Here is a 115,343-nt window from a genome sequence, read left to right on the forward strand (position 1 = left end):
TACTTGTCCATCCGTACCGCCACCTGCACCAATTCCAATAGTAGGAATTTGTAATGAAATAGAAACTTTGGTACCTAAATCTGCAGGAATTTTTTCAAGCACTATTGCAAAACATCCCAATTGCTCCAAAAGCAACGCATCTTGTTGTAATTTATCTGCTTCTATTTCTTCGGTAGCACGCACAGTATAAGTGCCGAATTTATAAATTGATTGAGGTGTTAAACCCAAATGTCCCATAACTGGAATGCCGGCAGAAAGTATGCGTTCAATAGATTCTTTAATTTCTTTTCCACCTTCCAACTTCACTCCATGTGCACCCGATTCTTTCATAATACGAATGGTGGATTCAAGAGCAACTTTAGAATTACCCTGATAAGAACCAAAAGGCAAGTCAACAACTACTAAACTTCTTTTTACACCACGAACAACCGAAGCCGCATGATAAATCATCTGGTCTAAAGTGATTGGTAGTGTAGTTTCATGCCCGGCCATAACATTAGAAGCTGAATCCCCAACAAGAATTACATCCACTCCGGCATCATCCAGAATACGAGCCATTGAGAAATCGTATGCTGTAAGCATGCTGATTTTTACTTTATTGTGCTTCATTTCCTGGATAGTATGCGTAGTTATCCTCTTAACTTTTGAAAAATCAGTGAGTTGAGTTGACATTGAATATTAATTTTGAGGACGAAAAATACATAATTAGAAATTTAATAGTGAAAGAAAAAAAATAATAAATAAGTTATGAAAAAGAAATTACTCATTTTTTTGAGTGTATTAGTTGTATTGGGAGTTGCTGCCGGATTAATAGTAAAAAATAAAAAAGTATACCTGACTTCTTATTTTAAAGATATCCGCACTTCTTATCCAAAGGATTTAGATGGCAATGCAGCAATGATTGAATATTTAAATGTGCATGCCAAGGACGTAGATAATTTTGAAAATAAATATTCAAATCTTTTGCGATTGCATGATTTGCAGAAAAAACCCATACCAAAAGATCCTGTTGAGGCAGTTAGCTTAAAATGTCAAATAGCCCGTGAATATCTGAATGTGGGAGAAGCAGGGAAAAGCCGTGAATTATTTGCAGAGGTTGTAAAAGATCCTGCATTTAAAAAAATACCACCCAAAATGCAAGATTTTTATATGCATTTAAATGCAGTATCCAATTTGCGTTATGCTGAAATTCAAAATTGTATTGCAAATCACAATAAAGAATCTTGTGTATTTCCTATTACAGGAAATGGTGTGCATTTGGACAGAACAGGTTCTGAAAGTGCTATTGCTATTTATAAAGATTTACTTAAAACCGAACCGAAGAATAGTTCTGAATATTTAATCTCACAATGGTTATTAAATATTGCGTACATGACTTTAGGAGAGTATCCTGCAAATGTGCCTGCAGAGTATTTAATTCCAAATCTCGGCAAAGACAGTGGCTATCCTATTGGTAAATTTTATGATGTGGGCATGTCCGCAGGTGTGGCACAAGATGGTTTAAGCGGAGGTGTCTCTTTAGATGATTTTAATAATGATGGTTATATAGACATCTTCACTTGTGGTTGGCAAAGCTATGAGCAACTTACATATTTTGAAAATAATAAAGATGGTACTTTCACAAATAAAACTGAACAAACCGGCTTAACGGGAATGAGTGGTGGCTTAAGTATTACACATGGAGACTATGATGGTGATGGCAACATGGATTTATTTGTAATGCGTGGCGGCTGGTGGGATAATTATGGATGTACTGCAAATTCGTTAATTAAAAATAATGGTGATGGCACTTTTACCGATGTTACCAAAGCAGCCGGCGTATTAAGCTTTCATCCGTGTCAAACTGCAAAATTTGAAGACTTTAATAATGATGGATTGTTGGATTTGATGTTGGGAAATGAATCCTCCAAAGGAAGTCCTGATCATCCGGTAGAACTCTATATTAATAATGGTGATGGCACTTTTAAAAATCTAGCTAAAGAAGCCGGTATTGATGTGCGTGGATATGTGAAGGGAGTGGCAACGGGTGATTTTGATAATGATGGATATGTGGATGTGGCTTTTTCATTATACTTGTCGAACAACTTATTATTTAGAAATACAACAGGAGATAATAATGGGAAACTCGGATTTGAAAACGTTACTAAAAAAGCAGGTATCACCGGTCCGAAAAAAAGTTTTCCTACATGGTTTTTTGATTATGATAATGATGGCGATCTGGATTTATTTATAGCAGCATTCGACAATGAGAAATTGGATAAGGTGCCTGCTTATATTTTAGGTTTACCTTATGATAAGGACATTAATCATTTTTATAAAAATAATGGTGATGGCACTTTTAGTTCTGTAGCAGAAGAGTTGCATTTGGGTCAGCCAACAATAGCGATGGGTGCAAACTTTGGTGATTTGGATAATGATGGATGGCTGGATTTTTATTTGGGAACAGGTAATCCGGATTATAGGACATTGATTCCTAATCTGATGTTTAGAAATAATGCAGGAAAAGATTTTCAGGATGTAACTTATACAGGTGGTTTTGGTCATTTGCAAAAAGGTCATGGAATTGGATTTGCCGATTTTGATATGGATGGAGATCAAGATATTTATCAAGTATTAGGAGGTGCATTGACGGGTGATAATTTTCCAAATGCATTGTTTGAAAATCCGGGTAATTCTAATGCATGGATTAATGTAAGTTTAAAAGGTACTAAATCTAATCTTGATGGAATTGGTGCAAGAATAAAAGTCACTGCAGTTTATCCGGACAGTACTTCAAGAAATATTTATATGACAGTAAATTCAGGTGCCAGCTTTGGTTCTTCTCCCTACAGAAAAGAAATAGGTTTGGCGAATGCTGTAAGTATTTCTGAATTGGAAGTAATATGGCCGGGAAAGAAAACGGTACAAAAATTTTACAACATCACACCTAATTCTTTTATTGAAATAAATGAAGATGCAAGTGAAGTAAAATATAACACTTTCATACCCTTCAAATTTTTGCAAAATCATGATCATATGAATCATTCAATGATGTAATGCTTTATAACAATCAACAGAATCACTTTCATTTATCTATATGTCTAATTACAAGATTTTCTCTTTAGCAATTTTTCTGAGTTTAATTTTTATAAGTTGCAGTAAAAAGAAAGAAAAAAAAGTACCTGCACAAAATACTATTGAATATTCAGAGTCAATGGATGAACATGCTGCAATGGTAAAATATCTTGCAGATGCAAAAGCACTTTACTTTGATAATCCCGCTAACAGATATGCAAGCGATTTGCGGGCAAATTCATTAAACGAAAAACCATTACCAAAAAAGTCAAAAGAACGATTTGATTTATTATTTAAAACTGCATATGCATATCTTGAATCAGGTGATACAAAAAAGACGATTGACATTTTAGATAAAATATTTTCTGATCCCGATTATGGAAGTATGTCAGAAAAAGAAAAAAGCAAAATTGTTTTTATGCAGGCGGTTAGTATGTTGAGATATGGTGAGCAATTAAACTGTATTTCAAATCATGTTGCAGAATCTTGCATTCTGCCAATTGCATCCGCAGCTTTTTATACTGAAAAAGAAGCTACACAAAAGTCATTCGATTTATTTAAAGAAATAATTAGCAAGGACAAAGAGAATTTAGATGCGATGTTTTTATTAAATGTTGCTGCAATGAATTTGGGTATGTATCCAGATGGTGTGCCTGCTGAATTAAGAATAGATCCGGCGAAGTTTGCAGAAGATCCATCTATTCCCAAACTAAATAATATTGCAATAACATTAGGGCTGGATATGATAACTTCCTCTGGTGGTGTTTGTGTGGATGATTTTAATAATGATGGATTTTTAGATATTGTTGCAAGCAGTTGGTTTCTTACAGATCAGGTAAGATTTTTTATTAATAATGGCGACGGCACATTTTCGGATAACACTGAAATAGCAAATCTTACCGGGATTACCGGAGGTTTGAATATGGATCATGCAGATTTTAATAATGATGGTTTTCAGGATATATTAATATTGAGAGGAGCCTGGTGGAACGACTATGGGAAATTGCCAAATTCACTGTTAAAAAATAATGGCGATGGCACATTTACAGACATCACTAAAAGTTCAGGAATATGGAGTTTGTTTCCTGCTCATTCATCTGCAATTGCAGATTATAATAACGATGGGTGGTTAGATATTTTTATTGGCAATGAAACACGAAAAGATTCTGAGCCTTATCACAGCGAATTATTTATTAATAATGGTGATGGCACATTTCAAAACAAAGCAACAGAAACGCATACTGATATTTTGGCTTTTGTAAAAGGAGCTATTGCAACAGATATTAATAACGATGGATATATGGATATTGCCATTTCAGGTCAAGGTCATGAAAATATGATTTTGAAAAATATGTCGAAGGAGAATGATGGAAAATTAATATTTGAAGACGTAACAAAAGCAACCGGTATTTCAGGACCTATTAAAAGCTTCCCCATTTTGGCAATGGATTTTAATAATGATGGATGGGAGGATATTTTCATTTTTACTTATGATGCAGGTAATTGTGATTACGATAATGCAGCTTACTTTTTTGATAAACCAGTGCGTGGTGAATATTCAGCCGTATATAAAAATAATGGTGATGGCACCTTTGAAAATATTACAAGCACTTCGGGTATGACTGTTCCAATGGCGGCAATGGGAGTAAACTTTGGTGATTTAAATAATGATGGTTGGCTTGATGTGTATGTGGGCACAGGCACACCAAATTATTCTTCCTTAGTTCCTAATAAAATGTTTCTAAATAATCAGGGAGTTGACTTTAAAGATATAACTACACAAACCGGAATGGGACATTTACAAAAAGGACATGGAATTGCATTTGCAGATTTTGATAACGATGGTGATCAGGATGTTTTTGAGGATATGGGTGGTGGTTATATGGGAGATGCTTTTCAAAGTGCATTTTTTGAAAACACAATTAATGAGAACAAATGGATTACTATTGATCTGGTTGGAAATAAATCCAATAGAGATGGAATTGGTGCAAGAATTTTAGTAAAAACGGTTTATCCGGATGGCAGCAGCAGAGATATTTATAATACAATGAGTACAGGTGGAAGTTTTGGTTCAGGACCATTAATAAAACAAATTGGTTTAGGAAATGCAAGCAGTATTTCTGAACTCCAAATCTATTGGCCTGCAAGCGGAATTACACAGGTATTTAAAGATGTAACATTAAATTCAAAATTGCAGATTGAAGAAGGAAAAGATTCTATAATCTACAAATCATTTATACCCTTTCAATTTCCGAAAATGACTGATCATAGTATGCACAATATGTAATCTTCATGAAAAAAATACACATGCGTTAAAGAAGATTTTCACATATAATAAATAAATAAAATGAACAAAAGAAAATGGCTGCTCCTCACAGCAGTTTTAGTAATCGCCATTGCTATTGTTGGATATGTTTTTAGAAAAGAAGGAATTTTACAACTTAAGCAAGTAAAGAATAAGGTAGTATTTGTTGACCCTATACCATGGGACTCTACAAAAAGTGGTAATGAAGCCATGATTGATTATCTGAAAAAAGTTTATGTAGTTACCAATGTTCCGGGAGTGCGATTTGCCAATAATGCAAATGCAGATTTTTTATTAACCCAAAAAATACCTGAGAAGCAAAAGCAGGCTTTGCAATATTATATTGAATTGGTAAGTCAATTAGGAAATGCCGGACGCATTAAAGAAGCAACAGATAAAATTGGCGAATTCGAAAATTCCAATACTTTTAAAAAATTGAATTCAGAAGAATTGGCATTATGGAATGCCGTTGCTGGAGTTATCTGGATGCGGTATGGAGAAGTATTTAATTGCATAAAAAATCATAATGAAGAATCTTGCATTTGGCCATTATCAGAAAAAGCAAGACATAATGATTTAAATGGAGCTGAAAATTCTATATCTTATTTTGAAAAAGCATTAGAATTAAATCCTGAAGATCTTTCTTCTGTCTGGCTCATGAATATTGCTTATATGCAGTTAGGAAAATATCCGCAAGGGGTACCACAACAATGGTTGATACCTGCTGAAAGTTTTGCATCAGAAAAACCAATGCCTGCATTTGAAAATATTGCTGCTGATATTGGAGTGGATTTTCCAAATATGTGCGGAGGAATAATCTATGAAGATTTTAATGGAGATAATTTGCTGGATATTTTCACCGGCGGTTGGGGATTAACGGAACATTGTTATTATTTGATAAATAATGGCGATGGAACGTTTACAGATCTTACTGAAGAAGCAGGAATGAAAGATTTTCCTGGAGGGCTGCATATGATGCAAACTGATTATAATAATGATGGTTTTCCTGATGTTTTTATTTTGCGTGGCGCATGGTACGATGAATATGGTATTTTACCTAATTCATTATTGCGCAACAATGGGGACAATACTTTTACAGATGTTACTTACGAAAGTGGATTGTTTTCTTGCCACCCAACACAAACTGCTGTTTGGGCTGATTTTAATAATGATGGTTGGTTGGATGTTTTTATTGGTAATGAAGGATTAAAAAATAGTAAGGACGATTTTAATTACTGTGAATTATATATAAACAACAAAGGGCGTTTTACAAATATTGCTAAAGAAGCCGGAGTTGATATTGTTGCATTTATAAAAGGTGTTGCAGCAGGTGATATGGACAACGATGGTGATCCCGACATTTACATTTCAGTTAATGGAGACAAAAATCACTTGTTCAGAAATGATACTGAAAAAGGAAGTAGTGATTTGCGATTTACAAACAACAGTGAAGAGGCGGGAATTTCCGGTCCGTTACAAAGTTTCCCTTGTTGGTTTTTTGATTATAACAATGATGGATTAATAGATATTATAAATTTTAGTTACAATGCGAATTCATCCGACAATGATATAGGTGCAGAATATTTGGGTAAACCATTTGATCAGGATATTTCTGCATTATATGTTAATAATGGCGATGGCACTTTTACGAATAAAGGTAATGAGGTGGGTTTGAACCGCACATTATTAGTAATGGGTTCCAGCTTTGGAGATATTGATAATGATGGATGGTTGGATTTTTATCTGGGCACAGGAAAACCTTCGTTAACCAGCATAATACCCAATAGATTTTTTTATAATGATGGCGGTAAAAAGTTTTTAGAAACAACCGTGGATATGAAGGTCGGACATTTACAAAAAGGGCATGCTATTACATTAAGTGATTTAAACAATGATGGCTATGTAGAAATAGGTGCACAAATGGGTGGCGCTTATGAAGGTGATGGTTTTCAGGATTGTTTGTATCTGAATCCGGCAAGCTTTGACAACAATTGGATTGCAATAAAATTAGTGGGCGATCAAACAAATAAAATTGCGGTGGGCGCAAAAATTATTTTGAATATCAATGATAACGGTGTTGTTAGAAAAATTTATAGAACAGTTGGTGAAAACTCAAGTTTTGGTACCACCAGTTTGCGACAAACAATTGGTGTAAACAAAGCATCTGTTATTACTTCAGTTACAATTGAGTGGCCTGTAAGTGGTAAACAAACTATAATCAGAAATGTACCCGTCAATCAATTTATAACAATCAGTGAAAACAAAGAAGGATATACAAAAGATTTGGTGCCTGCTTTTGTATTTAAAAAATCTGAACATCCACACGACCATCAAATGATGATGAATATGGAAGGCATGTAAATTCTGTAATTTTATATGTGCTTAAACAGTGGTGTCTATATATAATTTGCGGATTTCTATTCTCCTGTGATAATACAATAGATATTGATGCGGATTTTACTGAGCAAATGTATGTTTACGGTTTGCTCGACGATAGCGATTCAATGCAATACATCCGCATTCAAAAATCATTTTTACAAAGTGGTGTTAGTCCTTATGACTTAGTAGGTGATTACCAAAATATTTATTATCAACCGGATGAAATTTCTGTGGAAGTTGAAGAATGGAAAGATAATATTTTACTACGCAGTTGGAATCTTGAAGTAATTAATGGAGATACAATTGGTATTTTAAAAGACAAAGGATTGTTTGCTTCTTCGCCCAACATACTTTACAGATTCAATGCGCAATTAGATAAGTATGCGCAGTATAAATTTATAGCTGTAAATAATATTACCGGATTAATTACCACTGCAGAAACCAAATTAGTGGATTCATTTGCAGTATTATTTCCAACAGTATCTATTCCGGGATTTGACTTTACGGATGCAGGAGAAATTTATTACCTCTGCAGATATGCAGTGAATGCAAGACTCTATGATTTGAAAATGCGATTGTATTATCAGGAAGTAAATATCGAAAGTGGAGAGGCAACAGATGAATACATTGATTGGACAATTTTTAAGAATATAATAGGAGACAATATGCTTGGAACTGGCATTATTGCGTATGGTATTAATGCAAATGCTTTTTACAATTTTGTTGCAGCAGTATTAGAACCGAATGCAGAAGTAACCCGGGAATTTCAAAAAATTATATACACATTTTATGCAGGCGGAGAGGAGATGTATTTACATTATATAAACCTGATGGCAAACATCAACATCACAAGTCAATATGCATTTTCAATGTATTCCAATATTGAAAATGGCAATGGCTTATTCTCTTCAATTTATACCAGGGAACTTCCTGATATGATTATTTCTGCAGAGTCTATTGATACGTTAGCATGTGGAAGACTTACCGGAAATCTCGGCTTTAAATCATCCCCTTCTAATCCCGCTTATCCTGAATGTAGCGAATAGACTTTTTACGGATAGATGTCATATTTGGCTTTCATTTCTTATATCTTTGCGCCCGATGAAAAAATTTCTTTTTGCCGCCGGACTTATACTCACATGGTTTATTCATGGATGTACTACTGACTTTGATCTGAATGCAGACTTTCAGGAAACTCCGGTTGTGTATGGCTTATTAGATCCTACAATTCCTGTAAATTATATTAGAATTAACCGTGCTTATTTAAATGATAGTATAGATGGTTTAACGCTTGCAGCAGATCCCAATGAAATTTATTATGGTGATGAATTAACTGTTAAGCTTGAATATTATGATACCTATGGCAATTTTCAAGGAAGCAGTTTTTTAGAACGTGTTGATGGCGATACTTTAGGCATTCCAAAAAATAGTGGAACGTTTGCAAATATTCCAAATATACTTTACAGATATTCTGATACATTAAATGAAGATTTTACATATCGGCTGATTGTTGTTAATACAGAATCCGGCAAATCAGTGTATAGCGAAACACCAATTATCAATGATTTTCTAATAGTGCGACCTAATGAAGAATCTATTTTTCCGCAGGCTATTAGTATATCTCCAAATGGCTTTTATCAGTTTGCTTTTAACAATGCAAAGGATGCTGCGATTTATGATATTACCATGCGCATTCATTATCGTGAAGGAACTTATGTTCCTGCAACAGGAGATTTTGTAGATATGGTTTCTAAAGAAATTGACTGGAAGTTTGTAAAGAACTTAAGTACTATTAGCAGCGGTCCCGGTGAATTAATTACTTACGATATTCAAGGTCCGGCATTCTACAATTTTCTTAAAAATAATTTTTTCGCTAATCCTGATCCTAATTTTATTAGACTGGCAGATTCGGCTCAATTTATTATGGATGCAGGCGGTGAAAGTTTTTATAAATACATTCAATACAGTAGTGCTACTCTCGGCTTAAATGAAGGTCAGGTGATATTAGAATATACCAATGTGGATGGCGGCTTAGGTATTTTATCCGGCAGATATAAAAAAATTAGCAAGATATATCCCTTCACAATTCAAACACGTGACTCTATAGGATGCAGCACTGTAACTCAAGGATTAAATTTTGCTCCGGATCAATCAACACCTTCATTTCCTTTTTGCGATTAACTGTCTTTTTGTCACCGGTATAGTCTTCATTTGACTATATTTTTCCTAATTGTCATTTGCATTTGCTCTATTTTCCAATGGCACAAACATTGACAAACCCTACTCGTTGATAAAATAATTTCAAACGAAAAAAACTATACAATGGGAAAAATAATAGGAATAGACCTCGGAACTACCAACTCTTGCGTAGCCGTTATGGAAGGTAACGAACCGGTGGTAATACCAAATGAAGAAGGCAGAAGAACAACACCTTCAATCGTGGCTTTTTTAGATAATGGCGAACGCAAAATCGGTGATCCTGCAAAGCGTCAGTCAATTACTAATCCGCTAAAAACAATTATGAGTATTAAGCGCTTCATGGGGCATCGTTTCAGTGAAGTAGATAATGAAGCTAGCATGATGAGTTACTCAGTTGTGCGTGGTGATAATGATACTGCTCGTGTGAAAATCGGCGACAGATTATATACACCTCAGGAAATCAGTGCAATGATTTTGCAGAAGATGAAAAAAGTAGCTGAAGATTATCTGGGTACAGAAGTTACCGAAGCGGTAATTACAGTTCCGGCATACTTTAATGATTCACAACGTCAGGCTACAAAAGAAGCGGGTGAAATTGCAGGCCTAACTGTTAAACGTATTATTAACGAGCCAACTGCAGCAGCACTTTCTTATGGTTTGGATAAGCGCCATAAGGATATGAAAATCGCTGTGTTCGATTTAGGTGGTGGAACTTTTGATATATCTGTTCTTGAATTAGGTGATGGTGTATTTGAAGTGAAATCTACAAATGGTGATACGCATTTAGGTGGTGATGATTTTGATAAAGTGATTACGGATTGGTTGGCTGAAGAATTTAAAAAAGAAGAACCAACAATTGATTTGCGCAAAGATCCAATGGCATTACAACGTTTAAAAGAAGCTTCTGAAAAAGCGAAGGTTGAATTATCTTCTTCCATGGAGACAGAAATTAATTTGCCCTATGTAACTGCAGTTGATGGAGTGCCTAAACACTTGGTTAAAAAAATATCCAGAGCAAAATTTGAGCAACTTTCAGATGCATTAGTTAAACGTACATTAAAACCATGTGAAGCAGCATTGAAAGATGCCGGTTATAGTAAATCAGATATTGATGAAGTGATTTTGGTGGGAGGTTCAACTCGTATTCCAAAAATTCAACAAGTGGTAGAAGAATTTTTTGGTAAGAAACCATCTAAAGGTGTAAACCCCGATGAAGTAGTTGCAATTGGTGCAGCCATTCAAGGTGGTGTACTTACAGGTGAAGTAAAAGATGTGTTGCTGTTAGATGTAACTCCACTATCTCTTGGTATTGAAACTATGGGTGGTGTATTTACAAAATTGATTGAATCCAACACAACAATTCCTTCAAAGAAAAGTGAAGTATTTTCTACAGCAGCAGATAATCAACCGAGTGTTGAAATACATATTTTGCAAGGCGAACGTCCGATGGCAAAAGATAACCGCAGCATAGGAAGATTTTTACTTGATGGCATTCCACCTTCAAGAAGAGGTACTCCACAAATTGAAGTAACATTTGATATAGATGCAAACGGAATTTTACATGTAGGTGCAAAAGATAAAGGCACAGGTCGTGAGCAAAGTATTCGTATCGAAGCATCAACGGGATTAAGTGATGAAGAAGTAAAACGTATGCGTGATGAAGCAAAAGCAAATGAGGAAACGGATAAAGTAGCGAAAGAAAAAGTAGAAAAAATGAATCGTGCAGATGCGATGATTTTTGATACAGAAAAGCAATTGACTGAGTACGGTGATAAGCTAAGTCCGGAAACAAAGCAACCGATAGAAGCAGCGTTAAATGAATTGCGTGAAGCACATAAAAGTCAGGATGTAACAGCAATAGATGCAGCGTTGGAAAAACTGAATCAGGTTTGGCAAAGTGCTTCTCAGGAAATGTATAAAGCACAGGAACAAGCAGGAGCTAATGCTGATCCAAATGCAAATGCAAATCAGGAGAATCCAAATTCCGATAATCAGAATGCTACTGATGATGTAGAATATGAAGAAGTAGATCAAAATAAATAATAAGAAATAGTTAAAGTGAAAGGCCATCCGAGAGGGTGGCTTTTTTTATGGAGGATGATTGAAAACTTTAAAGAGCTTTATTCGGCAATAAAAGAATCTCGCCAAGTTCTTCTCAAATATTTTTGTCTAAATATGTCTAAACACAAATTAATTTGTCTAAATAAATCAAAAAGTGTCTAAATAGATTTAAAAGTGTCTAAATAATTTAATTTTCCAGACGCTGTTTGGAAAATTCATTTTCAATTTTTTTTTGTCAATTCATTAATAATAAAAAATACTCTGTAGAAAAACATCCTCACCTCACATACTCCAACAACGATTTTAATCCTTCATCATTCGGCCATTGTTTTAGTGCAATCATTAATGTATTGAATGCAGCTTGTTTATCATTTAGTTTTAGAAGAATTAAAACATAATTGTAGTAATACGTTGGGTTGGCATTTAATGTAATTGCTTTTGATAAATACTTTGCGGCATCGCTATAATTATTTTCTTCACTTGCAAGTAAGGCAGCATAATAAAAACCTAAATCATTTTCAGGATGTAACTGCATCATTAAATTTAATTGCTCACGAGTTTTTTCTGGCTGTGCAAGTTGACTATACACAACAGATAAATTCAATCGTGGTCCTTCTAATAATTTATCCATATCTAATGCTAATAAATAATGATATTCTGCGGTTTTTAAATCACCTAATTCCTGATAATATTCGCCTTTAATAACTTGCCCTGAGGCAAAGTCTGCATTCGCCATTAAGTATTCTAAATATTCTGATTGAGTAGAAGAATAGGAGGTAAGATATTGATCTTCAATTTTCATAATCTGCGGATTTGCAAGCGTACGAAATGCAGCCAACCTCACCGCCCGAACCGGATCTGTTAATCCTTTCAACAATACCGAAATATTTATTTGTTCTCGATAAGCTAATAGTTCTGTATATGCACTTGCTCTGATAATTTCCGATGCATTATTTGTTGCTTCAACTATTGTATTTAATGCTTGTGGTTGATTTAAATCTGCTAAGTAAGTTATAGCCGTGGCTTTTACAATTGCATTCACTGCGGTGTCAATCATTAATTTTTGCAAGTGTGCTAAAGAGGTATTGTTGAGTTCGCTTCCGGGAATCAGATCATCAGAAAAATGATATTTACGATTTGGTCCATACCAATTTTTTACTGCTTCTGCTGCCCATTCATTCGATTTATTTTCATGACAACTATTGCATGCATTGGGAGTTCCGAATTCAACACTTTGGTCGGGACGTGGAACTCTGAAACTATGATCGTGACGAAAATCATTCACCATATAATATCTGCCATCCATGTGGCAATTCATACACTTGGAACCTAAGGATTCTTCCGCATGAAAATGATGTGATGGACTATCATATTTTGGCTCATGACATTGCAGACAAAGTGCATTGCCTTCAAACTTTATTTTTGCGGAATGCGGATCATGGCAGTCTGTACAAGTAACTCCATAGCGATACATTTTACTCGATAAAAAAGAAGCGTATTTATAAACTTCACCCATCTGCTGTCCATCGGCAAAATAATATGCAGTAGTTAATAAATCCGGCAAATAAAATTGCATAAAATCTGTGTGCGGATTATTATCCATAGTAAGTGTTGTTCTTCTTCCATGACAAGTGCCACAAACACTTAATTGTAATTCCTGATGTTCTTTTCCAAGTTTTGCGTAATAGGTATTTGTATATTTTTTATCAGACTGCATTGTAGCCACATGTTGTTCTCCCGGTCCATGACATGCTTCACAACTCACATTAATTATATCGTATGTGGTGTTATAACTGCGAGTACTTTCTGTAAAATTTTTCTGCACGTTTGTACTGTGGCAGGAAGCACACATGGTATTCCATACTTGCGCAACTCCCGTCCAATGCAACCAATCATTTGTTGGAATAATTGTATCCGGAGATTGATGAAACCATTTATTTTCTTTTGTATCCCACGAAACTCGTAAAGTTTGATAATTACCCTTCGGAAATTTTATAAGATATTGTTGTAATGGTTCCCAACCGAAAGTGTAAGCTATTGGATATGGTGTTGAGTTACCTTCTAATTCTGTAACGTCAACCATATAAGCACTATCTGTTTTATAGAAGCGATAGGAGACACCATCGGCAGCATATTTTGTATCAGAAAAATCGCCACGCACAAATTCTGCAGTGGCAGGTTTCATTGCCAAATCATGATGGGAGCCAACCCATTTACTATGTTCTTCTGCATGGCAAGTTTTGCAAGTAATATCACCCATATAATTATTGGTGGAAGGAATAATATTACTTTCTTCAGTTTTATTTTCACTACATAACATCAAGCTCCATGCAAATAGGATTGCGAACAAAACAAACACAATAGATTTTATAATGCGAGTTGACATGCGATGAAAATTACTAAAGAATTATTCAAATAAAATTTTTGCTTTTAATAACGCAACAACAGTAAGTGAGTCTAAAATTTCTCCTGCTTCCAACATTGCATACGCTTCATCAAAAGGTAACTTGCGAATTTCCAATACTTCATCTTCGTCAGGGTTTGGTGTTGCAGATGTAAGTTCTTCACATAAATAAATATAAGCGAATTCATCAGTACATGAATTGGATACTTGCATTGTTTGAATCAATTTCCATTTTGCAGCTATCAATCCTGCTTCTTCCAGCAGCTCACGTTTTGCACTTTCTAAGGGATCAATATGTAATGGTCCGCCACCTTCAGGAATTTCCCAGGTGTATGTTTTTAATGGATATCTGTATTGACCAATCAGCCAAATATTTTTTTCTGAATCAACAGGTAAAATACCGATAGCATAATTTTTAAAATGTACAACACCATAAATGCCATCGCCGCCGGAAGGATTTTTCACCTGATGTTCACTCACTTCTATCCAGGGATTTTCATATACTTTTTCTACGGATTTTGTTTTCCATGGATTTTCCATTGGTATCAATTTTTAGTTTTAAAATTATTGGTTTACAAAAGATGATATATAATGACTGCGCAAATCTAAATTAAAATTAATGTGTGGCTGATTTAATCATTTGAAGCTACCGCAGCTAATTCATTTTCAGCACTATTTATCCTGCAAAACATTTATCAGTATAACTTTGCAAGATGTTTTTCTGGTAACTGTGGGGATAAAAATATTTTATGGATGCATCTATTGACAATTGATGACAATCTCTTGGTAAAGTATTTTTTAATTTACACCTAATTCTTCATCATAAAAACACACAGAAGAAAGCGCAAACCAATAACTGTTGAATCACAAAAAGAAAATAATTTCATCTGCTAAATATTTCGCATTACTATGCATACTTTTTTTGGGTTATGCTAATCAAAGTATTGCGCAAGTGAATGCAGCATTCACATCTGATTCTACTCAAGGGTGTGATTTTCTGGAATTGCAACTTATTAATCTTTCTACCGGTGCCACTGATTATGTGTGGCAGGTAACAGATGCCGGTGGAACTGTAATGGGAAATTCTATTTTAGAAAATCCGACTTTTTTTCTGGCAGGAGAGGGAAGTTATACAGTGCAATTAATTGCAAACGGACCCGGTGGAAGTGATACTTTGATAGTGCCTGCATTTGCAAATATCTATGCGCCACCTGTTGCAATAATCAATGCCACAGAATTAGAAGGATGTAATGGAGCCACACTCTCTTTTTCAGATGGATCGATTGCCGGTGGTTTTGGAAGTATTAGTGATCGCTATTGGGTGATAACTGGTGCGCCCGCATTTCCTGATGATCCAACAATTACTTACACATTTCCATCTCCGGGAATTTATACCGTGTATTTATTTATTAATGATGCAATTGGATGTACTGCATTTACGACAACAGAAGTTACTATCTATGAAGAAACAATTTCAAATTTTGCAGTAGATACATTCTTATCTTGCACCACACCTTTTACGGTGAGTTTTACAAACCTTTCCACAGGTTCTTCACCACTCAATTATTTATGGAATTTCGGTGATGGTTTTACATCCACTGCTGCATCACCATCGCATACGTATACTTCATTTGGAAATTTTTCTGTTTCACTTTATGTATCGAATACTTTCGGTTGTGATGATATTGTTATTTATCCAAATTATATTCAAATCAATCCGACACCTGATGTGGATTTTATTCCTTCATCCAATACTGTTTGCTCAGGAGGTTCAATAACATTTGACAACACAAGTGCATCCACAAGTGCTGTATGGTTTTGGGATTTTGGTGATGGAACTACATCCACAGAATTTGAACCCACACATACTTATACAACACCCGGAAGTTATACTGTTTCATTAACCGGAGATTTTGGTGCTGATTGTGTCGGTACTATTTCTTACACAGATATTATTACAGTAAATATTTCTCCCACAGTTATTTTTAATTCCTCTGATCCATCATCAATTTGTGAATTGCCCTATACTGTAAATTTTGGTACATCTGTAACCGGTGGACCTGTAATGTATGCATGGACTTTTGAAGATGTTGGCGGCTCGGGAACGGCATCGGGTGCATCACCACATTATACTTATGATGATTATGGTTTATTTGATGTTACAGTAACTGTTACAAATGTAAATGGATGTACTGCCACTTACAGTCAAACAGATTATGTAAGCATTGGTGAATTAACATTAACACCAGATTTTTTGCAAGTGCTTGGTTGTGTTCCAATGCCAACAAGTTTTGCTGTTAATGCAGGTGAAGAATTAGTTTCTTATTCCTGGGATTTAGGCAATGGAACTACTTCTAATTTAGCAGAACCCATCGCATTTTATACCGATACCGGTTGCTATACAATTTCTGTTACTGCAACCTCTATTAATGGATGTACAGCAACTGCAATATTTCCAAATTTTGTTTGTGTGGGGGATACTGCAACTGCGAACGTAATTGTGCCCGATACCTCTTGTCCTTCTGTTGCTATTGAAGTTTTAAATCTTCCACTTGATTCTATAATAATAAATATTGATGGCGGACTTGATCAGGTTTCCAGCAGTGCAATTGATTCAATAACATATTTCAGTATGACTGCCGGTGCGCATGAATTGGAAATTGTAACCTTTATGTATGGTTGTCGTGATACGGCGTATGCAAATATTTTTATACTTGATGTTGACGACAGCAGTTTAGTAGTTATTTATGATTGCGATAATCCATATTCAGTGCAATTTTTTATTGATACTGCATATTCAAATGCATCGTGCGGATGGGTATGGGATTTTGGTGATGGAACGCAAGATTCAATAAATGAAAATCCAATTCATATTTATAATGATCCCGGAAGTTATTCTGTAACTCTTACTTATTCTTGTATTACTTTAAATGAATGTGAAGGCAATGGATTAACAGCAAATATTACAATTCCTATCTCATCTTTTACACCTTCTTCAAACAACGGATGTGTTATTCCTTATACAATTTCATTTACAAATTTTTCTACAGATTCCTCAGCAAATGATTTAATCTATCAATGGAATTTTGGTGATGGAACCACAAGTACAGAAATTTCTCCAACACATACTTATACAGATTATGGAATCTATATTGTGAAATTAAAAGTGATTGATATCCATGGTTGTTTTGATAATTTTTTGGATACAATTTTTATCAGCGAAGTAAATGCATCATACACTGCTACTAATTATGGCGGATGTATTCCATATACATTTACAATGAACAATACAACTATAAATCCTTATGGCGCAATCGAATCTTATATCATCAATTGGGATGATGGAATTATAGATACTTTTTATTCTGCTTCTGATGTAATTTCTGTTGCACATGATTATACCATTGAAGATTATTATTATGTTTCACTTACAGTTACCAATGAATTTGGATGTGTTTCTATTTATACCGATACAATTATTGCAAGCGATCCTGTTAATGACTTTAGTGTGAATGATACCTTTCCTTGTATCGGTCAGGAAATATATTTTAATGAATTATCCTCCGGATTAGAGTTAGAATATTTATGGCATTTTGGAGATGGATCCACTTCCACAGAAGCAAATCCATCACATAGTTATAATACGTTTGGATCCTTTACTGTAGGATTACTTATTACTGATATTAATGGCTGTACAGAAGCAAAAAATAAATCATTTTATATCACCACAGATTCTGCAATCATTGATATTGCTGCAAATGCCTTAGTAGCAAATTGTAATTATGCACTCATTCAATTTACTGCATTGCCGGAAGATTCTGTATGCTCTTATTTTTGGGAATTTGGCGATGGTGGTACATCTACAGAACCCAATCCTGTGTATCCATATATTGCAGCAGGTGTATATTCTGTTGCGCTTACAATTACGAGTTGCAATGACTGTGTGAATTCAGTTGTAAAAGAAGATTTTATTACTGTTCCCGGACCCTATGGAGAAATTTCTGTAAGCGATGATTCATTATGTGTGAATGAAGAAATTACTTTTCAAATTCTTGTTGCTTCCACAGATAGTATAACCTTATATTTTGACAATGGTGATGCAATAGGATTTGATGTTGTGTTTTCTGATACGTTAACTAATATTGAAATTTCATATGGATATAATACCGATGGAAATTTTCTTCCGGTCGTGGTTGCGATGGATACAGGCGGATGTATTTCTTTGATTACACTTTCAGATTCTATTAAAATTGGAAATTATCCAATAGCGGGTTTTGATATAAGTGAAGAAACGTTTTGTGTGGGTACAATAATTACATACACTGATACATCGCAGGAAATGTCGAGTGGTGATTTATGGACTTGGAATCTCGGTGATGATACTTATGAAACCACAGAATCGGATACATTTAATTACGTGTATAATACGCCGGGTATTTATGCTGTTTCATTAATTACTGAAACTACGTTTGGTTGTGCAGATACAATTACAAATGAGTTGGAAGTGTTGCCTTATCCGATAGTTACAATTTCTGATGATACTACTATTTGTCCGGGATTTGATATTCAATTAGCAGCTACTGGAATTGGAAATTATACTTGGTCTCCGTCAACAGGATTAAATGATTCCACACTTTCAAATCCTATTGCATCACCGGAAATTACAACTACTTATTTGGTGGATGTAAATAATGGATATTGTTCTTCCTATGATTCAGTAACAATTTTTGTTGCGGATAAAATTGTGTTAGATGCAGGGCCGGATACTGGATTTTGTTTAGGTGAAGAGGTGGAATTATATGCGTTATTTTATGAAGGTGTTGATTCTGATTTTATAAATTTTTTCTGGACACCTTCTTCTTATTTAAGTGATGAAACTATTAGCAATCCCATAAGTAGTCCTTTGGAAAATATCACTTATACTTTAGTAGCATCATGTGGTACTTTAACAGATTCTGCGCAAGTTTCTATTACGGTGGAGCCATTGCCGGACATTGAAATATTGGAAGATACTATACTTATTATTCAAGGGCAATCAGTGGAGATTACAGCAGAATTTATTGGAGGAACAACACCTTCTAATTGGCTTTGGGAACCTGCTGTTGCAGTGGATTGTCCTACTTGTCAAATAGTAATTGCAGACCCAAAACAATCGGCAATATTTTCCTGTACGGCGTTTACGGAGTACGGATGTTCTGATGTGGATTTTGTATATCTGAAAGTGCGTACATGCGATAATTCTTTATTTAAATTACCAAATTTAATTACGCCAAATAATGATGGATTTAATGACAGATTTAATTTTACTTATGAAGGATTAACTGCATTTAAAAATATTCGTATCTATGATCGCTGGGGGAAAATTATGTTTCAAACAACAGATCCTGAAAATACATGGGATGGATATTTTAAAGGAAAATTATGCGATGCAGGAGTGTATGTATATGCTATGGATGTAATTTGTATTGATGGTGATTATGGTGTGATAACCGGTAACATCACTTTAATCCGATGAAAGATAATTTTCTTTAATTTTTTTTATTGCAATCGGAACTCCTTCAGTTGCATTTTTCAAAATAAATTCTGCATTATAATAATTGCTCAGCGGAGTTGCTTCCGGATTAATGATATACACTGGTGTACCACTTTGAATATATTGAATTAATGATGCCGCAGGATACACTACCATAGAAGTGCCTACAATAAAAAGTATATCTGCTTCTGCGCAAATTTTTGCGGCTTCATATAACATCGGAACTTCTTCACCAAACCAAACAATATGTGGTCGCAGTTGAGAGCCTTGTGTGCAATTATTTCCAATGATTATATCTTCCTTACATTCATAAATTAATTCTGAATTTATACTACTTCTACTTTTCAATATTTCACCGTGTAGATGCAATACATTTTTGGAACCTGCCCGTTCGTGTAAGTCATCAATATTTTGTGTTATAATAATTGTTTCAAAATAGTTTTCTAATTCCGCTAATGCGATATGTGCTGCATTGGGTTTTGCTTGTAAAATATTACGACGACGCACATTATAAAATTCTAAAACCATTGCAGGATTTTTTCTCCATCCTTCCGGAGAGGCAACATCTTCTATGTTGTGTCCTTCCCACAATCCATCATTACCTCTGAATGTAGGAATACCACTTTCTGCACTTACTCCGGCGCCTGTTAACACAACTACTTTCATTCGCAAATTTGTTTAATTGCCTTTGGAATAAATTGAATAATATCACTTGCAATTAATGAAACTTGTTGTAATGTTTCCATTGCAATATCACCGGCTAAACCATGTAGATATACTCCCAGTTTAGCAGCATCACTTTCGGAATATCCCTGTGCAAGAAATGAAGTAATAATTCCTGTCAATACATCACCACTTCCGCCAGTTGCCATACCCGGATTGCCGGTGCTGTTAAACCATGCAGTTCCATCGGGTAAAGTAATACATGTAAATGCAGTTTTATAGATAATTATCAATTGCAATTCCTGCGATTTTTTTATTTGCAATTCTAATCTGTCAAAACTATTTTCTGTTGTTCCGAATAATCTTTCAAATTCACCCGGATGCGGAGTGAGAATACTGTTGGCAGGAATGGATGAAAAAAGTGTTTTATTTTTTGCAATGATATTCAATGCATCGGCATCAATTACAAGAGGTAATTTTGCATTGGTAAAAATATTTTTAACAAGAATTTCTGTATTTGTATTTACACCTAATCCCGGACCAATACCAATACGTTTTATTTTATTTTCTGAAATAAATTCAACAATATTTTCTGTTGGAATAAACATCAGCTCCGGATATATAAAGCTGGGATTATCATTTGCAATTGTTACTAATCCGCATCCTGTTTTTAATGCTGCATAAGCACATAATAAAGCAGCGCCAGTCATCTGCTCACTTCCAGCAATAATAAGCACATTGCCGAAAATACCTTTATGATCAAATGTTTTACGAGGTTTGATTGTAGAATTTAAATCATCCGCAGTTAAAAAATAATGAGAAGAATTTGCAGATTCAATTGCATGTGTATCCAAACCAATACTTGCTACCTTCCAGGAATGTAAATGCTTATAATTTTCCGGAAAAAAGAATCCGAGTTTTGGTGTTTCAAACGTCAAACAATAATCTGCCTGAATACAATTCCAATCAAAATAGTTATCCGTTGAAAAACCGGAAGGCACATCCACCGAAATACATTTTGCATTTGATTTATTTATCACATCAATTACCATCGCATACAAACCCTCCGGTGCACGATTTAAACCGGTGCCGAAAATTGCATCAATGATTATTTCATAATCAGAAATAAATTCTATAGCATTTTCTTCCAGCGTAATTAATGGAATATTATATTTTTTTAATTGCTGCAGATTTAATGAATAATCCGGTGAAAATTTTCCTCTTGAAAATGTTGCCACTGAAACTTTAAATCCTTTTTGAAATAACATGCGTGCAATACATAATCCATCGCCTCCATTATTTCCTGTACCGCAAACAATTAATATGGTTTTTTTCTTATCTAAATAATTAATTACCCAATTTGAAAAAATTGCAGAAGCACGTTCCATTAATTGATCAGAAACTATTTTTTCTGCAATCAAGGTGGCTTTATCTGCTTCTTGCATTTGATGTGAAGTCAATACTTTCATAACACTCGTTTAATGATGCGTAATTTATGAGAATATTTTTTAATCGCAGAATTATAAATTCCATAATGATCAATTGGATCAATCCGTACTTTTCCGGAGGCATGAATAATTTTTTGATCCTTTAATAAAATACCTACATGCACAATTTTATCATTCCCATTATCGAAGAAACATAAGTCGCCGGGTTGTGCTTCAAGAATAAAATTTACAACTGATCCGGCCTCTGCTTGTTGATATGCATCCCGAGGTAATTGTACGCCACAAATTTTAAAAACCACTTGCACCAATCCGGAGCAATCCACCCCAAATGGACTGCGACCACCCCATAAATAAGGTGCATTTAAAAATTTTTTTGAAAATTTATTTATAAAATCTCGCTGCCTGTATTCACCATTATCTGGCAACGTGTCGCCGGTGTAAACCAATCTGTCTTTTCCTATTGTAAAATTGATACCATCAAATTCATGCAATTCTGAACCGATGAGTATAGGAAAAGTAATATCATGATTTGTGACCGTTTGCATCAATTCAGCAGCATACCAACGTTGAGTGGTTTGGATTAAATTCAACCATTGATTTGTGATAGCTAAATGTTGATTTATTGATATGAATCCTGTGTAATTATCAAAATGCATTTGAATTTTCAACCAGTCCTTTTCATACTCTGTGACGCTATAAGTTTCTCCGAAAAGTAATTGAGAAACCATTTCAGAATCATGCGTAGGTTTTTGCATTACAGGTATAATACTAATTGATGCTATTCCATGATCCATAATTATTCTTTATTTTAATTTTAATTTATCTGCAATAACAAAAATATCTCATTTGAATTTGAGCAGTTATACATTATTCACATTGATTGATGTATTAATTTTAATTAAATTTACCTCATCTCCATTGGTAACGTCACGTGAACAGAGTCGCACCAACACAAAATGAAATTAAATAAATACGCAGCTAATTTTAGCGGAATGCTCAACAAAAGTATTCTGTTTCTTCTGTTGATATTTTGTGTTTTCAGTGCAATGATTTCCAAATCGCAAGTAGTAGCAAATTTTACTTCGGACGACACAACAGGATGTGGATTGCTTGAACTTGAAATGATAAATTTATCTACCGGAGCATCTTCTTATTATTGGCAGGTATTTGATGAATCCGGAATAGAAGTAGCGAGTTCAACGCTTTCAAATCCTTCGTTTTTTCTAACAGTTACCGGATCATATACAGTTGAGCTAACTGCAACCGGAGTTTCAGGAAGTGATTTTTTATCTATTCCCGGTTTTGCAACAGTCTATACGAATCCGAATGCAGAATTTATATCATCAGGAACAGAAGGATGTTTGCCTTTAACATTAACTTTTACAAATACTTCTACACCCGGAACCTATGGATCACTATCAGATTTTTATTGGATAATTACTGGCGCAGGAGCATTACCTGATACCGATGAATTGACCTATACTTTTAATTCGCCGGGATTATATACTGTTTATATTTTTGTGGAAGATGGTGCCGGATGTTCTGATTATTTTACAACGGATATTCAAGTGTTTGATGCTCCTTCAGTAGATTTTATTGCAGATAGTACTGTGTCTTGTTCATTACCACTCACCACACATTTTACAAATTTATCATCCGGTTCAGGAGATTTAATTTATGCATGGAATTTTGGCGATGGTGCAACAAGCTCTGCAACAAATCCAACACATACTTTTTCCGAGATTGGAAATTTTGATGTGAGTTTAACTGTAACGGATGCAATTGGTTGTTCCAACACTTTTACCGCAGAAGATTTTATAATAATTAATACCACTTTGAATGTGGATTTTTCTTCTTCATTAACTACAGTGTGTGCAGGTAATTCTATAGAGTTTACAAATTTAAGTGATGCTGTTGTTGGTACATGGTTATGGGATTTTGGTGATGGCTCTACTTCATCTGCATTTGAACCCACACATACTTATACCTCTGCGGGAATTTATACTGTAAGTTTAAGTGGAGATTTTGGAGGTGGTTGTACAGGATTTATTAGTTATCCTTCATTAATGAATGTGATTGCATCGCCTACAGTTTCGTTTACATCTACTGATCCGAATTCCTATTGTTCTGTTCCCTTAACTGTATCATTTACTCCTTCAGTTGCTGGTGGTCCTGTAACGTTCTTATGGGAGTTTGAAACACCTGATGGTATTTCTACTTCCACGGCAATTATGCCTAACTTTTTATGGTCAGTTCCGGGCTCGTATGATGTTGCTTTAACGGTGACAAATATATTGGGATGCTCCGCAGAAATTTCGATACCGGATTATGTTACTATTGGTACTTTAGAAGTGGTGCCGATTGCAACACCCGAGTCCGGTTGTATTCCATTATCGGTTTCATTTGAAGCCATAGCTGGTGATGAGCTAACAGAATTTTATTGGGATTTTGGTGATGGAACTACTTCAACGTCAGTGCATCCAACACATGTTTATAATACAGTAGATTGTTTTGATATGATGTTAATTGCTTCTACTGCGGATGGTTGTATTGATACCACTTTTGTAAATGATTTTATTTGTGCAGGTGAATCAGGTACCGCATTGTTAGGAGTACCGGATACATCTTGTCCTTCAGTTAAATTGGAAGTATTTTATTTGCCATTAGATTCTATTGAATTAATAATTGATGGCGGCTTAGATTATTTTATTACAACAACTGTTGATTCAAATACAACCGTTTCTATGGAACCTGGATTTCATGAGGTATTATTTTATACTTGGATTAATGGTTGCCCGGATACTGTTTCTTCTTCTATTTTTATTTTAGATATTGATGATAGTTTATTGGTGTATGATATAAATTGTCTTGATCCGTATAAAGTGAAATTTTATATTGATTCATCACTTGCAGCACTTTCCTGTGGATGGACTTGGGACTTTGGGGATGGTACTGTGGATTCTGTAAATATGAACCCCATCCATACTTATGCGGAAACAGGTTCTTATCATGTGTCAATTGTATATGATTGTATTACAGAGGAAGAATGTTCGGGCATTGGATTTAATGTTTTAATCACAGATCCTGTTGCTGCTTTCGAAGTGGATGGAGGAGCATGCGACACTCCTTATACCGCCATATTTACAAATACATCTACGGATGGAGTAGATAATAATCTCACTTACTATTGGAATTTTGATGATGGCACTTTTTCTACTGACACTAATACAGAACATACCTATTCAGACTTCGGAATTTATTTAGTAACCTTATTAATTACAGATGTAAATGGTTGTACTGATTATTTTGTAGATACGGTGTCAATAAATCAGGTGAATGCATTTTATACTCTTGATGATGATTATGGATGCACACCTTTTACAATGCATCTTACAGATAGTTCTTCTTCTTTAGTTGGGGATATTACTTCTTGGGAAATTTATTGGGCGGATGGTACTTCTGATACTTATACTACAGCAGAAGAAATGATAGATGTTACGCATACCTATACTGAATCAGGAGTATATCCAATTACACTTATTGTTTATGATGCGAATGGATGCAGTGATTCTTATGTAGACACTATTAGATCTAAACTCCCTTTTGTTGACTTTATAGCTGATGATACAATACCTTGTGTTGGTCAATTAGTAACATTTACAGAGTTGGCAACCGGGACCGGTATTTCCTTTTTATGGGATTTTGGTGATGGTACTACTTCTACTCTTGCAAATCCAGCACATGCATATTCCACTCTTGGTTCTTTTACAGTTTCACTTACTGTTACCGATTATTATGGATGTGTTGTTGTTGTAGAAAAGCCTGCATTTATTATTGCGGAAACAATCAATGCAGATTTTGATTTTGATATTGTAATTGCCAATTGTAATTATTCTTTAGTTCAATTTAATTCTATAATTGAAGATTCTATTTGTTCCTTTTACTGGAATTTTGGCGATGGCGGAACATCCACTGATCCCAATCCACTTTATCCTTATTTAACTGCAGGAAGTTTTGATGTTTCACTTACTGTTATCGATTGCAATGATTGCGAAACAACTATTTATAAATCAGGTTATATTGATGTGCCAGGTCCTTTTGGTTATATTGTTCCATCAAAAGATTCAGTTTGCGTTGGAGAAGAATTGATTTTATATGTTTCCATTTATTCAAGTGATTCGCTAGGATTATTTTTTGACAATGGTGATTTCTATTCTCAGGATATTGTATTCAGCAATGAGGTTACAACATTAGAAATTCCATACACTTATAATGAAGCGGGATATTATGGCCCCACTGCATTAGTGGTGGATACAAGTGGTTGTTTAAATATTTTATACATCACCGATAGTATTTTAGTTAGTCCGATGCCGCAAGCACTTTATTCAGTTTCTGATGTGGGAGTTTGTCAGGGTACAGAAATTATTTTTTCTGATAGTTCTTATAGCGACGAACCAATTATTAGTTGGTTATGGAATACAGGGGATTCAAGTTTTATTGAAAATGAATCTATAGATTTTGAATATACTTATGTAGATACAGGTATTTATATTTCTTCATTAGAAGTGCAAACTGCTTTTGGTTGTACTAACACTTTTGATATACCTGTAACAGTAATTCCATATCCAATTTTTAATCTGAGTGAGGATACTATTATTTGTCCTGGAATGGATGTGCAATTAAGTGCAACCGGCGGATACACTTATTTTTGGAGTCCACCGGAAGGCCTATCATCATCAGTGGTTCCCGATCCAATTGCACATCCTTTGGTATCTACTTTATATACTGTGATAGTTACAAATGGAGATTGTTCTTTAATTGATTCTGTACAAGTAAATGTAGTAGAAGAATTAATATTGGATGCCGGTCCGGATACAATTTTATGTAAGCCCGGTGAGATAAATTTATATGCATTACTTACCAATGATATTCCTCAGTCGGAAATATTATTTTATTGGCAACCGGATAGTTTTTTGAATGACATTTTTATTCCGGATCCTATTTCAAATACTACAGAAACTATTCAATATACAGCCTATGCAAGTTGTGGATTTTTAGATGATTCAGCAATAGTAACTGTAGTAGTTACCGGGCCGCCTGATATTGATATTCCTGTGGATACTATTTCAACAATTGCCGGCCAACCGGTGAATGTTATTGCTGAAGTTATCTCAGGTAATGATCCCTTAACGCATGAATGGAATCCTTCTCAATTTGTGGATTGTCCTACTTGTTTAAATGTAAATATTACCGTAGATAATTCTATGGTTTTGGGAATCTTGACAACAGATTCATTAGGCTGTACCGATTATGATTATATATATCTGCGAGTGATACCTTGTGATGAATCTGTATTTAAAATTCCAAATATTATAAGTCCGAATAGCGATGGTTTTAATGATGAATTTTATATTGATTATACAGATGTTGCAGGATTAAAAAGTATCACCATTTTCGACAGATGGGGCGAACGCATGTTTCATACTACAGATGTGGAAAGACGTTGGGATGGAACTTATCGTGGTAAAATTTGTAACCCCGGTGTATATGTGTATACTATCGAATTTATTTGCGCAGATGGTGTCGAATCTGTTATCTCCGGAAATATTACTCTCGTAAAATAAAAGCCTGTCACAGCCTATAGCACAAATGCGATTCTATTCAAATTAAAATAGGCAGAATAATTATCACAATATTTTTGATACAACGTGTAATAAAATCTGCTTTATTTATTTACGCTATTGATATCTATTGTTATTTACGCAAGCATATCTAAAGTTTAGATGGTAACAAATATGTCTTTGGTGATTTGACCTGCTTCACCCTTCATGGATACTTTTAATTCCATTATAGCCACCTAACTAATTTGTGTATGAAAAACGTGATTACTCTTTATCACGTGAACCTAAAAGAAAGTATTTATCAACCGTTATTAAGTGTTGCATTTTGTGTTTGCGGCTTGCTTGTAAATACTTATGCCTTTTCGCAACTATCGGTTTCTAATTCTACATCAAATATCCCTGATATTTCGAATACGGAAATTGAAAGTTTATTACACTATTACGATCATCAAATATTCTTTACAGAAAATAAAGGTCAATGGGATTCCAATGAATTATATCGTGCTGAATTTCCATTAGGTCAAGCATTGGCAACTAAAGAAGGAATGTTGCTGGCAACCTTTAATGCGGAAGATATACAGGCATCATATGCATGGGGTTTGAAAGAAGAAGAGGCAAGAAAGAACTTACAAGAATTTAATGAAACTCCGGTAAAAATTCATGGACATGGATGGAGGATGGAATTTGTAAATGCTTCACCACAAATGTCTGTTCAGGCAAAGCAAGTACATAAAGAAGTGTTCAATTATTTTATGGGAGATAATGCCGGACAAACCAATGTAAAAAGCTATCAGGAAATATGGTATAACAATGTGTATGAACATGTAGATGTCAGATATTATCCATCAGCAGAAGGTTCGTTAGAGTATGATATCATTTGTAAGCCTGGGTTCGATAAAAATACATTAGCTATTCGCATGGCCGGAATTACAAAAATCAAAAAACAGGAAAATGGGTCACTAATATTCAGAACAAGTGTTGGCGATATGGAAATACCTGCACCTATTGTATATCAAATTGTGGAGGGGAAAAAAATAATGATTGATGCCAGATATAGAATTACTGACGACAACATTATTTCATTTGATATTGGAAGTTTTGATAAAAATGCAACATTGATTATTGATCCGATTGCAATGCGTTGGGCTACTTGGGTAAATTCAAATTCAACCGGACAGAATCATGGTCATTGTATTTGGGTTGATCAATCCGATGGTGCAATTTATATTGTTGCTCGTGTGGATGGTTCTACAAATTTTATTACTGTTGGTGCATTTGATGTTACATCCAATGGTCATGTGGATTTAGTAATCGGAAAATATTTGGAACCGGATGCGGTTGGCGGTGTGGGGTCTCGTGTTTGGCAAACTTATGTGGGTGGTAATTTGGATGATAATCCTTATGCAATGGAACAAGGACCTGATGGCGAATTATATATTGCCGGTTATACAGGCAGTTCGAATTATCCTTTATCGGGTGGTCTCGCTTTCAGTGGAAGTGGAATTGATAACCGGGCTCAAGCAACGGATAATATTTTTATTACAAAAATTAATACTTCTGGTAATTCAATTAAAAGTGCAGTAATTGGTGGTAACGGTAGCGACGGTGCTTTTGATTTGCGTACTACAGCGGATGGAAATATTGTTGTTTGCGGTAATACAAGAAGTACAAACCTAAATACTTTGTTTCCGGGTGTGGGTGCAACGAATATAAATTATGGAGGTATTGATGCAATTATTTTTAAAATTAATACTGATCTTGATGTAGTTGATTGGATAAATAATTATGGTGGTAGCGGTCTTGATCAGGCAACGATTATGTTGGTGAATCAGGATAACGCAGACATTTTTGTTGCGGGCTATACTAACTCTTCGGCATTTCCGACATTAATTGCCAGACAATCATCTAAAGTGGGTGGAACAGATGGTTATATTCAAAAATTTAATAGTGATGGCACAATGATCTGGTCATCATATTTTAATTCTGCGCTTTCAAAAATCACCAAGATACTTTGCATGGAATTTAATGGTGATGGAAGTGAATTAATTTTTGGTGGTATTACAAATGGTTTGCATGCAAGTAATATTTCTGCATCGGGCGTGTATGATAACTCTTATAATGGCGGGACCAATGATTTGTTTATTGTGAATATGGATACGAGTCAAACTTTTAATTACGCAACTTATATTGGTGGAAGTGGAAACGAAGTGAATATGATGGGTATGAATGTGGATGATAATAATGATGTATTTGTATTTGGATATACAGATAGTAATAGCCCAAGTTTAACCGCAACATTTGGCGCATTGCAAACCACAAACTTTGGAATAAATGATAAAATATTTTTAAAACTCTCTGCTGATCTCAGTGCATTAATTTATCTTACTTATTATGGTGGCAGCGGCAATGATTATGATCCTATTGGTCAGCGTGGAATTAAAACAAGTAATTGCAGAATTTATACAATTATCACTGCGCAATCAAAAGATATTCCTCTAACAGAAGGAGCGTTGAATACAAATAAAATTAGTAGCACTTCTATTTATGAACCGGGATTAGTTGTGTGGGCAAATCCGCCTGATTTAATTAATAATGAAATTTTCAGTGATCAAATATTATGTCCCGGACAAACACCCGAAGAATTTACAGGCTCTGAACCTGATTATGTATTGCCAGTAATTATTCGTGATGGAACAACATCTGTGTATCCAGATATTGGAACTGCTGAAGTATATCAATGGCAATATAGTTTGGATAGTATAACATGGATAGATGTGCCCGGCGGTATTTATCAAAATCTGGATCCGATTTTAATTGGTCCGATAGATACGTTTACTTATTTCAGAAGAATAATTGGTGGAGATGCCTGCATTAGTATTGATGCAGATCATGTTACTATTACAGTGAGTGTTTTAAATGTGGATGGCACTATAACAGATCCACTTTGTTATGACGCTGCAGAAGGTTCAATCACTTTAATACCTGCCGGTTCTTCAAGTTATAGTTATGTATGGAGTACAGGTGATGATGCAATTTCAATTGATGGTTTAATTGCAGGAGATTATTTTGCGGTGGTAACAGATGCATTGGGATGTTCAGATACATTCTTTGCAACAATTACTGATCCTGCACAAATACTTATCAGTGAAACGCATGAAAATGTAAACATATCTTGTGGTGTAAATGGCTCAATTGATCTTACTGTAACCGGCGGATCTCCTGCTTATACTTTTTTATGGGAAGATGGCAGTACGGATGAAGACAGAGAAGAATTAAGTGAAGGAATTTATTCGGTAATTGTTACTGATGTTTTTGATTGTACGGATACACTTGAAATAGAAATTGGTTTTGATACAACACTTGCTTGTTTAATAGATGGCGATTTACAATTTTGTAATGGTGGATTTACAACACTTACAGCTCCTGATGGATTTGATTATTTATGGAGTACAGGAGAAATTTCTCAAACAATAGAAGTGTATGCAGCCGGGTTTTATTCTTTAACTATTACTAACAATCTTGGTTGTACTGCTTTCTGCGATGTATATGTTGTTGAATTATCTGCTACATCAATTGATCAGGATGGGTTCATATGCGAAGGTGAAATTTATATACTGCCTGATGGTTCTACCACATCTATAACCGGTGATTATTCAACTACATTAGTTGCAGCAAATGGATGTGATTCAATAATTATTACACACTTATTTATAAATCCAACTTATGTTATAACCAACAATATAGAGATATGCGAATATGAGTCGTACACAATGCCCGATGGATCAATAGAAAATTCTACAGGTACTTATATTTTTAATTACACAACAATGTTTGGTTGTGATTCAAATATTACAATAAACCTGAATGTAGATTTATCATTAAGCGATACAGTAGAAGTAAATATTTGTGAAGGCGATATCTATACATTACCCGATGGTGTAACAGTAAATGCATCCGGCACTTACATTTCAATACCAACTGTAATAGTGGGTTGTGATTCTATAATAGTAACTCTGTTAACAGTAAATACTATTTACGAAGAAAATATATCTGCAGAAATTTGTGAAGGAGATTCCTATACTTTACCCGATGGTTCAAGTGCAACAACAAGCGGAATTTATATTTCAAATTTATTTTCAATCAACGGTTGCGATTCGATTATCACAACTGATTTAATTGTGCATCCAATTTACGATGAAAATATATCAGCAGAAATTTGCGATGGCGAAACATATATTTTACCCGGTGGAAGTTCAGTTTCAACCACTGGAATTTATATTTCCAATTTAATAAGTATAAACGGTTGTGATTCAATTATCACCACTGATTTAATTGTGAATCCGATTTATAATGAAAATATCTCAGCAGAAATCTGTGATGGGGAAGAATATATTTTACCTGATGGTTCAAGTGCAACAACAACTGGAATTTATATTACTAATTTAATAAGTATCAACGGTTGCGATTCGATTATCACCACTGATTTAATTGTGCATTCGATTTATTTAACAACAGTTGATGCAGAAATCTGCGATGGTGAAACTTATATTTTACCTGATGGATCAGCTGTTGCAACAACTGGAATTTATATTTCAAATTTATTTTCAATCAACGGTTGCGACTCCATAATCACCACTGATTTAATTGTGCATCCGATTTATTCAACAACAGTTGATGCAGAAATTTGCGATGGTGCAACTTATATTTTACCGGATGGATCAACGGTTGCAACAACTGGAATTTATATTACCAATTTATTTTCTATCAACGGTTGCGATTCAATAATCACAACAGATTTAATTGTGCATCCTGTTTATAATGAAAATGTAGATGCAGAAATCTGCGATGGTGAAACATATATTTTACCTGATGGATCAACTGTTTCAACAAGCGGAATTTATATTTCAAATTTATTTTCAATCAACGGTTGCGACTCATAATCACCACTGATTTAATTGTGCATCCTATTTACTTGAAAATGTTTCTGCAGAATGCGATGGTGAAACATATTTTACCTATGGATCCTTGCAACAACAAGCGGAATTTATGTTTCTAATTTATTTTCCATCGATGGTTGTGATTCAATTATCACCACTGATTTAATTGTGCATCCGGTTTACGATGAAAATATATCAGCAGAAATTTGCGATGGTGAAACTTATATTTTACCTGATGGATCAACAGCAACATCAACCGGAATTTATGTTTCTAATTTATTTTCCATCGATGGTTGCGATTCAATTATCACTACTGATTTAATTGTGAATCCAATTTATGATGAAAATATCTCAGCAGAAATTTGCGATGGTGAAGAATATATTTTACCTGATGGAACAACGGTTGCAACAACTGGAATTTATATTACCAATTTATTTTCTATCAATGGTTGCGATTCGATTATCACCACTGATTTAATTGTGCATCCGATTTACGATGAAAATATATCAGCAGAAATTTGCGATGGTGAAACATATATTTTACCTGATGGAACATCCGCAACAACAACCGGAATTTATATTACAAATTTAATTTCAATCAACGGTTGCGATTCGATTATCACTACTGATTTAATTGTGCATCCGATTTATTCGACTACTATAGAAGAAGAAATCTGCGATGGTGAAACTTATATTTTACCTGATGGATCAACTGTTTCAACAAGCGGAATTTATATTTCAAATTTATTTTCAATCAACGGTTGCGATTCCATAATCACCACTGATTTAATTGTGAATCCAATTTATTCAACAACAGTTGATGCAGAAATTTGCGATGGTGAAACTTATATTTTACCTGATGGATCAACAGTTACAACAACTGGAATTTATATTTCAAATTTAATAAGTATCAACGGTTGCGATTCAATAATTACTACAGATTTAATTGTAAACCCAATTTATTCAATCACAGTTGATGTAGAGATTTGCGATGGAGAAGAATATATTTTACCTGATGGATCAACTGTTGCAACAACCGGAATTTATATTTCAAATTTATTTTCTATCAACGGTTGTGATTCAATTATCACAACTGATTTAATTGTGCATCCGGTTTACGATGAAAATATATCAGCAGAAATTTGCGATGGTGAAACTTATATTTTACCTGATGGATCAACAGCAACATCAACCGGAATTTATGTTTCTAATTTATTTTCCATCGATGGTTGCGATTCAATTATCAACACTGATTTAATTGTGAATCCAATTTATTCAACAACAGTTGATGCAGAAATCTGCGATGGCGAAACATATATTTTACCTGATGGAACACCTGCAGCTACAAGCGGAATTTATGTTTCTAATTTAATAAGTATCAATGGTTGTGATTCAATAATTACTACAGATTTAATTGTAAACCCAATTTATTCAATCACAGTTGATGTAGAGATTTGCGATGGTGAAGAATATATTTTACCTGATGGATCAACTGTTGCAACAACCGGAATTTATATTTCAAATTTATTTTCTATCAACGGTTGTGATTCGATTATCACAACTGATTTAATTGTGCATCCGGTTTACGATGAAAATATGTCAGCAGAAATTTGTAATGGTGAAACATATTTTTTACCTGACGGAAGTTCAGTTTCTTCAACCGGAATTTATATTACCAATTTAATTTCTATCAATGGTTGCGACTCCATAATCACCACTGATTTAATTGTGCATTCGATTTATTTAACAACAGTTGATGCAGAAATCTGCGATGGTGAAACTTATATTTTACCTGATGGATCAACTGTTGCAACAACTGGAATTTATATTTCAAATTTATTTTCAATCAACGGTTGCGACTCCATAATCACCACTGATTTAATTGTGCATCCGATTTATTCAACAACAGTTGATGCAGAAATTTGCGATGGTGCAACTTATATTTTACCTGACGGAACATCCGCAACTACAACCGGAATTTATATTTCTAATTTATTTTCTATCGATGGTTGCGATTCCATAATCACAATAGATTTAATTGTGCATCCGGTTTACGTTGAAAATGTTTCTGCAGAGATTTGCGATGGTGAAACTTATATTTTACCTGATGGATCAACTGTTTCAACAACCGGAATTTATATTACAAATTTAATTTCCATCAATGGTTGCGATTCGATTATCACAACTGATTTAATTGTGCATCCGGTTTACGATGAAAATATATCAGCAGAAATTTGCGATGGTGAAACTTATATTTTACCTGATGGATCAACTGTTGCAACAACCGGAATTTATATTTCAAATTTATTTTCTATCAACGGTTGTGATTCGATTATCACAACTGATTTAATTGTGCATCCGGTTTACGATGAAAATATATCAGCAGAAATTTGTAATGGTGAAACATATTTTTTACCTGACGGAAGTTCAGTTTCTTCAACCGGAATTTATATTACCAATTTAATTTCTATCAATGGTTGCGACTCCATAATCACCACTGATTTAATTGTGCATTCGATTTATTTAACAACAGTTGATGCAGAAATCTGCGATGGTGAAACTTATATTTTACCTGATGGATCAACTGTTGCAACAACTGGAATTTATATTTCAAATTTATTTTCAATCAACGGTTGCGACTCCATAATCACCACTGATTTAATTGTGCATCCGATTTATTCAACAACAGTTGATGCAGAAATTTGCGATGGTGCAACTTATATTTTACCTGACGGAACATCCGCAACTACAACCGGAATTTATATTTCTAATTTATTTTCTATCGATGGTTGCGATTCCATAATCACAATAGATTTAATTGTGCATCCGGTTTACGTTGAAAATGTTTCTGCAGAGATTTGCGATGGTGAAACTTATATTTTACCTGATGGATCAACTGTTTCAACAACCGGAATTTATATTTCTAATTTATTTTCCATCGATGGTTGCGATTCGATTATCACAACTGATTTAATTGTGCATCCGGTTTACGATGAAAATATATCAGCAGAAATCTGCGATGGTGAAACTTATATTTTACCTGATGGATCAACTGTTGCAACAACTGGAATTTATATTTCAAATTTATTTTCTATCAACGGTTGTGATTCAATTATCACTACTGATTTAATTGTTCATCCGGTTTATAATGAAAATATCTCAGCAGAGATTTGTGATGGCGAAACATATATTTTACCTGATGGATCAACGGTTGCAACAACCGGAATTTATATTTCTAATTTAATTTCTATCAACGGTTGTGATTCAATTATCACTACTGATTTAATTGTTCATCCGGTTTATAATGAAAATATATCAGCAGAAATTTGCGATGGTGAAGAATATATTTTACCTGATGGAACAACAGTAACAACAACTGGAATTTATATTACCAATTTATTTTCTATCAACGGTTGCGATTCGATTATCACCACTGATTTAATTGTGCATCCGATTTATTCGACTACTATAGAAGAAGAAATCTGCGATGGTGAAACTTATATTTTACCTGATGGATCAACTGTTTCAACAAGCGGAATTTATATTTCTAATTTAATTTCTATCAACGGTTGCGACTCCATAATCACCACTGATTTAATTGTGCATTCGATTTATTCAACAACAGTTGATGCAGAAATTTGCGATGGTGAAACATATTTTTTACCTGACGGATCATCTGCAACAACTAGCGGAATTTATATTTCTAATTTAATTTCTATCAACGGTTGCGATTCAATAATCACCACTGATTTAATTGTGCATTCGATTTATTCAACAACAGTTGATGCAGAAATTTGCGATGGTGAAACATATTTTTTACCTGACGGATCATCTGCAACAACTAGCGGAATTTATATTTCTAATTTAATTTCTATCAACGGTTGCGATTCGATTATCACCACTGATTTAATTGTGAATCCAATTTATGATGAAAATATCTCAGCAGAAATTTGCGATGGTGAAGAATATATTTTACCTGATGGATCAACGGTTGCAACAACTGGAATTTATATTACCAATTTATTTTCTATCAACGGTTGCGATTCGATTATCACCACTGATTTAATTGTGCATCCGATTTATGATGAAAATATTTTAGCAGAAATTTGCGATGGTGCAACTTATATTTTACCTGATGGAACAACTGTTTCAACAAGCGGAATTTATATTTCAAATTTATTTTCTATCAATGGTTGCGATTCAATAATCACCACCGATTTAATTGTGCATCCTGTTTATAATGAAAATGTAGATGCAGAAATCTGCGATGGTGAAGAATATATTTTACCTGATGGAACACCTGCAACAACAAGCGGAATTTATATTTCAAATTTATTTTCTATCAATGGTTGTGATTCGATTATCACCACTGATTTAATTGTGCATTCTGTTTATTCAACAACAGTTGGTGCAGAAATTTGCGATGGCGAAACATATATTTTACCTGATGGAACACCTGCAACAACAAGCGGAATTTATATTTCAAACTTAATAAGTATCAACGGTTGCGATTCGATTATCACTACTGATTTAATTGTGCATCCGATTTATGATGAAAATATCTCAGCAGAAATTTGCGATGGTGCAACTTATATTTTACCTGACGGAACATCCGCAACTACAACCGGAATTTATATTTCTAATTTATTTTCTATCGATGGTTGCGATTCCATAATCACAATAGATTTAATTGTGCATCCGGTTTACGTTGAAAATGTTTCTGCAGAGATTTGCGATGGTGAAACTTATATTTTACCTGATGGATCAACTGTTTCAACAAGCGGAATTTATATTTCAAATTTATTTTCAATCAACGGTTGCGATTCGATTATCACAACTGATTTAATTGTGCATCCAATTTACGATGAAAATATATCAGCAGAAATTTGCGATGGCGAAACATATATTTTACCCGGTGGAAGTTCAGTTTCAACCACTGGAATTTATATTTCCAATTTAATAAGTATAAACGGTTGCGATTCGATTATCACCACTGATTTAATTGTGCATCCAATTTATAATGAAAATATATCATCAGAAATCTGCGATGGTGAAGAATATATTTTACCTGATGGATCAACTGTTACAACAACAGGAATTTATATTACCAATTTATTTTCTATCAATGGTTGCGATTCAATTATCACAACTGATTTAATTGTGCATCCGATTTATAATGAAAATATATCAGCAGAGATTTGCGATGGAGAAGAATATATTTTACCTGATGGATCAACAGCAACATCAACCGGAATTTATATTTCTAATTTAATTTCTATCAACGGTTGTGATTCGATTATCACCACTGATTTAATTGTGCATCCGGTTTATTCAACCACAGTTGATACAGAAATTTGCAATGGTGAAGAATATATTTTACCTGATGGATCAACAGTTACAACAACAGGAATTTATATTACCAATTTATTTTCTTTCAACGGTTGTGATTCAATAATCACCACCGATTTAATTATGCATCCTGTTTATAATGAAAATGTAGATGCAGAAATCTGCGATGGTGAAGAATATATTTTACCTGATGGAACATCCGCAACTACAGCCGGAATTTATATTTCCAATTTAATAGGTATAAACGGTTGTGATTCAATAATCACCACTGATTTAATTGTGCATCCTGTTTATTCAACAACAATTGATGCAGAAATTTGCGATGGTGCAACTTATATTTTACCTGATGGATCAACAGTTACAACAACTGGAATTTATATTTCAAATTTATTTTCAATCAACGGTTGCGACTCCATAATCACCACTGATTTAATTGTGCATTCAATTTACGTTGAAAATATCTCAGTAGAAATTTGCGATGGTGAAGAATATATTTTACCTGATGGATCAACGGTTGCAACAACTGGAATTTATATTACCAATTTATTTTCTATCAACGGTTGCGATTCAATAATCACCACCGATTTAATTGTGCATCCTGTTTATAATGAAAATGTAGATGCAGAAATTTGCGATGGAGACGAATATATTTTACCTGACGGAAGTTCAACGACAACAACTGGAATTTATATTACCAATTTATTTTCTATCAACGGTTGCGATTCGATTATCACAACTGATTTAATTGTGCATCCAATTTATTCTAAAACAGTTGATGCAGAAATTTGCGATGGTGAAACTTATATTTTACCTGATGGATCAACAGTTACAACAACTGGAATTTATATTTCAAATTTAATAAGTATCAACGGTTGCGATTCAATAATTACTACAGATTTAATTGTAAACCCAATTTATTCAATCACAGTTGATGTAGAGATTTGCGATGGTGAAGAATATATTTTACCTGATGGATCAACTGTTGCAACAACTGGAATTTATATTTCAAATTTAATAAGTATCAACGGTTGCGATTCAATAATTACTACAGATTTAATTGTAAACCCAATTTATTCAATCACAGTTGATGTAGAGATTTGCGATGGTGAAGAATATATTTTACCTGATGGATCAACTGTTGCAACAACTGGAATTTATATTACTAATTTATTTTCTATCAACGGTTGCGATTCAATTATCACTACTGATTTAATTGTGAATCCAATTTATGATGAAAATATCTCAGCAGAAATTTGCGATGGTGCAACTTATATTTTACCTGACGGAACATCCGCAACTACAACCGGAATTTATATTTCTAATTTATTTTCTATCGATGGTTGCGATTCCATAATCACAATAGATTTAATTGTGCATCCGGTTTACGTTGAAAATGTTTCTGCAGAGATTTGCGATGGTGAAACTTATATTTTACCTGATGGATCAACTGTTTCAACAAGCGGAATTTATATTTCAAATTTATTTTCAATCAACGGTTGCGATTCGATTATCACAACTGATTTAATTGTGCATCCAATTTACGATGAAAATATATCAGCAGAAATTTGCGATGGTGAAACATATATTTTACCTGATGGAACATCCGCAACAACAACCGGAATTTATATTACCAATTTATTTTCTATCAATGGTTGCGATTCAATAATCACAACAGATTTAATTGTGCATCCTGTTTATAATGAAAATGTAGATGCAGAAATTTGTGATGGTGAAGAATATATTTTACCTGACGGATCAACGGTTGCAACAACTGGAATTTATATTACCAATTTATTTTCTATCAACGGTTGCGATTCAATAATCACAACAGATTTAATTGTGCATCCTGTTTATAATGAAAATGTAGATGCAGAAATCTGCGATGGTGAAACATATATTTTACCTGATGGATCAACTGTTTCAACAAGCGGAATTTATATTTCAAATTTATTTTCAATCAACGGTTGCGACTCCATAATCACCACTGATTTAATTGTGCATCCTATTTACGTTGAAAATGTTTCTGCAGAGATTTGCGATGGTGAAACTTATATTTTACCTGATGGATCAACTGTTATAACAAGCGGAATTTATATTTCCAATTTAATAAGTATAAACGGTTGTGATTCAATTATCACTACTGATTTAATTGTGCATCCGATTTATAATGAAAATATATCAGCAGAAATTTGCGATGGTTCAACTTATATTTTGCCTGATGGATCAACAGTAGCCACAAGTGGAATTTATATTACCAATTTATTTTCTATCAACGGTTGCGATTCAATAATCACCACAGATTTAATTATTCATCCAATTTATTCAACCACAATTGATGCAGAAATCTGCGATGGTGAAACATATATTTTACCTGACGGAACATCAGCATCAACAACCGGAATTTATATTTCTAATTTATTTTCCATCAACGGTTGTGATTCGATTATCACCACTGATTTAATTGTGAATCCAATTTATTCAACAACAGTTGATGCAGAAATTTGCGATGGTGAAACTTATATTTTACCTGACGGAACATCAGCATCAACAAGCGGAATTTATATTTCTAATTTAATTTCTATCAATGGTTGCGATTCGATTATCACAACTGATTTAATTGTGCATCCAATTTATTCTACAACAGTTGATGCAGAAATCTGCGATGGTGAAGAATATATTTTAGCTGATGGAACAACAGCAGCTACAAGCGGAATTTATGTTTCTAATTTATTTTCCATCGATGGTTGCGATTCGATTATCACCACTGATTTAATTGTGAATCCAATTTATTCAACAACAGTTGATGCAGAAATTTGTGATGGTGAAACTTATATTTTACCTGATGGATCAACGGTTACAACAACTGGAATTTATATTTCTAATTTATTTTCCATCGATGGTTGCGATTCGATTATCACCACTGATTTAATTGTGCATCCTGTTTATTCAACAACAGTTGATGCAGAAATTTGCGATGGCGAAACTTATATTTTACTTGATGGAACATCCGCAACAACAACCGGAATTTATATTACAAATTTAATTTCCATCAATGGTTGCGATTCAATAATCACCACTGATTTAATTGTGCATTCGATTTATTCAACAACAGTTGATGCAGAAATTTGCGATGGTGAAGAATATATTTTACCTGATGGATCAACTGCAACATCAACCGGAATTTATATTACAAATTTAATTTCCATCAATGGTTGTGATTCAATTATCACCACCGATTTAATTGTGCATCCGATTTATAATGAAAATATATCAGCAGAAATCTGCGATGGCGAAACATATATTTTACCTGATGGAACACCTGCAACAACAAGCGGAATTTATATTTCAAACTTAATAAGTATCAACGGTTGCGATTCGATTATCACAACAGATTTAATTGTGCATCCAATTTACGATGAAAATATCTCAGCAGAAATCTGCGATGGTGAAACATATATTTTACCTGATGGAAGTTCAGTTTCAACCACTGGAATTTATATTTCCAATTTAATAAGTATAAACGGTTGTGATTCAATTATCACTACTGATTTAATTGTGAATCCAATTTATGATGAAAATATCTCAGCAGAAATTTGCGATGGTGAAGAATATATTTTACCTGATGGAACAACGGTTGCAACAACTGGAATTTATATTACCAATTTATTTTCTATCAATGGTTGCGATTCGATTATCACCACTGATTTAATTGTGCATCCGATTTACGATGAAAATATATCAGCAGAAATTTGCGATGGTGAAACATATGTTTTACCTGATGGAACATCCGCAACAACAACCGGAATTTATATTACAAATTTAATTTCCATCAACGGTTGCGATTCGATTATCACCACTGATTTAATTGTGAATCCATTAAGTATAATTATTATTGATGCGGAAATATGTATTGGTGAAGGATATTTACTTCCTGATGGTTCAAGTACTGGTGCTCCGGGGGAATATAATTACGTATTTATTAATGCATTGGGATGTGATAGTACAATTGCAGTTACTATTTCAGTTGATCCGGATTGTGATCAAATTGAAGTTTATGATCAAGATGAAATTCCTGTAGTTACTGATGTGGTAATAAATCCAATAGATAAAGGAAAGGATTGTGATAGCTTAAATAATCTGCCTTATGTGGATATTGCGAATGATACATTATATGTGTATTTGGGTGAGCAGGTGGAATTACTTGCAAATGTATTTGGTGGCTTAACGCCGTTAAGTTTTCAATGGGAACCGGCAAATATGGTTGAATGTCCTACTTGCCCCGAAACCAATACTATTGTGAATCAAACTGTTATTTTGACTTTCACTGCTACGGATACAATGGGTTGTAAATCCTCTGATGATATTATTCTTCGTTTATTACCTTGTGATGAATCTCTTTTTGAAATACCGAATATTATGAGTCCGAATGGCGATGGATTAAATGATGAATTTTATATTAGCTATGAAGGAAATCTTATTATAAAGCAACTGAATATTTTTAATCGCTGGGGAGAAGTAATGTTTCAAACAAGAGATTTATCCGAAAAATGGAATGGCACTTTTAATGGTATTCTTTGTAATCCGGGAGTGTATGTTTATACCGTTGATTTTATTTGCAGTGATGGAACACTTTCACTTATTTCAGGCAATATAACCTTAGTTAAATAGTAGAATTTATTTTCCTACTTTTAATTCAATAGAAAAGTAAAATTTATAACCATTCAATTGAAACCAGTGATTTGTAATAATTTTTGATTTTATTTGTTCTTCTTAAATTGTTAGCGTTTTGAATTGAATGATACATTTTCCCTGTTACAAATATCACCATTGCGTTCAAATTATTCGGTATATTAAACTCTACTTTTAAGGTATATTTAAATAGATGAGAAGACTTTTTACCCAAACAATCCTTTTTTCATTACTGCTACTGTCGCAATTAGGTAGAGCACAGGACTGGCACTATTCGCAGTTTCATGCTTCACCGTTAATGGTAAATCCCGGATTCACCGGTTTGTTTAATGGAGATATTCGCTTTATAACCAATTATAAAGATCAATGGAGTTTTGCAGCACCATATCGTACTTTTTCATTTTCTGCAGATGGTGCTTTTGCTATTTTAAAGAATGGTGATTTCGCAAGTGGTGGGCTTCAGGTATTAGCTGATAGAGCAGGCGATTTGAATTTTACTACTTTAAAAACTGCTGCGAGTTTCTCTTATAGTAAAGCATTAAGTGGGTATGGAAATCATTTTCTTACACTTGGTTTTGAAGCGGGTGTAAATCGTCGTTATGTGGATTATACTAAAATGGTAGCATTCGATCCGGAGCCATACGCTACCTCCGTAGATAACAATTTTAATTTTGCTGATATTTCAACGGGGCTTACATGGTATTTTCTTCCCAGCGATGAAATTTATGTGTATGCAGGAGGTTCTATTTTTCATTTGAATCAACCTAATCAAAGTTTTTTACAAGATGGAAGTGATATTCTTGAACGTCGTTATTCATTACAAGCAGGTATGCAATTTCCAGTTTCAGATAATGTAAATTTATTGCCAAGTTTATTATATAATGAGCAAGGACCGCATCGTGAATTTGTAATTGGAACTTATCTCAAATATAAATTAAGCCATGTAACTGTACGACAAGAAACTGCAATGTATGTGGGTGTATGGTATAGAAATAAAGATGCGGTAGTTACTTCAATTCGTTTTGATCATAATAATGTGATTGCAGGAATTAGTTATGATATTAATACAAGTACCTTGTCTGCTGCCAGCTATGGTAGAGGTGGATTAGAACTTAATTTGATTTATATTTTGGATAAGAAATTTAATTCTGCAAAACGCATGAAGAACAGAAGCTATCAATGTCCGAAGTTCTAATTTCTACTTTTATAAATTTCAAAATAATCACTTTCAATCGGTAATTTTTCACATTGCGAAGTAAGCCATGGAATGTAACTATGATTAAATTCAAAATCAGGGTCAAATGGAATTATTCCTTTATAAAACAACTTACTGTCAATCTTATCTACAAACAGATACACAATGTTTTCTTGCAAATCCTGAGTTACCATTTCCGTAAATTGTTCTTCAGCACCGATATATTCATGATGCTGCATCCAGTCTAATGGAAGTGGGTTTCGACTATGCATTACGGAATAAATAAATGCATTGTTAGGTATCATCGTAAAATGATTTTTCGGTTGATTAAGCAAAGCATAAATGCGCTTGAATTCTACAAAATATTTTCTGGTATTTTCATTCACCTTAGTTTTACCCATTTCAGGAAAAATATCTTCTAATGTATAATTTAATTTCGAACTTGTCCAGTCCCGATAATTTACTTTAGGCATACTTAATTGTGAAATAATAAATAATAGAATTGTAGCAACTGCAATAATGCTATAGGCTTTGCGAAGATGGATTTGTATAAACGTTATATTAGATAAACGGATGAAAATTAGTATCCAGCAAGCCATAGCAATACCGCCGAGATAGGGGCGGGGAGAGTTGTCGCCAATGGATATACTGCTAGTCCAGGCAATTAATAAAGTGAAGCCGATTGCTAGAAGAACAGATGCATTTAATCTCCAGATAAAAATGCCATGTAGTAGCAATATCACAAGCAGCCAATAGAAATAAAATGAATAGTCATTGGAATAATTTCCAAAAAACAAATGCAATGTAAACCATAAACTAGCTAACGTAATTGCTAAATAATACAGGTTGACTAACGAAGAAATTTTATTACTATTTAGAAGAATAGATTTTCTGAAAAAGATAAATATTAAACCAATTGCCTGAATAATTATCCAAGGGTATTTGGCAAGTGATTTAAAATAAGTAATGACACCAGTATCTACTAATTCAGTGCGCCCGGTCATCTGATCTATAAATAATTGCAATCCAGCTTGTTGCCAGAGATAAATAAAATAGAGAAGCAAAGGAGTGGAGCCGATAATTCCAATTAAAATTCTGAATGGAATTTTCTTTAATTGAAAGTTGTAAAGCAGAATCAAAATTCCCAATAATACTAATGGCAATGCAAATGATTGTCGGCAAAGTGTGGCACATGATGCAAAAAGTATCGCCGGTATTGCATACTTATAATACGCATTCTTTGTAAATGTGCTTTCAAAAAAGGGCATAATAAAATAGAAAGTAATTGTAATAAACAATAGTGCATCTGTGGTGGTCCAGGTGAAAATGGGTCCATTATTTAAATTCAATATTATAGTGGAAATAATAGCTGCACTGTAAATTAAATACTGTTTATTATATGGGATATATTTTTTAACAGTACTTAAGAAAATAAAAACCCATAAAATAGAAATCAGAATATATTCTAATGCAGCAATAATCCTTGAAGTAGGAATTATCGGAAAGGGTAGTATTAAATCTAATTGATGTAGCAAGCCTGAGCCTACAGGACGGATACTTATAAATTCTTTGTGAGGAACTTCGTGATTGAGTAATCGCCAGCTTTGGGATAATACAACTCCTTCATCCGAAGGATTGAAACCTTGATTAACTGTATATCCCGTAATGCTGAAAACAATTGCATACAGGAGAATAATTAGAATAGATGTTTGTATATATTTTTTAATATTCACTGCTTAACTTTCTATGCTTATAAATAGGGGAGTGTTGTAAAAATAAAAGTAATTATAAGCAGTGCACTATAAATAAAAAATAGAGGTAGAGGAATATAATTTTTGGGGGCAATATGCAATGATTTTAGTTTAATTGTAAATGCTATTTTTTCAAAAATATATGCAGCTACAGTTCCTAATGCAACACCCGGCAAACCAATCAGAGATAGGAATAAAAGACTTAATACAATGTTGAGAATAAATTCTATTATTGAAACCCACATAAGAAAATTATTTTTTTCAAATGCCATTAAAATGGATTGAGGAAGTAACGTTCTGGGGATTATCAGCAGTAAATAAATATTAAAGTAGATAAAGCTTTCGGAAAATTGCGGATTAAAAACAACCGGAAATGCAAACTTGCTAATGCACATTAATAAAATACCGGCAGGAAAAATTTTATGCATTAAAGCACTTGTGTTTTGCTTAAGTGCAGATATTCCGGTGATTGAATTAGCCGCTATTATCCCAATCATAGAAAGATTTACAGCACCTGCTAAAATCATTGCCAAAGGAAATTCTCGTGCGCCGTATTGATACATTGCAAATGTTGCCTTGTCAAAATGTGTATTGATAATAATTCCATCAACATAAATGGATGCACCACCCAACATAAAACTGATTCCAAGTGGAAGCGCAAGTTGCAATACCGATTTTACTTCTGCTTTATCAGCTACTGGTTTACCTGCAAATAAATACATAACATAAGTGAAGATTATTTTCACCAAATGGAAGGAAATGATTCCCCAAATAATCAAAGTGATATTAAGAGTTGTAAGTGCAATAATTAATACGATTATTGGAAGCAGGATTGCATGCGCAAGCGTAAGAATTAAAAGTGGTTTACCTTTTTTAACAGATAAAAAATAATGTTCGGAGAAATAAGAAATGTTTTGAGCCGGCAACAAAAGTGCAAGTTGTAAAACAAGTGTATGAGAAATATCAAACGTATTTCTTATTGTCGGTTCTAATAATAAAATTAAAAGAGATAACAGAAAGGAAATAGATATAAAAATGAGAAGTGTTGAATCAATTAATCTGTTTTTATTTTCTGCTTTTACAAATCGCTGTATGTATATAGATAGCACCGCATTCACCCAAAAGAAACTTGTTAGTCCGGTGAGTAAAAGCAGTGTTTCATAATTTCCAATTTCAGATTGTGCTATACCAGATTTTGATAAGATAATTCCAATAAGCAATAGACCGGAATATCTTGCAACCTGAAAAAGCTGAAATGCATTTTTATGATCTGATATGCGATGTTTTAATTGCAGACTACCTTATTTTTCTTCCACGCAAACGTAATGAATTTCCAATCACCATTACATCTGAAAATGCCATTGAAATTGCTGCAACCATTGGATTAAGTAATCCAACAGCAGCAATGGGTATTGCAAGTACGTTATAAAAGAATGCCCAAAAAAGATTTTGCTTAATTGTGGAATATGTCATCTTGCCGAGTTTGTGCGCAATGGCAAGATATTCCAGGTTATTGCTGAGCAAAATTATCTGCGCACTGTTCATGGCAATATCTGTTGCATTACTCATAGAAACGCCGGTTTGCGCTAATGAAAGGGCAGGAGAGTCATTAATTCCATCACCTACCATAGTAACATTATTATCTAATGAGTATTCTCTGATTTTTTTTAATTTATCCTCGGGAGTTTGTCGTGCGTAATAAGTATCAATTCCTAATTCTTTAGAAATTGCCACACATTTTTCTTCAGTGTCTCCACTTAGTAAAACAGTTTTTATTCCTGCATTTTTAAAATAATCAATCGTTGATTTTACACCAGCTTTTAATTCATCTTCTATATCAAGACCGGCAATTAATTGATCATTCACAGTAATATATAAATCATGAATGTGGAGAGAATCTGCTTTTAAAATATTCGAAGAACCAATGTTGTAATTTCTGTTTTGGTCATCTGTTCCGTATATTCCTACACCTTTTTTTTCCGTAATATTTTTTAATTCAATTGTTTCTCCTTCAGCACTAAAAGCAGTTAATGATTTTGCAATAGGATGTGATGAATGATTTTCTAATGCATGAATAATTCCAAGTACCTGTAGTTTATTATAGTTACTGTAGAGTTGAAAGTTTTTAATGGTGAATTTTCCATTTGTCAATGTTCCTGTTTTATCAAAAACCACCATAGTTGTTTTAGCGAAATTTTCTAAAGTGGTACTGCCTTTTAAAAGAATTCCGTTTTTTGCTGCCCTGCCTAAACCAACCATCACGGCCGTAGGAGTTGCTAGTCCCATAGCACATGGGCAAGCAATTACAAGTACTGCGATACTTCTTAAAATTGAATCATATAAAGAAATATGTATTGCAAAATAGGAAACGCAAAACGTAAGAATAGCAATAGCTAAAACTACTGGAACAAAAACAGCACTTATTCTATCTGCTAATTTTTGAATATTAGGTTTTTGCACTTGCGCCATTTTTACAAGCTCTACTATTTTACTGAGAGTAGTATCTTTTAATTCGGATGTAACTTTTACTTTGACTGTGCCATGCACTAAAATAGTACCCCCTATAACTATATCATCTATTTTTTTATCAACAGGAATACTCTCACCGGTTATCATACTTTCATCAATACTTGCTTCACCCCAGATAATAATTCCATCTAATGGAATTTTATCTCCAGTATTTACAAGAACAATTGTATCCGGTTTTATTTCCTGAATAGGTATTTCAAATATTTTTTCTTTAGCATCTTGTAAATCGTAAACTACTTGCTTTGCTTTTTGTGGTTGTATTTCTGTAAGCTCTTTTATTGCAGTAGTAGTTTTTGCAACAGAGCGCTTTTCTATATAATTGCCTACTAACACTAAAGTGATAATAGTAGCAGCAGTTTCGTAAAATAAATAATCCATACCCAGATTAAAAAGGGTACCTGTTAGGCTGTATATAAATGCAGCAGTACTTCCCACAAAAATTAATACATCCATGTTTGCAATTCCGGTACGTAGCGAACCTAGTCCGCTTTTACCAAAATGAATTACCCCAATAAAATACACCGGAATACATAAAGCAAGTTGAACATAATGATTATGTAAAAATGCAATCGGAAGAAACATGGATAAAAATAATGGCAATGTAAAAACAGCGGAGATTAAGAGTTTTATTTCTAAAGAATTTAACTTAATTTTTTTCTCGCTTTCCTGAATTTTATTTTCTTTTTTTTCACCAATTACATGATATCCTAATTTCTCAATTCCGGAAATAATAGAATTCATATCTAATTGCACAGGTGCTTGAGTAAATTGTACTTCATTAGTAGCAAAATTTACGTAGACATTATGCAGTCCTTTATTTTCTAAAAATTTTGTAATACCCAGAGCACAATTGGAACACGTCATTCCTTCTACCTCTAACTCAATCAAATTATTGTTTGTATTATTCATTTATTATAAAATTATGAAATATTTAAAGCTTTAGTCTTGAACATTTAATAAGCTGCAATGGTTTTTATCTTTATTAGTTTTAAGCAAACTTAAAAATATATCACATTGGAAAATTTAAAATCAAGCAGAAGAGACTTCATTAGGAAATCTGCACTTTCAGCAATTGGATTAGCCTTAATTAATAAGGACATTTTTGCAAACTCCCGAATTTCTACATTTGAAGATTCGGATTTTTCTTTAAATATGGCTGATGCCTTTACACAGAAAGCTTTGCCTTATGGTTTTGGTGATCTTGAACCTTACATTGATAAAATGACGATGGAGATTCATTACACAAAACATCATGCAGGATATGTAAAGAACTTGAATGAAGCTGTAGCGGCAACTCCGGAATTGCAAGGGAAAACACTGGATGATATTGTAATGAATATTAAAAAGGTACCTGAAGATGTACGCACCAAAGTGCGCAACAATGCAGGTGGACATTGGAATCACTCATTTTTTTGGGAGACGCTAACACCCGCTTCTTCAAAAACAACAACTAATGATGATTTGCGTGCTGCATTGATGAGTAAGTACAATGATATGGATACTTTCAAAACTGAATTTAATAAAGCAGCTACAGGAGTTTTTGGATCAGGATGGGCTTGGTTAGTAAAAGATGCCAAAGGAAATCTGGATATAATTGGAACACCAAATCAGGATAATCCGCTTATGGATATAAGTGAGAAACAAGGTAAGCCTTTACTTGGTGTTGATGTTTGGGAACATGCGTACTATTTAAAATATCAAAATAGACGTGCTGATTATTTATCTGCCTATTGGAATATAATAAATTGGGATACTGTTTCTCAAAGATTTGCAAAATAAATAAAGTCATTTTGTTCTGCCATCTATTTTATAAATTTGCCGATTGAATAAACGGTGGCCGTAGCTCAGTAGGTAGAGCACCAGATTGTGGTTCTGGTGGTCGTGGGTTCGAAACCCATCGGTCACCCACCTCTTTACCCGGAAAATTATTTTACCGGGCTTTTTTTTACAGATTCTTTTATTTACTCATTTATTTTTTTATAGATTAGTGAATGCAAAAATTCCTTCCCATATTTCCATTATCCATGGTTGCCTATCCCGGTGAAGAATTGAAGTTGCACATTTTTGAACCTCGGTATAAGCAATTAATTAGAGAATGCATTCAGGAAGAAAAATCATTTGGAATTCCGGTAATTAATAAAAATGAAATTTTGGATTACGGTACTGAAATGATTGTAAACGGAATCAGTAAGGAATATCTAAATGGCGAAGTGGATATTGTGATTACTGGCTTGCAAGCATTTCGGATTTTAGATATAGTACAGGTGATTCCTGATAAATTATATAGCGGTGCTGTTGTAAGCGTAATTAATAATGTACTTGATATTCACAGTAATATAAATAATGAATTTGATCAACTTACGGATGAGTTATTTCAAATGTTGGAGATACAAAATAAATTGGTTGAAAAGGGAATTATATCTCAATCTTTTAAAATGGCACATTATGTTGGATTTAATATTCTTGAAGAATTTGAATTATTAAAACATAGCAGGGAATCAGTTAGAAAAAAAATTATAATACAACATATAAAAAATATATTGCCGGGTTTAAGACAAGCGGCGGCAATTAGAAAGAGAGCAAAAATGAACGGACAATTTCATATTTTAAATCCACCGGACTTCCTCTAAAAAAAATAGCCCCCCATAATTGGGAGGGCTATCAAATTAATTGATTCTAAGTTTATTTATTCGAAGCGAGTGAGCTAGGATAAACCATTTTGGAATTTCCTGCATAATCCCACACTTTCACTGAAACTATTTCTGGTGTAATTCTTAAATATTTCGTGCTTTGACTCAAATATCCTGAACCGTTATAGAGCTCCATTTTTTGTGTTTTACCATTTTTCATTTGAATCTCAGCCATAGCATCCATTGGTGTGAAAGCTAACATCTTCACATTATTTTTAGTAAGTGAAAACGCTTCCAACGGACCGTTGGAATTTGCTAATAAATAAAGAGGTTGTTTATTAGCTCCCATAATTACTGCCATTCCTTTGGCATCACCGTCATTTCTCAATCCGCTCTGATAGCTTCTTACAGGAGCAAATGTTCCATCTCCTTTACCTAAAAGCATAACACCTGTTCCTGAATCATGTCTTGTAATTTCAATATCCGTATTATAGAAATTACCATGCGTTAATATATCAGGAATACCATCTTCATTGAAATCATCTACCACCATGCCGAATATTACAGATGTTTGAGTTTCATTTGGTAAATATGCCATTTTGAATTTTCCTTCACCTTGATTTATTAATACACAAGAGTGGAAATTATAGGTTTGTTTGTGTATGGCATTCCCCAGTGGACCATCTCCAAAAATTTGTGATAATGTAGCCTTACCATAAGAATCCCAGTTGGGATATTGTGTACTGATTCCTGGTAATTGTTCAATTAATCTTTCCCTAGGCTTTACAGGATATAGACTATCTTTTTGATAATATGCGAGTATTAGATCTTGAGTGCCATTACCATCAAAATCATTAAGATATCCTTCTAAAGGTAAGTTACTTCCATCCTTCAATGATTTAGAATTTTTATAACGGCGGTTAGTTCCAAAATTTCCAACAATATAATCTATATCGCCATCTAAATCTACATCTGAACCAATGATACTTTGATACCAACCATCAGTGTTTTTAAGTCCTGAATTTTGGGTGTCGTTCACAAATTTTCCACCTGCATTTTTGAAAAAGTTCACCGGCATCCAATCGCCTGTCAACACCAAATCAAGTGACCCGTCATTATTATAATCTGACCAAAGTGCAGAAGAAATCATTCCTACATTTTTTAATTCAGGAGCTAGTTCACTTGTAACATCTACAAACTTCCCATTATCATTTCTCAAAATATAACTGGAAGCTGATGCTAAGTAATTGCCGGGTACTTGTCTGCCACCAACAAATAGATCAAGATCACCATCTTTATCAAAATCAGCAGCAATAACTACTGAACTGCTTTCTTTAATATCGGGTATAGCTTGAATGTTTCTTGTAAAGTTTCCTTTGCCATCATTCATGTAAAGTCTGTCAAGATAATTTGCCTCTCCTTTTGCATATTCATTACTTCCCGAGCTTACATATAAATCCATATCACCATCATTATCTGCATCAAAAAATAATGCACCACCATCTTCCATTTTTAAATCATCTGGATTGGTTTGTTGGAAATTTGATTTTTTAAATTTGCCATTGCTTGCTTGTGTATAAATAGCACCCGATGTATTAACAGTACCACCAATATAGAAATCTTCCAGACCGTCACCATTCACATCTGCCACTGCTACTCCAGGTCCTAATACACTCATTTTATGGGGAAGCAAAAATTCACGTAAGAAATCATCGTAATTATTATCTTTCGATTGAAAATCGATTGCTAATTGTTTAGTTGAATTAACAAATGTCGGTTCTACAACATTATGTTTTTCAAATTTCACATCCTTTGATGCATCTGCATAATTCAATTTTATATTTTGATTTACATTCACATCTTTTAAAATTTGCTTAGATCCATCCAGCCATTCTACTTCTACTAAATCTACTTTATCTACTTTGCCGAGTCCAAAATGACAATCCTCTTGTAAACTCGTGATATATCCACGATTACTTGTATGCTGCACATATTGCATTTCATTTCCATAATAGATTTTTACTTTGGTACCTAAGCCCTCGGTGTTTGCTTTATATCCCTGGAAAGAAAAGCTCAGATAATTATTAGCACTGCTATCCTTTTCTGAATTGTTGCGGCAGATCCATGGAGTTTCATTTACGTTACTCACGATAATATCAAGATCTCCATCATTATCTAAATCTGCATAACCTGCACCGTAAGAAATTGATGGGAAATAAATACCCCAATCATCTCTTGTATCCTGAAATGTAAGATCACCATTATTTCTGAAAATAAAGTTTGGATGACTCAATACATAGAGTGGTAAATTTTCACGCACCTTATAAAATACGGTACTGTCTTTAAGGCGTACAGCACTTCTTACTTTAGTATATGTTTCTGATTCATCTACATGGAAATCCCGTAAGAAACCATTGGAGATATATAAATCTTTATAACCATCATTATCAAAATCGGCAAATAATGTTGACCAACTCCAATCAGTTGTGGATACACCGGAAGTATGTGAAATTTCACCAAAGGTTCCGTCACCATTATTTAATTGTAATGAGTTAGAACGATTTTGATAGCCATAACCTGCATTAATAAGTATGCGCATAGATTCAATTTGACTTGACAACATGAACGTTTTGTAAGTGTAATTATCTTCCATATCCATGTCGGCCACAATAATATCCTGGAAGCCATCATTATTCATGTCAGCAATATCAGAACCCATTGAGTTTATACTGGTTTTCTTTAGGTTGGTCAAAGATTCATCACGGAATGTTCCATCACCATTGTTCATATATAAGAAATCATACATCGCATAATCATTGGTAACGAAAATATCCAGATAGCCATCATCATTTAAATCGGCTACAGAACCACTAAGTCCATATCCATGATTATTTATACCAACTTCAAGATGGCATTCTACAAATTTGCCATTATCATTTCTATAAAAATGATCGCTGAGATTAACACCAGTTTCTATTTTTTGAAAATACTTTGTTTTGTTCTTATCAATAAAATCAACAGGGTGAGTTACTAAGTACATATCTAAATCACCATCGTTATCATAGTCAAAGAAGTTTGCATGCGTAGAATAGGTGTTATCATCCAAGCCAAATTCTTTGGCTTTTTCTACAAAGGTCATATCGCCATTATTAATCCAAAGACGGTTTCTTCTTTTCTCCGGATCATCCCAACGTGAGTTACAGATATAAATATCCAAATCATCATCACCATCAATGTCAACCATTGTAGAGCCGTAGGTAAATTCCCAACTTTCTGTTACGATACCACATTTATCGGTAACATCTTCAAATTGAAGATTTCCTTTATTGAGATATAATTTGTTTGGAACAAGGTTACCGGTAAAAAATAAGTCTTGTAATCCATCATTATTTACATCACCGATAGAAATTCCTCCACCATTATAGATGTAAGAATATCTCCACCAATTCACTGCATAATTTTCAGTAAGATCATTAACAAAATCAATTCCCGTAGATTTTCCGGTAAGGATATCAAACTTTTTACCTGAGTTACCATCTAAGGTAACTTCCCGGGATTTTTCTATAATTACTGAACCACGTGTATCTGTTGCACTAGTACCAACCTGATTACACGAGGAACCTCCCGCAATAATAATTGCGAGAGATACATATGTTGCGAATTTAAAATTCAATGTTATACGTTTCAATTTAAAATTATTTAGCGGTTAATAAACCTTTGTTATTAAATACATTTCTTTGAGTGCCTTTGTTATCGAATATTGTAATTGCCTGCATATCATCAGTAACCACAATTATTTTACTGCTTTGAGAAAGATATCCCGCACCACTATAAAATTCCATGCGACGAACACCGCCATTTTTTAAAGCAATTTCAGCGTATCTGTCATTTGCATTTAATTTAATTACCTGATTAGCAGGTGTAAAATTAAATGCTTGAACTGCTCCACTACTGTTGGTTGTAATTAATGCAGGTTTATTTGATTTACCTGTTGTAATTACAGATAATGCTTTAGTATTTCCTGTAGAAAGGAAACCGCTAAATCTTGCAGGCATTGATGTAAATGTTCCATCGCCATTGCCAAGCATAATATTGCCAATACTTGCATCCTGAATATTTGTTTCTATTTCCATCTCATACCAATTACCATGACTTATAAAGTCGAGGTTACCATCATTATTAATATCCATTGGTACTATTCCGAAGACAGATGAAATTTGTAATTCATTATTAAGTGGATGTATTGAAAATTTTCCGTTACCTAAGTTTTGGATATAACTGCTTTGGAATGTATTTGCCTTAAAGCGATACTTTGATTCTTCCATACGTTTTTTACCAAAAAAGTCCCAAATTTCTGCACGACCATAACTATCCCAGTTAGGGAATATTTCTGCAATTTGAGGCATTTGTTCTATCATCCTTTCACGAGTTTTTATTGGATATAATTTATCGCCTTGATAATAACCCATGATGATATCGTAAATACCATTATTGTCATAATCATCATAGAATAATTCGATTGGTTTATTTTTAGGTTTGTAACGACAGTTTAAACCGAAGTTACCGGCCAGATAATCTATATCACCATCATTGTCAAAATCACCTGCAGCTAAGCTGTTCCACCAACCAGTAGTTTGGTCAAGGCCAGCATTGGCGGTAATATTTGCGAACTTGCCTTTTTGATTTTGAAATACGGTGATAGGCATCCATTCACCATTGATTATTAAATCTAAATTACCGTCGTTATCAAAGTCAGTCCACAATGCAGCAGACACTAAACCCGGAGAAACTAAGTCAGGTGCAATGCTTCCTGTAACATCACTGAATTTACCGCCATCATTTTTAAGAATATAACTTCTTGCAGCAACAGGATAGTTACCTGGAATCACTCTTCCACCAACGAAAATATCCATGTCGCCATCATTATCATAATCGCCGGCTATTGCTACGGAGCTACTTGTAATCATAGAAGGTAAAGCATCTTTTTGCCAGGTGAAACTGCCATTATTATTAATGTATAATCTATCTTGTAAGTGTACATCATCTTTGGGGAAATCACTTCCACCACTTACAACATATAAATCTAAATCGCCGTCACCATCGACATCAATAAAAAGTGCAGCCATATCTTCTGAAACTTTATCTTCTCCGGCTGCTGAATATGCGTTGCTCTGACTAAATGTTCCATCCATGTTTTGAGTATAAAGCACACCGCTTGCATTTTTCGCACCACCAAAGAATAGATCATCAAGACCATCACCATTAATATCACCTGAAGCAATTCCGGGACCCATATTACTTAATTCGTGAGGGATCATAAATTCTCTGTCGAAATCATCGAATGCATTTTTCTCATAATTGTAATTGATATTCAAATTATTAGATGCCGATGCAAAGAATAAGTTGGTAGAGGGGGCTTCTGATTTAGGAGCTATTATTGCATCTTTAATATCAAAAGTTAATACCTGATTTACTGGAACATTGGTCATAACATTTTCTTTTCCATTCAACCATAATACAACTACTTTATCAACTGTTTCTGCATTATTTACTCCGAAATGAGCAACTGGTTCTGAACTAGACATATAGCCTTTTACCATTTCCATTTGAATAAATTGTGTTTGATCTTTCACAGTTACATAAACTTTAGCACCTAACCCATAAGGGTTTGCTTTTTCACCTTTAAGAGCAACACGTAAATAATTGTTAGTGCTTCTTTTTTCAGAATTGTTACGAATTACAAATGCGGGGTAGTTTGCGTTATTACAAACAATATCTACATCACCGTCGTTATCCAAATCCGCATAAGCTGCCCCATAAGTCATTGAAGGATGGTATAAACCCCAATCTTCACGCACATCATCAAATGAAAGATCACCATTGTTTTTAAACATAGCATTGGGGAACATCAATACAGAATTTTCAGGCAATTGTGCTCTCAGATTATAATAATCTGTAGAATCAGAAAGACGATTAGCACGAACTAGTTTTATATAAGTTTCCATAACATCCATATGGCTATCTTTTAGAAAGCCATTGGATACATATAAATCTTTAAAACCATCATTATCAAAATCTACAAACAAGGGCGACCAACTCCATCCAGTAGTACTTACTCCAGCAAAGTTTGCGATTTCACTAAATTTTCCTTCTCCATTATTTAATTGAAGAGCATTTCTACCATATTGTTGTAAATAACCAGCATTAACTAAAGTCCTTAAAAATGTTTGCTTATTGGATTGCATAAATGTTTTTGAGCCATAGTTACCTTCAATAGCCATATCTACTGTCATCATATCTAACAAACCATCATTATTAATATCGGCTACATCTGTGCCCATTCCATAATAAGAAGTTTTATATAATAACTCCTTAGACATTTCTTTAAATGTTCCATCTTTTTGATTGATGTAAGTATAATCATGCATGATATAATCATTACCTACAAATAAATCCTGCCAGCCATCATTATTTATATCACCTGCAGTTACAGATAAGCCGAATCCATGATTATTTATTCCAGATTCTATATGGGATTCAACATATTTACTATTACCCATGTTGCGATAAAAACGGTCACTAGTATTTGTGCCTTCTTCAATTTTCTGAAAATTCTTTTGTTTGTTTTTATCTTTAAAATCAGTAGGGTGGGTTACGATATATAAATCGAGATCTCCATCATTATCCGCATCAAAAAAGTTGGCTTGAGTTGAAAAGCTATCATCATCAATTCCATATTCTTTTGCTCTTTCAGTATAGGTCATATCGCCATTATTTACCCAAAGCAGGTTTCTTCTTTTATCCGCTTCGTCATAGCGTGCACGACACACATAGATATCCATAAATCCATCTTCATTGATGTCAACAAAAGCAACACCGGTGCTCCATCCGGGTAGGGTATTAATATTTGATTTATCAGAGACGTCTTCAAATTGAAGATTTCCTTTATTTAGGAATAATTTATCCTTCACCACATTTCCTGTAAAGAAAATATCCATTAGGCCGTCATTATTTAAATCGCAAATTCCAACACCTGCTCCGTTATAAGAATAGCCATAACGGTAATAGTTTAATTCATATGTTTCTTTTACTTCATTATTAAATGCAACTCCGGTAGAAGCACCGGTTAGGATATCAAACATTTTTCCAGTTTCAGTATCCAGAGGTTCAATCTTATTTTGATCAATGTTCTCTGTAAATTTCCAATCATTTAATTTATCCTTGCTGTTTTTATTTGAAGAACAGCTAAATAAAATAAACGAAATAAGGGTTGCCAATACAATCGGTGCCAATTTCATGCTTTCTTTTTTATGTTAATTACAAAGGTACTCACATGCTTAAAAACACCTTTCACCAACTCTGTAAATATTTTGTTAATTGATTAAATATTTATAAACTTTAGTTAATTGTCAACAGCTAATTTCCTTTACTTTTGCGGGCAGAATAAAATTTATTCAACAAGACATTAAAAAATGCAAAAAATGAAAATTAAACACTATCTATTTCTTGTTATTGCGGGTTTAATCGTTGCCAATTCAGGATGTAAAAAATCCACAGATGTTGATGCAGTTAATCCTTATTATAACTCCGTGTCAACACCCAGCAGCGAGCTTTCAGGCGAGTTTCTGATTGATTGGTGGAAGCAATTATTTTCTTTTGTTCAAAGCGAAAGAATAGGGCCTCCTGATGCTTCCCGCATGTTCGCCTATATTTCTACTGCTATTTATGAAGCTCAGCTTCCGGGAAATCCTGATTATCTAACACTTGCAGGTCAATTGAATGGTTTGAAGGAATTACCAAGACCTGATAAAGATGAAGTATATGATTGGACTGCAGTAACTAATGAAGCTATTTATTATGTGCAGGATGAAATGCTCGCAAGGTTCTTACCTGCTGGTGTTTCTTCTATTAATGAATTGCATTCAAAACAGATTGAAGAGTGTTCTAAAGTTTCACCACCCGATGTTATTGAAAGATCTTTAAAATATGGTCATGAGCTTGCCGATGCAATTATTGCATGGAGTGAAACTGATAATTATGAGCAAACGAGATATATGCAATATAAGTCTCCATCCAGAGAAGGACACTCTGATTACTGGGAGCCAACTGATTTTAACGGGGTGGCTGCTGAACCTTTTTGGGGAACAGTTAGGCCTTTTGCAATTAAAGAAGCGAAGCAGTGCGATTCTAATATGAAGTTCGCTTGGTCTATGGATTCTTCTGCTAATATGTATAAAGAAGTTTTGCAGGTGTATACAGTGGATAAAAATCTTACAGAAGACCAAAGAATTACAGCTCAATTTTGGTCTGACGACCAGGGTGAATCCTCAGGTCCTCCAGGCCATTGGTTAACTATAGTTGGAAATTTTGTGAGTACAGAGAATATGAGCTTGAGTCAAGCAGCAGAAATTTATGCTTTAACTTCAATATCTATGGCCGACGCTTGTGTTGCAGTATGGTTTACAAAGTTTCGTGTGAATCTGGTAAGACCAAAAACGATGATTAATGAGTATTTTGAAAAAGGATGGGAACCCTACGTGGAAACACCATCTTTCCCTGGATATACTTCCGGACATTCCGGATTTTCAGGTGCTGCAGCTACAGTTTTAACCTCATTGATTGGGGATAATAAATCTTTTATTGATAGTTCTCACATGGATGTGGGTCTGCTACCACGCACAATGAAATCCTTCAACGAGGCTGCAGAAGAAGCTGCATTTTCACGCATGTATGGAGGCATCCATTATACTTGTGAAATTCTAGATGGACTTGAACAAGGTAAATGTGCTGCAAATGAAATTTTAAATAATGTGATAATCAATGCAAAAAGACAAGATGTTACCGGTAAAAAGAAAGATACCGAAATGTCAAAATCTGAGGATGAAGAATCTGCAATGTAAAAAAACCTAAAAGCTTAATAGAATGAAAAATATAATTAAAACAATACTATTCGTGGCCTTCATTGGAATTGCTTCGGCTTCTCAGTCGCAGGTTGTAATGAAAGAATTTCTTAATCAGAATCATGAAGGCATGATTGCTAATTCTAAAAATAATAATGGGAAAGCGCTTTATTATAAATTAGAATATAAGAGTACAGATGGAGCTAGAATTTATTATACATTAAATTTTTATAAGGATGCAAGTATGAAATCTCTTTATATAAGTTTCCCTGTATTAATGCGAAATCTTACCTGGACTTATTATCTGGATGTTAGTATGGAAAAAGAGGGAGTTACCAAAGTATTTGCAATGATCTTCAAAAAGGATTTGCGTTGGGCTCGTGTTAAATTTTCTCCACATGCAGATTGTTCCTACCTTAATCCTACAATTTGGACTAGATATGAACAAGTGGATGATTATGAGAAATTACTTAACAACACGTTTACTCAAATGGATAAAAACGTGATTTTAGATTGTTATTTAAAATAAACAATTAATAAATTTTAATTAACCCTGCATCTTTTGATGCGGGGTTTTTTTTTGCCTCTTTCTTTCTTCTAACTTTACACAGTGTCATATACAATTATAGCAACAACATTTAAAGGTCTGGAACAAATATTAGCAGATGAATTATTTCAGTTAGGGGCCACTGATGTACAAGTAATAAACAGAGCAGTTTCATTTACCGGTGATGATTCTTTATTATATGCAAGTAATATTCATCTTAGAACTGCATTGAGAATTTTAAAACCGATTTTGCATTTTGATTTTAATGATGATAAAAGTTATTACGAAAACATTTATGCATTTCCCTGGGAAAATTATTTTAATGTAGAACAGACTTTTGCAATTGATTTTGTTGTCTATTCCGAAATGTTCAGAAACACACAATTTGCTGCATTACGAATGAAGGATGCAATAGTTGATAGGTTCAGAGATGTAATTAAAAGCAGACCTTCTATTGATATAAAATCTCCACAAATAAAATTCAATTTGCACATCAATGAAAATCATGTAAATATTTCATTGGATAGTTCTGGTGAACCATTATTTAAAAGAGGTTATCGCAATTCACAACATGAAGCACCATTAAATGAAGTATTAGCAGCGGGTATGATATTGATAAGTGGTTGGGATAAACGCACTGGTTTTTTTGATCCGATGTGTGGAACTGGCACCTTACCAATTGAAGCAGCATTAATTGCTTATAACATTGCACCGGGATTAATTCGTAAAGAATACGCATTTAAAAACTGGCCAGACTATAACCGCATTTTATACAGACAATTGTTATTGGATGCAAATGCAGCAATTCAAACAACGAAAGTTTTTATAGATGGATCTGACTTAGAGAAGAAATATATTATGGCTGCTCGTGAAAATGCGATGCATGCATTAGTGGATGATAAAATTAATTTTTTTATTAAGCCATTTGATATTTGCGATCCTCCACCATCCAGCTCTATGATTATAATGAATCCTCCCTATGGACAAAGAATTGGTGCTTCCGGAATTACAGATTTTTATAACATGATTGGAAATACAATGAAATCAAAATATGCCGGTAAAATAATTTGGTTGCTTACTTCTAATGTGGAAGCAATGAAGTCAATTGGTTTGAAACCATCTGTGAAATTACCTCTATATAATGGAGCACTGGAATGTCGTTTTCTTAAGTTTGAAATGTACAGCGGGTCAAAAAAAGCAATAAAAAATTGAAGTTGTAAAACATCTAATTGTTTTCAATTATGGTCATCTTAACTATAGATGTTAATTTATAAATCAAACTATCAGGAATTCTTCTATACCACTTACTTAGTTTTATACAGAATATTTTTACTTAGAATCAACTAATGACTGAGGCAAAAAACGGCAACGGTAAATCATTATACATTGCAATGATAATTGTGTTGTTAGCACTGAATGCATGGTTGTTTTATAATGCACAACAAAATAAAAAAACTACACTTCAATATCAGCATCAAATACATGAAGTAGATAGTTTGAATAAAGATTTAGAAATAGATTTTAATAATCTGATAATTGAACTGAATACTAAAAAAGGAGAATCTCTTGAAAAAGATTCATTGATAAAGTTATTAAAAAACGATTTACAACTAAAACGTAATCGTATTAATTCACTTATAAATGCAAGTGCTGCTAATTATGAACCTGCAAGCAATAAACAATTAATAGAAGCAAAACAACAAATTGCAAAATTGGAATCAGATGTGAATTTTTATAAAACTAAAGTGGATGAATACACAGATTTATATAATGCATTGTTGAAAGATTTTAATCAATTAAAAAGTGAATATGAATTACTTGTTGCAAATCATGAAATGCTAAAGACAGAGCGAGATTCTATTTTAATTATCGGCAGTATAATTATGGCAACGGATATTAAAGTGATACCTATGCAGGAAAAAAAATCGGGCGATAAAGAAATGGATAAAGCAAAAAAAATAACTCAACTGAAAATTGATTTTGATTTAGTACCCAATATGTTGTCAGCAGGAAGAAATCAGATTTTTTTCTTTAAGCTCACTGATCCCAATAATGTAATCATGAAATCATCGGATGCTATGGGGGGGGATTTTTCAGCTATGGTGAGCGTTGATTATAACGGTCAACATAAGGAAACACATACCGTATATTGGGAGCAGAACTCTACATTTTTACCGGGCACCTATCACATAGAAATGTTTCATAATGGATTTGAAGTGGGTGATAACACCTTTGAATTAAAATAGTATTTGCATTTAAAAAAAATAATTGCAAAAAATTATAGAACTTTGATTTTTAATGCAAAGCAGAGTAATTCTCGACAACCAGAAGTTTGCTCTTACCATCGAGAGGCTTTGTCATCAATTGATAGAGAACCACCAGGATTTTAATAATACTTGCATCATCGGTCTTCAGCCTCGTGGGATATTTTTATCGCAACGCATTCTCCAAACATTAACTCATTTATTGCCTGATACACAAATCCAATATGGTGTATTGGATACTACATTTTACAGAGATGATTTCCGCCATCAGGAAAAACCTTTAATTCCAAATCAAACGCATCTTGATTTTTCAATTGAGAATAAAGAAATCGTTTTAATTGATGATGTGTTTTATACAGGTCGTACTATTCGTGCTGGTTTAGATGCGTTATTGGATTATGGTCGCCCTGCAAAGATTGAATTGTTAGTGTTGATTGATCGCAGATTAAGCAGACATGTTCCTATCAGTCCGGATTATGTAGGTAAAACAGTCGATTCGGTTACTTCAGAAAAAGTGAGAGTAGAATGGAAGGAAAATGGTGGTAAAGATGAGGTATGGATTGTTCCATTTAAAATTGTAAAATGAGCAGCTTAAGTGTAAAACATTTGATAGCTATAAAAGATCTGCAAGCAGATGATTTACAATTGATAATTAAAACCGCTGATAATTTTAAAGAAGTACTGAATAGACCTATTAAAAAAGTACCATCACTCAGAGATATTACCATTGCCAATATTTTTTTTGAAAATAGCACTCGTACAAGAATATCTTTTGAACTTGCTGAAAAAAGATTATCAGCCGATATCATAAATTTTTCTGCCTCTGCATCCAGTGTAAAAAAGGGTGAGTCGCTTTTAGATACAGTGAATAATATTCTTGCCATGAAAGTGGATATGGTAGTGATGCGACATCAAAGTCCGGGGGCTCCTGTTTTTCTTAGCAGACATATTGATGCAAATATTATTAATGCGGGTGATGGCACACACGAACATCCTACACAAGCATTGTTAGATGTTTTTTCGATTAGAGAACAGCTTGGAAAAAGAAATGGTAAAGTACCTTCAGATTTTAAAGGATTGAAGGTTGCAATTATCGGCGACATCATGCATAGCCGGGTTGCACTGAGTAATATTTATGCATTAAAAAAATTAGGTGCAGAAGTTACAGTATGCGGTCCGCCAACATTAATTCCTGCATTTATAGAATCGTTAGGAGTGCAAGTAACTTACAATGTAAAAGAAGCATTGCAATGGTGTGATGTAGCAAATGTATTGCGCATTCAATTAGAAAGACAAGACATAAAGTTTTTCCCTAGCTTACGTGAATATGCATTGTATTTTGGTATCAATCGCAAACTGTTAGAATCAATAAATAAGGAAATAATTATTATGCATCCCGGCCCGATAAATAGGGGAGTGGAGATTACAAGTGATGTGGCTGATTCCGGTCAATCTATTATTCTTCAACAAGTAGAAAATGGAGTTGCTGTACGCATGGCAGTGTTATATTTACTTGCAGGAAGAATTGAAATGAATTAAATAAATTCTACATCTCTGCTGAAATTATATTTCATCAGATAAGACATACCTGCTTCAATACTTAAATTTTCGAAAATGCCTTTGTGTAATGATGTTATTATCGGGCAATTGATAGAATAATAATTTGCAAGACCATGCGCAATATTTAATGTATTTACTCCTTCTGCAGTTTCTTCCATACTCTCTACTATTTGTTCAATTCTTTCTCCTTTTGCAAGACGATAACCTACAGTAAAATTTCTACTGGTTGGTGATGTGCAAGTAGCAATAATATCTCCAATACCTGCTAAACCTAAAAATGATTTTACTTCAGCGCCCATTGCTTTGGTTAGTGTAATTATTTCAGCTAATCCTTTTGTAATTAATAAGGCTCTTGCATTTTCACCAAGCTCTAATCCACTTACTACACCGCTGCCAATTGCTAATATATTTTTTAAAACTCCAGCCAGTTCCACACCAAAAATATCCTGACTTCCATACACCTGAAACCTTTCGCTTTTTAATGCAGCTTGACCTTTTAAAATCACTTCATCAAATCGGCTTGCTAAAACTGTAGCTGCCGGTAATCCTTTCGCCATTTCTTTTGAAAGATTAGGACCAGCCAAACATCCTATACGAACCACTACACTTTCTTTAGCTATCAATTGACTCATTGTTAGCACATGTTCTTTAGCAATAATTCCTTTTTCCTGTAAGCTCTTTTTTCCTTTACCTTTTAATGCTAATCCTTTTGTGCCATGTATTAAAATATGATCCGGTTTTAAATACGGTGCAATGCTTTGAATCATCTCTTTAAAATTTTGCGAAGGCACCACAGGAAATATGAGTTTGCATTTTTCTGCAACTAATGCAAGATCATCTACAGGAATAATATTATCATGTAAAATTTGATTAGAACTGATTTTTTTCAATCGCATTTCTTCTACTTGTTCTGCTTTGCGCACATACAAATACACGGTTCTATTTGGAGCAAGCAGATTTGCTACAACTGTACCGAAACTACCGGCACCAATTACACCTACTGTTTTCTTATCCGACATGATTTTCTAATCCGTAGCCAACAAGATGATTGTGATAAAAGAGTAGCAGTTTCATATCTGTACATTTTATTTCACCACTTTTTTTATCAATTAATAAAGGACGTACTGTATGATATATACCCAGAGTTTTTATTCCATAGTTCATTACTTGCAAAGGCGGTCCATGTGAAATTGGTCCCAAACGAATCTTTCCTTTCTTTTCAAGCTTCAAAATTTCCTGTTGCAATAAAGTAACTGAATGCAGCAAATCAGCCTGTGGTATTCTTCTGAATTCTTCAGGCATTCGAAGTACAGAATATAAGTCGCTGTTTTGATGTTTATTTTGCAAATAATGAAATGCTGCAAAGGCAACAATATGCCCTGCCATTGCCACATTATTTTTACGAAATGCATCCAGAATTTTTTCACTTAACATGCGTGCATATTCTGAATCTCTTTGTGTATCATTGGAAAGTACACCATCACTTTTAAAGTAATCGGTGATATCAATTTTTCTTCCGGTATTATCCATGCTTTCACCATCCTCATTTACTTCATTGCCAAAAATATCCATACACTTTCCGAAGGCAATTGTAAAGTCGGCACTTGCCGTAAAAAACTTCGCAAGTAATTTTAAAATCTTATAAGAAGATGAATATTTATCTGCCTGAATAAAGTATCTTTCTTTACCAACGTTGCGCAAATGTTCATCAATTAATTCCGGTGCTTCTAAAACAAAACTATAATTAAGAGTAACTGGAGCAACAAATATTTTTTTGTAATCACCACCATTTGCTTGCAACACATTTAATCGTTGTGCTTCTAATGCAGTACCTAATAATCCAAGTTTTAAATTGGATTCTAATTCACCACTTCGTGAACGTGTGCCACCAGGAAAAAATAAACTGTGTCCATCCTTGCTGATTACATTCGTGCTATATTGTTTTAATGCTTCCAGATAAATTGAATTTTTTTTGCGTCGGTCTAATTTATACGCACCTAAACGTTTCATAAAAAATGCAAGCAATTTCACACTGAATAGATTTAATCCTGCACCATATAAAAATGGAGGAAGACCACTTGCACTAATTGCCCAACCAACTGTAATGCTATCAATATTACTTACATGTGTTGGTACCATTATTATGGTTCCTTTTTTTGCAAGTGTGCGCACTTGTTCTGTTTCGCCTACCAGATTAATGCGTTTTAATAATCCTTTCTCATTTCCGAATAAGCGAATAAATTCTTTGCTGCGGGTACTGTTTAATAAACGATTAAAAACAAATGGAACTAAGCGTTGTGCAAACCGATAAGTTCTGATATCGAAATGTCCGGAAATTTCTTCTGCATAGCGATAAATTATTTCACGAAGTAATGCAGCTTCATCGTCAATATTTTTATTGTTTTGCTGATCTGCTTTTACTAATTTGGATTTAATGGAATTCCAAAACTCTGTATCATCTTTTGGATCTGTACTCCAAACTCTACCACTAATTCTTGCCTTTTCTAAATACACTGCTTTGGCAAGTACTTCCTGCAAATCAGATTCTGTCGGATGTTTTTTTATAATTGCCTGCAATGTGGATTCTACCACTTCATCAATTATTTTTTTTCTTGCTCTACTAATCTTTACTATGGGCCATTCATTATAATCTGGTTCTATATCGGGGAATATTTTACTTGTATTTTTTTGTTCTTCCTTCATACTTCCGACAAATATACCGTTTGAAGGAACTTTGAGCTAAGTAATTTCATTGTAGTTTTACAAATTATATTTTGGGGCTGACAGGAATTGACAGCATCGTTCATTGACAAGTAAGCATGCCGAGTGTTGTGTATTTAGCTCGTTAAACTCAACGCACAAAACAATTTTTATCTGGCGAGTATAACTACGCCTTGGCTGCCTAATTCAAGGAATTAGATGGCCTTTGTCCTTTATGGTGTCCGCCTGGTCACATTGTAAATGGGCATAACTAAACCGGGCTGGTGTTGCAGAGTTCTGATGCAGCATAAGAAAAAAGAACTAAGGGAATATCAAGGGTTTGTTAAGGCGCCCGGTATTTCACGAAAATAAAGAATTAGCTAAGCATGGAGAAAGCTTGTAAATGCCTTGTCTGGACGTGGGTTCAAATCCCACCAGCTCCACTTTATTGTAAGCAACTTTCCGGTTGCTTTTTTTTTAAACTATAGATTTATTTTCGATGTGATGTATGTCACTCTCCTAAATCAGGATATTTATTTATTTTGTAATCAAACATGGAAGAATTAAAAAGAAAAAGTTTTACGGAGTTAATTAATAGTGATAAACCTGTGTTAGTAGATTTTTCTGCTGAATGGTGTGGCCCATGTAAAATGATGCCTCCAATTCTAAAAGAATTATCTGGTAAAATGGGTAACGCAATTCAGATTATAAAAATTGATGTTGACAAAAATCCTGCTGTATCCAATACATATCAAATACAGGGAGTGCCAACATTAATATTATTTAAAAACGGAGAAATAAAGTGGAGAAAAAGTGGCGTGATGCCAGCCAATGTAATTGAGCAGGAAATCAGCCAATATATACTCTGATAAGTATTTTTGTTTTCATAGTATGGGGAATCCCCCGCATGTGAATTTTTTAATTTGCAGCGGGGGTTTTTGTTCTCACAGAGAGTTCCCTTCGAAAAGTTTTTTTAAATATATGGTTTAGAGAGGCGGGTAACTCTGTGAGAACAAAAAGTTAGTAAATTCCTTCTTGTTATGTACCCAGCAGGTTACTCAAAACAAAGCCGAACAGAAGTCAAATGCGGGAACCTGCTGGGAAGGGAAAAATAAATTTGCATTGAATTAGTTTCTGCAATATCTTTATTATCGGAATAAATAGCCAGATTCTTTAAGAGAATATCCAGTTGGCCCATGAAGAAGACCTGAGCAGGCATGCAATAAAACAAAATGCATATTCACTTAGCAAAATTTTGATCGAAACAGATTAAACTACGGCAAGAGGACTCAGGCAGCACAATTCCATTTAACAAATTATTGTATTCCTAAATCATTACCCATGATACAAGGATTAAATGAGAGTTTACATTCGATAGAAGTAATTCTACATTGGCCAAATCGAGTTCTACATTGGTCAGATTGCTTTCTACATAACCAAACTCGGGTTCTACATAACCCAAAATGCCTTCTACATAACCCAAACCGTGTTCTACATAGCCCAAATCGTGTTCTACATAGCCCAAACCGTGTTCTACATAGCCCAAACCGTGTTCTACATAGCCCAAACCGTGTTCTACATAGCCCAAATCGTGTTCTACATAGCCCAAATCGTGTTCTACATAGCCCAAATCGTGTTCTACCTAACCCAAACTGTGTTCTACATAACCCAAACTGTGTTCTACACAGCCAAGATTGCAGAAAAAGTGTTTTAGAAGGCTTTAAAGAAGGAAAAAACTGACAAAATGTACAAAAATCACTTAAAAAGAGAATATTAATAATGAATTTTTTAATTAACAATTTAAACCAAAAAGCATCATGGACAAAAGACAGGAATCAGTAAGAAGCATGTACATAGCTGTACGAGATTACTTAGTAACCAATACAGCTATTTGGACAGCAAGTACAGGTATGACAAACGGTGTAGCTACCTTGACAACATACATTGATACTATTGACACGTATAGTCAAGGGCAACAGGCAGACACAAAGGGTATAACAAATACCAAAGGTGAAAAGAGAGATTCACTTGTAAGCAATATTTTGTCTGTGGCAGGGGCATTAGTTTCTTATGGTAAATCTACTGCAAACAGCACATTAATAGGGCAAGCAAAGGTTACCAAAAGCCAATTGGATGGTATGGCCGATACTATTTTATCTGATAAGGCATTGACAATTCGTAATTTGGGTAATACAAATATTGCTGGATTGGCGGATTTTAATATTTTACCCGCAGATATTACAGCACTTCAAGCGGCAAGAGTGGCATTTAATGCAGATATTCAAAAACCTAAAAACGTGATAGGCACTAAAAAAGCGAGTACAACTGCACTGAAAGATCAATTTGATGGGGCTAATCTACATTTAGAATTGTCACTGGATCAGTTAATACGGACTTACAATGCAACCGAACATGATTTTGTGTTAGGTTATTTTAATAACAGAACGATATTTAATATAGGTAGTGAAAAAGTAGCAGTACGCTTTATTGTGGATGATAGTGTTGATCATTTGCCATTGGGATTGGTGAAGATTTTGGTTACTCCGGGAGATATTCAAAAGAAAACAACGGAGAAAGGGAATGCGCAAATTAAAACGTTGGCTGATGGTACATACAATGTTGAGTTTAGCAGACCGGGTTTTGTAACACAAAATGCTACTTTTTACATAACTTTTGGGGCGACTACAAATGTGGTGGCAAGCATGGTGGCGGTGTGAGAGAATTGAGAATTAAGAATTAGGAATTAAGAATGTAGAATTAGGAATTAGGAATTGAGGAGAATTAAGAATTAGGAATGTAGAATTAGGAATGTAGAATTAGGAATTGAAAAAAGGGCGGGCAGGGATGTTCGCTCTTTTATTATGGGATAGGGCTTCACCTTATGGTAATGGATGCCGCCCTTTTAGGGCTGGGGGGGGTGGGTAAATGGATATAGTACTGAAATTGGTTTAGGCCGAGTTCTTTTCAAGTGACTCGGCTGGGAGAGAAAATATTATTGCTGCAAGTTTTTACGACGCAGGGGGTTGTGTATTATTTATTTTTATGGAGACAAGCCCCCTGCGAGAACTAAAGCGATGGCGATGGCATAAGGAGATGGCAGAGGGCGATGGGCAAAGGCAAAGGCGATGGCGAAAAAAAGCGATGGCGATGAAGGGCATGGGGCATAGGGCTGGAGATTGGACATACGGCTTCACCCTATGGTAATGGATGCAGCCCTTTCAGGGCTGGGGGTGGAAATGGCGGACGGATGAATTGGGATTGGGGGTAGGACGCAGCTATAATTAGCGAGGGTTTGTGGATTATATATTAATTGGAGATTCTATATTTTAACTAAAATTTAACTACCTTCAATTAAATTCAATTTTATGAAAAGTTTTTTACTTCCTTTTATTCTCCTTTTTACACATCAAATATTGCATGCCCAGACCTACACCATACCCGGTGCAACCGAGCAACCTGCATGGGTTTTTCCATTATGGTTTGAAGATGGGACTGGTGCAAAGGATACGCTGTATTTAGGTTATGACTCTGAAGGGCAAGATTATGGATATCCTCAAAGTGATACTGTTTTCGCAGAATACTTTAATTTAATAGATACGACAAAATTTAATGTTTATTGGTCTTCCATTTATTTTGATAGCCTAATTTTAAAAAATATAATATGGCAGCATTTAGAGTTCTATACTTATATAAGTTTTTACAAAGCAGAATATCCAATTAAAATTAGTTGGGATAATAATTTATTTTATAGTGAAGCATTGCCTTATCCTTTCAACGAAGATTTACCAAGAGCTTGGGGTTTGTTTTATTGCCATGATAACAGCCCTGAATATCCAAATTGTTTCCCACTTGGAGAATTACCATTATTATTTACCGATACCATTATAGGTCCTCCATATTTATTTGAAATTTGGCGGAAAGATTCTATGATATTCAATGGTCCTGATAATACTTATTTGCTTGACTATGCAGATTTTGCTGTTTTCCCCTATAATAGTTTTGATGGCACTGCAATTGAAGAACAGGATATTACTTCAATAACAGTAGGCCCAAATCCATTTATTAATGAGATTCAAATCAAATCCTTTGATCAATTAGAAAATTTAACTATTTATTCTATTACAGGTCAACAGATTTTTTTTAAGAATGATATCAAAGGAAATAGTATCCAATTATATCTTGGCTTTCTACCACGGGGTCAAATATATTTTTTAAAAGTAAATACCAGTAATTCAACTTATCCTATTAAATTAATTAAAAACTAAACCGATGAAAAAATTTTACCTGATTGCTTTAACGATCCAATTTTGTTTTCTCCAAATGCATTCTGAAGCTCAAGTTCAAAAAGAAATAAAAAACGGATATATACATCCAGCCGATGGGGTATTTAGAGTTTTTATAGTGTTTGCTGAACTGGATTATTCAACTTCTGGCTGTAGTTATTCTCTTGGCGAAGTGGATGAATCATGGCCTATTGTGGGCGGTGTAACTCAGATACCAACGTATGCGGATAATTTATTTGATCAATATTATACCACCGGTATTACCCCGACAAATTTGATTAGTAAATTTTATTATGAAGCATCCTTTGGGAAATATGTAATTCTTGGTGATTATTATGAAGATGTAATTACAATACCATGTTCAAGTTATAGTGGTTTAGATGGTGTTGCAGAGGTTATTGAAGCATTAAGCAATTCAATTTCCAGTGGTAGTGTATATTCTGCTAATGGATTACCATTAAGCGATTTTGATAATTATGATTTGTTAGGTGGTGAATCAAATTTAAGAGGAGTTTCAAAATCAAATACCAGCGATGATAAAATAGACCTGCTTGTAATTGCTTGGCGCAATAACAATGTTGGCTCAATAAAAAAATGTAACTCGGGTTTTGGGGTGTCCTATTCTGATTATTCATACACAGTTGATGACAAAATAGAAGGAGTAAATACCAGAACATCCTTTAATGTGTGTGGAGATGAGGAAGGTTTTTTCTATATATTTCAAGCAGAAATAATGCATGGACTCTTCGGCCCAAATAATTGGCATTCTGCTGGAGGCGCAGACAAAAGAACATTTTTAATTACACCTGCTTCTGCGGGGATTACTTCACAATCACCTGGCACAAGTGCTTCACCAAGCGGATGGGATAGATGGATGTTAGAATGGGAGCATCCAGCTAAAGACCAAATAGATGATGTATTTATTTCAACCGGTGAAGGAGTATTAGAAACTGATGGTGACATTTCCATTGAGAATCTTCCCAATGGAGGAACATTTGTGCTGAGAGATAATTATTTGACCGGAGATGCGGTGCGCATAAAGTTGCCACATATTGACTGGCAAATTTCGGGTGATATCAAGAATCAGTTTTTATGGCTTGAAAATCATCAACGTCTTTCAGAATTTGATCAAGAAAAGTATATTGACGATTGCAAAACACAGGGTACTGGCTTATATGTTTCACTTCAAGCTGGAAAAGATAATAATTTGCTTGACGATGATGCCTCTGTTTATCCAGCAACTACAAGCCCATCAATGCCTAATAGTTTAGGCAGTTGGATGATGCCTATCTCAGCAGAAGGAAATTTTGATTTTGTAATAAGTACCGAAACACCTCCCTATGGATTATGTGAATGGGATAATGGTAGTTTAGTAATAGATATGGATAATAATATCCCAAATCAGTTTACGGGATTTTCTGATCTTTTTAAAGTTGTTAACGGTGGTGATGGAGTTATTGGAGTTAATCCTTCTGAATCGGATGATTTAGTTATTGGAAGATTTAAAAGATTTGGTTCCAGTGTGGAACATGAATTATATGATTTTGGCGATGATTTAGATGCATTCACTTTATCCGGGAATAATAGATTATCAATTGCAACAAACCCATCTCCTGTTTCTGTTTATACTTATATTTCGAATTTATATGATCCGTTATACCCTGCTTTAAAGAATTCATGGGAAAATGATACGATATGGTTAAACGGATTAAATATTGAAATTAGTGCAGAAACCACAAACACAACTATTGGTGGTAAAGATATAACCGTTGATATATCCTGGGATAACTATTCAGTGGATAATGATGTACGCTGGTGTGGTAACATCGTTTTACAAAATGATGTAAATGACCCTTTAAGCCGTCAAAGTCAAATTATTTTAGAAGAAGGGAAGGTAATTAAACTTGAAAGAGGCAAAAGCCCTACGCAACATATAGCCGAAGAAATGATAGATGATGAATGGATATTTACAAAACCAACCACTCTCACTTTAAAAACCGGAACTAAAACAACCTTAAAGAAAAACTCCTGCTTGTTAGTGAATGAAAATTCTACTCTTTTAATAAAAAGTGGCGCAGAAATAATTATTGAGGAAGGCGCACAATTGCATGCTGAAAATGGTGGACAAATCATCATTGAAGCAGGGGCTATAGTAAAGCTATCGCAGATTAACGCAAAAATATTGGTGGAGAATGGTGGTGAGTTGATTATTAAACCGGGAATTAATGATCTTGAATTAACTGCCCAAACAAAAATTGAAATTGAGAATGGGGGTTTTATGATTTTGGAAGGAAATGATATTTATCTTAACTCAACTTCTGCAACAATTACACTTAAAGCAGGCGGCACCATTCAAACTGCAAATTATGTTGACTTTACTTTTACCGGTACAGGCTACTTAGCATATTATGAAGATGGCATTTTCGACTTAGGAACCGATAGTCGTTTTTATTTAAAAGGAAGCGGCACTACGGATATGAAATGTTGGCTGCAAACAGATGCCGATTTATATATCAGCACAAGAGATGTATGGTTAGAGGATTGTAAAATTGTTTATAACAATAATAGTTTAATGCGCAATGCGTATGCAAATTTTTATGCGGAAAATGTATTGTTTAACACTGGCGGCAGCACTGCAATAAATGGAATTTCTGCCTACGATACTGAATCGTTTTATATTACACAGGGTACATTCGATGGCTTTGCTACTCCTGTTAAACTTGAAAATATTTCTGTATGTCCGGAAGATGTGAATGTAGAAATTCGCCAGACCACTATTAAGAATTATACTCAAAATGGCATTCAGGCAGAAGATGTACATCGCATGTATTTATATGCAAATAGTATTGAAGGAAATGCAAATGCGACAACAGGATTGTGGTTAGAAAATGTAATTGAATGCAGAGTGGAAGCAGGTAATATTAAAAATCATACCTATCAACCCGGCGTATTTTTATACAACACACGTTACTTTATTTTAGATGGCGCCACCATTAAAAGTAATTATCGAGGAATTGAATCTTACCGCAGTAATATTTATTTGCGCAATCAGGCAACAATAAAATTAAATACCACAGAAGGCATTTTTGCTTTAAGTGCTATCAGCGATTTAGTAGATCCCGATATATTATGTAAAATAGTAGTAGGTGATATTGGCTGCGGATGGATAATTCAAAACGAAACGGGAATTTTGGGTGAAGATATTCTTTTGGATATTGATGCAATTACACATGCAATAAATGAAGGTGATACAGCTCAGCCCAATCGTTTTGATGGAAATACAAGAGCGATTGAAGTATGCTACGAATATTTTAATAACACCTATATTTCAGATACATTAATGGCAAAAGGCAATTATTGGACAGGCGGTGGCGCACCCATTGGCAGTGATGTAAGTACAGGCTTTGATATTAAATGTAGTGATATAACAACAGATTCCTCTCTATATGTTTCCACACAACCAACCAATTGCGATTGTCTTGGCAATTGCATTGATATAGAAGACGAAGAAGCCCTTACCTTGCGCATGGCAAATTACTCGTGTAATTACTATATAAATGAAAAGGGAGGAGGTCGTATTACCATTGCAAAGAAATATCAGCAAGCATATCAACTTTTTCTGGAAGGTGATTTTAATTATGCCTATCAGAAATTTAAATGGATAAAAGACAGAGTAGAAGTAGAATATCCTCAAGGCTTACCCGATGGAATTTGTAAAGACTTATATGGAAAAGCATATTGGTATAAAGATCAGATGGCAGTAATAGCAGAAGTATATTGTCAATATCCGTTTTATGAGCGCATGATAGAAGACAATACAGTTATTCCGAAGTTTAGTGTATTTCCAAATCCTGCACAAAACATAGTGGTAATTGCATGCACAGAAATTGGAAAAACCAACTATACAATATTCAGCGCATCAGGCAACCAAATGCAAAGCGGTAGTTTTGAAGGAAGCACACAATTGCAATTAGAAAATTATGCTTCAGGAATCTATTTTATAAATCTGCAAACAGAAACCGCAGTTGAAACTTTGAAGCTGATGGTGGAATAAATAAATTAATTAAACTCACTTTTTAAAAGCCATTGTATCTTGAAGGATATGATGGCTTTTTTTCGTATTATCGGTTTATCACCTCTTGCAGGCATACGTCTATATCAAAGGGATAATATGTTTTTGCATTTTTAGCCCCGATAGCAGTGGAAAGCCCGTACCCCGTTTTTCACGGGGGCGGACTTGGAACGGATAGCGGGAAAAAGCTCCTAAGATTTTTTCTTATTTGTTTTCTTCTACTTTCCCCCAAAAAAAAGAGGCTATTTCACCTTTTGAAATAGCCTCTTTTAAAAGTAAATTAAATTAGATTAATTGTATGCAGGTTTGGGTTGCTGCGAGTCGTTGTTACCTGAATCAATTTTTTCTATTTCTTTATCTGCTCGTTTCTTTGCTAATGCTAATTTATATGCAAACCATTTTTTGTCGAACATCTTGCGCATGATATCATCAAATTTTCTTTGAATGGAAAGGTTATATGCACCTTTTGCTTTTAAGGCAAGGGTAGAGCCAACAGTGCGCACACTTAAACCAAAACCACCTTCCAGATATTCGATATGATGCCAATAACCGCTGGGCATATAAAGCGTATCGCCATATTCTAAAATTGCAGTGCTGCCTTTCACATATTTTAATCCGGGATATTTTTCGTAATCCGGATGATCTATATCTACCGTGGTATGTACATTAAAAGGTAAACGATATAATAATTTGGATTGATCGGGTGCAAAAAGAACCACACGTTTTCTACCGTTAAATTGGGTGAGGAATACATTACTCATATCTATATCCTGATGAATACGTGTTATCGAATTTTTTGGTCCGAAAAACATAAAGGGCAATTTAATATAACCACTTGCAATGGAAGGATATCCAAAATCTTTTAATAGCTCGGGTTTGTATTTAAACACCGGAAATAAAAACAAGCGCAAATCTGTAGGTTCCTTTTCTATTAAATCTAAATATTCGCTGAATTTCATGCGAGCATGTGGGACTTTAATAGTTTCACTGGGATCTGCTTTTGAACTGCTTACTAAATCAACAATGTGGTCACCCATGGCATTTTTAAAATATTCCATAGTCCACTTTTCATAAGCGGGATATTGTTTCCATAAGCCACGGAGAACCACCGGTTTTTGAGGCTTGTGATATTGGTCCATAAATTCCTGTTTGCTTATACTCGAAGCGTCCACCACAGGAACAGGTGAATCATAGTTTATCATATTCCGATTTTATTATTGTACAAAATTAACACAGTAACAATTCTGTGACGAGTGATTTTAATCAATTAACTCACTTTTAATGTTTACAAACTAATTATTTCTAATTCTGTGCGTCGGTTAGTTGCTCTGCCATCCTCAGTTTCATTTGAATCAACCGGTTTTGTTTCTCCGAATCCCTGATGTGATAATCTTTCTTTTGCAATACCTGCCTGTATTAAATAATCTTCCACCGCTAATGCTCTGTCAATGGATAATTGTAAGTTTTCAGACTCACTTCCAATATTATCCGTATGTCCGTTTATCCGCACTTTAATATTGTTATTTAATTGCAGTAATTCAACCGCTTTATTTAATTCAGTTTCTGATTCCGGCAATAACTCTGCAGAAGCGGTATTAAAAAATATATTGCGCAGCGTAATTATTTCTCCTGAAGAAACAGGTTGAAGAAAAATTTCGAGTGTATAGGGTTCATCTTGTTTTACATTTTCCAAACTGAAATTTTCTGAGTGGAATAAATAGCCTTGCTTTTGAACAAACAATCCGTACTCATTTCCAATAGGTAGAATAACTAAAAACTCTCCATTTTTTTCATCGCTAAAAGTGGTGAGTACTTCTTTACCTGTTTTCAAATTCATTAACTGCACTTCTGCTTTCAATGTCTTTTTAGTGCGGGCATCTTTTACAATTGCTTTCACATAAGTTACCGGCTCTGGTCGCATAGGAGCAGGTACGTTGAAGCTGTATAAATCAAGTAATCCCAAGGCATCAAATCTATCGCTGGCAAAGTATGCAGTGTTTCCATCTGCTGAAAGACTAAGTGTGGTTTCATCGCCGGAAGTATTTATAGGATAACCAAGATTTACAGGTGTTTGCCATTCGCCATTTTCATCTTTTTTAATAAAAAATAAATCACTGCCACCCATGCCCGGATGTCCGCTGCTTGAAAAATATAATGTGCGTCCGTCGGGATGAATAAAGGGTGATTTATCATCTTCAGGGGTATTTATTTTCGGACCTGCATTCACAGGTTTTTCCCAATAACCATCTTCACCCATTTTGCTGATGTAAATATCTGCGCCGCCTAAACCTCCCGGACGATTACTGGTATAAAATAAATATTTCCCATCGGCAGAAACAGAGGGTTGTGAATCCCAATTTCCGGAATTTATATTTCGTCCTGCATTTTCAGGATAAGTCCATTCGTTGCCAATTTTTAATGAGTAATAAATATCACAACTGCCGAATCCTTCAGGGCTATTACATAAGGTATAAAAAAGCCATTTGCCATCAGCAGAAATGTTTTGAGCACCTTCATTTAATTTACTATTAATTGGCTTACCCATATTTAAGGCAGCAGACCAAACGCCATTGATATTTTCTGTAATGAAAAAATCTTCATTTAAATGAATAGTAGTTCCACCGCTTTCTAATTTAACTTCTTCTTGAATGTTTCTTGTAAAAATCATAACAGAATTATCAGCAGAAATACTGGGGAAATATTCTGAGTATTCGCTGTTTACATTCGGTCCGAGATTGATTGGTTTAAATTCAACAGGATGTTGCACTGCATCCACTGCAAACTCAATACTTGTCAACAATAATTCTGCTTTTCTTTTGTTTCTCCAACAATATCCGGATGTGCAAGAAATATTTGAATATGTTCAAACGCTTCATCGTACTTCATCAGCATTTGTTCTGATCTTGCAATTTTTATATAAACACCTACATCATAATCAGCTTGAAGGTCAATTGCTTTTTCTAAAAAATTCTTCTGCTTCTACATGCAAACCCGCTTGCTGATATGCATCGCCGCCATAGATATATGCTGTAATAAATTCAGGTTCGATTGTAACGGCCTGCTTAAACGCTTCAGCAGCTTCTTTAAAATTGCTGCCCATTGCCATTTGAATTCCGGTATCAAAAAATTTGCGTGCTTTTTTGGATGCAGTTTCAGGAGTTACTATCTGACTGTAGCTCTGAAAAAAAGTAAAACAAAATAATCCTGTAATTATTAAGTGGCGCATATATTTTTTCTACAACGTGATTATAAGGTGATGATTATAGTTTAAAAAAACCCCTATCTGGTTAGGAAAGGGGTTGGGTAAATGGACTTTATTAAAAATTATTTTCTACGCAACACTTCATCTGCTGATTTATCATGCGATTTTTTACCATATAATTCAAGTGCTAAAGAAGATGCAATAAATACAGATGAATATGTACCGAAGGCAACTCCTACAAAGATTGCTAATGCAAATCCTTGTATATTTTCTGTTCCAAATAATAGTAACACTAAAATGGACAGCATTGTTGTACCACCTGTAATTACAGTACGACTTAGTGTTTGATTAATTGCAAGGTTAAATATCTCTTTAATAGTACCTGCTTTTGATTCTCTAAGGTATTCACGAATTCTGTCGAAAACTACCACAGTGTCGTTAATTGAGTAACCGATAACAGTTAACAAGGCCGCAATAAATGCTTCATTAATTTCCAGAGTAAACGGCATTATATTTTTAAAGATGGCAAATACTGAGAGTACAACTACTGCATCGTGCAATAAGGCCATTACTCCGCCAAGTGCAAATTGCCACCTTCGGAATCGAATAGTGATATAAATGAAAATAGCAAGAAGTGCAAGTCCTAAAGCAATAAAGGCACTTTTCTTAATGTCTTGTGCAATGGTTGGCTCCACTTTCATTTGACTTTCTTTATATACTGCATCCCATGTGCTGAAGCTTGGATCTGTTGAATAAAAGCCAGTAAGATTTTGGTAAAGAGTTGAAGCAACTACACTATCAGTTTCAGGAAATGATTCTTCAATTTTATAACTCGTTGTAATTTTTAATTTATCATTTCCGCTGAAAGTTTTCACTTGTATTTTATCATCAAAAGTCCCGAACAAATGATTTCTCACTTCAGTAGCATCAACCGGTTGATCGAATTTTACTGTGTAAGTTCTACCGCCTTTAAAATCGACACCTAAATCAAATCCGGAAATGAAAATAAACATCAATCCGATAAATGTTATTGACAAAGAGAAAATATAACCAATACGTCGTTTTCCCATGAAATCAAAATTTACATTCTTAAAAGCATTCTTGGTGAAATTCGTATAGTATTTAATTGGTTTTTCTTTGCGAACCATATTATCCAAAATCAATCTGGAAATAAAAATGGAAGTAAATAATGAAGTTAAAATACCAATGATAAGGACTACTGCAAATCCTTTAACTGGTCCTACACCAAATTGAGAAAGGATAATACCAATTATTAAAGTTGTTAGCTGCGAGTCAATAATGGCTGAATAAGAATTGGAATAACCATCGGCAATTGCTTTAATCATGGTTTTACCTTTTGCCAATTCCTCCCTAATACGTTCATATATAATAACGTTGGCATCCACCGCCATACCCATTGTCAATACAAGACCGGCAATACCAGGTAGTGTTAATGTAGCCCCAATAGATGAGAGTATTCCAAATATGAAAAATATATTGGCGAATAAAGCAATGTCAGAAACTAATCCGGCAGTACTGTAATATAACGCCATAAAGAAAATCACAAGCACAAGTCCTGCAATCATGGATATTAAACCTGCACTAATTGCCTGACGACCTAATGAAGGACCTACAATATCTTCCTGTACAATGCGACTCGGCACCGGTAGCTTTCCTACCTCTAAAATATTTGCTAATACCTGTGCATCTTTTACTTCAAAATTTCCAGAGATAACAGAACGACCGTTAGGGATTTCTTCATTTACTCTAGGAGCAGAATACACAGTGTTATCTAAAGTAATTGCAATAAACTTTCCTGTATTTTCTGAGGTTATTCTTCTCCATGCTTTAGCTCCATCGCTCTTCATAGTCATGGAAACTTCCGGCGAACCGTTAGTTGGATTAAAACTTTGAGTTGCGTTACTAATTACATCACCTTCAAGCAGAGGGCCATTGCCATCCACTTTTCCTTTCATAGCATACAATTCATACAGATCTTTATCTGTAGGAATAGGTCCGGAACTTAGCATGAACCTAACATCTCCGGGAAACGTACTTACCACAACATCCATTGCGAGATACTCCATCAATTTGGCAGTATCTTTCACATTTACATATCCTAAAACAGGGCCTGCACTTTGGGGTGGCAATAAAACGGTATTTAATAATGGTCCGGATTGAGAAGCAGTTGTATCTAAATCAGAAATAGTATCGGTATTTTCACCAAACAGTGTATTAGAATCGCCGGAGTTTTCTGCAATTACTTCGGTTTGCGTAGCAGTATCTTCAGTAAATGCAGTTGTATTAACTGTAGTTGTATCTATTATAGAACTCCCATCACTAAAAGTATCTTTGTTCTCTTCCATTACACTTCTCAACGCTTCATTGGCAGCGGTAAGATTAGCAGAAAGATCCTGGATAGTATATGTTTGCCAAAACTGAAGATTTGCAGTTGATTGAAGTAGTTTTCTCACTTGCTTAGGATTATCTACTCCAGGTAATTCAACAATAATTCTTCCGGTGCTTTCTTGTAAAGTAATATAAGGCTGTGATACACCAAATTTATCAATTCGTTCTTTGAGTTTTGTATAAGTAGAGTTAACACCTTTCTCGGCTTCTTCCTTTAGAAATGTTTTTACATCTGAGTTGGAAGCGGTAGCTGCAAGTTTTTCGGAGTTATCTCTGCTACTAAACAGTGAAACCAATTGAGATCCCGGATTTGCCTTCTCATAAATCGAAACAAATAAATCTATCAAATCTCCATTACCTTTTCCAGATTCAATTCTCGCTTGTTCTAATGCCTCATTCAGCTTTGGATTTTTTGGATTATTGGAAAGGCTTTTAACGAGGTCGTATTTGGAAACTTCCAATACTACACTCATTCCACCTTGTAGATCAAGTCCAAGTTTTAGAGCTCTTTCTTTTACCTCATCATAATTATATTTTGCAATACCGAGGTTATATACTGTTTCATTGGCTTTTTTGGCCAGATATTCCCGTTTCTTTTCTGAGATAAATTCTACTCTGTCTTCACCAGTTAAATCTGCAGTTACAGATTGCTCGGCATAAGCAGCTGCATCACTTTCAACATTGCTTGCAACCCAGGTGAATGATAGTTGATAGATACATACTAAAGCGAGAACAATCAGGAAGAACCTGATTAAACCTTTTACCCTGCATAATTCGTGATTATTTATAATTTTAGGTCAAATTTTGAGCGTGCAAATATAGGAATATTTTCAGCAAGCAATACGGGATAACTTACAACCTAATCCTATCCGCTAGCATCATTCATAAAACATAAACAAAACATATATTAAACACACATTAGATTGAATATGAAACGTTTTACAATTATTACAGCTTTGCTTTTTAGTTCTTCTCTGATTTTTGCCCAAAATACAGCAACCGATTGGTTTAACTCTGCCTATGAAAAATATACAAAAGCAGATTATGTGGGTGCCGTTGCGGATTATACGGAATGCATTGCTTTAGCACCTGAGGATGCAGCTGCATATTTCAATAGAGGACTTGCCAATTACTACGGAGGGAAATTTGTCGCAGCAGTTGAAGACTTTGACAAGGTTACTAAAATCAATACCGGAGATTATGAGGCTTATTATTATAAAGGATATACGCTAGTTGATTTGAATAAGCTGGAGGAGGCTGTTCAGGCATACACAAGCGCTATATATTACAATACAGATTATGTAGAAGCTTATCTTGAAAGAGGTTTTACAAGATATTCACTTGGAAGATATACTGAAGCACTTGAAGATTTTAACACCACAATTCGCTTGGACGATTCTGAGAATGATGCATATTACAACCGTGGGCTTTGCTATCAAAAATTAGGCGATCCGGCAAAAGCAGCAATTGATTTTTAAAAAATGTACGGAGATAAATGCGAATGATGAAGATGCATGGTTCAACCTTGGTTTTAATCAGGTAGATTTAAAAAAGTATGAAGATGCAATTGCTTCTTACACAAAAGTTTTGGAATTGCATCCGGAAGCTAGTGATGCATATTATAATAGAGGCCTTGCTTACTATTATTTATATGATGATGAAAATGCATGTTCAGATTGGAAACGTGCCATTGATTTGGGAGATACAGATGCTCAGCAGGATTACGACAATATTTGTAAAAAGTAATTTTTTAAACACGATTTTTACTAAAGCCGGTTTCTCCGGCTTTTTTACTAATCTTATCTCACAATATGAAATTTGTACTCGCATTCGTTGGTATTCTTTTATTAGTAGAAAATAGCAGTGCGCAAGTGGCACCTGATTTTACCATAACTGATATAAATGGAGTAGAACACAATTTATATGAAAGACTCAATTCTGAACACACAGTAATTATCAATTTCTTTTTTTTGGGATGTACACCTTGTGAATATTATTTACCGGATTTGAAGCAGTTGAATATTGAATATGGTGCAGCTGCAGGAGGTGGCTTGGAAATCTGGGTAATTAGTAAACAAGATGAATCTGCAGAACTTGCTGCATTTAATCTAGAAAATGATTACCCTTTTTATTTTTTTGGTGTAGATGGTGGAGGTTATGATGTGGTGCAAGCCTTTGAAATAATTTACGATACTCTATTTTATCCCAATTACACAGTGGTTTGTCCTGATGCAAGCACCACCTTTGATATTTGGCCCGTTACCGATGGTATTTGGGAAATAGAATCCGTCATGTTGCAGTGTAATTATGATGTTGCAATAGAATCTGTTTCAAATTCCGATTTTAAGATTTACCCTAATCCTGCAAGTACAATGATTCAGTTTGAGGGGGAAAATTTTGATAAGATTCGCATTTCAGAATTAAATGGAAGGATTTTATTTGAAACTGAATCCTCAATAAATCAAATTGCAATTGAAAATCTGGAACCGGGAATGTATTTGTTTTCAGGATTTAAAAATAATCAGCAAATTATTACTTCACTCTTTATGAAAAAATAAAAGCCCCCGAAATCGGAGGCTTTTAAAAGATTTAATATTATTTTATTTAGACACTTTGAATTTGCCTGCAAAAATTTGTTCGCCGTTATTCATTAAGCGAAACATATATAATCCTGAAGCATAATTACTCACGTTAATTGCATTCATTTCAGGAGTTAGAGTAGTATAGTCAACTTTAGATCCGCTGATGTTATACACTTCCATCTCAACATTATAATCAAGTGGATTTAAAATGTTGATTACATCATAAGCCGGATTTGGATAAATATTCGGTTTTAAACCACTACCTGCAAGAAAATCAATGGATGATAAACCGGTAAGGGTCATATTATCTATATATAAGATACTTCCCGCAATAGCACCTGCAAAACTGCCTGATGATAAAAGAATAACCTGCATAGAATCAGGTGTGCCCGCTGTTGCAATTGGCACTTCAAACATCGTATAAGTTGATTTTTCTGTGGCATCGTTAAACTCGCCGCCACCAACTATTGTTCCGTCTTGAAATAATTGAACTCCAATACTCATCGTATCTCCTGGCGCTGGAAAATATTTATAATATCCAACCAATGCATCTGCAACTTCAGAAATTGCCATTCCGCCAATAACACCGGCTTCTAAGGTTAATGGATCAAATACAATTGTTCCAATAACTAAAGTGCCTGGAATAGTAAGTGGTGGCAAACCGGTAGCTACTAATGTTTTGGTAGTAAGTTTTGCAGCAGCAGAACCTGACTGAACCGAAGCGGTTTCTTTTTCAACCACACGGTCAGCTAAACCAAGTGCAGCTCCAATAACATCCGGGCTATCCCAACCCACAGGTTTTTCGCCGGTACCGATTACAAGTGGTAACCAGTCTTCCATATCTCCATTTGGAATTTGCTGTGCAATTCCGGAAAATGGTAAATATGCTAATGCAGTAATTAATAATAGTAAACGACTTCTCATAGTGTCAATTTTTTAAATGTTTTTGAATAGCACAAATATAAGGCAATGTAAAACCATAATTATGTAATGATTTAAATCTTATGTGAATAATTTTTCAATTCAGAAACATATTTGTAAATCATCTTTGTAATAATGATTTTAATCAAATTTAAATTAAAACACCTATTTAAACAGTTATGCCATAAACTTGTTAGAGTTAACTAAAACAAATATTTAAATAATTATGAAAGTAAATGTAAATGATGTTGCTCCAAAATTCTCCTTGTATTCCAGTGAGAAAGAGTTAATAAACTTAGAAGATTTTAAAGGTCAAAAAGTATTGTTGTTATTTTTTCCGCAAGCGTTTACCGGCGTTTGTACAAAAGAAATGTGTGCGACGAGAGATGGTCTTGGTGCCTATGAAGATTTAGATGCTAAAGTGCTTGCAATTTCTGTGGATTCCGTAAATACACTTGCAAAATTTAAAGAAGTTGAAAAACTAAATTTCTCTTTGCTATCTGATTTTAATAAAGAAGTGATTGAAATGTATGGCTGTGTGCATGAAACTTTTAATCCGGGAATGAAAGGTGTTGCTAAAAGATCTGAATTTGTTATAGATCGTGAAGGAATTGTGCGCTATGCGAATGTGAAAGATTCACCTGCTGATTTTCCTGATTTTGATAAAATTAAAGAAGTATTAAAGTCCATCGATTAATTCGTGTTCACCATTCGGGTATATGGACTTTGGCTGCACAACAATAGTGTTTTACTATCTAATGAATCAGTTAAAGGTGTACAAGTAATAAAATTTCCCGGAGGTGGACTTGAATTTGGTGAAGGAACAATAGATTGTTTAAAAAGAGAATTTATAGAAGAACTCGGATTAAAAATCCGGGTTCTTCGTCATTTATATACCACCGATTTTTTTGTGCAATCTTTTTTAAATGATCAACAGCAAGTAATTAGTATATATTATTTGATTGAAGCGGAAGAGATATCAAACGACGGTTATAAAAATCTCCCTTTCAATGCAGAAAATAATCAAAGTTTTTTATGGAAACGTTGGGATGAATTACAAGAAAAGGATTTGAATTTTCCAATTGATAAAGAAATATTACGTCGTATAAAATTTGGTGAAATACAGATTTAATGTTCAATAGTTTTTTTTACTTGTTTTAAATTCAACATATTTAATGCATCCGGTTCCATACCTGTAATACCGGGTTTTACAAATCTGTAAACTTCATCATAATACAGTGGTACAATAGGCGCATCCTGCATCATTACACTATCCATACTGCGATATAAAAGATTGCGTTTGTTCAAGTCTGTTTCAGCAACTGCTTGCTCAAATAATAAATCAAATTTCGGATTACTATATCTTGCATAATTTGGTGGTGCACCTGATTTAGAATAAAATAATTGCAAGAAAGATTCTGCATCTCCATAATCAGCAATCCAGCTTCCACGAAAGAAAGCAGACTGTCGGTTTACTCGCATTTCACGAAGTATTCTCGGATCCACCGTTTCTATCCGAATTGCAATACCAATATGTTCTAATTTTTCCTTTATAAAAACAGCAATATCCTGATATTGATCTGTAGTATGCAACATGATTTCAGGTAAGCCAATTCCATTTTCAAAACCTGCTTCTTTAAATAATTGAATTGCTTTTGAAGGATTATAATTATAGCCAAAATGCTCATAAAAATATTGATGATATAAACTGGGCGGCACTATTCCATCTTCAGCAGGAATACCTCTTCCATTGCGCAGAAATAAAATTATTTCCTTACGGTTAATTGCATAGTTAATTGCTTGTCGTATTTTTTGAATTGTCAATGGATTCATCTGCATAATTGCAGCGGTGGAGTCCATAAGTATTGTGAGATATTCTACATTTAAATAAGGACCTTTTAATAATTGAAACTGCTTGGCATATTGTTCTTGCAATTGTCCGTCACCTGTTAACACAGAGCGTTGTAAACTCACATCAATATCACTTACAAAATCCAATTCTCCATTCATAAATTTTAAAAATTCTGTTGACTTGTTGGAGATAAATTGAAAGTTAATTGCATCGAGATAGGGAAGTGGTTCACCTTTCAAATCTGTTTCAAAATAATTTGGATTTTTATGCATAATTAATAAATCTCCTTCCTTCCATTTTATAAGCATAAAAGGACCCGTGCCCACAGGATTACTACGGAAATCTTTGCCGTATTTTTCAATACCTTCTTTAGGTACAACACTACAATACGGAATACATAATCGTTGTAAAAAAGGAGAGAAAGGATGAATTAAATTAACGGCAAGTGTCGAATCATTCACCGCAATAAACGGTTGATTACTATTCACAATATTTTGAAACACCCAATTGCCTCTTGCAGCTGTTTTCGGATCTAACAAACGATTAAATGAAAACACAAAGTCCTCAGCAGTTACTCTTCTTCCTTTATTATTTTCAAAACAGATGTTGTCATGAAAAAATACGTCATTGCGTAAGTTAAATGTGTAGGTTTTTTCATCAGCGCTTAATGTCCATGATTTCGCAATACAAGGAATCACCTGTAAACCGGAATCCAATTGCACTAATCCGTTAAACATTTGATTTACTGCCCATGAATTTGGTTGGTCGCTTGCAAATGCAGGATCTAAAGAAGTTACCGGATTGGAAAGGTTGAGATTAAAAACTGTCTTCTCTGCTGCATCACTTTCACGTTTACAGGATTGCAAACAACAAACACTGAGTGCAAGAACTGCGAACAGTACTTTTATTAAATACTTAGACAAAATGCGTAAAGTTTAATTGAAAATAAAATTCAGGAAATAAAGATAATGTTTAAGCCAGTTTGATTGCCGAATTAATTGTGCATACAAAAAAAATATGCTTTGACCTAAACCGTTGGAAATTATCCACACTGAAAAAATATGCTGTTTAAAAGTTTATTCACTATGCTTAGTCTGCGGTAAAGCAATCGTTTAATTTTACCCTGTCGAAAAAATAGCTCAGACAAATGAAGATAATCTATTACGGTCATTCATGTTTTTTAGTAGAAATATCAGGAAAGCACTTGTTGTTTGATCCGTTTATTACACCTAATCCATTGGCAAAAGCAATTGATATAAATACTATTAAGGCAGATTTTATTTTACTGAGTCATGGACATTTAGATCATGTGGCAGATGTAATTGCAATACAAAAAAATACAAACGCTACTATCATTGGAAATTTTGAAGTAGTAACCTGGTTTCAAAAACATGGAATTGAAAATTTTCATCCGATGAATATCGGCGGTCAATGGACTTTTGATTTTGGTGTTGTAAAAATGGTGCATGCAGCGCATTCCAGTTCAATGCCGGATGGCTCTTACGGTGGTAATCCCGGAGGATTTATTATCACTTCCAAAGAAGCTACATTTTATTATGCAGGTGATACTGCACTTACACAGGACATGAAGTTGATTGGAAAAAATTATAAACTTGATTTAGCGTTTCTTCCGGTTGGCGATAATTTTACAATGGGTTATGCAGATGCAGTAATCGCATCGAAAATGATAAAATGCGATACCGTTATCGGAATGCATTACGATACTTTTGGTTATATTGAAATAGACCACAAAAAAGTAAAGAATAAATTTAAAGACGAAGAAATTAATTTACACTTAATTAAAATAGGAGAAACTTTTAACACCTGATATGGGAAAAATAATTGCGATAGCAAATCAAAAAGGCGGTGTTGGTAAAACCACAACCGCTATTAATCTGGCTGCAAGTCTTGCAGTTTTAGAATTCAAAACATTATTAGTGGATGCTGATCCGCAGGCCAATTCAACTTCCGGTATCGGTTTCGATCCTAAAGTGAATCGCACGAATATTTATGATTGCATGATTAATGAAAAAATAGCAAAAGATGCGGTGATTGATACAGCCACACCAAATTTATTTTTATTACCTGCTCACCTCGATTTGGTTGGAGCAGAAATAGAATTAATAAATCATCCCAATCGTGAAAAAATAATGGGTAAAGTGTTGGAAGAAATTAAAGATGATTTTGATTTTATACTCATTGATTGTTCTCCTTCACTCGGCTTAATTACAGTGAATGCACTCGCAGCTGCGGACTCAGTATTGATTCCTGTGCAGTGCGAATATTTTGCATTGGAAGGATTGGGAAAATTATTGAATACAGTTAAAATTGTTCAAAACAGATTGAATAATGAATTGCAGATAGAAGGTATTTTACTCACGATGTATGATGTGCGTTTGCGTTTATCTAATCAAGTAGTAACAGAAGTAAAGCGTCATTTTCAGGATATGGTGTTTGATACAATTATACATCGCAACACTCGTTTGGGTGAGGCACCGAGTTTTGGAAAACCAGTAATTATGTATGATGCAGAATCTACCGGCGCAATTAATTACATGAATCTTGCACGGGAAATTTTACAAAATAACGGTAAGGTGGAAGTAATTGAGAACAATGATTCGCTGTTAAATATTAGTCAGAATTGATTTCAAATAATTACATGAGCAAGCAAAAATCAGATTTAGGAAAAGGTATCAGAGCGCTTCTTGAAAACATGGAGTCGGATACTTCTTTGGATTTAGCTGCTCAGCAAAAATCAGACAGTGCGAGTACAAATTTTATAGCATTAGATCTGATTGAAATAAATCCATTTCAACCTCGTGCTGATTTTGATTCAGAAGCTTTGGAAGAACTCTCCGCTTCCATTAAAGTGCATGGTGTAATTCAGCCAATCACCGTGCGTAAATTAGATGATGGGAAATTTCAACTCATCAGTGGTGAACGCAGAGTTAGAGCTTCTAAACTTGCAGGATTAAATGAAGTGCCAGCTTATGTGCGCACTGCAAATGATCAGGAGATGTTGGAGATTGCACTTATCGAAAATATTCAGCGTGAAGATTTAAATGCAGTTGAAATTGCAATTCATTTAAGCAGATTATTAGATGAATGTACTTTAACTCATGAGCAGTTGGCAAGTCGTGTTGGAAAAAGCAGAAGTACAGTAACTAATTTTTTGCGATTATTAAAATTGCCACCGGATATTCAAACCGGATTAAAAAAGAAAGAAGTTACTGTAGGTCATGCGAGGGCACTTATTAATTTAGAAGATCCGATTGGGCAAATTGCAATTTATAAGGAAGTGGTGAAAAAAGGTTTGTCCGTGCGTGAAACTGAAGATTTAGTGCGCACTTATCAAAAAAGAAAAATTAAACATCAAAAACCAGTTACCGGAAGTTTACCTTATGCCCTCAAAAAATTGCAGGATGATCTTGCAACTCAATTAGGTACCCGTGTAATTGTAAAACGCAATTCACTTGGTAAAGGTGAAATTCATATTTCATTTTTTTCTGATGACGATTTGTTTCGTATAAAAGATCTGATGGATTAGATTTACTTCTGTAAATGTCTCGAGTAATTATATTTTTCTGTTTAATTTTTCCTGTACATGCTTTTGCGCAGGAATCGGATTCTTTACAGGCATCTGTAACGGATACTGTAGAATTTAAAATGGATACGATAGGCATTGTTACACAAAAAAGTTTTTGGAATGATGATCCACATTCTCCAACTAAAGCAGCGTTGCTAAGTTTGGTGCCCGGTATGGGACAAGCATACAATAAAAAATACTGGAAAATACCCATCGTATATGCAGGGCTTGGTGTTTCTGGATATGCTATTTGGTTTAATGCATATTATTATAATGATATAAAAGATGCATATTTAATTAGAACAGATGGGGATTCTACAACCACAGATGATTATGTGGTAACCATACCTTCTGAAACTTCTTTATTGCAATATGCCGAGTATTATAAAAAAAATCTGGACCTGTCTGTTGTTATTTTTTCTGCGGTTTATATTTTAAATATTGTGGATGCAGTGGTGGATGCGCATTTGTTTTCTTTTGATATTTCTGATGATCTCAGTTTACAATTAAAACCTTACTATAATTTACCGTTGTATGCATCCAATGATTTCAGAAATTCAAATGCGTATGGTGTCAAACTTAAATTTACTATCAAATGAAAGTAGCGCTTATCGGTTATGGTAAAATGGGAAAGTCTATCGAAGAAATCCTGAACCAACAGAATGATACGGTAGTACTTAAAATTGGAAGTGGTAATATAGATGATCTCACTAAAAGTAATTTGCAACAAGCGGATGTTGCAATTGAATTTACAGCGCCACATTTAGCGGTGCAACATATTCAATTATGTGTGGAAGCAGGTGTGCCTGTTGTTTGTGGAACTACAGGTTGGTCAGCAGATTTAAATACCATTACTAAATATTGCAATGCGCATAATAGTAAATTAGTACATGCACCAAATTTTAGTATTGGTGTAAATTTATTTTTTGAAATAAATAAAATTGTTGCTGCAATGTTTTCATCTCATCCGGATTATAAATTATCAATTACTGAAATTCATCATACTGAAAAAAAAGATGCACCCAGTGGCACTGCAATTCAGTTGGCAAATATTATTATGCAATCAAATCCGATTTTTAAATCGTGGGTAAATAATAGTTCTGAAATAAATTCAGAAATTCCAATTACATCCATTCGTGAACAAGGAGTTCCGGGAACACATAGCATAGAATATGATTCGGCGGTTGATACAATATCACTTACACATGTTGCTAAATCAAGATACGGATTTGCAAGTGGTGCGGTGCTGGCAGCAAAATGGTTGTTACAACAACCATCCGGTGTTTACACAATGCGTGATGTTTTAAAATTGCATTAATCACATTTCATCTTATCTGCGTTGTAATACAAAATTTTTAAAAGAAAAATAAAATCAGCTTTCAGTTTTTAATTATTGTTCTGAATACTATTTTCCTAACAACATTTTTTGAATAAGTAGTTTTTTATTTCCTGTTTAAATTGGAAGTTTTGTAAATCATTTATTCATTGCAAAAAAAAATTATAATCACCAACATGCAATTCACATTTAAAATATTCCTTATTACATTTTTTGCATCAATATTTGCAAATGATATTTATGCGCAAACAAAAATTCAAGGTCTTCAGTCAATTGAAAATTATGTCAGCACTTTAAGTAAAGATGCTGACTTGTTAAATGCAAGTTGGGGTTTTTGTTTAATGGATCCAGTAAATGGATCTGTGTTGAGTTCCTTTGATAAAGAAAGAAGTTTGATTCCTGCAAGTGGTGTTAAAGCAATTACTACACTCACTGCAATGGAATTGTTAGGTGCGAATTATACCTATAAAACAAAGTTGGAATATGATGGTGAATTAAGTAATGGTGTATTAACCGGAAATTTATATATCAGCGGAAGTGGTGATCCTACTTTGGGTAGTAATAGAATGAAAGGATACAATCGCTATGATACACTTTTGCTAAATTGGGCTGCTATAATTCAGCAATATGGTATAAAAGAAATACAAGGTTTTGTAATTGCAGACACTCGTGTTTTTGATGATGAGTTTGTTACAGGAAGTTGGAATTGGGATGATATCGGACAATATTATGGTAGTGGTGCAAACGGCTTAAATTTTTTTGAAAATATCTATACATTATATTACAGCAGTGAAAAAAAATCAACCAAAATTGATAGTGTGTTTCCAAAAATTAATGCACTTGAATTTGAAAATCAAGTAATCGCAGGCGGGTCTGGAAATAACGCTTATATTTTTGGTGGTCCGGATAGTTATAAAAAAACAATTACTGGGACAATACCTGTAGGAGTTAAAAGATATGAAGTGAAAGGTGCAATGCCTGACCCTGCAAAATTTGCTGCAGATGAATTTGTAAAAGTGCTGGAATTAAAAGGAGTAAAAGTGAAGAATGGTGCGTACGTATTATATCAAATGACTCCAATAACTAAATTTAGTAATGCAAAAAGAGAAACTATCTATACACATACTTCTGCGAATTTATTGGAAATTATAACGGAGACAAATAGTAAAAGCATTAATTTATATGCGGAGTCAATTTTAAAAACTATTGGTAAAGAAAAATTATTATTGGGAAGTCGCAATGCAGGCATAAAAGCTACCAGAGATTTCTGGACAACAGCAGGTTATAGTTTACGAGGTTTTAATATGGAAGATGGAAGCGGCCTATCTCGATTGAATGTAATGACTACTTATCAGATGGCTTCTTTTATGATGTATGCAACCAAGCGCAGTTATTTTTCCGATTATAAAAAGTCAATGGCGGTTGCTGGTGTTTCAGGAACATTAAAATCAATGGCCAGTGGAACAGCAGCGCAGGGAAAAATCTTTGCAAAAAGTGGAACCATGTCTAAGGTGCGTTCTTATACAGGATTTGTAGAAGGTAAATCAGGAAAGATTTATGTGTTCAGTGTTATCGTAAATAATTATACATGTTCCTCCACGGAATTAAAAAGCAAATTGGAAAAGCTTATGATTTTGATGGCGGGGTTGGAGTAATAGATTGCAATGTAAATTCCATTTTCTGAATTAGCGTATCCAGTGATTTTATTTCTTTAAAATCTTCACTCGAAATTATAACTTGAAAAGTGTTATTGTGCAATAATACAATTGCGGGAAGTGATGTTGTAATAAGCGGGTATTCTTTTTTCAATTCATCTTTATGCAGAAACAAAATCTTGTAGGGTAATTTATTTGTGTACTCTTTCCATGTTGGAAGCATTCCTTTTAAATCATAGGTAATTGCACATAAATCGCAAGGATAAGTTTTTGGTGAAATAGATTTATGTATTAAATCAAACAAGCCATTTAATGTTCCTGAATTGGCATTATAAATAAAAAGTAATGTATTCTTCATGATTAAATATTCCTATGATTGTTCACATAAAAGCTTAGCCACAACGCTCTTGAAAATCGGAATAAATAAGGTGAAATAAGTATATGAATTATCGCCATTGCGATAAACGACCAAAGTACTTCTATTTTAAAAACAAAAATGAAAAGACAAATAAGTACAATACTTAACAGTACGCCAACCGCATAACTCATCCACATTGCGCCAAAATAAAAACCTGTTTCAGGATTAAAGTTTAAATTGCATTTCGGGCAATACCGGGGCATCTCTGCAAGTGATTTTAGTTTATATGAATTGGGTTCAATAAATAAATTGCCGGTTTTGCATCTCGGGCATTTTAAACGCAATGCCACACCTAATTGACTGTTACGAAAAGACATGTTGCAAAAATAAAAGGAATATATTTGACGTTAGTACACGAATGAAAATCACACACTGTTTCTTACTTTTCTTTTCTGTATCCCTTACTTCCATTGCACAGAAATATCTGGATTATTATAATGATGCAAACTATCTAAAATCCATTGAAGCCTGCGATAAAGTTTTAGAAAAAAATAAATCAGATCTTCAGGTTTACTTATATAAATCACTTGCCTATGCTCATTTAGGAGCTGATGCAATAACTCGGGATGGAAATAAACCTGCAGCAGAAAAATCGCTTGGTGCTTTGCAGGTAATTCAGTTGAAAGATAAAAATCAAACCTTTATTCAGGCGCATTCCTCCAAAGTAGATTCTATAATTATGCTTACAAGAACTGCAGCTTCGTGGTTTTTTGATAATAAAGATATGTGGCATGCCGGCCGCATAGTGGATTTATTAATTAAACTATCTCCCGACGCAGAAGTATATTATTTATATAGTAAAATTTTAATGGAACAAGGTGAAACGTATGATGCAACAATGCAATTGAATTATGCCGCCCGTGATATTTATTTAGATTATAAAAACGGAAAAAATATTGATCCGGATTTAATACATATTTTTTCAGAGCTGGCAGAAGGATTATATCAAACCGGTGATTTACATTCTGCAATTACAATTATGGATCGCAGTCTTTGGATTTTTCCCGGTGCTGAAAGTAAAATCAATTTTGTTGTGTTTATACAAACTGTCGCAGATGATATTGTAGATAATGCAGCGGATTCTATATACACTACTTTGCTTTTTAAATTGGATTCTTTAGAAACAGTTGGAGCCGGTCACAATAATAATTTGCGATGGGAATTAATACAAAATAGATTGTATGCTGAGGCTTCAGAAGATATTACTTTATGTGAAACAGATATTGATATCAATGCAATTTACAATGGCTATGATGAAGTAATTCGAGATTCAATTATCACTTTTTTAAATACGGAAATTATTCAATCCACTTTTATTCAACTCATGTATGGCAAAGGAGCAGTTACTTTGGATACATGTGTTGTGTCGGCACTTATTAATTTGAATACAATAGAGCCCCAACTCACCGGAAAATTAAAGGCAATTGTTGAGGATGCATTTAATAGAAATGATTTGCATACAGCCGCTATATTAGTGTATGTGTATTCAACTAAAAAGAAATATAAAAATGATTGGAGTGTATGGCGGAGTACAATCATTACTGAATTGCAAAATAAATATGAGCAAGTGGGTTATGATTTAGAATTACGCAAACTGCTATTTTTATTTGAAGATGAGCCCGTGATTAAAAAGTTTACATACACTACTTCGCAGGAAAAAGTAAGGGAATTAATTGGAGAAAAACAATTTAGTAAAGCAGGAGAAATTTTACGCATCCTATTGCAGCAAAACCCAAATGATCCGGTTACAAAATCACTGCAAAAAGAATGGGTAATTGCAGACTATAAAAGCAATTATGTAAACATTTCAATATCAGATGAAGACTTAAAATGGAATGGAGATTTCACAACTTGCAATGCAGGAACTATCAGCAAGGAAGCACAACAAATTTTTATTTCGGCACTTAATTATTATCGCCGATTAGCAGGTGTTCCTGATAGTTGTGTGTTGAGTGATTCGTTGAATATATTTTGTCAGAACGCTGCTTTTGCTATGGATGCAAATAATGCATTATCTCATGGCATTGATACGAAGTGGCAGTGCTATTCTATTATGGCAAACACAGGTGCATCTAATTCAAATTTATCACTCGGTTATCACAGCACTTCTGCTTTGTATGGACAAATTGAAGATAGTGGAAGTGGCAATCAATCGGTTGGTCACCGCCGTTGGATTTTAAATCCCTATCGCAAAGTATTCGGACATGGAAGTACACCAGATGCAATGGCACTTTGGGCATTAGGCGGACGCAATACAAATTATCCGGGTGAGGTTACAGAAGTGTTTAAATATCAATATGTATTGTGGCCACCACAAGGTTATGTACCAGCAAATTTTATTTGTAGTCGTTGGTCGGTGTCTTTGGCAAATGCAGACTTTAGCAAAGTACAAGTAAAGGTAATGTTGGGTAAAAAAAATATTCCGGTTACTATTTACCCATTAGAAAACGGCTATGGACAGCCGACACTTGTTTTCAATATACCGGATATTGATTATTGGTTGCAGGCAGAAATAACTTACTATGTAGAAATTACCGGAATACATATTTATAATCAACCGGACATAGATATAAAATACTCAATAACCTTTATTCCAATTGAACCATAATATAAATCCATAGTATTAAGGTATCTTTGTTTATCTATGAATCTTTTCCTTCTCATTTTAATAATTCTTGTTGGTCTCGTATTTATTTTTATTGAAATATTTCTAATACCGGGTACGTCAATACTCACTATTTTGGGAATTGGAGTTGTTGCTATTGGAGTTTTTCTTGGATATACGGAATTTGGAAATACTGCAGGAAATTTATTGTTAATTGGAAGTATCATCGGCACAGGAATAATTTTATACATCGGCTACAAAAGAATCAGATCCAAAAAATGGGCATTATTTGCAACCATTGATGGGAAAGTAAATGATGAAGATATTTCAGAATTTAAAATCGGTGATATAGGAACGAGTTTTACAGCATTGCGTCCGGAAGGGTTTGTAATTTTTAGTAATGAGAATCGTCAAACGGTATATTCCTTAGGTGAGTTTATTGATAAAAATTCAGAAGTAGAAATTGTAAAAATTGATCAGAATAAAATATTTGTTAAACCAGTAAATAATTAATTATGGAAAGTAGTCAGATTCTTTTAGTTGTATTTGTAATCATTGGTATCATCGCATTGATATTTGTGTTTGCATTGTTGCGTATGTTTCGGCTTTGGTTGTCGGCACAACTTTCAGGAGTGCGCATTAGTTTATTGCAACTCATTATTATGCCATGGAGAAGAGTGAATCCATCCATAATTGTTGAAACATTAGTAACCGGACATAAAGCAGGAATTCTGTTAACCCGTGATCAAATGGAGGCGCATTATCTTGCAGGTGGAAATGTGAAGCGTGTTGTAAATGCAATGGTAAGTGCAGACAAAGCAAATATTCCATTGGATTTTAAATCGTGTACTGCAATTGATCTTGCAGGTCGTGATGTTTTTGAAGCAGTGCAGATGAGTGTAAATCCAAAAGTAATTGAATCACCACCGGTAACAGCAGTTGCAAAAGACGGTATTCAATTAATTGCAAAAGCAAGAGTAACTGTGCGTGCAAATATTCAAAAATTAGTGGGAGGTGCCGGTGAAGAAACTATTCTTGCAAGGGTAGGTGAGGGTATTGTAACTACTATTGGTTCTGCAGCAAATCATAAAGCAGTATTAGAAAATCCGGATACCATTTCTAAAACGGTATTAGCTAAAGGGTTGGATTCAGGAACTGCATTTGAAATCTTATCTATTGATATTGCAGATATAGATATTGGAAAAAATATTGGAGCTGAATTACAAATTGATCAGGCGAATGCCGATAAAAATATTGCACAGGCAAAAGCAGAAGAACGCAGAGCAATGGCTGTTGCATTAGAACAAGAAATGAAAGCATTGGCACAGGAAGCAAGAGCAAAAGTGATTCTTGCAGAAGCAGAAATTCCATTGGCAATGGCAGAATCTTTCCGTTCAGGAAATCTTGGTATCATGGATTACTATCGCATGAAAAATATTCAGTCAGATACTGATATGCGTGATGCATTAAGTAAAGGCCAAAAAAAGGATGATATAAAATAATATTTAGTCGTTAAATTTGCAGCTATAAATGGCCCCGTAGCTCAATTGAATACCTGCCTGCCGGCAGGCAGGGAGTATCTGACTAAGCGATGAAGTTCTTTGTATATATATTGATAAATAATACCGGTAGACATTATATAGGAATGTGCAGTGATTTTGATAAGCGGTTAATTGAGCACAATTCTGGAAAAACAAAATCTACAAAAGGATATCGTCCATGGAAATTACTTTTTAAGGAAGAACTTCCAAGTCGTTTAGAAGCAAGGGCAAGAGAAAAATATTTTAAAAGTGGTATAGGAAGAGAATATATTAATAAATGGCCCCGTAGCTCAATTGAATAGAGTATCTGACTACGGATCAGAAGGTTCCAGGTTTGACTCCTGGCGGGGTCACTAAAAAAGCGAAGCGAAAGTTTCGCTTTTTTTATTTATGCATTTCGTACAAAGCAAAATATTTAGCATTAACTTTTTTAAAAATAAATGAGGTGCAATTTTTTTTTGAAATATAGTTGATTGCAAAGTGCAGATGTCGAAAAGTATTTTTAAGATATTATTGAAGTAGCTCAATTGAATACCTGCCTTCGGCAGGCAGGGAGTATCTGACTACGGATCAGAAGGTTCCAGGTTTGACTCCTGGCGGGGTCACTAAATTTCTTTTTTTTGGGCAGAAATAGAGCAAGGTCAAGTTTAAAGGGGGCCGGAAAAGCGAAGCGAAAGTTTCGCTTTTTTTATTTATGCATTTCGTACAAAGCAAAATATTTAGCATTAACTTTTTTAAAAATAAATGAGGTGCAATTTTTTTTTGAAGTATAGTTGATTGTAAAGTGCAGATGTCGAAAAGTATTTTTAAGATATTATTGAAGTAGCTCAATTGAATACCTGCCTTCGGCAGGCAGGGAGTATCTGACTACGGATCAGAAGGTTCCAGGTTTGACTCCTGGCGGGGTCACTGAAAAAGCGAAGCGAAAGTTTCGCTTTTTTTATTTATGCATTTCGTACAAAGCAAAATATTTAGCATTAACTTTTTTAAAAATAAATGAGGTGCAATTTTTTTTTGAAGTATAGTTGATTGTAAAGTGCAGATGTCGAAAAGTATTTTTAAGATATTATTGAAGTAGCTCAATTGAATACCTGCCTTCGGCAGGCAGGGAGTATCTGACTACGGATCAGAAGGTTCCAGGTTTGACTCCTGGCGGGGTCACTAAAAAAGCGAAGCGGAAGTTTCGCTTTTTTTATTTATGAATTTTTCATCCTTATAATTTCATCCTGCCATAATTTTTTAAGGCATCGAATTCGACTCAATTAAAATTGAGTTATTAAATATCTCCACAACTTTAACGAATGAGATAATACTAAAATAAAGGGTTTACTTATAAAAAAAAACAACCCCTACAAATTTGAATTGTAAGGGTTGTTTTTATTTTTTTAATAAGTACCTCAAATTATTCTTTCATAATTTTTTGAGTAATTATTTTATCCGCTGTTTGCAGTTCTAATATATACATACCTGTTGCAAAATTTTCTAAATTAATATTGATTGTTTGCGAATATGCAGGTAATGTTTTTTCAATCAATAGACTTCCGGTTAAATTATAGATTCTAATATTTGCATCATTGTTCAGCTCCTCAGAAATTTGTAGATAAATTTCATCTATAGTTGGGTTAGGATTCACATACATTTCCAATTCAAATGTATCAGCAATTTTACATGATGCTGTTACAGGAATAGATCCGGAAGACTTGGAGCAACCAGTTGAAATAATAGTAACTAAACATCTATAAACACCATTATATTTTGCTACATAGGTGCTGTTAGTAGCACCGGCAATGGTTGTGCTTCCACGCATCCATTGATAGCTTCTATCCGGCTTGGGAATTATAGATAATGTAACACTATCACCTGGGCAAAATGTAGTAGCACCATCTGCGGAAATTATAGCAACGGGTGGCTTAGTAACATTTACGATAATCGGAGTTGAAGTTTTAGTAATGCCACATGCATTAGAAACAATACATCTATAATTACCTTTTTTAGTTACTGTATAATTTTCATCTGTTGCTCCCGGAATATCTGTTCCATTTCTCCTCCATTGCACTGAAGTTCCATCATGTGTAGCGGTTAAAATAACTGAGTCGCCTTGACAAAAATTAGTAGTATCGGATGCTGTAATGTTTATGGTTAGTTCAATGCTGCAAAATTCTTCATCAAAAAATGTAATACCTTTTATATAATAATATTGTGGCGGACTTATATCAAGTTCTCCGGGCAAAGCAAATACAACCGGCAATTCATACGTATAATCATTGTCAATTGAAACTGAAGACATAGTGGGATAATATGCAGAATTTGCATAATCTGTACCTTCAGTAATATTTAATTCAACGGTATAATATCCAGTTTCCACTTCGTAACCCATTGCATGAATATCCGGCGCAGAGTGTTCATCATATAACAATGAATCAGACATGGCCCAGATCATAAATATTCTTTCCCCATTTGCAGTGCGACTAATTTGCGGATTATAAGTTAGTTCAACGAAGCCAATATTGATTTTCGTTAAATTACTGAAGCCAATTTTTTTTGCAGTCCAGTCAGAACCATCGCTAACAGAAAAGTGCAGCATTACTTCATGATTTGAATAAGTATAAAATAAAGAATCAAAAGTATTAGAAGATAAGCCACTTGAAACTGCTGCGAAAATATTCAGCCTTCCATCTGCATCTACTGTAGCATCAAATTCATTGAATGACGGTTTAATTGGACCGGCTCCGGCATCAGAAGGGATTAGCCAATTTTGTATTTCTGTAAGTGAAGAAAGATCAAACCAAGGGAGGTAGGACCAAGTGCCCCCTGCATCCTCGGTTTTGAGTATCGTTGGCTGTAAATTATGTATCGGATCAGAATTTAATGTGCCGATAATTATAGTATATCCTATAATTCCCTGCTCATTAAATACAGTCATACACTTCGGATTTATTCCTGCAAGTTCACCATTGGTCATATACCAATCCGGAGCAATAGCAGTAGAATTAAATTCAAATGAATTTATACCACCAATAAATGTGGCTTCATTGATATAGACAGTGTCAAGATCTAAATTTATTTTACAATCCCATAAACTTCCACTTGCGTAAGCTTGGATTCCGTATGCAATATAATCATTAGATAAATTATTTTCAGAATAATAAGACTCCTTAATTTTTGCTCCATTTAGTTTTTGTGAGGCATTTACTGTTGCTCCCCAAGATCCTGTTACTGGCGTAAGGCACGGGCCATGTGTTACAAAGTATGCAGCATTAGGATTTGTATTTCCGGATGGGTTCCATAATGCACCGCTTGGCACTCTATTACCAGACATGCCTGTAGTACCTGCATTATAATTAGGTGTAAGGATTTGATTTATTGTCCATGTAGCGCCGCCATCCGTTGAATAATCAAATGCTAATCCACCTGAACCACCTGGTGTTCCATCGTTCTGGCGATGTACAAATGCGATTGTATTTATATCTGGGTTATAGGAAACCTGGCCTTGTTCAGAATTAAGAATTGAATATAAATTGTAGGAAGTACCGATGGGAACAAAATCCACCGCACTTCTGAGATAATTATTCAGGATGGGATTTTCAGTATGTTTTAAATTAGTTGATAAAATTCCATCAGGAGAAATCAACGATTGTGTTTCCATTAATGGTTGCTGCCCGTAAGTAATTAAATTGATAATTAATAGTAAGGTAAGTAAGGTAAATGTTTTCATATAATAAGTTTTTGTTATAACAAATCTAACCATTAAGTATAAATACTAATTTCAAATTAAATTATTTTGTTATTCAACAAATAAAAATTAAAATTTGTGACTTTTAAGGTATTTCGATATTTTAATAAAATCCCTAAAACAAAAACCCGATAGAAACAGAGTAGCGAAAGCCTCCGGCAAAAAAATCGGTTCTTCCGGTTGTTGTTATTTCACCTTCGTTAACCAGTGTACTAAAGCCAGGATATTTATTTGCTAAAGCTTGATAGAAATCCTGAACTAATTCATTTTCAGAAGAAACAGTAGAACTCAAATTAATATTGGTAGAATAAAAAGACAATGCCGGACCCATTAGTAAAAGGTCAACAGACCAACGCTTATAAAAAATAAAATGATATCCCACTTCAAAACCTGCCTGATAAATATTTGCCTTTACATTCAGATCTACACTTACCGAATTAGAATCAATAAATTGAAAGCTGTTTTGTTTATCGAAATGATAAAACGCTAAAAAAGGTCCTATATAAATTCCTCTTGGTGCACTAAATTTATTTTCTTTTTGGGGATAAAAACGGTAATCAAAAGCTATTTTAAAACCTTTGTTTTGATTTTCTTTAGATAAATAAAATCCATCTGCTGCTAATGAATCTATTGTGGGCAATGCGGCGGCTCCGAACTCAATTGACATACTTTGCTTATTGTTAATTATCCTTTCATAACTCATGATGAACGCCTTATCATAAATTGCAAATGAACTCACGTTGAGCTTTATATTATTTTTAAATTCTGGAAGGGAGTCCTTAAGGAATGGGTCTTGTGCATAGGAGCTGAATCCTAAGAGAATCGTGATAGAAAATATCAAAGTGTTTCTCATTGTATTAATAATTTGCTAAGATAAATGCGGTTTAAATCTATGATTTATTATTAAACCTCAGGAACAATTATACCGAATTATTTAATAAAACCTTATTACTTTTGACGTTATTATCAAAAAATCAAATCATTAAATTATGAGAAAAAAAATAGGAAATTTTAGTTTCTTATTAATCCTTGCAAGTTTAGTAAGCTGCCTTCCACCATATCCTACCAGTGATGAACTGTATAGCGATAATTTTGTGGTAGTTAACAGAGACACTACAGTTGACTTTAGCAATTATGAAACTTATGCCCTTCCGGATTCACTGTATTATTTAAATGAAGATTCTGTTTGGACAGCTTTTAATCAAGATAATGCAGAGCAGGTTTTAAGTACAATTCAAGATAATATGAATTCTCGTGGATTTACTCAGGTGGACAGAGATGCAGATCCTGATCTTGCAATTTTAACTACCGTAGTTACATCAACAACTATTCTATTTTATCCCGGGTCATATTGGGGTTATTGGGATTGCTACTACTGGTATTATTACTGTGGCGGCTGGTATTATCCAAGTTATCCTGTTATTAGTACTTATACTTCAGGTTCTTTTATAATGGAGTTTGCTGATTTGAAAAATGGAGGTAGTGCAGATAATGAAGCTATTCCTTTAAACTTCTCAGCCATTATATATACGCTTACAGAAGACAGTCCGCAGTTTAATGTAAACAAAGCGATACAGGGCGTAAATACTGCATTTGATATTGCACCTTACTTACAAACGAATTAATAAATCTATATAAATGAAAAAAATATTTTTATCAATAGTACTTTGCGGAATGTTACTTTCAGCAAGTGCGCAAGAACGAATTTCTTTAAACTGGTTAATGCACCAACCTTTAGGTAGTACTGCGGATTATATCGGAACTTTTAATGTACGTGGTTTTGATTTTCAATATCGGTATTTAGTTAATCCCAATATTGGGGTAGGTTTCGATGTAGGGTTTAATGCATGGTATGAAAAACAAGAAGCTCAAACGTATGTATTAACCGATGCTACTACGGTGAATGCAACATTCTATAATTATATAAATACATGGAATTTGCATGCAGCAGGTGATTATTATTTTGGAAGTAGTTCAGCAAAAGTGCAGCCTTCTGCAGGTTTAGCTTTAGGTGTTTCTTCTGTGAGTTTAGAAACACAAGTGGTTGACTATATACTTACAGATTATAATAACTGGCCGTTTAGTATTTCACCAAATGTGGGTGTTGCAATTGCTATACCTGGTTCCGGAGCAGCATTTAATTTAAATGCATTCTATACGTTCACTACTTATGATTATAAACAAATAATTAATAATTTGAATTATGTAGGATTCAGAGTTGGTATTACATGGTTATAATAAATTTAAAACTATTGTATAAAAAAAGAACGACTTCGGTCGTTCTTTTTTGTTTTATAAAATTACTTTTTTTATTCTTTTCCATCCGGAGTATTTGAATTGCAAGATGGAAGTAATTGCATCATTTGATCTCTGCCCCAATCGGGTGAAATATCAGTTGCGGGTTTAAAAGATTCATACTTTTCTTTTGCAGTCATTAGCATCTCGCATCCTTTATCTTTTCCTCCACCATATTGTTCCGGTGTATAAAATAAACTTTGCCCCATCATTAAATAAGTTCTTGGATTTTCAGGATCAAGCTCCATTGCTCGAGAAGTAAATGCACCACTTTGCATTCCGTATTGCATTCCTCTGTTCATAGGGTCCACCATAATTCTTCCTGCCAACACCATTCCTTTTAAAAGTACTATTTCAGAGTTGTTTGGATTGATAGAATCAGCCTTGTCCACATATTTTTGAGCTATATCTAATATGCCATCTACTTTGCTTTTATCTTCTGAAAGAAAGCCCATAAAAGTTCTGGTTAATGCTGCATAATAGTAAGGTAGCCATTCGGTTTTTTCAGCAAGTGCAATGCGTTCAAATTTATTTGAAACAGTTAATAGTTGTTCTGCTGTGCTGTCGGTTGCAAATTCAGCAAGTGTTTTTTTCATTGCATCCAAATATTTTGGACTCTGTGAAAATGCACTAATACTAAAAGTGCAGATGATAAGTAACAGGTTGATTTTTTTCATTATGATTTTGTTTTAAAAGTTTAATCCTTTAGAATCCATTTTAGATTGATTTACAATGCTAATAAACATGCCAATAAAAACCGTTTGTTTTAATGGTGGCATATCTGTAAATACAACTCCGGGATCCTGATAAGAAAATTGATATCCATAAATCTGGTCGAAGCCAAATACATTATTAAAGGAAGCAAAAATTACAGTAAAGTTTCCCGCAATCTGCGTAAGGAAACTTGCATTAATACTAATGTCATTATAAATAGGCGAAGTCTGAGTCATAAATCCGGTTTCATTCGGATCGTAATAAGGGAAGCCTGCATTAAACCGATAACTTGCGCCAAACTGAGTTCTTATTTTTGAAAAATATTGTTTGTAAATCACACTTAAAATATGATTTGTTACAAAATCCGGTTGAGCCTCTTCGGGATAATATGAAAATTTTCTTTTGGAATCTATATAAGAATAGGAAACCCAGAAATCTCCATTTTTAATAGTTTTCTTATCCCGATAAAAAATATCAAAACCCTGCGCATAACCATAGCCTTTATTATTTAAATTAAAAATATCACCCGGCTGATTTGTTATAGAACTATAACTGATTAAATCATCATATTTTTTATAATATGCTTCAATGCGAAAGGTGCGATCATTTGTTATGAATTGATAATTTGCAATGTAGTGTGTCGCCTTTTCATAAGTGAGTAAACTATTATCACCCACATATAAATACTGTGCTTGTGGTGATTGATAGAAATCTCCGTAGGCTACAGATATTTGACCACTCTCACCTACCTTGTATGCTAAAGAAATTCTTGGTGCTAAATTGTATTTATCTAATCCCTGATCATATTCACTGCGCACACCAATACGACCTGCAAGATCATTGGTTATGAATATATCTGACTCGGCAAATAAACCGGTGTAGGCTTGCTTTGCATCATATGTAAATGTACCGCTGTATTGTATGCTTCCGATAGATTGTGTTTCTGCACCAAACCGCAATCGTATTTTTTCATTGATTTGATTTGCGATAGAAAGTTTTCCATTAAACGCATCATTGCCACTGCTGAAATTTGTTCCCCCAACCGTAACACTATCTTTATTAAAGGATAAACTTCCACCAACATTTATCGTCCATTTCTTAGCAATAATTTCACGGTAAGAAAGATTGAAATAATTATATCTGTTAATTAAATACACATCATCATAAATATTTTCTTCAGTGCTATCTATGTCAGGATAACTTACACCTAAATCTGTACCTTCAAATTGACCATATAAACGCAGAATACCATTTTTAGAAGTTTTTTGTCGGAGAAAAATATTGCCGCTTAATGCTTCTACACTTTCAATATTATTATAAGTGCGTGGTTTAAAAAGCAAATCATAAAAAGAAAGATTGGTATAATTTATACCTGCACCTATTGCAGTATTTTTAAATTTATGTGTGTGAAATGCACTTGCAAAAATTGGAGAAAGACTAATTGCTGAAGTGGATTGTTCGGGCATGTCGAATGTATTTAAAATCACAGCGGATGAAAGTGCCTGACCGTATTCTGCGGAATAACCACCGGTGCTGAACACAGTTCCTTTAAATAAAAACGGACCGAATCTTCCTCTGCTGGGTATATCGGGTAAGGTACTGTAATACGGATTTTGAACAGGCACACCATCAATAATAGTTACCGTTTCATAACCGGTGCCACCTCTCACATAAAGTCCATCATCATTACCAACCGAAGTTACACCTGGCAATGTTTCTAATGCGCCATAAATATCTCCATCAGCACCAGCCGTAGTAACAATATCCAACGAACTAAATACAACAGATTTTTTTTCATCACTTGCTTCAAACGCACCTGCTGTAATCAACACTGCATTTAATTCATTAAAAGCTTCTTTTAGAATAATATTTAATTCTATAGTCTCTCCTTGCAAATCAAGTGTATCTGAAAATTCTACATATCCAATAAAACTTGCAATCAAAATAAACGCACCTGTTTCATCAGTTGTAAATTCAAAATTTCCATCAAGATCTGTAGTAGTGCCATCATAGGAATCTTGTAGAATAATATTTACTCCGGGAATTATTTCTTTCTTATTGCTTTCAACATGTCCTTTAATTATTGTTTGCGATTGCGCATTGAGTAATAAGAATAGAAAGCCTGAAAGAATAAATAGGTTTAAACGCATTAATGAGTGGTTGTCTTAGTGCAAAATAACTACACCAAATTACAATTTTCAAATGCAATGAAAACAAATGTTTGTTTAAACGGGATGAATTGGCAATTTTTACGGCTGAATAAAACAATTGTAAAATGAAAAAAACTGTATTTATAACAGGAGCAAGTTCAGGGTTCGGAAAGGCATGTGCTGAATTATTTGCGAAAGGAGATTATAGATTGATATTGAATGCAAGAAGAATTGATCGCCTGCAAAACTTAAAAGCGGATCTTGAAAAAGAATACAATGCTGAAGTATATCTTTTAGATTTTGATGTGCGCAATAATGATGCAGTTGTAAAATCCATTCAATCACTGCCAACTAATTGGCGAAGTGTAAATATTTTGATAAATAATGCAGGGCTTGCCGTGGGAAGAGATTTATTTCAGGATGCTGAATTAGATGATTGGGAAAGAATGATTGATACTAATATTAAAGGGTTATTATATGTTTCAAAAGCAATTATTCCATGGATGATTGAACAGGGTGGGGGACATATTTTAAATGTAGATTCCTTAGCAGGTCATGAAGTATATCCGATGGGAAATGTGTATTGTGCTACAAAGTATGCGGTAAAAGCTTTGAGCAAAGGAATGCGTATTGATTTATTACCGCATAAAATAAAAGTTTCAAATATTTCTCCCGGTTTAGCAGAAACTGAATTTTCTGTGGTGCGATTTAAAGGTGATACAACTAAAGCGGATGATGTGTATAGTGGATTTACACCTTTGAGTGCGATGGATGTAGCAGAAATAATTTACTTCACGGCAACAAGACCTGCACATGTAAATATTGAAGAGGTTACTATTTTACCAACTGCACAAAGTGATAGTCGTACAGTTTTAAAAGAAACAAATAGCAATTGACTATAAAGTTCTATCAATTAAATAATGAAGAACAAAATCAAGGAATAATTTTTATAATTTTTAATTCTACTCGCTGATTTTTTTTGCGGCCTTCTAATGTTGCATTTTCTGCAATTGGAAATAATTTTCCATAACCTTTATAAGTTACTCTTGATGATTCCACACCTTGCTGAATAATAAACTCAGCTACATTTTTTGCTCTTGTATCTGATAGCTGCAAACAAAAATCATCCTCCGGCAAACCATTCGTATGACCACCGATTTCAACATAAATATTAGGATGTGTTTTTAAAAATTCTGCAATTTCAATCAATTGATCTTTGGAAGTTTCTTTGAGCGTTGATCTATTCGCATCAAAAAAAACATTATTTAAAGTGAGTACTTGCCCTTCACGAATAGGAATCATTTCAATGTCCTCATTCTTCTCTCTGAAATTATTTTGTGTGTTATATTCTTCTGTTAGTTCATCCGTAATTTCTTGAAGAAGTGTATCTTGAATAGTAGTTTGATTCTGTAATTCTGTATAAGATTGTTTTATTAATTCGGAAATTTCTGTGCTATCACCTGAATAATTTTTTAGTTTGGAATTTACTTCTTGCTTTAATGTATGCTTAATTATTTCTACAGGATCAGTTGCATTATAATCTAAATTCAATGTAGAGTTTTGTAAATCCGGATTTGTAAGTAGAGGGAAATAACCTTCTTTTTTAATAGTGATAGAATAACTTGAATCAGGAATTATCATTGCATATTTTCCATCAGCATTTGTAAATTGTAGTATCGGTTCTATATTTATTAATCCACCATATTCCATTGTTGCTTCCAAAGTTTTGCCACTCTCTTTATCAATTATTTTTCCGGTGATTAAAGCCACAGGCTCCGGTTGAATTTCTTTTGGCAATGCAATTTTAAATAAGTCTGCACCACCCATTGAATTTTGTCGTGAAGAAAAATATGCATAATCACCGGATGCAGGAATAGTATAATAAAAATCGTCGTATTTAGAATTAATTTGTTGACCAAGATTTTTAGGTTCTGACCAATTCAGCCATGTATCATCCAATCGTTTGCTCATATACATATCGAATCCACCAAAACCTGAACGGCCATTGCTGGCGAAGTATAATGTTTTATTATCAGCAGCAATAAAAACACTGCCTTCTGTTGCGGCTGTATTAATTATTTTACCAAGATTTTTCGGAACAGTCCACACTTTATTTTTTTGTAAAAAACTGATATAAATATCCATATCACCATAAGTATCACCTCTTTGAATGGCAAGAAATAACACATTGCCTTCTGCATTTAAATGATAACAAGAAAATTCATTCCTGTTATAAATATCATTTATTTTTAGAGTAGTTGGAAATGTCCAAACATGCTCTTTTTCAATGCTCATAGAAACACGTTGACCTGCACCCGGATTTTTATAATCATTGGCAAGTGCTAACGATTTTCCATCGGCAGCAACCCATGCTACATAATTATGATATTCATTATTTAATGGCTCACCAATATTTTTTGCTGTAGTCCAATTATTATTATCATCTAATGTTGATACCCAGATATCATCACGTTTCTCATCACCGATATTTTCATTGTGTTTTTTACGAGCAAAATATAATGTGTTTCCATCCGGTGAAATAATTGGTAACATATCATCTGCTCTCGAATTAATTAATGGTCCTAAGTTTTCTGCGGGAGAATTATATGAATAAGGAATTGTATCAATTACTGCTTTAATAAATTCCTGACTTTCACTGATGCCGATACAATCCAATTGATTCATTCCAGCAATTGCTTTTGTATTTAATTCAACACGAATTGCTTTCACAGAATAATCAGTAAGTGGAAAAATAATATTTTTTATACCACCGCCAATTCCAAATCTTGGTTGAATGATATCATTTTGATAAAGAATATATTTTTTATTTTTTGTATCTATTGCAATCACTTTATTAATTGCACCCGGACAATTGCTTTCTCCAATAGCAACCTGAGAAATTTGTTGTGGAATTTCAAAACCTACTTCAATAAATTCACCCGAAGAATTATCCATTGTTGCAGGTGCCCATGCCATTGGACTTTCACCCCATGCAGGTAATTTATTTGGTGCACCAATAATCATTTTTGCACCGTATGCATTGCGACCGTATTCAGTAGAGAATTTGATTACCTCATTTGCCCATTGCACTTGTTGTGCATTTAATTCAATTGAAAAACCAATTAGAAAAAATAGAAATAATTTTTTCATGATAAGATTGCTAAACGAAAATCTGTAAGGCTTTAGTATCACTGAATAGTGGTGGGGGGCTCTTTGGGTTCATCCACTACTTCATAGTCTGTATAAGTGGTTTCACCAGCCCTAGTATTTCCATCATTAAATGCAGATGATTTTTTTCTATTCAATAAAATATCTAGCACCTGATCTGTTGCTTTAATTCCACTTATTATCATATTAATCATATAGAAGAATGCAAAGAAGCCAATAATAAATTTTAATACAGGAGTATTATAAATTTTTCCAATAGTTTGCAATATCCATTGTTGTACAGAAAAATTAGAAATTTCAGGTTGAATTAAAGTAGCAATAAATAAAACAATACATGCCATTAATAAATAACCATCATATCGCATTACTTGAATGCGTTTGCGTTCATAATTCAATACTGCTCTCCAGCGATTGCGCTCCAGGTTACCGGCAATAGTTGCATAAATTACAAAGGTGCCTATAATAGCATATAAAATTGAAGTGAATGTATAGCCGCCTTGCATTTGTTCCACAGTTTTTAATGCAGTAATCGTAACAAGAATATAATAGCTTGCAGTTTTAAATATCAGGAATGTAAAGTCCTTATCAATACCAATAGCCTGAAGCAGGTTGGTAAAAATTGAAGCGATGAATTTCCAGGCAGTAGTGAAGACAATAACAATTACACCCAGATAAAAATGAATTCGAATAGCGCCATAAACTATCGCAAAGATAAAAACGAGAAAGTAAAGAATTGGATTCTCAATAATATATATATTGAATCAGGTGCTTTTAATTGAAAGATATTCCTATGTAATCCATTTCTAATAGTCTATGTTTTTGCAAAAGCTAATGCCTCCAAAATATTGGAGGCATTTAGCTTCTGCATCACATTGGATCTCATTTCAAGGATAGCAGGGTTTCCAATTGAAACTGCTCAGAAATTTGCTGTATTGGTGTGGAACTAGCTATGGCAATCAGCAACTCCTCTTCATAAAAGCTCAACTTGGCTTTTGTTATTACAGCATCCTTTTTCGACATTTTCAATTGTTTCATACAGCAAAGCTATTATGGGTAATGGTAGACTGGAAACCAACTTTAGTCTCATTATTTGGTTTCTGAGGCCTTTTTCCGGATAAAAAAAATGGAAATAAGTGGTTAAAAAATGTGAATATTTTAATAGCTAAATAACAGATATTCAAATAACTAATATTAAATTGGCAAATATTTTAATAGGGTTTAAATTTGAAAAAACAGTGGTATGATTCCCGGAGATAAACTTCACAAACTCATAAAATCGCTAACCCCTCCCGAGAAGCGATATTTTAAACTATTTGCTGCAAAACAGGGTGATGCAGAAGAAAAATATTATCTGCAATTATTTGATGCTGTAGATAAACTAAAGGAGTATGATGAAGAATTATTGAAAAAGAAATTAAAGGGAAGTATTCATTCCAAAAATGTAGCTTATCAAAAACATTACTTGTTTGAAATGGTAATGCAATCTTTAAAAAATTTCGAGAAAAGTAAATCACCTTTATTACAAGTATTGGATTTATTGCGTGAGGAAGAAATATTTAAGGAGCGTGGCCTGATAGATTTGCAGGAAAGAAATATTCAAAAAGCAAAACAAGTATGCTATGAACAGGAGCAATATTATATTCTGCTATGGGTATTAAAAGTAGAGCGTATTTTTTATTTACAACTAAGTGGGAAGGATCCGGAAGGTGTGTTGAATAGAGTTTTCAAAGAGGAGAAAGAGGCAATTGAAATATTAGAAATGGATATTCAAATTGTGCGAATAAGTAATATTTTACATGTACAGTATATGATAAATCCCTTATTTAATGATAAAGATGGATTTGAAAAGCTAAAAAAGATAGAAGAGGAATTAGATAACATTCCTTACGAAAGTTTGAAAACATTTACTGCTAAAAGCAATTGGTATCTCGCACAAACATTACGTTATCGGTTTTATAATAAATTGGCAGAGGATAGGCAATATCAACGTCAACGATTGAAGGTGTTTGAGGAGTATAAAAATAGGGTATCAATAACTGAATATATTAAGGCGGTAACTAATTATTTAGGTTCTTGTCATCGTTCGGGTGATTATAAAGAATTTGATGAATTCTTATTCAAATTAAATTCTATCAAAGCTGAAAATGCAAAGCAAAAAGAAAAGTTGTTTTCTGCTATTGGTTTATATAAATTGCTATATGCTTTAAATATGAATCAATTAGAAAAGATGGATACAATTACTGCAGAAATTGAAACAGGTATTGCTGAAAATAAAAGATTGATGAAAACAAGTAGAATAATTGCTATGTATTATAGCCTCAGCTTATTATGCTTTCTAAATGAAAAATTTAATGGTTGTTTAGATTATTGTTCAAGAATATTAGATATGAAATCTGATGTTCGATTTGATCTGCAAAACGGTGTTTGGTTAATTCAAATTATCTGTCATTATGAGTTGGGTAATACTATACTTCTGGAAAGTTTATTGAGAAGTGCAAACCGATTTTTGCATAAGAATAATATCCATGAAGAGTTTGATAGGATTTTAATTTCAGGTATTAGAAACTTGATGAATGCACCGGTAAATGTGAGAGATGAAATCTTAAAAAAAATATTGGAAACTATTGATTCTTTAAGAATTCAAAATCCCAATTACAAATTTGTAATTATGGAAGAAACATTAATGTGGCTAAATGCCCGTGTCAAAAATATTCCGATTGCGGAAGAAAGCAGGCATCAGACTTTACTCAGGGAGAACAGGAATAACTAAACAGAATTTGGGAACAAACCGGATCCGGTTCTGATAACTGCAACACATCATGATCGTACTTTATCACCATTACTAAATTGCTATTCACGGTTTCAATTTTGGCTTTAAAATGATGTATTGTTGAAATGTCAAAATATTTAATTATACCATGCATACAAAGCCCTCCTAACTCCTCATCTTCCCATCCAATAATTTTATAATTCTCCTGATTACTACATTTTTTTATTTTAAGTTTTGCAACGCTTGCAAGATGATTAAAATGGATGGTGCGATTAGGTTCATTGTTATTACCGGAAGTATATTCCTGCTCACTGATTTCAATAAGCGTTATAAAATTTTGTCCGGCGGAGTTATTAGTAATATAAATACTAACCGGATAGCCGCTGTTGATAGTGCCAAGTAAAATAGTATTGACACGAATTTCAATCTGAGAATTTACAACTGAAAACTTAATTTCATTAACGGAATTAAAAGCAAGGGAATTTTGATAAGGCATTTCATGGGATTTAGATTTAGCAAATAAAATTCATATTGATGCACTAACCAAATTTTTTTTACATAATTACGCCATCCTGCATGTGTAATTTACGATCTGCCATAGCGGCCAATTCTTCATTGTGTGTTACAATAATAAATGTTTGATTGAAGTCTTTTCTCAAATCAAAAAATAATTTATGTAGCTCTTTGCTATTTGCAGTATCCAGATTTCCGGAAGGTTCATCAGCCAAAATAATATCGGGATTATTAATAAGTGCTCGAGCTACCGCAGCCCGTTGTTGTTCACCACCGGATAGCTCCGCAGGTTTATGATGCAGCCTTTCTGTGAGTTGAAGATAACCGAGTAATTCCATTGCCCTGGCCTCAATTTCTTTTTCAGGAGTACCGGCAATATATCCCGGCATACATACATTTTCAAGAGCAGTAAATTCCGGAAGTAAATGATGAAATTGAAATACAAATCCTATATGTCTGTTTCGAAATTGCGCTAATTTTTTTCAGGTAATTCCTGCACCTTAATTCCATTAAATAATACCTCACCTTTATCCGCTTTATCTAATGTTCCTATAATATGTAATAGTGTGCTTTTGCCAGCACCTGAAGCTCCGGTTATACTTACTATCTCTGCTTTCTGCACTTCCAGATTAACACCTTTAAGCACTCGCAGCGGACCGTAAGATTTTTCAATATTTTTTACTGATAACATGTGGTTGTAAAAATAGGGTATTTGGTATTGGGTATTGGGTATTGGGTATTGAGTATTGGGAGATGCTATTAGCTATTGGCCTTTAGCTTTTGGCAATTTTACTTTGACTATTGACTTATAACATTGACTAAAAAGTTTCGAGTTTCGAGTTTCAGGTTAATTCAATACACTAATACAATTTTACTATTGACTTAGACCATTGACTAATCTCATTACTGAATAATTTGCTATTAGCTTTTAGCCGTTAGCTATTGGCAATTTTACTTTTACTATTGACTTAGAACATTGACTTAGAACATTGACTTAGAACATTGACTTAGAACAATGACAAAAAATTCATAACTCATTAATCATTACTGATTTTTTCAATTATCATTTATAATTCATAATTTACAATTGCTTATTGCTTATTGCTTATTGCGTATTGCTTATTTTTTCACTACTCACATTTTTTATTACCTCAGGGGTTGTTGATTTATTGATTTAATTGCGACAAGGTTTCTGCGGAAACTAAAAATTTTTTTCATACAGTCCTCCTGCCTAAACTAAAAGGTGGTGGTTGGTGCCTATCCATAAATGCAATATTGGGTGCATCGAATTCTGAAATTACATCAAGTATTCACTCAGGTTAATTTGGAAATGGTCTCTTAATAAAGTCGGAAGATTGCAATGATAAATGTTAAGAATTGTGCAAATCACCGGTAACTTTTTGAAGAGTTTGCTGTCGTTCTCACTTTTCGTTTCTTCTGTTACCAGTATTGGTTTATCTAACTCCAAAGAGTTTTTGTCTTGCTCACAAAACAGAATCAATTTAGCATCAGCTGTTTCTAAAAATTTCTTTTGCTCAATTTCAAATTCTGTTGCTGTTAGTTTGTTTCGTTGAGCTCCATAACAGAGTTCGTTTTCAAGGCGCTTGAAAAATTTTTTGTTCGGGAAGCAGCAATTCTGTTTTTATAATTTTCGGTGACTTTGCCAGGAAATTCAACTCCTTACTTACAATTCCTTTAGCCACAAATTTTGATTCTTCATAAACTTTATCTAACACAATCATTTCTCCTGAATTGAATTTTTTTCAAGGAGTGCTTTCAGTTTATCGCTTTTGTCAAATGGCAAATAATAGCGAACAAAGGAAACAAGTGATGTTGTGTCTATTACTGCTCTCATTTAAGATAATAGTCAATCCTTTCGGGTTTAATGTTTAATCTTCTGCAAAACTCTGCTTCATTAATTATTCCTTCATAAAATGCAGATTGGATTGTGCTTACATACAAAGGTGACAGGAGCGGTTTAGCTGCTGCTCCTCCTGTCTTTTTTCCTTCTTCCAATGCTTTTAATCTTTCTATTTCATATTTGTGTTGTTCTTCTGCTTCTCTTGCTTTTATACTGTCTGAAAGTTCTTTGTAGACTTTTCTGTAATTGCTCAGAGAGATTTTTTCATTGATAAGCAACCTTGTGTAAAGAGCAAACACACTTAAGTTGGTTTGCGATCCAATACCATTTAATTTGTCGTGGTGGTAATCATTGTTGCCGGTTGCAGTTGCAAGTGCAATTAAAGTTTTGTCTAATTCCCCAACAAGAAAATAATACGCAAAATCATTGCACCATCTTTCTATTTTACTCAACGATTTAAAGTCTGCTGTATCTTCATTAATGCGTTCATCAATTTCTTCTTCATTTAGCAGATAGTGTCCCAATTCGTGAATAAGTGTAAAAAATTTCACGACTGAAAGATTTTTGATTTCGCTTAAGAACAATCGTATTAGGTTTTAGATAAAACCATTGATATTCACTTTCTCTTTCTTGTTCCAGTTTTCTACAAATTCAAAAACAAGAATGTTGTGTTCGGCAAATTTTGCAATAAGTGATTTCAGGAATTCTCTTTTTCTGTTGTTAAATTCAGGGTAAAGTTTTTCTCTGATTTTTATTGCAACTTCTTTTGGTCCATCTTTTAATGTGAAAACCGGCAGCAATCTATCATGCTTTAAATCCGAAAGTTTAGAAAGCGCTGAAAGAGAAATCTTTTCCTCTTCAAAATGATTAACAATTTTCTTCGCACTCAAATTAAGGTCGGCATTGAATTTATCTTTTCTGAAAAAAATACTTTCGTCTTTTGTTTCTTTGGGATGCTT

General features: G+C 34.0%; 71 protein-coding genes, 2 tRNA genes, 1 other RNA gene and 2 pseudogenes (2 of these 76 only partly in view). 45 read left to right on the forward strand and 31 right to left on the reverse strand.

Features of this window, described 5'->3' with window-relative positions; all coding sequences use genetic code 11:
* Positions 1–672, reverse strand: the 5' portion of a protein-coding gene (gene panB / locus IPN31_08845; GenBank protein ID MBK8681995.1) for a 3-methyl-2-oxobutanoate hydroxymethyltransferase. 156 nt of this gene lie to the left of the window's left edge; only the first 672 of its 828 coding nucleotides appear in the window; the start codon lies at positions 670–672; its stop codon lies beyond the left edge, outside the window.
* Between the two features lie 75 nt (positions 673–747).
* Between panB and IPN31_08850 the strand changes: the two genes are divergently transcribed.
* The 6 genes from IPN31_08850 (at position 748) to dnaK (ending at position 11,980) form a co-directional block, all read left to right on the forward strand.
* Entirely contained in the window at positions 748–3,036 is a 2,289-nt protein-coding gene (locus IPN31_08850) for a CRTAC1 family protein (protein MBK8681996.1), read from the forward strand.
* Between the two features lie 40 nt (positions 3,037–3,076).
* Complete coding sequence (locus tag IPN31_08855; GenBank protein ID MBK8681997.1) at positions 3,077–5,341, forward strand: CRTAC1 family protein; 2,265 nt, start codon at positions 3,077–3,079, stop codon at positions 5,339–5,341.
* A 60-nt stretch (positions 5,342–5,401) separates the two neighbouring features.
* Positions 5,402–7,720 (forward strand): CRTAC1 family protein, encoded by a 2,319-nt coding sequence (locus IPN31_08860; GenBank protein ID MBK8681998.1) that lies wholly within the window; start codon positions 5,402–5,404, stop codon positions 7,718–7,720.
* Between the two features lie 17 nt (positions 7,721–7,737).
* Positions 7,738–8,784, forward strand: a complete 1,047-nt coding sequence (locus tag IPN31_08865; protein MBK8681999.1) for a DUF4249 family protein — start codon at positions 7,738–7,740, stop codon at positions 8,782–8,784.
* Positions 8,785–8,839: 55 nt separating this feature from the next.
* On the forward strand, positions 8,840–9,919 hold the full coding sequence (locus IPN31_08870) for a hypothetical protein (protein ID MBK8682000.1): 1,080 nt from the start codon (positions 8,840–8,842) through the stop codon (positions 9,917–9,919).
* Between the two features lie 141 nt (positions 9,920–10,060).
* Entirely contained in the window at positions 10,061–11,980 is a 1,920-nt protein-coding gene (gene dnaK / locus IPN31_08875; GenBank protein MBK8682001.1) for a molecular chaperone DnaK, read from the forward strand.
* A gap of 295 nt (positions 11,981–12,275) precedes the next feature.
* Here the strand turns inward: dnaK and IPN31_08880 are convergent, their stop codons facing one another.
* Positions 12,276–14,384, reverse strand: coding sequence for a hypothetical protein (locus IPN31_08880; GenBank protein ID MBK8682002.1), 2,109 nt, complete (start codon positions 14,382–14,384; stop codon positions 12,276–12,278).
* 21 nt (positions 14,385–14,405) lie between these two features.
* Positions 14,406–14,942, reverse strand: a complete 537-nt coding sequence (locus IPN31_08885) for an NUDIX hydrolase (protein ID MBK8682003.1) — start codon at positions 14,940–14,942, stop codon at positions 14,406–14,408.
* A gap of 319 nt (positions 14,943–15,261) precedes the next feature.
* Between IPN31_08885 and IPN31_08890 the strand changes: the two genes are divergently transcribed.
* On the forward strand, positions 15,262–19,917 hold the full coding sequence (locus IPN31_08890; protein MBK8682004.1) for a PKD domain-containing protein: 4,656 nt from the start codon (positions 15,262–15,264) through the stop codon (positions 19,915–19,917).
* Here IPN31_08890 and IPN31_08895 read toward each other — a convergent pair.
* Genes IPN31_08895 through IPN31_08905 form a run of 3 tightly spaced genes read right to left on the reverse strand, consistent with a single transcriptional unit; the run spans position 19,906 to position 22,840 of the window.
* Positions 19,906–20,601: an NAD-dependent deacylase gene (locus IPN31_08895; GenBank protein MBK8682005.1), complete on the reverse strand. Its 696-nt coding sequence runs from the start codon at positions 20,599–20,601 to the stop codon at positions 19,906–19,908. The two genes, IPN31_08890 and IPN31_08895, sit on opposite strands and share 12 nt — an antisense overlap.
* Positions 20,598–22,067: an NAD(P)H-hydrate dehydratase gene (locus IPN31_08900; GenBank protein MBK8682006.1), complete on the reverse strand. Its 1,470-nt coding sequence runs from the start codon at positions 22,065–22,067 to the stop codon at positions 20,598–20,600. The genes IPN31_08895 and IPN31_08900 overlap by 4 nt, the downstream gene beginning before the upstream one ends.
* Positions 22,064–22,840 (reverse strand): C40 family peptidase, encoded by a 777-nt coding sequence (locus IPN31_08905; GenBank protein ID MBK8682007.1) that lies wholly within the window; start codon positions 22,838–22,840, stop codon positions 22,064–22,066. The genes IPN31_08900 and IPN31_08905 overlap by 4 nt, the downstream gene beginning before the upstream one ends.
* Positions 22,841–23,038: 198 nt before the next feature.
* Here IPN31_08905 and IPN31_08910 point away from each other — a divergent pair, with 198 nt between their 5' ends.
* The 4 genes from IPN31_08910 to IPN31_08925 all read left to right on the forward strand — a co-directional run bounded on the left by IPN31_08910 (position 23,039) and on the right by IPN31_08925 (position 43,837).
* Positions 23,039–27,670 (forward strand): PKD domain-containing protein, encoded by a 4,632-nt coding sequence (locus tag IPN31_08910; GenBank protein ID MBK8682008.1) that lies wholly within the window; start codon positions 23,039–23,041, stop codon positions 27,668–27,670.
* Positions 27,671–27,918: 248 nt separating this feature from the next.
* A complete protein-coding gene (locus IPN31_08915) occupies positions 27,919–32,607 on the forward strand; it encodes a SprB repeat-containing protein (GenBank protein ID MBK8682009.1) in 4,689 nt (1,562 codons plus the stop codon).
* A gap of 165 nt (positions 32,608–32,772) precedes the next feature.
* Positions 32,773–42,621, forward strand: coding sequence for a gliding motility-associated C-terminal domain-containing protein (locus IPN31_08920; GenBank protein MBK8682010.1), 9,849 nt, complete (start codon positions 32,773–32,775; stop codon positions 42,619–42,621).
* A 214-nt stretch (positions 42,622–42,835) separates the two neighbouring features.
* Entirely contained in the window at positions 42,836–43,837 is a 1,002-nt protein-coding gene (locus tag IPN31_08925) for a PorP/SprF family type IX secretion system membrane protein (protein MBK8682011.1), read from the forward strand.
* Here the strand turns inward: IPN31_08925 and IPN31_08930 are convergent.
* The 3 genes from IPN31_08930 to cadA form a co-directional block, all read right to left on the reverse strand.
* Positions 43,834–45,570, reverse strand: coding sequence for a hypothetical protein (locus IPN31_08930; GenBank protein ID MBK8682012.1), 1,737 nt, complete (start codon positions 45,568–45,570; stop codon positions 43,834–43,836). The genes IPN31_08925 and IPN31_08930 overlap by 4 nt on opposite strands.
* Before the next feature lie 17 nt (positions 45,571–45,587).
* Positions 45,588–46,808 (reverse strand): oligosaccharide flippase family protein, encoded by a 1,221-nt coding sequence (locus tag IPN31_08935; protein ID MBK8682013.1) that lies wholly within the window; start codon positions 46,806–46,808, stop codon positions 45,588–45,590.
* A 76-nt stretch (positions 46,809–46,884) separates the two neighbouring features.
* A complete protein-coding gene (gene cadA / locus IPN31_08940) occupies positions 46,885–49,026 on the reverse strand; it encodes a cadmium-translocating P-type ATPase (protein ID MBK8682014.1) in 2,142 nt (713 codons plus the stop codon).
* A 243-nt stretch (positions 49,027–49,269) separates the two neighbouring features.
* Between cadA and IPN31_08945 the strand changes: the two genes are divergently transcribed.
* The 3 genes from IPN31_08945 to IPN31_08955 all read left to right on the forward strand — a co-directional run bounded on the left by IPN31_08945 (position 49,270) and on the right by IPN31_08955 (position 50,747).
* Complete coding sequence (locus IPN31_08945) at positions 49,270–49,896, forward strand: superoxide dismutase (GenBank protein ID MBK8682015.1); 627 nt, start codon at positions 49,270–49,272, stop codon at positions 49,894–49,896.
* 54 nt (positions 49,897–49,950) lie between these two features.
* Positions 49,951–50,023 (forward strand) — tRNA-His (locus IPN31_08950).
* An 85-nt stretch (positions 50,024–50,108) separates the two neighbouring features.
* The gene (locus IPN31_08955; protein MBK8682016.1) at positions 50,109–50,747 is read left to right on the forward strand and encodes an LON peptidase substrate-binding domain-containing protein; all 639 of its coding nucleotides are present in this window, start codon (positions 50,109–50,111) and stop codon (positions 50,745–50,747) included.
* 52 nt (positions 50,748–50,799) lie between these two features.
* On the opposite strand, the gene IPN31_08960 is transcribed toward IPN31_08955, so the two are convergent.
* Entirely contained in the window at positions 50,800–54,435 is a 3,636-nt protein-coding gene (locus IPN31_08960) for a VCBS repeat-containing protein (protein ID MBK8682017.1), read from the reverse strand.
* 7 nt (positions 54,436–54,442) lie between these two features.
* On the reverse strand, positions 54,443–58,045 hold the full coding sequence (locus tag IPN31_08965) for a VCBS repeat-containing protein (protein MBK8682018.1): 3,603 nt from the start codon (positions 58,043–58,045) through the stop codon (positions 54,443–54,445).
* 183 nt (positions 58,046–58,228) lie between these two features.
* Here IPN31_08965 and IPN31_08970 point away from each other — a divergent pair, with 183 nt between their 5' ends.
* From IPN31_08970 to IPN31_08995, 6 genes are all read left to right on the forward strand, one after another.
* The gene (locus IPN31_08970) at positions 58,229–59,647 is read left to right on the forward strand and encodes a vanadium-dependent haloperoxidase (GenBank protein MBK8682019.1); all 1,419 of its coding nucleotides are present in this window, start codon (positions 58,229–58,231) and stop codon (positions 59,645–59,647) included.
* Between the two features lie 22 nt (positions 59,648–59,669).
* The gene (locus IPN31_08975; protein ID MBK8682020.1) at positions 59,670–60,176 is read left to right on the forward strand and encodes a hypothetical protein; all 507 of its coding nucleotides are present in this window, start codon (positions 59,670–59,672) and stop codon (positions 60,174–60,176) included.
* 81 nt (positions 60,177–60,257) lie between these two features.
* Complete coding sequence (locus IPN31_08980; GenBank protein MBK8682021.1) at positions 60,258–61,406, forward strand: RNA methyltransferase; 1,149 nt, start codon at positions 60,258–60,260, stop codon at positions 61,404–61,406.
* A gap of 134 nt (positions 61,407–61,540) precedes the next feature.
* Positions 61,541–62,440: a hypothetical protein gene (locus tag IPN31_08985; protein MBK8682022.1), complete on the forward strand. Its 900-nt coding sequence runs from the start codon at positions 61,541–61,543 to the stop codon at positions 62,438–62,440.
* 52 nt (positions 62,441–62,492) lie between these two features.
* Positions 62,493–63,044 (forward strand): bifunctional pyr operon transcriptional regulator/uracil phosphoribosyltransferase PyrR, encoded by a 552-nt coding sequence (gene pyrR / locus IPN31_08990; protein ID MBK8682023.1) that lies wholly within the window; start codon positions 62,493–62,495, stop codon positions 63,042–63,044.
* The gene (locus IPN31_08995) at positions 63,041–63,997 is read left to right on the forward strand and encodes an aspartate carbamoyltransferase catalytic subunit (protein ID MBK8682024.1); all 957 of its coding nucleotides are present in this window, start codon (positions 63,041–63,043) and stop codon (positions 63,995–63,997) included. The genes pyrR and IPN31_08995 overlap by 4 nt, the downstream gene beginning before the upstream one ends.
* Here IPN31_08995 and IPN31_09000 read toward each other — a convergent pair.
* Positions 63,994–65,037 (reverse strand): NAD(P)-dependent glycerol-3-phosphate dehydrogenase, encoded by a 1,044-nt coding sequence (locus tag IPN31_09000; protein ID MBK8682025.1) that lies wholly within the window; start codon positions 65,035–65,037, stop codon positions 63,994–63,996. The genes IPN31_08995 and IPN31_09000 overlap by 4 nt on opposite strands.
* Complete coding sequence (locus IPN31_09005; GenBank protein MBK8682026.1) at positions 65,027–66,721, reverse strand: 1-acyl-sn-glycerol-3-phosphate acyltransferase; 1,695 nt, start codon at positions 66,719–66,721, stop codon at positions 65,027–65,029. The genes IPN31_09000 and IPN31_09005 overlap by 11 nt, the downstream gene beginning before the upstream one ends.
* A gap of 73 nt (positions 66,722–66,794) precedes the next feature.
* Between IPN31_09005 and ssrA the strand changes: the two genes are divergently transcribed.
* Both ssrA and trxA read left to right on the forward strand, forming a co-directional pair.
* Positions 66,795–67,164: a transfer-messenger RNA gene (gene ssrA, locus IPN31_09010) on the forward strand.
* Between the two features lie 108 nt (positions 67,165–67,272).
* The gene (trxA, locus tag IPN31_09015) at positions 67,273–67,587 is read left to right on the forward strand and encodes a thioredoxin (protein MBK8682027.1); all 315 of its coding nucleotides are present in this window, start codon (positions 67,273–67,275) and stop codon (positions 67,585–67,587) included.
* Between the two features lie 458 nt (positions 67,588–68,045).
* On the opposite strand, the gene IPN31_09020 is transcribed toward trxA, so the two are convergent.
* Complete coding sequence (locus IPN31_09020; GenBank protein MBK8682028.1) at positions 68,046–68,348, reverse strand: hypothetical protein; 303 nt, start codon at positions 68,346–68,348, stop codon at positions 68,046–68,048.
* 187 nt (positions 68,349–68,535) lie between these two features.
* Here IPN31_09020 and IPN31_09025 point away from each other — a divergent pair, with 187 nt between their 5' ends.
* The 3 genes from IPN31_09025 (at position 68,536) to IPN31_09035 (ending at position 75,055) form a co-directional block, all read left to right on the forward strand.
* The gene (locus IPN31_09025) at positions 68,536–69,435 is read left to right on the forward strand and encodes a hypothetical protein (GenBank protein MBK8682029.1); all 900 of its coding nucleotides are present in this window, start codon (positions 68,536–68,538) and stop codon (positions 69,433–69,435) included.
* 648 nt (positions 69,436–70,083) lie between these two features.
* Positions 70,084–70,983, forward strand: a complete 900-nt coding sequence (locus IPN31_09030) for a T9SS type A sorting domain-containing protein (GenBank protein MBK8682030.1) — start codon at positions 70,084–70,086, stop codon at positions 70,981–70,983.
* Between the two features lie 4 nt (positions 70,984–70,987).
* On the forward strand, positions 70,988–75,055 hold the full coding sequence (locus IPN31_09035) for a T9SS type A sorting domain-containing protein (GenBank protein ID MBK8682031.1): 4,068 nt from the start codon (positions 70,988–70,990) through the stop codon (positions 75,053–75,055).
* A gap of 308 nt (positions 75,056–75,363) precedes the next feature.
* On the opposite strand, the gene IPN31_09040 is transcribed toward IPN31_09035, so the two are convergent.
* The 4 genes from IPN31_09040 to secDF all read right to left on the reverse strand — a co-directional run bounded on the left by IPN31_09040 (position 75,364) and on the right by secDF (position 81,475).
* Entirely contained in the window at positions 75,364–76,275 is a 912-nt protein-coding gene (locus IPN31_09040; GenBank protein ID MBK8682032.1) for a cupin-like domain-containing protein, read from the reverse strand.
* Positions 76,276–76,358: 83 nt separating this feature from the next.
* Positions 76,359–77,873, reverse strand: a complete 1,515-nt coding sequence (locus IPN31_09045; GenBank protein MBK8682033.1) for a PD40 domain-containing protein — start codon at positions 77,871–77,873, stop codon at positions 76,359–76,361.
* 147 nt (positions 77,874–78,020) lie between these two features.
* Positions 78,021–78,299: a hypothetical protein gene (locus IPN31_09050; GenBank protein MBK8682034.1), complete on the reverse strand. Its 279-nt coding sequence runs from the start codon at positions 78,297–78,299 to the stop codon at positions 78,021–78,023.
* A 98-nt stretch (positions 78,300–78,397) separates the two neighbouring features.
* Positions 78,398–81,475 (reverse strand): protein translocase subunit SecDF, encoded by a 3,078-nt coding sequence (secDF, locus tag IPN31_09055; protein MBK8682035.1) that lies wholly within the window; start codon positions 81,473–81,475, stop codon positions 78,398–78,400.
* A 138-nt stretch (positions 81,476–81,613) separates the two neighbouring features.
* On the opposite strand from secDF, the gene IPN31_09060 reads away from it, so the two are divergent.
* From IPN31_09060 to IPN31_09070, 3 genes are all read left to right on the forward strand, one after another.
* Complete coding sequence (locus IPN31_09060; GenBank protein MBK8682036.1) at positions 81,614–82,162, forward strand: tetratricopeptide repeat protein; 549 nt, start codon at positions 81,614–81,616, stop codon at positions 82,160–82,162.
* The gene (locus tag IPN31_09065; protein ID MBK8682037.1) at positions 82,152–82,430 is read left to right on the forward strand and encodes a tetratricopeptide repeat protein; all 279 of its coding nucleotides are present in this window, start codon (positions 82,152–82,154) and stop codon (positions 82,428–82,430) included. The genes IPN31_09060 and IPN31_09065 overlap by 11 nt, the downstream gene beginning before the upstream one ends.
* A gap of 65 nt (positions 82,431–82,495) precedes the next feature.
* Complete coding sequence (locus IPN31_09070) at positions 82,496–83,242, forward strand: T9SS type A sorting domain-containing protein (GenBank protein ID MBK8682038.1); 747 nt, start codon at positions 82,496–82,498, stop codon at positions 83,240–83,242.
* Between the two features lie 42 nt (positions 83,243–83,284).
* Here IPN31_09070 and IPN31_09075 read toward each other — a convergent pair whose 3' ends face one another.
* Positions 83,285–84,190, reverse strand: a complete 906-nt coding sequence (locus IPN31_09075; protein MBK8682039.1) for a T9SS type A sorting domain-containing protein — start codon at positions 84,188–84,190, stop codon at positions 83,285–83,287.
* 223 nt (positions 84,191–84,413) lie between these two features.
* Between IPN31_09075 and IPN31_09080 the strand changes: the two genes are divergently transcribed.
* Both IPN31_09080 and IPN31_09085 read left to right on the forward strand, forming a co-directional pair.
* A complete protein-coding gene (locus IPN31_09080) occupies positions 84,414–84,884 on the forward strand; it encodes a peroxiredoxin (protein MBK8682040.1) in 471 nt (156 codons plus the stop codon).
* 3 nt (positions 84,885–84,887) lie between these two features.
* Positions 84,888–85,319 (forward strand): NUDIX domain-containing protein, encoded by a 432-nt coding sequence (locus IPN31_09085; protein ID MBK8682041.1) that lies wholly within the window; start codon positions 84,888–84,890, stop codon positions 85,317–85,319.
* Here the strand turns inward: IPN31_09085 and IPN31_09090 are convergent.
* Complete coding sequence (locus tag IPN31_09090) at positions 85,316–86,962, reverse strand: ABC transporter substrate-binding protein (GenBank protein MBK8682042.1); 1,647 nt, start codon at positions 86,960–86,962, stop codon at positions 85,316–85,318. The genes IPN31_09085 and IPN31_09090 overlap by 4 nt on opposite strands.
* Positions 86,963–87,186: 224 nt before the next feature.
* Between IPN31_09090 and IPN31_09095 the strand changes: the two genes are divergently transcribed.
* From IPN31_09095 to dacB, 6 genes are all read left to right on the forward strand, one after another.
* Positions 87,187–87,867, forward strand: a complete 681-nt coding sequence (locus IPN31_09095) for a metal-dependent hydrolase (protein ID MBK8682043.1) — start codon at positions 87,187–87,189, stop codon at positions 87,865–87,867.
* 1 nt (position 87,868) lies between these two features.
* Positions 87,869–88,684 carry a ParA family protein gene (locus IPN31_09100; GenBank protein MBK8682044.1) on the forward strand — a complete coding sequence of 272 codons (816 nt, stop codon included), beginning with the start codon at positions 87,869–87,871 and terminating at the stop codon, positions 88,682–88,684.
* 14 nt (positions 88,685–88,698) lie between these two features.
* Positions 88,699–89,586: a ParB/RepB/Spo0J family partition protein gene (locus tag IPN31_09105; GenBank protein MBK8682045.1), complete on the forward strand. Its 888-nt coding sequence runs from the start codon at positions 88,699–88,701 to the stop codon at positions 89,584–89,586.
* Between the two features lie 14 nt (positions 89,587–89,600).
* Entirely contained in the window at positions 89,601–90,224 is a 624-nt protein-coding gene (locus IPN31_09110; protein MBK8682046.1) for a hypothetical protein, read from the forward strand.
* Positions 90,221–90,943 carry a 4-hydroxy-tetrahydrodipicolinate reductase gene (dapB, locus tag IPN31_09115; protein MBK8682047.1) on the forward strand — a complete coding sequence of 241 codons (723 nt, stop codon included), beginning with the start codon at positions 90,221–90,223 and terminating at the stop codon, positions 90,941–90,943. The genes IPN31_09110 and dapB overlap by 4 nt, the downstream gene beginning before the upstream one ends.
* A 194-nt stretch (positions 90,944–91,137) precedes the next feature.
* Positions 91,138–92,616 (forward strand): D-alanyl-D-alanine carboxypeptidase/D-alanyl-D-alanine-endopeptidase, encoded by a 1,479-nt coding sequence (dacB, locus tag IPN31_09120; protein ID MBK8682048.1) that lies wholly within the window; start codon positions 91,138–91,140, stop codon positions 92,614–92,616.
* Here the strand turns inward: dacB and IPN31_09125 are convergent.
* Both IPN31_09125 and IPN31_09130 read right to left on the reverse strand, forming a co-directional pair.
* Positions 92,588–92,974 (reverse strand): GTPase, encoded by a 387-nt coding sequence (locus IPN31_09125; GenBank protein MBK8682049.1) that lies wholly within the window; start codon positions 92,972–92,974, stop codon positions 92,588–92,590. The genes dacB and IPN31_09125 overlap by 29 nt on opposite strands.
* Positions 92,975–92,976: 2 nt before the next feature.
* Positions 92,977–93,351 (reverse strand): DUF983 domain-containing protein, encoded by a 375-nt coding sequence (locus IPN31_09130; GenBank protein ID MBK8682050.1) that lies wholly within the window; start codon positions 93,349–93,351, stop codon positions 92,977–92,979.
* Positions 93,352–93,392: 41 nt separating this feature from the next.
* Here IPN31_09130 and IPN31_09135 point away from each other — a divergent pair, with 41 nt between their 5' ends.
* The 5 genes from IPN31_09135 to IPN31_09155 all read left to right on the forward strand — a co-directional run bounded on the left by IPN31_09135 (position 93,393) and on the right by IPN31_09155 (position 97,533).
* Positions 93,393–95,642 carry a hypothetical protein gene (locus IPN31_09135; protein MBK8682051.1) on the forward strand — a complete coding sequence of 750 codons (2,250 nt, stop codon included), beginning with the start codon at positions 93,393–93,395 and terminating at the stop codon, positions 95,640–95,642.
* 36 nt (positions 95,643–95,678) lie between these two features.
* A complete protein-coding gene (locus tag IPN31_09140; GenBank protein MBK8682052.1) occupies positions 95,679–96,152 on the forward strand; it encodes a hypothetical protein in 474 nt (157 codons plus the stop codon).
* Between the two features lie 2 nt (positions 96,153–96,154).
* Entirely contained in the window at positions 96,155–97,141 is a 987-nt protein-coding gene (gene floA, locus IPN31_09145) for a flotillin-like protein FloA (GenBank protein ID MBK8682053.1), read from the forward strand.
* An 89-nt stretch (positions 97,142–97,230) separates the two neighbouring features.
* Positions 97,231–97,482 (forward strand): GIY-YIG nuclease family protein, encoded by a 252-nt coding sequence (locus IPN31_09150; protein MBK8682054.1) that lies wholly within the window; start codon positions 97,231–97,233, stop codon positions 97,480–97,482.
* Positions 97,460–97,533, forward strand: a tRNA-Arg gene (locus IPN31_09155). The genes IPN31_09150 and IPN31_09155 overlap by 23 nt, the downstream gene beginning before the upstream one ends.
* 1,049 nt (positions 97,534–98,582) lie before the next feature.
* On the opposite strand, the gene IPN31_09160 is transcribed toward IPN31_09155, so the two are convergent.
* The gene (locus IPN31_09160) at positions 98,583–100,895 is read right to left on the reverse strand and encodes a T9SS type A sorting domain-containing protein (GenBank protein MBK8682055.1); all 2,313 of its coding nucleotides are present in this window, start codon (positions 100,893–100,895) and stop codon (positions 98,583–98,585) included.
* Between the two features lie 133 nt (positions 100,896–101,028).
* Positions 101,029–101,766: a DUF3575 domain-containing protein gene (locus tag IPN31_09165; GenBank protein ID MBK8682056.1), complete on the reverse strand. Its 738-nt coding sequence runs from the start codon at positions 101,764–101,766 to the stop codon at positions 101,029–101,031.
* Positions 101,767–101,902: 136 nt separating this feature from the next.
* On the opposite strand from IPN31_09165, the gene IPN31_09170 reads away from it, so the two are divergent.
* Positions 101,903–102,538, forward strand: a complete 636-nt coding sequence (locus tag IPN31_09170; GenBank protein MBK8682057.1) for a DUF4136 domain-containing protein — start codon at positions 101,903–101,905, stop codon at positions 102,536–102,538.
* 13 nt (positions 102,539–102,551) lie between these two features.
* Entirely contained in the window at positions 102,552–103,151 is a 600-nt protein-coding gene (locus IPN31_09175) for a hypothetical protein (GenBank protein ID MBK8682058.1), read from the forward strand.
* A gap of 71 nt (positions 103,152–103,222) precedes the next feature.
* Here the strand turns inward: IPN31_09175 and IPN31_09180 are convergent, their stop codons facing one another.
* Positions 103,223–103,885, reverse strand: a complete 663-nt coding sequence (locus IPN31_09180) for a hypothetical protein (protein MBK8682059.1) — start codon at positions 103,883–103,885, stop codon at positions 103,223–103,225.
* 12 nt (positions 103,886–103,897) lie between these two features.
* Entirely contained in the window at positions 103,898–106,072 is a 2,175-nt protein-coding gene (locus IPN31_09185; protein ID MBK8682060.1) for a TonB-dependent receptor, read from the reverse strand.
* A gap of 125 nt (positions 106,073–106,197) precedes the next feature.
* On the opposite strand from IPN31_09185, the gene IPN31_09190 reads away from it, so the two are divergent.
* A complete protein-coding gene (locus IPN31_09190; protein MBK8682061.1) occupies positions 106,198–106,968 on the forward strand; it encodes an SDR family NAD(P)-dependent oxidoreductase in 771 nt (256 codons plus the stop codon).
* Between the two features lie 37 nt (positions 106,969–107,005).
* Here the strand turns inward: IPN31_09190 and IPN31_09195 are convergent, their stop codons facing one another.
* Together IPN31_09195 and IPN31_09200 are read right to left on the reverse strand one after the other, a co-directional pair.
* A complete protein-coding gene (locus IPN31_09195; GenBank protein ID MBK8682062.1) occupies positions 107,006–109,222 on the reverse strand; it encodes an OmpA family protein in 2,217 nt (738 codons plus the stop codon).
* Positions 109,223–109,260: 38 nt separating this feature from the next.
* The gene (locus IPN31_09200) at positions 109,261–109,752 is read right to left on the reverse strand and encodes a hypothetical protein (protein MBK8682063.1); all 492 of its coding nucleotides are present in this window, start codon (positions 109,750–109,752) and stop codon (positions 109,261–109,263) included.
* Positions 109,753–110,480: 728 nt separating this feature from the next.
* Between IPN31_09200 and IPN31_09205 the strand changes: the two genes are divergently transcribed.
* Positions 110,481–112,010, forward strand: coding sequence for a hypothetical protein (locus tag IPN31_09205; protein MBK8682064.1), 1,530 nt, complete (start codon positions 110,481–110,483; stop codon positions 112,008–112,010).
* Here the strand turns inward: IPN31_09205 and IPN31_09210 are convergent.
* The 3 genes and pseudogenes from IPN31_09210 to IPN31_09220 all read right to left on the reverse strand — a co-directional run.
* Positions 111,988–112,506, reverse strand: coding sequence for a hypothetical protein (locus tag IPN31_09210; GenBank protein MBK8682065.1), 519 nt, complete (start codon positions 112,504–112,506; stop codon positions 111,988–111,990). The genes IPN31_09205 and IPN31_09210 overlap by 23 nt on opposite strands.
* Before the next feature lie 58 nt (positions 112,507–112,564).
* Positions 112,565–113,214: pseudogene (locus tag IPN31_09215) on the reverse strand (ABC transporter ATP-binding protein).
* Between the two features lie 1,160 nt (positions 113,215–114,374).
* A pseudogene (locus IPN31_09220) lies at positions 114,375–115,343 on the reverse strand (ImmA/IrrE family metallo-endopeptidase) (it continues 150 nt past the right edge of the window).

The organism is Bacteroidota bacterium (assembly GCA_016715425.1).
In the GTDB taxonomy this organism is placed as follows: Bacteria; Bacteroidota; Bacteroidia; order Chitinophagales; family BACL12; genus JADKAC01.

Coding starts and splice junctions, on each gene's coding strand:
- IPN31_09060 (MBK8682036.1), top strand. CDS start 81,614: ATGAAACGTTTTACAATTATTACAGCTTTGCTTTTTAGTTCTTCTCTG.
- IPN31_09040 (MBK8682032.1), bottom strand. CDS start 76,275: ATGATAAACTATGATTCACCTGTTCCTGTGGTGGACGCTTCGAGTATA.
- IPN31_09100 (MBK8682044.1), top strand. CDS start 87,869: ATGGGAAAAATAATTGCGATAGCAAATCAAAAAGGCGGTGTTGGTAAA.
- dacB (MBK8682048.1), top strand. CDS start 91,138: ATGCAATTCACATTTAAAATATTCCTTATTACATTTTTTGCATCAATA.
- IPN31_09135 (MBK8682051.1), top strand. CDS start 93,393: ATGAAAATCACACACTGTTTCTTACTTTTCTTTTCTGTATCCCTTACT.
- IPN31_08905 (MBK8682007.1), bottom strand. CDS start 22,840: ATGGATCATGGAATAGCATCAATTAGTATTATACCTGTAATGCAAAAA.
- IPN31_09140 (MBK8682052.1), top strand. CDS start 95,679: ATGAATCTTTTCCTTCTCATTTTAATAATTCTTGTTGGTCTCGTATTT.
- IPN31_09130 (MBK8682050.1), bottom strand. CDS start 93,351: ATGTCTTTTCGTAACAGTCAATTAGGTGTGGCATTGCGTTTAAAATGC.
- IPN31_08970 (MBK8682019.1), top strand. CDS start 58,229: ATGAAAATTAAACACTATCTATTTCTTGTTATTGCGGGTTTAATCGTT.
- pyrR (MBK8682023.1), top strand. CDS start 62,493: ATGCAAAGCAGAGTAATTCTCGACAACCAGAAGTTTGCTCTTACCATC.
- IPN31_08955 (MBK8682016.1), top strand. CDS start 50,109: ATGCAAAAATTCCTTCCCATATTTCCATTATCCATGGTTGCCTATCCC.
- IPN31_08925 (MBK8682011.1), top strand. CDS start 42,836: ATGAGAAGACTTTTTACCCAAACAATCCTTTTTTCATTACTGCTACTG.
- dnaK (MBK8682001.1), top strand. CDS start 10,061: ATGGGAAAAATAATAGGAATAGACCTCGGAACTACCAACTCTTGCGTA.
- IPN31_09070 (MBK8682038.1), top strand. CDS start 82,496: ATGAAATTTGTACTCGCATTCGTTGGTATTCTTTTATTAGTAGAAAAT.
- IPN31_08985 (MBK8682022.1), top strand. CDS start 61,541: ATGACTGAGGCAAAAAACGGCAACGGTAAATCATTATACATTGCAATG.
- IPN31_09000 (MBK8682025.1), bottom strand. CDS start 65,037: ATGTCGGATAAGAAAACAGTAGGTGTAATTGGTGCCGGTAGTTTCGGT.
- IPN31_09005 (MBK8682026.1), bottom strand. CDS start 66,721: ATGAAGGAAGAACAAAAAAATACAAGTAAAATATTCCCCGATATAGAA.
- cadA (MBK8682014.1), bottom strand. CDS start 49,026: ATGAATAATACAAACAATAATTTGATTGAGTTAGAGGTAGAAGGAATG.
- IPN31_09030 (MBK8682030.1), top strand. CDS start 70,084: ATGAAAAGTTTTTTACTTCCTTTTATTCTCCTTTTTACACATCAAATA.
- IPN31_08885 (MBK8682003.1), bottom strand. CDS start 14,942: ATGGAAAATCCATGGAAAACAAAATCCGTAGAAAAAGTATATGAAAAT.
- IPN31_09125 (MBK8682049.1), bottom strand. CDS start 92,974: ATGAAGAATACATTACTTTTTATTTATAATGCCAATTCAGGAACATTA.
- IPN31_09050 (MBK8682034.1), bottom strand. CDS start 78,299: ATGCGCCACTTAATAATTACAGGATTATTTTGTTTTACTTTTTTTCAG.
- trxA (MBK8682027.1), top strand. CDS start 67,273: ATGGAAGAATTAAAAAGAAAAAGTTTTACGGAGTTAATTAATAGTGAT.
- IPN31_08915 (MBK8682009.1), top strand. CDS start 27,919: ATGAAAAACGTGATTACTCTTTATCACGTGAACCTAAAAGAAAGTATT.
- IPN31_09175 (MBK8682058.1), top strand. CDS start 102,552: ATGAAAAAAATATTTTTATCAATAGTACTTTGCGGAATGTTACTTTCA.
- IPN31_09075 (MBK8682039.1), bottom strand. CDS start 84,190: ATGAGAAGTCGTTTACTATTATTAATTACTGCATTAGCATATTTACCA.
- IPN31_08870 (MBK8682000.1), top strand. CDS start 8,840: ATGAAAAAATTTCTTTTTGCCGCCGGACTTATACTCACATGGTTTATT.
- IPN31_09205 (MBK8682064.1), top strand. CDS start 110,481: ATGATTCCCGGAGATAAACTTCACAAACTCATAAAATCGCTAACCCCT.
- IPN31_09190 (MBK8682061.1), top strand. CDS start 106,198: ATGAAAAAAACTGTATTTATAACAGGAGCAAGTTCAGGGTTCGGAAAG.
- IPN31_09165 (MBK8682056.1), bottom strand. CDS start 101,766: ATGAGAAACACTTTGATATTTTCTATCACGATTCTCTTAGGATTCAGC.
- IPN31_09180 (MBK8682059.1), bottom strand. CDS start 103,885: ATGAAAAAAATCAACCTGTTACTTATCATCTGCACTTTTAGTATTAGT.
- IPN31_08945 (MBK8682015.1), top strand. CDS start 49,270: ATGGCTGATGCCTTTACACAGAAAGCTTTGCCTTATGGTTTTGGTGAT.
- IPN31_08965 (MBK8682018.1), bottom strand. CDS start 58,045: ATGAAATTGGCACCGATTGTATTGGCAACCCTTATTTCGTTTATTTTA.
- IPN31_08975 (MBK8682020.1), top strand. CDS start 59,670: ATGAAAAATATAATTAAAACAATACTATTCGTGGCCTTCATTGGAATT.
- IPN31_08900 (MBK8682006.1), bottom strand. CDS start 22,067: ATGAAAGTATTGACTTCACATCAAATGCAAGAAGCAGATAAAGCCACC.
- dapB (MBK8682047.1), top strand. CDS start 90,221: ATGAAAGTAGCGCTTATCGGTTATGGTAAAATGGGAAAGTCTATCGAA.
- IPN31_09025 (MBK8682029.1), top strand. CDS start 68,536: ATGGACAAAAGACAGGAATCAGTAAGAAGCATGTACATAGCTGTACGA.
- IPN31_08855 (MBK8681997.1), top strand. CDS start 3,077: ATGTCTAATTACAAGATTTTCTCTTTAGCAATTTTTCTGAGTTTAATT.
- IPN31_09160 (MBK8682055.1), bottom strand. CDS start 100,895: ATGAAAACATTTACCTTACTTACCTTACTATTAATTATCAATTTAATT.
- IPN31_08860 (MBK8681998.1), top strand. CDS start 5,402: ATGAACAAAAGAAAATGGCTGCTCCTCACAGCAGTTTTAGTAATCGCC.
- IPN31_08995 (MBK8682024.1), top strand. CDS start 63,041: ATGAGCAGCTTAAGTGTAAAACATTTGATAGCTATAAAAGATCTGCAA.
- IPN31_09210 (MBK8682065.1), bottom strand. CDS start 112,506: ATGCCTTATCAAAATTCCCTTGCTTTTAATTCCGTTAATGAAATTAAG.
- IPN31_08910 (MBK8682008.1), top strand. CDS start 23,039: ATGCTCAACAAAAGTATTCTGTTTCTTCTGTTGATATTTTGTGTTTTC.
- IPN31_09095 (MBK8682043.1), top strand. CDS start 87,187: ATGAAGATAATCTATTACGGTCATTCATGTTTTTTAGTAGAAATATCA.
- IPN31_09080 (MBK8682040.1), top strand. CDS start 84,414: ATGAAAGTAAATGTAAATGATGTTGCTCCAAAATTCTCCTTGTATTCC.
- IPN31_09105 (MBK8682045.1), top strand. CDS start 88,699: ATGAGCAAGCAAAAATCAGATTTAGGAAAAGGTATCAGAGCGCTTCTT.
- IPN31_09195 (MBK8682062.1), bottom strand. CDS start 109,222: ATGAAAAAATTATTTCTATTTTTTCTAATTGGTTTTTCAATTGAATTA.
- IPN31_09185 (MBK8682060.1), bottom strand. CDS start 106,072: ATGCGTTTAAACCTATTTATTCTTTCAGGCTTTCTATTCTTATTACTC.
- floA (MBK8682053.1), top strand. CDS start 96,155: ATGGAAAGTAGTCAGATTCTTTTAGTTGTATTTGTAATCATTGGTATC.
- IPN31_09170 (MBK8682057.1), top strand. CDS start 101,903: ATGAGAAAAAAAATAGGAAATTTTAGTTTCTTATTAATCCTTGCAAGT.
- IPN31_09110 (MBK8682046.1), top strand. CDS start 89,601: ATGTCTCGAGTAATTATATTTTTCTGTTTAATTTTTCCTGTACATGCT.
- IPN31_09035 (MBK8682031.1), top strand. CDS start 70,988: ATGAAAAAATTTTACCTGATTGCTTTAACGATCCAATTTTGTTTTCTC.
- IPN31_08895 (MBK8682005.1), bottom strand. CDS start 20,601: ATGAAAGTAGTTGTGTTAACAGGCGCCGGAGTAAGTGCAGAAAGTGGT.
- IPN31_08850 (MBK8681996.1), top strand. CDS start 748: ATGAAAAAGAAATTACTCATTTTTTTGAGTGTATTAGTTGTATTGGGA.
- IPN31_09150 (MBK8682054.1), top strand. CDS start 97,231: ATGAAGTTCTTTGTATATATATTGATAAATAATACCGGTAGACATTAT.
- IPN31_08880 (MBK8682002.1), bottom strand. CDS start 14,384: ATGTCAACTCGCATTATAAAATCTATTGTGTTTGTTTTGTTCGCAATC.